Below are 112,115 nucleotides of genomic sequence, written 5' to 3'. Positions count from 1 at the left end.
CTGACGGGCCCGTACGGGAGTATTCGTGGGCACGGGTCTGTGCCAGGCGCCTGGAGCGCCAGTGGCTTGCGGCTCCTTCGCAAACCGGAACCCCGGCCGACATCGTGCGGGCCATGTGCGGCGCACATGCCCAGATAATGCAGGCCGCACCGTGCACCTGCTGCCCGCAGCGGACCTGTCCCTAGGGACCGGGGCGCTTGGTGCCATTCCGACCAACCCGGCGCTGGGACAATTCCTGACGCCCGGCCAGACGGACCAGATCGTGGCCGCCATTGCAGACGCGCTGCGGGACAGCGAGCAAGTACCCGCGCCCTGGCAAGGGGGCAGGCAGGTAACTATCCCGCTGCCCTAAGCCCCGGCCCCCTCAGGGCTTAACGCAAAAGAGGCCCCTCGTCGAGGGGCCTCTTCCGTTTGGAGGGGACGACGGGAATCGAACCCGCGTAATCAGTTTGGAAGACTGAGGCTTTACCATTAAGCTACGTCCCCGAGGAAAGCGTTCCGGCGTCGGCCATTGGGCTTTTCTTCGGTCGGCTGTTCAAGCCGGATATAACTAAACCTAATTCATGCCCCCGGTGTCAAATGTGCAAACGCGGCAGGGATGAACGTAGACTGTCCTGTGCATTACGGGGTGTAGCTCAGCTTGGCTAGAGCGCCTGCTTTGGGAGCAGGAAGTCGCAGGTTCAAATCCTGTCACCCCGACTCTGCGGCCCGGGCCCCAGGCCTGGTCACAACAACGCGTTTGCAGAACCCATCCAACAAAACCAGGAGTACTTAGACCGTGAAGAGCGCTGTCGAGAACCTCACCCCCACGCGGGTCAAGCTCAATGTTGAGGTCCCCTTTGAGGAATTGAAGCCCAGCATCGACGAGGCATACAAGACTGTTGCTTCGCAGATCCAGGTTCCTGGCTTTCGTAAGGGCAAGGTTCCCGCCAAGCTGATCGACCAGCGCGTCGGCCGCGGCTACGTCCTGGAGACCGCCATCAACGAAGGCCTCAACGGCTGGTACCAGGCGGCCGTCCAGGAATCCGGCATCCACCCCCTGAGCCGTCCCGAGGTTGAGATCACCGAGGTTCCGGACCCCTCCGCCACCGACGGCGAGCTGAAGTTCCAGGCCGAGGTTGACGTCCGCCCCGAAATCGAACTGCCCGACTACGCCGGCATCAAGGTCGAGGTTGCCGCAGCTGAGTCCTCGGACGCCGACGTCGACAAGGCCCTGGACGAACTGCGCGGCCGCTTCGGCACGCTCAAGACCGTAGAGCGCCCGGCCGCTGACGGCGACTTCCTCAGCATCGACATCACGGCAACCATCGATGGCGCCGAGGTGGACTCTGCGTCCGGCCTGTCCTACCAGGTTGGCGCCGGCACCATGCTCGAGGGCATGGACGAGGCCGTCACCGGCCTGAGCGCTGACGAGGACGCCATCTTCGACACCACCCTTGTTGGTGGCGACCACGCCGGCGAGTCCGCCCAGGTCAAGGTTGTGGTCAAGTCCGTCAAGGAGCGCGAGCTGCCTGAGGCGAACGATGACTTCGCCCAGCTGGCTTCCGAGTTCGACACCCTGGCCGAACTGCGCGAGGACCTCGCCAAGCAGGCCGCCGACTCCAAGGTCGTCGAGCAGGGCGTCGAAGCCCGCGACAAGGTCCTGGACAAGCTCGTTGAGCTGGTTGAGGTTCCGGTTCCGGAGTCCGTCGTCGAAGAGCAGCTCGAGCAGCACTTCAAGGCCGAGAACTCCCACGGTGAAGGCGAGCACGACACCGAAGAGCACCGCGCCGAGGTCAAGGCCAACACCGAGCGCGCCTTCCAGAACGAGATCATCCTCGACGCCATCGCCGAGAAGGAAGAAGTGGGCGTCAGCCAGAACGAGCTGATCGACTACATCGTCACCACCGCCAGCCAGTACGGCATGGACCCGAACCAGTTCGCCCAGATCATCGACCAGAGCGGCCAGGTCCCCATGATGGTCTCCGAGGTCCGCCGCCGCAAGGCGCTGGCCGTCGTCCTGGGCCAGGCCGAGGTCACCGACTCCGAGGGCAACAAGGTCGACCTGAGCGACTTCGTCCGCCCCGGCGGCGAAGAGGCTCCGGCCGTCGAAGCCGAAGCAGAAACCGAAGCTGAAGAGGCAGCCGGCGAGACCGTCGCGAATGACGATCCCGCGGCCGTGAAGTTCTAGCAGCCACACGCATCAGCGGCGCCAGCCCCCGGGTCCTCGGATCCGGGGGCTGGCCCGTTAACAGCGGCTGTACAGCTCCCGCGGGCAATCGTGCGCCGTCAGCGAACAGCGCGATTCCGACGAACAAATCCGCTCCGAAAGCGGTTAGTGTCCAAGTAGTGAAGTTCAGTGATGTCGTTCAGTGATGTCACCGTCACCAGCGAGAGGTAAGTACACATGTCACAGCAAGCAGCGGCCCCCCGCATGGCAACCGTCGATCCTGCAGCCCAGGACAACTACATCTACAACCGCCTGCTGAAAGAGCGCATCATCTGGCTTGGCTCCGAGGTCCGCGACGAGAACGCGAACGCCATCTGCTCACAGCTGCTGCTGCTGTCCGCAGAGGATCCCAACAAGGACATCTACCTCTACATCAACTCTCCCGGCGGCTCGGTGACGGCCGGCATGGCCATCTACGACACCATGCAGTTCATTCCCAATGACGTCGTTACCGTCGCCACCGGCCTGGCTGCCTCTATGGGACAGTTCCTGCTGTCCTCCGGCACCAAGGGCAAGCGGTACGCCACCCCGAACGCCCGCATCCTGATGCACCAGCCTTCCGGCGGCATCGGCGGAACGGCTTCGGACATCAAGATCCAGGCCGAGCTGATCCTCCACATGAAGAAGGTTATGGCTGAGCTCACGGCCGACCAGACCGGCCAGACCGTGGAAACCATCCTCAAGGACAACGACCGCGACAAGTGGTTTACCGCCACCGAAGCGCTCGAATACGGCTTCTTCGACAAGATCTCGGCGCACGCGGGATCTGTCGCCGGCGGCGGCGGAACCCAGAACGCCTCATCCAACGGCCAGAGCTAACCGGCATCAAGACAGAACTGAATCCAGGAGCAATGAACATGAACTACAATTTCGGATCGTCTGCCGGTAACCTGCCGACAAGCCGCTACGTTCTGCCGCAGTTCGAGGAGCGCACCCCGTACGGCTTCAAGCGCCAGGACCCCTACACCAAGCTCTTCGAGGACCGCATCATCTTCCTGGGTGTCCAGGTGGACGACGCCTCTGCCGATGACATCATGGCGCAGCTGCTGGTGCTGGAGTCCACGGACCCGGACCGCGACATCACCCTCTACATCAACTCGCCAGGCGGCTCCTTCACCGCCATGACCGCGATCTACGACACCATGCAGTACATCCGTCCTGAGATCCAGACCGTGTGCCTGGGCCAGGCGGCAAGTGCCGCGGCCGTGCTGCTGGCCGCGGGAACGCCGGGCAAGCGGCTCGCACTGCCCAACGCCCGCGTCCTGATCCACCAGCCGGCGCTGTCCGGCGGCCAGGGCGGACAGGCGTCCGACCTGGAGATCCAGGCGGCCGAAGTCATGCGCATGCGGACCTGGCTGGAGGACACCCTGGCCAAGCACTCCGGCCGGACGCCGGAACAGGTCAACAACGACATCGAGCGGGACAAGATCCTCACCGCCGCCGAGGCACAGGATTACGGCCTGATCGACCAGGTCCTCGATTCCCGCAAGATCAAGCCGCAGGCACTTGCCCGCTAAATACGGGCCAATGCCGGATAAATAGCAGTAACGGACGCCGGTGCGGTTTAGATTTTTGAACCGCACCGGCGCCCGGTTTCCACCCCTCGGGCCGAATGTGACCTAGAGTGGATGTAATCATTGCCGGATCCGCCAGGTAGGGCTGTGATTCCAGCAACCGGTGCAAAGCTGCCCTTGCGGCAAGATACTAAGGGGTTCACATATGGCTCGGATTGGCGAGAGCGCGGATCTGCTCAAGTGCTCTTTCTGCGGCAAGAGCCAGAAGCAGGTGCGCAAGCTCATTGCCGGGCCCGGCGTCTACATCTGCGACGAGTGCATCGAGCTCTGTAACGAGATCATCGAGGAAGAACTCGCAGAGGTCGCTGATCTGGGCAGTTTCGAACTGCCCAAGCCCCGCGAGATCTTTGACTTCCTGCAGGAATACGTCATTGGCCAGGAGCCCGCCAAACGTTCCCTCGCCGTGGCGGTTTACAACCACTACAAGCGGATCCAGGCCGGCCATGCGCCCAAGAGCGGCACACTGGCGGAGGGCGTCCACCACGACGACGTTGAAATCGCGAAGTCCAACATCCTCCTGATCGGCCCCACCGGCTGCGGCAAGACCTACCTCGCGCAGACCCTGGCGCGCCGGCTGAACGTGCCCTTTGCCGTTGCCGACGCCACTGCCCTGACTGAAGCCGGGTATGTGGGCGAGGACGTGGAGAACATCCTCCTCAAGCTCATCCAGGCCGCCGACTATGACGTCAAGAAGGCCGAACAGGGCATCATCTACATCGACGAGATCGACAAGATCTCGCGCAAGAGCGAAAACCCTTCGATCACACGCGACGTTTCGGGCGAGGGCGTGCAGCAGGCCCTGCTGAAGATCCTGGAAGGAACGGTTGCCTCGGTTCCCCCGCAGGGCGGCCGCAAGCACCCGCACCAGGAATTCATCCAGATCGACACCACCAACGTCCTGTTCATCGTCGCCGGTGCCTTTGCCGGCCTGGAGGACATCATCGGCTCCCGCTCCGGCCGCAAGGGCATCGGGTTCGGCGCGCCGCTGAACGAGGTCAAGAACACCGACTCCTACGGCGAAGTGATGCCGGAAGACCTGCTGAAGTTCGGGCTTATTCCGGAGTTCATCGGCCGCCTGCCGGTCATCACCACCGTGTCCAGCCTTGACCGTCCGGCCCTGATCCAGATCCTGTCCACGCCCAAGAACGCCCTGGTCAAGCAGTACCAGAAGATGTTCCAGCTGGACGGTGTGGAATTGGTGTTCGACGACGCCGCCCTTGACCTGATTGCCGACCAGGCCCTGGAACGGGGAACCGGAGCCCGCGGACTGCGCGCCATTATGGAGGAAGTCCTCCTGCCGGTCATGTTCGACCTGCCCAGCAGGGACGACATCGCCAGCGTGGTCATCACGGCGGACATGGTTGCCAAGAAGGCCCAGCCCACCATGATCACGCACGACGTCGTGGCCAAACGTCGGAACAAGTCCGCCTAACCGGAATAAGTCCCCCCAATCGGAATAAATCCACCCAGTCTTTCGCTGTCCCTTAAGCGCGCCCTGCGACTACGGCTTTGTGGCGCGCCACACCCCGAAGACTTCCCTGAGGAGATTTGCTGTGTCTGAGACCGCCGCCAACAAGGCCGACTTCTGGTTCGACCCCCTCTGCCCGTTCGCCTGGGTCACCTCCCGCTGGATCGGCGAGGTGGAGGGCGTCCGTGACATCAAGACGGAGTGGCATGTCATGAGCCTGTCCGTGCTGAACGAGGGCCGCGACCTCGACCCCAAGTACCGTGAAGCCATGGACAAGGCCTGGGGCCCGGTCAGGGTCATCATCGCCGCGCAGGAGCAGCATGGCGACCACGTGGTCAAGCCGTTGTATGACGCCATGGGATCGCAAATCCACGACGGCGGCCAGAAGGACTTCTCGATCGTCATCAGCAAGGCCCTGGCCGAATGCGGCCTTCCCGCCGAACTGGCTGCCGTCGCTGACTCCGACGAGTACGATGCCCAGCTTCGGGCCAGCCACGAAAAGGGCATCTCGCTGGTGGGCCAGGACGTCGGAACCCCGGTGGTGGCCTTCAACGGCACCGCGTTCTTCGGACCTGTCCTCACCCGTATTCCGCGGGGAGAGGAAGCCGGGAAGATCTGGGACGCGTCGGTGACCCTTGCGGCCTACCCGCATTTCTTTGAGATCAAGCGCAGCCGCACCGAAAGCCCCGCCTTCGACTGATCTCTTTTGACTGACCCCGACGGGCCGACGTCGGGGGCGTTTCAGGGCCCCGGTAGAACTACATGAGAGTAGTTCTACCGGGGCTCTTGCGCATCCGGAACCGGAGGACAAAGATAGAACTTACCCACTTCGAAAGAAGTGAGACGCAAGAACCAAAGATTCAGTGACATGCTTCCAACGCAGCCTTCGGCAAAGTTAGAAGCAGGCTACCAGTGACAAGGTAGGAAGACCTGAAATTTCCAAGGATCTTGCCAGACTGTCAAAGATGTCACCAGACAGCCGAAAAGTCGAAGCCCCACCAACGGCAAAACGCTGATGGGGCTTCCCCTTTGCCCAAAAAACTTTGCCCAAAAACCGAAGCCCCACCAGCGCCAGGCGCTGATGGGGCTTCGAAGTGTTCAGCCAGGGCTGGCTAGGCCTGAGCCGGCTCCTCGGCCGGGGCCAGCTCCACGTTGCTGACCGTCAGCTCGCCCTCTCCCGCGTTGAGCGAGATCTCCTGCGCATTGGCCGCGGCCTTGAGGTCCCCAAGGCCTGCCTGAAGCTGGGCCACGAGCGACTCCGGGGCGGTGATCGTCGCCGACAGGACCTCGGTGCGCTGCTTGACCTTGGCCTCGGACTTAGCCTTCCGGATACCGCTGAGCGCAATGCCCACGGTGCCCAGCATGCCGGTGTCGCCGTCGGTGATCTCCAGCGGCGCCGGCCAGGCGGCACGGTGCACGGAGCCGGCCCGCCACCAGCTCCAGACCTCTTCGGTGGCAAAGGGCAGGAACGGCGCGAAGAGGCGCAGCAGCGAATCCAGTGCGGTGGCCAGGGCAGCCAGCACGGAGGCCTGCCCGGTCTCGCCGGCGGCACCGTAGGCGCGGTCCTTGATCAGTTCGACGTAGTCGTCGGTGAACTGCCAGAAGAAGGATTCGCTGATCTGCAAGGCGCGGGCGTAGTCGTAGTTGTCGAACGCCTTGGTGGCCTGGGCCACGACGTCGGAGAGCTGCGCCAGCAATGCCCGGTCCAGGGGATTGGTCAGGACGGACAGGTCCGTGGAGACCACCGAGTTCTCCGTGGCGCCAAGGTTCAGGACGAACTTCGAGGCGTTCAGCAGCTTGATGGCCAGGCGGCGGCCGATCTTCATCTGGGCGATCTCGTAGGCCGTGTCGGCGCCCAGTCGTGCGGAGGCAGCCCAGTAACGGACGGCGTCGGAGCCGTACTCGTTCAGGACGTCCGTCGGCACCACCACGTTGCCCTTGGACTTGGACATCTTCTTGCGGTCCGGGTCCAGGATCCAGCCGGAGATGGCCGCATGCTTCCAGGGCGCGACGTTCTGCAGGGCATCGGCGCGTACGACGGAGGAGAACAGCCAGGTGCGGATGATGTCGTGTCCCTGCGGGCGCAAGTCGAACGGGAACACCTTGGCGAACAGGTCCTCGTCCCGGCTCCAGCCGCCCACGATCTGCGGGGTCAGGGAGGAGGTGGCCCAGGTGTCCAGCACGTCAGCGTCACCGGTGAAGCCGTTGGGCTGGTCACGCTGGGACTCGTCGTAGCCCGGTGCGGTGTCGGCCGCCGGGTCCACCGGCAGCAGGTCATCGGACGGCAGGACAGGGTTGTCGTAGTCCGGGTTGCCCTGGGCGTCCAGCGGATACCAGACCGGGATCGGCACGCCGAAGAAGCGCTGGCGGGAGACCAGCCAGTCACCGTTGAGGCCGGCAATCCAGTTCTCGTACCGGGAGCGCATGAAGGACGGGTGGAAGTCGATGTCCTGCCCGCGGCCGATCAGGCGTTCGCGGCGGTCCTCGTCGCGGCCGCCGTTGCGGATGTACCATTGCCGGGACGTGACCACCTCGAGGGGCTTGTCACCCTTCTCAAAGAAGTTCACGGGGTGGGTGATCTTCTTGGGCTCGCCGTCGAGGAGGCCGGCTGCCGTGAGCAGCTCCACCACGGCCTCCTTGGCGGAGAAGACCGTCTTGCCGGCGATCGCGGCGTAGGCCTCGCGGCCGGCATCCGTGGTGATCCACTCCGGAGTCTCGGCGAGGATGCGCCCGTCGCGGCCCACGATCGCCCGGGTGGGGAGCTGGAGTTCGCGCCACCAGGTCACGTCGGTCAGGTCACCGAAGGTGCAGACCATCGCGATGCCAGAGCCCTTGTCCGCCTTGGCCAGTGGGTGGGCCTTGACCTCCAGTTCGACGTCGAACAGCGGGGACTTCACGGTCTTGCCAAACAGCGGCTTGTAACGCTCGTCGTCGGGGTTTGCCACCAGGGCGGCGCAGGCCGCGAGCAGTTCGGGACGGGTCGTCTCGATGAAGATTTTCTCGCCGTCGGCGGTGAAGAAAGGGTAGCGGTAGTACGCACCGGGCACCTCACGGTCCTCGAGCTCGGCCTGCGCCACGGCGGTGCGGAACGTGACGTCCCAGAGGGTGGGGGCCTCGGCCATGTAGGCGTCGCCGGCGGCCAGGTTGGCTAGGAACGCGCGCTGGGAGACGGCCCGGGAGGTGTCATCGATGGTGCGGTAGGTGAGGTTCCAGTCAACGGACAGGCCGAGGGTCTGGAACAGGTTCTCGAAGACCTTTTCGTCCTCGACCGCGAGTTCCTCGCAGAGTTCGATGAAGTTCTGCCGGGAGACGACGTCGAAGTCCCGCTGGTTCTTCGCCGGCTGTGCCGGCGGCTGGTAATCAGGGTTGTACGGGATGGCGGGATCGCAGCGGACACCGTAGTAGTTCTGGACACGGCGCTCGGTGGGCAGGCCGTTGTCGTCCCAGCCCATGGGGTAGAAGACGTTCTTGCCGGTCATGCGCATGTAGCGGGCCTGCACGTCGGTCTGCGTGAAGGAGAACATGTGGCCCACGTGGAGGGAACCGGACGCGGTGGGCGGAGGAGTGTCGATCGAGTAGACCTGTTCCCGGGTGGTGTCCGGGTCGAACCGGTAGGTTCCTTCCTCGAGCCAGCGCTGCGTAAGGGCAGCCTCCAGGCCTTCCAGGGCCGGCTTGTCGGGAACGTTGATGGGGGCGGTGGCGGGCGTGTCTGTACCCTGCGTTGATTCAGCCATGGAGCAATTGTTTCATGCCGGGCAATTGTTTCATGCCGGGCAATTGTTTCCTGCCGGGCATTTGTTTCCTGCCCTGCAGTGCGTGCCCGCTGCCGGACGCCGGGAGTAGCATGCGGCCTATGACCAAAGCAGACGCTTCCTTTGCGATCAAACGCATCTATGAGGAACCAGCGGACGACGACGGCTGCCGGGTCCTGGTGGACAGGCTCTGGCCGCGCGGGGTCAGTAAGGAACGGGCGCAGCTGGAGCTGTGGCTCAAGGATGTCGCGCCGTCGCCGCCGTTGCGGCAGGAATTCGCCCACATGCAGGACCGGTTCGAGGACTTCCGTGCCCGGTACGGGGACGAGCTGGCGGGCAATCCGGCGGTGGACCAGCTCCTGGAACTCGCGGCGAAGCACGGGACGGTGACGCTGCTGTACGCCGCCCGGGATCCGGAGGTGAACCATGCCAGGGTCCTGCTGGAGTTCCTGGCAGCACGTGGCCTGGCACAGTCAACAGCCCGGCAAAGTCAACGGCCCGGGAAAGTCAGCGGTTCGCGGAAGTAAACATTGGGCTCGCCCACCAACGCTTGGCGCTAGGGTGGTGCCATGACTGAGGTTTCCGCAAGCTCCGACGTGTCCAGCAACAAAGCAGCCCTCGTTACGGGCGCCAGCTCCGGCATCGGCGAGGCCACGGTGCGCGCGCTCCGCGCCGACGGCTGGACCGTGTACGCCGTCGCCCGCCGCCAGGAACGCCTGGCCGCGCTGGAAGCCGAGACCGGCGCCGTCGCCCTGGCCGCGGACATCGCCGAGGACGGAGACGTGGCCCGCCTGCTGGCAGAGGTGACCTCCGCCGGCGGGATCGACACGCTGGTCAATATCGCCGGCGGTGCCCGCGGGGCGGACCGTGTGGGGCAGGCCGTGACCGACGACTGGGAGTGGATGTACCGCGTGAACGTCCTCGGCACCATGAAGCTCACCCGTGCCTTCCTGCCAATGCTGCGCGAAAACGGCGAGGGCACCGTCCTGAACCTGACGTCGACGGCAGGGCTGGATGCCTACGAAGGCGGCGGCGGCTACAACGCCGCCAAGTTCGCCCAGCATGCCCTGACAGGGGCGCTGCGGCTGGAAGAGGCCGAGCACAACGTCCGGGTCATCGAGATTGCGCCCGGCCTCGTCCAGACCGAGGAGTTCGCCCTCAACCGGCTGGGTGACGCGCAGGCGGCCAGCAAGGTGTACCAGGGCGTGGAGAAGCCGCTCACCGCCGGAGACGTGGCCGATGTGGTGCGCTACGCCGTGAGCGCACCGCACCACGTGAACCTCGACCAGATCGTCATCCGGCCGGTGGCTCAGGCCTCGAACTACAAGCTGATCCGCAAGCAGGCCTGAGCCGGCCAACCCGCCGTCTCTATCCGTTCACCGGAAGGTCCAGCGTGGCCAGCACCGCCGCATGGTCCGTCCCGGCGACGCGGTGCACGTCATAGCCCGACGCCGGAATGCGCGGACTGGTGATCAGGTGGTCGATGGTGATGCCGGGCAGCGGCTGGCCGTCCATCGGCCAGGTGGGCGTGAACCGCGCGCCGGATGCCGTGCCGACGTCCACCAGCTTCCGGCCACCCGGGCCGCCGTCGAGCAGTCTGCGGAACTCGGAGTGGTCGTAGGTGGCGTTGAAATCGCCGAGCAGCAGCAGATTGCCCTGGCCGTCCGCCCCGTTGCGGGCCACCAGCCGGCCCAGCGATTCCAGGTCGCTGCGCCACTGACCCACGCGGACATCCACCGGGGGCAGGGTGTGCACGTTCGTGACCTCGAGCGTGGCGGCTGGCAGGGTCAGCCGGAAGGTTGGCATCTGGAACGGTGTGTCGGGAATCAGCCCGATGGCTTGGATGGAGTGCTTTGAGTACGTTGCGCTGCCAGAGCCGTTCTCCATGGGGCTGCTGATCCGGTGGGGAAGGAGACTCCCGAGTCCCTCGGCGGTCAGCCGGTCCTCCAGCGACTGGGTGTACTCCTGGATAGCGAGCAGTTCCACCCCGTTGTCCCGGACCAGCCGGACGATCTCGGCGGCGTCGGCCTTGCCGAAGCGGGAATTGATGCTCATCACGGTTAACGGAACGGTGCTGCCGGAAGCGGACCCGCCGGCGCCCGCCGCGCCCGCGTCCGATTGTCCCGCGTCCGCTCTGCCTGCGTCCGGCGCCCACAGCCAGAAAAGCTGGGCTCCGAGGAGCAGTACGGCAGCGGCCGTGACCACGAGCCGCCGGCCCAGCAGCGCCAGGGCCAGCGCAAGGGCGGCAAAAATCACCAGCCACGGCGTGAAGGACAGCAGCTGGACCACCTGTGTGGGCCACTCGGCCGGAATGGCACGGAACACCGAAAGCGAAGCGACCGGCAGGAGAATGCAGAGCGCCAACACCCTGGCCGAAGCAGTCATGGATCGAGTCTAGGCCGAGGGTGCTCATGGTTATGGCCGCCGCGGCCACAGCAGTTAGACTGGAGCCAACAGCTTTGACCCGGCCATCACCGGTGAGCTTCCGGAAGAACACCCGGCCCGCGGTACGGACAACCGATCGCGGGGGACCAGGCCAGTAGAACCGGACGGGTAAGCCCGTCACAGCAGCAATGAGCGGCCGTCGTCGAACTCCCTCAGGGTTGGTCGGCGGTAAGTGAGGTGGTACCGCGGTGCCGGTGCAGTCGCATGGCTGCGCACGCGCCGTCCTCGCATCCTGAATGATCCACTTGTTCACCAGCTCAACCCAGGATGTCGAGATGACGTATTACCCCAAGGCCTCAGCAGTCCCGTCCGGTCCGGGCTCCTCTGCAGGAGTGTCCGCCTCCGTGAAGTTCCCGGAGATCGAAGAGCGGATCCTCAAGTACTGGGACGAGGACGGCACCTTCCAGGCAAGCATCGACCAGCGCAGCGCCGACCTTCCCGGCGGCACCCCCGGCAGCAACGAATTCGTCTTCTACGACGGCCCGCCCTTCGCCAACGGCCTGCCGCACTACGGCCACCTGCTCACCGGCTACGCCAAGGACCTGGTGGGCCGCTATCAGACCCAGCGCGGAAAACGCGTTGAACGCCGCTTCGGCTGGGACACCCACGGCCTTCCCGCCGAGCTGGAAGCCATGAAACAGCTGGGCATGACGGATAAGACCCAGATCGAGGCCATGGGCATCGACAAGTTCAACGACGCCTGCCGCGCCTCCGTGATGAAGTACGCCAACGAATGGCAGGCCTACGTCACCCGCCAGGCCCGCTGGGTGGACTTCGACAACGACTACAAGACACTCAACGTCGAGTACATGGAGTCCGTGCTGTGGGCTTTCAAGCAGCTGCACGAGAAGGGCCTGACCTACAACGGCTACCGCGTGCTGCCGTACTGCTGGAAGGATGAGACGCCGCTGTCCAACCATGAGCTGCGCATGGATGACGACGTCTACAAGAACCGCCAGGACCAGACCGTCACGGTGACGTTCCCCGTCAAGGCGGGGGAGTCGGAACTGTCCCAGCAGCTGGCCGGTGTGCAGGCGCTCGCCTGGACCACCACGCCCTGGACGCTGCCCACCAACCTGGCGCTCGCCGTCGGGCCTTCCATCAGTTACGCCGTGCTGCCCGCCGGACCGAACGGCGTCAAGGCCGCCTCGGCGGACGCGCCCGTCACCGGAAGCTTCCTGCTCGCCGAGGACCTGCTGGGCACCTACGCGAAGGACCTCGGATACGACGATGCTGCGGCCGCGGCCGCCGCCGTCACCTCCACCCACACCGGCGCCGAGCTCGAAGGGCTCACCTACGAGCCGCTGTGGCACGACTTCGCCGACACCGAAAAGTACGGCACCCAGAACGCCTGGCAGTTCCTCGTGGCGGACTACGTCACCACCACCGACGGCACCGGCATCGTCCACCAGGCCCCGGCATACGGTGAGGACGACCAGAAGGTCTGTGAGGAAGCAGGCATCCCCGTGGTTCTCTCCGTCGACGAGGGCGCCAAGTTCCTGCACCTGTTCGCCCACGGCGACCTGCACGACATCGTCGGACTGCAGGTTTTCGAAGCCAACAAGCCCATCACCCAGGTGCTCCGTGCCCAGGGCCGCCTGGTCCGCCAGGCCAGCTACGAGCACAGCTACCCGCACTGCTGGCGCTGCCGCAACCCCCTGATCTACCGCGCCGTCTCCTCGTGGTACGTCGAGGTCACCAAGTTCCGCGACCGGATGTCCGAGCTGAACCAGGAAATCAACTGGATCCCCGGCAACGTCAAGGACGGCCAGTTCGGCAAGTGGCTCGCCAACGCCCGGGACTGGTCCATCAGCCGCAACCGCTACTGGGGCAGCCCCATCCCGGTGTGGCAGTCCAGCGATCCCGAGTACCCGCGCACGGACGTGTACGGCTCCCTGGCGGAAATCGAGGCCGACTTCGGCCGGCTGCCGCTGAACAAGGATGGCCAGGTGGATCTGCACCGGCCGTTCATCGACGAGCTGACCCGGCCCAACCCGGACGATCCCCGCACCCCCGAAGAGGGCCAGTCGGTCATGCGCCGCGTGGAGGACGTGCTGGACGTCTGGTTCGACTCCGGCTCCATGCCCTACGGCCAGGTGCACTACCCGTTCGAGAATGAGGCCTGGTTCGACACCCACAACCCGGCCGACTTCATCGTGGAGTACATCGGGCAGACCCGCGGCTGGTTCTACATGCTGCACATCCTGTCCACCGCGCTGTTCGACCGCCCGGCGTTCCGGAACGTCATCAGCCACGGCATCGTGCTGGGCTCCGACGGCCAGAAGATGTCCAAGAGCCTGCGCAACTACCCGGACGTCTCCGAAGTGCTGGACCGCGACGGCTCCGACGCCATGCGCTGGTTCCTCATGTCCAGCCCCATCCTGCGCGGCGGCAACCTCGTGGTCACCGAACAGGGCATCCGCGACGGTGTCCGCCAGGTCATCCTGCCGCTGTGGAACGTGTACAGCTTCTTCACCCTGTACACGAACGCCGCTAACGCTGCTGCAGGACAGGCGAACGGCTACGACGCGCAGCTGCGGTACGACGGGTACACGGACACGCTGGACCAGTACCTGCTGGCCAACACCGGCGACCTCGTCCGGAACATGACCGCCCAGCTGGACACCTATGACATCTCCGGGGCCTGCGACGAACTCCGCAGCTACCTGGACATGCTCACCAACTGGTACGTCCGCCGCAGCCGCCAGCGGTTCTTCGACGAGAACGCCGACGCCTTCGACGCCCTGTACACCGCCCTGGAGGCCGTGTGCCGCGTGGCCGCCCCGCTGCTGCCGCTCGTTTCCGAGGAGATCTGGCGCGGCCTCACCGGCGGCCGCTCCGTGCACCTCGCCGACTGGCCGGACCCGGAGCTGTTCCCGTCCAACGCCGCGCTGGTTGAGGCGATGGACCGCGTGCAGCAGATCTGCTCCACCGGATCCTCCCTGCGGAAGGCCGCCAACCTTCGCGTGCGCCTGCCGCTGCAGCAACTTACCGTTGTGGCACCCGGAGCAGATGCGCTGGAAGGCTTTGCCGCCGTCGTCGCCGACGAACTGAACCTGCGCTCGGTCCGCCTCCTGGACGCCGCCAGCGCCTCCCCGGAGGAGTTCGGCATCGAGCAGAAACTCGTGGTCAACGCCCGTGCCGCCGGTCCGCGCCTCGGCAAAAACGTGCAGCTGGCCATCAAGGGTTCCAAGTTCGGAGACTGGTCGGTCTCCGACGCCGGTGTAGTCACCGCGGGCGGCCTTGAGCTGGAACCGCAGGAATACACGCTGGAGACCGTGGTGGCAGAGTCCGACGGCGGTTCCGCCTCCGTAGCGGTGCTGCCAGGCGGAGGTTTCGTCGTGCTGAACACCGAAGTCACCCCCGAGCTCGAGGCCGAAGGCCTTGCCCGTGACATGGTCCGTTCCATCCAGCAGGCGCGCAAGGACGCCGCGCTGAACGTGAGTGACCGGATCCGGACCACCGTGAACGCCGCGCAGAACGTCATCGACGCCCTGCTGGCGAACGCCGAGCTGGTGAAGACCGAAACGCTGACGCTCGAGCTGGAGGCCGTGCCTGCCGACGCCGCGGAACCGCGCATCACTGTCGAAAAAGTAGAGGCCTGAGATATGACCGACGAATTCTCCGTGGAGAGCGTCTACGCCGAGCTCCTGGGCCGGGCACCGGAAAACAAGATGGAGCCCCGGCTTGCCCCGCTGTTCCGCGCCATGGATGTGCTGGGGGAGCCCAACAAGGCCTACCCGATCATCCACATCACCGGCACCAACGGCAAGACGTCAACGGCCCGGATGATCGAGGCCGGCCTCCGCGCCCACGGCCTCAGCACCGGGCGCTACACCAGCCCGCACCTGTCCAAGGTGACGGAGCGGATCAGCCTGGACGGCGCGCCTGTGTCCGACGAGACGTTCGTGCGCATCTGGGACGAGATCCGGCCCTACCTGCAGATCGTGGACGACGAACTCACCGCAGAGGGCCAGCCCCGGCTGACGTACTTCGAGTGCCTGACCATCCTGGCCTTCGCCGTGTTCGCTGACCAGCCGGTCAATGTGGCCATCATGGAGGTGGGCCTCGGCGGCATCACCGACGCCACCAACGTGGGCGACGGCCAGGTGTCCGTGGTGACCCCCATCTCCCTCGACCACACCGACCTGCTGGGCGACACCACCGAGGACATTGCCCACGAGAAAGCCGGCATCATCAAGCCCGGCGGCTTCCTGGTCAGCGCGGCCCAGCCGCTGGACGCCGCGCAGGTCCTGCTGGAGAAGGCCAAGGAGGTGCAGGTCCCGTTCCGCTTCGAAGGCGTGGAATTCGGCGTCGAGTCCCGGCAGGTCGCCGTCGGCGGACAGGTGGTGACCGTCCAGGGCCTCGCCGGCCGCTACCCGGACCTCATGGTCCCGCTGCACGGTGCCCACCAGGCCGAGAACGCCGCCGTGGCCGTGGCCGCCCTGGAGGCGTTCCTTGGCGGCGGGGAGAAGGAACTGTCCCTGGAGGTCCTGCAGGAGGCCTTCGCCACCGTCTCGTCCCCGGGCCGCCTCGAGGTTGTGCGGACAGCCCCCACCATCATCGTGGACGCTGCCCACAACCCGGACGGCATCCGGGCCTCGGCCGAGGCAATCCAGGAGGCCTTCAGCTTCAGCAAGCTGGTGGTCGTGGTGGGCGTGCTCAAGGAAAAGGACGCCGAGGAGATCCTGCGCCAGCTCAAGGAATCACTGGGCGGCCTCGCGGAGGAATTCTGCTTCACCCAGTCCAACTCCCCGCGGGCGGTGCCAGCAACGGAACTGGCGGAGCTCGCCGTCGACCTCGGCTTTGGCGAGGAAAACGTGCACATCGCCGAGAAGCTGGACGACGCATTGGAGTGGGCCGTTGAACGCGCTGAAGCCAACGACGACCTCGCCGGCGGCGTGCTGGTGACGGGCTCCATCACGCTGGTGGCGGATGCCCGCATCCTGCTTGGCAAGGAAACAGCCTGATGGCGCGGCTCACCAAGGCGCAGCGTGAATGGCGCCCGGGAATGCCCAAGAAGCGCCGGTCCACCAAGATCATGTTCGCCTCGACGGTCCTGCTGCTGGAAGCCTTCGTGGTCTTCTTCGCCACGCTGGCGGTGTTCGGTTTGCGCCGCGCCGAGATCTCCCCCGCGCTGATCCTCTCCGTGGGCATCGGACTGAGCGTGGTGCTGATCCTGGCCTGCGCCGTGCTGTCCAGGCCGTGGGGCGTGGGGCTGGGCTGGGTCCTGCAACTGGTGCTCATCCTCAGCGGCTTCGCGGAACCCATGATGTTCCTCGTGGGCGCGCTGTTCGCCATCGCCTGGTGGTACGGCATCCGGGCCGGCATCCGGATTGACCGCGAGGCCGCCCAGCGGGACCGCGAGCAGGCCGAGTGGGAGGCCACCCACCCGGAGGCCGCCGGCAATGAAGGCGCTGGCTGAAGGCTCGGGCCAGACCCCGTAGACTTACCGTCGAAACCCACAACCAACCTCATTGGAGCAACTGTGAGCATTGAGCGCACCCTTGTCCTGATCAAGCCGGACGGCGTCAGCCGCAACCTGACCGGCGAAATCCTCAAGAGGATCGAAGCCAAGGGCTACACCCTGGCCGAACTCAAGAAGACCAACGCCAGCCGGGAACTGCTCGAGCAGCACTACGAGGAGCACGTGGGCAAGCCGTTCTACGAGCCGCTCGTGGAGTTCATGCTCAGCGGCCCCGTGGTCGCAGCGATCTTCGAAGGCCACCGCGTCATTGAAGGCTTCCGGTCGCTGGCCGGCACCACCGACCCCACGACGGCGGCCCCCGGCACCATCCGCGGCGACTTCGGCCGCGACTGGGGCCTGAAGGTCCAGCAGAACCTCGTCCACGGCTCGGACTCGGTGGACTCGGCCGAGCGCGAAATCAAGATCTGGTTCCAGGCCTAAAGCCGCCAAGACCTCCTGGAGGTTAAGCGCGAACTGGCAGCTAATGCCCCGACAAGCTGTATTTGAGGGCGTTAGCTGCCAGTTCGGGCTTTTTTCGTTGGCCTAGAAGCCTGAGGTGCCGGCGAACACCTGGATGAACGCGAAGAAGATCGTCGCAATCACGGCAACGTAGAGCAGCGCCGAGATGATCCAGCCCGAGTCGCCCAGTATCTTGGCCACGCCGGCCGGCGCCGGAATCACCCCGTGGACTACGTTCCGCACGGTCACCCAGACAAAGAGCGGAATCATCGCTGCCCAGACAACCATGCAGAACGGGCACAGGATGCGGATGGAATACAGCGCCTGGGACCACAGCCACACCACGAAGATGAAGCCGAGGGTGATGCCGGCCTGCAGCCCGAGCCAGTACCAGCGCTCGAACCGGGCGCCGGCAAGCAGCGCCATTCCCACGGTGATCGTGATGGCGAAGGCCACAATTCCGATGAACATGTTGGGGAAACCGAAGACTGAGCTCTGCCACGTCTGCATGACCTGCCCGCAAGAAATCCAGGGGTTTACGTCGCAGATGGTGGCGTGGTTGGGATCCTTGAGGACCTCCAGCTTTTCCAGCACCAGCATGCCGGATGCCAGCCAGCCCACTACGCCGGTGATGACCAGCAGCCAGCCGAAGGGGCGGTCGCGTGTCATGGCCGGTACGGCAGCACCGGCCGAAGCCGCGGCGGGCCCGGCACCGTCCTGGTGGTTCTGTTCGTAGTCCGTGCCTGTGGAAGGCGATATGCGTGGCATGGGATGGCGTCCTTAGTCTGGGGTGCTCCTGCCCAGATTGTATCGCCGCCGGCTTGAGGCAGTCTGTAGTCACCGCCAAAGGCCGCATTGACCGGCTCTGTCACACAATTACAGCGTTTTTGAACGGCAATATGAGAGAATAAACGTGGCTGGAGCGCGAACCACATTCGAACTCCAGTCCGGTGGCTTGTTCCTAAGACCGCCAATGAGCAGTGGTGCAGGCTTTGGAAAGAAGATCCAGCCTCCCACCTTCCATTGGACGGCACCTGGTTGTGGTTGTCAGAAACAACGGGTTCCAGTAACAATCCCGCCGGCCTGTCAGGCCTGCCGCACCCCACTGCCGGTGCGAGCCTGCTGGTATCCAATTGACTTCTGTCAATGCCTGCGGGTTTTGACAATATGTGCCCCAATGGGTGCCGAATGTGGCGGTACGTCAGGGGCAGGAGTGTTGCCACATATGGATAATGACCAGGTTATAGCCGTTAATGTTGAACCGGCTGCCGCCGGCGAAGCCGCCGAGGCTCCCAAGAAAGCCACCAGGACCCGGCGCAAGGCGCCGGCCAAGGCCGCGGCAACGGACGCGGAATCCGCGACGTCGGCCGAGACTGCAGCGGCTGAGACCGCAGTGCCGGAGTCGGTTGTCACGGAAAGCGCGGAAGCCCCTGCCAAGACCCCGGTGCGCCGGACCCGCGCCCGGAAGAAGGTTGCCGAGGAGCCGTTGCCCGCGTTTGCGGAAGCTGCCGGGGCCGAAGTGGATGTGCAGGAAGCTGGCGGGCAGGTAGCCGCCACGGAGCCGGCGGTCGAGGCTGCGGCCGTTCCGGCCGCCGTGGAACCTTCTGCCGAGTCAAAGCCTGTGCGCCGCCGCCGGACAACAAAGCCGAAAGCCGCGGAGCCCGCCGAAAGCCCCGCTGAGTCAGCGGAATCTGCCACGTCACCCGCCGCCGTAACTGCCACTGAGGCGGCGCCAAGCGGCCAGACGGAAGTGCCCGCCCCGGCTGCTGGCACCCCTGAAGCCCAGGCAGCGCCGGCCAAATCAGCCCCTGCCGAGCCGGCGGCTGCACAGGAAGCCGTTGCCGAGGAAGAGGCCGAAGAAGAAGCTGCCGGGCAGTCGCCCGTGGGTTCGCTCTTCCTGGAGCCTGCCTCAGTTACATCGATCATCTTCCAGGCCCCTGACCTGAACACGGTCATCCGCCCTGCCGCTCCCGCCAAAGAGGAGGCGGCAGCCGAGGACGGCGACGAGGACGAGCTGGAGGACGAGGGCGGCCGCCGCCGGCGGCGCAGCCGCGGCCGCCGCGGCCGCAGCCGGACCGACCGCGAGATCACCGACGGAGATGAGGGGACAGACGAGTCTGACGAAGCCGGCGAAGATGAGGGTGCGCAGCCGGAAGACGGCGTGACGTCCCGCCGTCGCAGGCGCCGCCGCCGCGGTGACCAGGACCTGGAACTGACCGGCGGGGGAGAAGACGATCCCCCCAACACGGTCACCCGCGTCCGGGCCCCGCGGACCATCAGCGAGGCACCGGCTAGCAACCGCGTGACCAGCGTCAAGGGATCCACCCGCCTGGAGGCCAAGAAGCAGCGCCGCCGCGAATCGCGGGACACCGGCCGCCGCCGCACCGTGATTACCGAGGCCGAGTTCCTGGCCCGCCGGGAATCCGTGGACCGCCAGATGATCGTCCGCCAGCGCGACGACAGAATCCAGATCGGTGTCCTGGAGGACGGCGTCCTGGCTGAGCATTTCGTCTCCAAAACGCAGCAGGACTCCCTGATCGGCAACGTCTACCTGGGCAAGGTCCAGAACGTCCTGCCGTCCATGGAAGCCGCTTTCGTCGACATCGGACGCGGTCGCAACGCCGTGCTGTATGCCGGTGAGGTCAACTGGGACGCAGCCACCCTCGAAGGCAAGCAGCGCCGGATCGAAAACGCGCTGAAGTCCGGCGACTCCGTCCTGGTCCAGGTCACCAAGGATCCCGTGGGCCACAAGGGTGCCCGGCTCACCAGCCAGATCTCCCTGCCCGGCCGGTACCTCGTGTACGTCCCTGGCGGGTCCATGACCGGCATCTCCCGCAAGCTGCCCGACGTCGAACGCAACCGCCTGAAGCGGATCCTCAAGGACCGCCTCCCCGAGGACGCCGGTGTCATTGTGCGGACGGCCGCTGAAGGCGCCTCCGAGGAGGAACTGACCCACGACATTAACCGTCTTCGTGCCCAGTGGGAGGGGATTGACAGCCAGGCGAAGTCCACCAAGGTGCTCGCCCCCGAACTGCTGTACGGCGAACCGGACCTGACCATCAAGGTTGTGCGGGACGTCTTCAACGAGGACTTCTCCAAGCTGATCGTGTCCGGTGACGAAGCGTGGGACACCATCGAGGCCTACGTCACCTACGTTGCTCCGGACCTGGTGGGCCGGCTCGAAAAGTGGACCAGGGACGAGGACATCTTCTCCGCCTGGCGCATTGACGAGCAGATCCACAAGGCACTGGACCGCAAGGTATTCCTACCGTCAGGCGGTTCGCTGGTCATTGACCGGACCGAGGCCATGACGGTGGTTGACGTCAACACCGGCAAGTTCACCGGCAGCGGCGGCAACCTCGAAGAGACGGTCACCAAGAACAACCTCGAAGCAGCCGAGGAAGTTGTCCGCCAGCTGCGGCTGCGCGACATCGGCGGCATCATCGTCATCGACTTCATCGACATGGTGCTGGAATCCAACCGCGACCTGGTCCTGCGCCGCCTGGTCGAGTGCCTGGGCCGCGACCGGACCAAACACCAGGTGGCCGAAGTGACCTCCTTGGGACTCGTGCAGATGACGCGCAAGCGCATGGGCACCGGCCTCCTTGAAGTCTTCGGCGAGCAGTGCGAGGCATGCGCCGGCCGCGGCGTCGTCACCCATGACGAGCCGGTGGAGCACCGCCGCGCCAACACCGTGGCCGCGGAACACCACGTGCACCGCGCAGAGGTCCAGCCCCCTGCCCGGGCCGAGCGGAAGCGCCGCCGCGGCAAGGGCGGACAGCCGTCCGAGACTGCCCCGGCTGCCCCTGCTGCCGTGCACCACCCGGAACCGTCGGAAGCAGAACGCCACGCCAAGGCTGAAGCGACCCGCGCTGCCCTCGCCAACATCGCGGCAGCGGCCCACGCCGCCCACCTGCATGAGGAAGCAGCGCACAGCGCCGCAGCGTCGGGTGAGGGCGCCCGGCCGGCTGCCCCCGCGGCCGCAGCAGCACCGGAAAGCCCCGTGGTGCACCGTGCTCCGGAAACGGAGAGCGTCTCTGGACGGCCCGGAGCGGTGCTTACGTTCGGTGGCGAGAAGGTGATTCTTCCGTTCGTCGATCACAGCGAGGAACCGGCCAAGGAAACGCCGGCTTTGACGCTGGACCGCCTGGAGGAAGCCTTCGCGCACCTGGGCGCTCCAATCGCTCCGGCCGAAGAGGAGGCTCCCGCGCCGGCCCGCCCGGCAAGCCGGCAGCCGGAACGCACCGATGGCCAGCCCGTCGCAGGCCAGCCGGCCACAAGGCAGCCGGTGGAAAGCCCCGCCGCGCCGTCCCGCAGCCGCCGTCCGCGTCGCAACCGCAGTGCCAGCCGCGCCCAGGGTGCAGCCAACGAGACATCCGTGGAACATCACGAGGTTGCGCCGGCTGCTGCTGCGGGGCATTCGCACGAGGCCAAGGCTCCGGAGGCGGGCGATGCGCAGGGAGCGCCCAAGGCTACTCAGCGGCCGGCCAGCGAGCCGATCATTCTGGGCGTCGGGGTACCCGCCTCAGAACTGTAGGACTGGCGAACCCTGAGCTGATGTATGGAAAGGTCCGGCACCGCACCTGCGGTGCCGGACCTTTCTGGTTCCGGAGGATTTGGCCCGGTCAAGTCAAAAGAAACGAGCCGGAAAGCGGCGGGCCACAGCCCCGCGGAAGCCTGTCGCAAACGTCAAATTCGGTGTCCCAGGCCGGACGAACCGCTAGGCTGGGGGACTGACACGGGGTGCCGCGCACGGGCCGGCTGAGATCCAAACCCGTTGAACCTGTCCGGTTAGCACCGGCGAAGGGATGTCTTCCTTGTCATCAGCATCGCTCCTGCCCGCACCCGCGGCTGCCGCCGGTTCCCTTGTGGACACCGTGGCGCCAGCCCTTCCGACTTCCCGCGACGTTCCCCGGGTCCTTGCCATTGCGGGCTCGGATCCGTCCGGCGGAGCAGGCATCCAGGCCGACCTGAAAAGTATTGCGGCCCACGGTGGCTACGGGATGGCAGCAATAACGGCCCTCACCGCACAGAACACCACCGGCGTGCGCGGCGTGCACGTTCCGCCGGCTTCTTTCCTGTCCGCGCAACTGGACGCTGTCAGCGACGACATCCAGGTGGACGCCGTGAAGATCGGCATGCTCGGCGATGCACAGGTGATAACCGCAGTGCGCAACTGGCTCGAAAAGGTGCGCCCCGGCGTCGTGGTTCTCGATCCGGTGATGGTGGCCACCAGCGGTGACCGCCTCCTTCAGGAGTCCGCGGAGGCTGCACTCGGCGAATTACTGCCGCTGGCGGACCTGATCACCCCAAACCTGCCCGAACTTGCCATGCTGCTTGGGGAGCCGGAGGCCGCCGACTGGTCCTCCGCTCTTGACCAGGGCAAGCGGCTCGCGGCCCGGACCGGCGCCACGGTCCTTGTCAAAGGCGGCCACCTGAACGGCTCAACCTGCCCGGACGCCCTCGTCAACACTGCCGGGCTGCTGTCTGCGGAGGTGGTGGAGATCGCCGGTGAACGGATCACCACGCGGAACAGCCACGGCACCGGGTGCTCGCTCTCCTCGGCCATGGCCACGGCCCAGGCGCGGCTGGGCGACTGGGAAGCCTCATTGCGGGAGGTCAAGCCCTGGCTGGCCGGAGCCCTCCGTACATCCGGGCAGCTGGAGGTCGGCGCAGGCAACGGACCGATCAACCACTTCCACCACCTGGCCCGGCCCGAACGTGAGGGCGGGTTCGCGGAACTGCTGCGCGCCGAGACCGTTGCCGACCTGGAAGCCATCTATGGCCTGGGCTTCATCCGTGGACTTGCCGAAGGCACCCTGGTGGAGAAGGAATTCGCGTACTACCTGGCACAGGATGCCATTTACCTCAACGGCTACTCCCGCGTCCTGGCGCGGGCCAGCGCACTCGCGCCAACCGAGTCCGAGCAGCTGTTCTGGGCGCGCTCGGCCCAGCAATGCCTGGAGGTTGAATCGGAACTGCACCGCAACTGGCTCAGCACGCGCACCGTGCAGACGGAGCTTGGCCCGGTCACGAAAGCGTACGTGGATCATCTGGTTGCGGCTTCGGCAAGCGGCAGTTACGCGGTGCTTGTCGCCGCGGTCCTGCCTTGCTTCTGGCTGTATGCCGAGGTGGGGGAGACCCTGTACGCCGAATATGTGGCCGCCGGGTCGCAGGCCGGGCACCCGTATGCCGAGTGGCTGCGGACGTACGCCGACGAGGAGTTCGCTGCCGCGACTATGCGGGCCATAGAAATCGCCGACGACGCCGGCAGGGCCGCCTCTGCGGGAGAGCGTGAAGCGATGATCACCGCGTTCCGGCAGTCCTGCCGGTACGAGGTGGAATTCTTCGACGCGCCGAGCCATCACAGCTGAGCGGAAGTGGGCGCTATGCCCGGTAAGATAGTCGCGCACGGCACCGGATATCCGGAACGGCACCCCTGTGGCGCCTATCACGGACAACCCGCCGGTGCCAGCCTCATTTGCGACCGACGACGGAATTAGCGTATTCTAGATCTTCGGTGCTTACGCCAACACTTGGGTTATGACCCGGGATCGTCCAATCGGGCTGGTTCCTGGGATAGCTCACGGGTTCCCCCCGGGCAATCCACGGCGTTGAGGCACAGCGAGAGCCAGGCCAATCATGGACCCAGGTTCCGCACGCAAATTTAGTAATAGACGTCGAGAGAAGTGAGTGCCCAAGTGGTGTACGCGATTGTCCGCGCAGGCGGCCGCCAAGAGAAGGTTTCCGTTGGAGACTTCGTTACCCTGAACCGCGTCGCCGGTGGAGCTGGCAGCACCATTGAGCTGCCCGCGCTGCTCCTGGTAGACGGCGACAAGGTCACGTCCGCAGCTGCGGACCTGGCCAAGGTCACGGTTACGGCTGAGATCCTCCAGGACCTCCGTGGTCCGAAGATCGTCATCCAGAAGTTCAAGAACAAGACCGGTTACAAGAAGCGCCAGGGTCACCGCCAGGAACTGACCAAGGTCAAGATCACCGGCATCAAGTAACCTCGCGTTACTGTTCAGGTTTTCAACAGATTCCCCAGAATTAAAGGCAGGCATTCCAAATGGCACACAAAAAAGGCGCGAGCTCCACTCGCAACGGTCGTGACTCCAACGCCCAGTACCTCGGCGTCAAGCGCTTCGGCGGCCAGGTAGTTTCCGCTGGCGAGATCATCGTCCGCCAGCGCGGCACCCACTTCCACCCCGGTGCGGGCGTTGGCCGTGGCGGCGACGACACCCTGTTCGCACTGCAGGCAGGTGCCGTTGAATTCGGCACGCGCCGCGGCCGTCGGGTCGTCAACATCGTTGCTGCTGCAGCTGCAGAGTAACAACAAGTTCTAAACCGGTGGAGCGGGCCATGATGGCCCGCTCCACTGTTCTTTTAACCGCATTAGAATCAATCTGGACGTTCCAAACAGCCAGGTTAAGCACAGAGGAGATACACCGTGGCGAGCTTTGTAGACCGGGTAGTACTGCACGTATCCGGCGGTACCGGCGGCCACGGCTGTGTCTCCGTTCACCGTGAGAAGTTCAAGCCGCTGGGCGGACCCGACGGCGGCAACGGCGGCGACGGTGGCGACGTCATCCTGCGCGTCGACTCGCAGACCACCACGCTGCTCGACTACCACCACGCACCCCACCGGCACGCCACTAACGGCGGCCCCGGCATGGGTGACTGGCGCGGCGGCAAGAACGGCGAAACCCTGGTCCTGCCGGTTCCGGACGGAACCGTCGTCAAGACCAAGGACGGCAAGGTCCTTGCCGACCTCGTCGGCGAGGGCACCGAATTCATCGCGGCGTCCGGCGGGCAGGGCGGGCTCGGCAACGCCGCCCTGTCCTCCCAGAAGCGGCGGGCGCCGGGCTTCGCCCTGCTTGGCATCGAGGGTGACGCCAGCGACATCGTCCTTGAGCTGAAGTCGATCGCGGACATTGCCCTGGTGGGTTTCCCCTCCGCCGGCAAGTCCAGCCTGATCGCGGCCATGTCCGCCGCCCGCCCGAAGATCGCCGATTACCCTTTCACCACGCTCATCCCCAACCTCGGCGTGGTCCAGGCCGGCGACGTCCGTTTCACCATTGCCGACGTTCCGGGACTCATCGAGGGCGCCAGCGAAGGCAAGGGCCTGGGCCACAACTTCCTCCGACACGTCGAACGCTGCGCAGCTTTGGTCCACGTTTTGGACTGCGGTACGCTGGAATCTGACCGAGATCCGCTCTCCGACCTCGCAATTATTGAAACCGAGCTCGAAAAGTATGCGGTGGACATGAGCTACGCCGGCTCGAATGGCGAAGTTGTCCCGCTCAACCACCGTCCACGGCTGGTGGCACTGAATAAGGTGGACCTTCCGGACGGCAAGGACATGGCCGAGTTCGTCCGGCCGGAGCTGGAGTCCCGCGGCTACCGCGTCTTCGAAGTTTCAGCCACGAGCCATGAGGGCCTGCGCCAGCTTGGCTTCGCCATGGCAGAGATCGTGCAGGCCGCCCGCCACAGTGTGGAGGCCACGCCGCCGAAGGTGCACGCACCGGTACTGCGGCCCCGGGCCGTCAACGAGACCGGTTTCCGGATCCGCCGCGAGGAGAAGAACCTGGAGCCGCTGTTCCGCGTGCTGGGCGAGAAGCCCGTGCGCTGGGTCAAGCAGACGGACTTCACCAACGAGGAAGCCATTGGCTACCTTGCCGACCGCCTGGCCAAGCTCGGTGTAGAAACCGAGCTGTTCAAGCAGGGCGCCAAGCCCGGCGACACCGTGGTGATCGGTGAGGACGACGGCGTGGTGTTTGACTGGGAGCCGACCATGATGGCAGGCGCCGAGCTGCTGGCCTCGCCGCGCGGCACGGACGTCCGCTTCGCAGACATCGGCGACCGTCCCACCCGCAGCCAGAAGCGCGAGGAACAGATCGAACGGCGCGAGGCGAAGGCAGCGGCACGGGCAGAGCTGGAAGCCGAGCGCAAAGCCGGCATCTGGACCGAGTCCGTCAGCGCGCGCCGGGCTGCCCAGCCTCTCAAGGAGAGCGGACTGAACACCGAACATGAGGAGTGAACCCGCACACGTGACCGATACTTCCGCAATTGTCATCGAGGAACCCCGGACCGACGACCGCAGCATGCTCGCCAGGGCGCGCCGCATTGTGGTCAAAGTAGGATCGTCGTCGCTCACGAGCATCAAGGGCGGAATCTCCGAAGAGGCGTTGATCGAACTCTCCAATGCGCTGGCTGCCAAGAGCAACGAGGGCGCCGAAATCATTCTGGTTTCCTCCGGTGCCATCTCTGCGGGGCTGGCACCGCTGGGCCTGGCCAAGCGCCCCCGCGACCTGGCAACGCAGCAGGCCGCAGCCAGCGTGGGGCAGGGCCTGCTCATGGCCCGCTACACACACGCCTTCGCGGCGCACGGCGTCACCGTAAGCCAGGTGCTGCTGACCGCGGATGACCTGATGCGGCGCAGCCACCACCAGAACGCGTTCCGCGCATTGAACCGTCTGCTGAACCTGGGCGTGGTTCCCGTGGTCAACGAGAATGACACCGTGGCCACGCACAAGATCCGCTTCGGCGACAACGACCGGCTCTCGGCCCTCGTGGCCCACCTGGTCCGCGCCGACGCGCTGGTGCTGCTGTCCGACGTCGACTCCCTCTACGACGGCCCGCCCGCCAAGGGGGCCAAGCGGATCCCGCAGGTTGACGGCCCCGAGGACCTGGAAGGCGTCAACATCGGCAGCCCCGGCAAGGCCGGCGTCGGCACCGGCGGCATGCAGACTAAGGTCGAGGCCGCCACGATGGCCGCGGATTCGGGCATTCCCGCCCTCGTCACCTCGACGGCCAATGCGGCCGCCGCCCTGGCCGGCGAAGACGTGGGAACGTGGTTCTCCGTCAACAGCGGCCGCAAGTCCGTGCGCATGATGTGGCTCGCGCACCTTGCCCACGTTCAGGGACGGCTGATCCTCGACGACGGCGCCGTGCGGGCTGTGCGGGACAACCGCACCTCGCTGCTGCCCGCCGGCATCACGGCCGTTGAGGGCAACTTCGAAAGCGGCGACGCCGTCGAAATGGTCTCGCTGGATGGCACAGTGATCGCGCGCGGCCTGGTGAACTACTCCGCGGCCGAACTGCCGCAGATGCTCGGCCGGTCCACTGTTGAGCTCGGCGAGGCCCTGGGCCGCGGGTTCGACCGTGAAGTTGTTCACGTTGACGACCTGGTTCTGGTCTAGGCGCCGGACTCGCCTAGACTTGAATGATGACTGAGGCACTGATGAACCAAGCAGCTGAGACATCCAACGACGCTACGAAGGTCCCCTCCCTGCCGGCAGACAGCCAGCCCACACCGGCAGAGGTCGAGTCGGCCGTCTACGCAATCGCCGACCGTTCCCGCCAGGCCGCCCGCAGTATGGGCCGCGCCAACCGGGCCTGGAAGGACAAGGCCCTGCGCGCCATCGGGAACGCCCTGATCGCGAACCAGCAGCAGATCCTGGCCGCGAACACCAAGGACGTGGAGGCGGGCCGCGCCAACGGCACATCCGCAGCCCTCCTGGACCGGCTGACCCTCACCGACACCCGCATTGCCGCCCTCGCCGCTGCCCTGGAGAACCTGGCCGGACTGCCCGATCCCGTGGGCAATGTGGTGCGCGGACAGACCCTCCCCAACGGCCTGCGCCTGCGCCAGGTCAACGTCCCCATGGGCGTGGTGGCAGCCATCTACGAGGCCCGTCCGAACGTGACCGTGGACATCGCCGGCCTGGCGCTCAAGAGCGGCAACGCCGTGATCCTCCGCGGCGGTTCAGCGGCAGCCTTCACCAACGAGGCCCTCATCCGCGTGCTGCGCGACGCCCTGGAATCCGTTGGCCTGCCGGCCGACGCCGTGCAGACCGTGGACCAGTACGGCCGCGAGGGCGCCAACGTGCTCATGCGCGCCCGCGGACGCGTCGACGTGCTGATTCCGCGCGGCGGCCGTGAACTGATCCAGACCGTCGTCAACAACTCCTCCGTGCCGGTCATCGAGACGGGGGAGGGGAACGTCCACATCTTCATCGACGAGTCAGCCAGTGAAGACATGGCGGTGGAGATTCTCCTCAACGCCAAGACGCAGCGCCCCAGCGTCTGCAACACGGTGGAGACGCTCCTCGTGCACTCCGGCTCCACGGTTCTGCCCGCGGTGGCCGCGGCCCTGAGCAAGGCGGGTGTCCGGCTGCATGCCGATGACCGCGTGCGGGCTGCGCTCCCCGCGACGGTGGAGTCCCTGCCGGCGACGGAAGAGGACTGGGCCACCGAGTACATGGACCTGGACCTGGCAGTGGCCATGGTGGACAGCTTGGACGACGCCGTGAAGCACATCCGGACCTGGTCCACCGGGCACACGGAAGCCATCCTGACGAATGACCTGCGAAACGCCGAGCGCTTCATCGCGGAAATTGATTCCGCTGCGGTCATCGTGAACGCGTCCACGCGGTTTACCGACGGCGGCGAGCTTGGCTTGGGTGCCGAGGTCGGCATCTCCACGCAGAAGCTTCACGCCCGCGGCCCGATGGGCCTGACCGAGCTGACAACCACGAAGTGGATTGTCCAGGGTGAGGGCCAAGTCCGCTCCTGACATAGCGGTAACATAGTAAAGAAGTCCGGACCACGGGAATTTCCGCCGTCGTCATCCTTTTATTCCTAGGGGAGAAAATGCTGCTCCAGCAGATTGCCGCGTCAGTTGCCGAACACGAAGAGAGGGCGCCCTTGTGGGCCGAGCCGTGGGTCTTCGGCGTCTCGATGTTTGCCATCTTCGTGGTGCTGATGTTCGTCACCCTCTCCTACACCAACCTGGGCAACCGCCACACTGCGGTTGATGAGCACTCGGACCCGCACCGCCAGCACCCCAACAAGCACGACCACGGCCAGGGCCACTAACATTTCCGCCGCACTGCACCACAAGGATACGCAGCGCCGGCTGCGGCTGGGCGTGATGGGCGGGACGTTCGATCCCATCCATCATGGCCACCTTGTGGCCGCCAGCGAGGTGGCCGCTAAGTTCGGGCTCGATGAAGTTGTGTTCGTGCCCACCGGCCAGCCGTGGCAGAAGTCCAGCAAGCAGGTCAGCGAACCCGAGCACCGTTATTTGATGACGGTGATCGCCACGGCGTCGAACCCGCGGTTTACCGTCAGCCGTGTCGATGTGGACCGTCCCGGTCCCACGTACACCATCGACACCCTCCGCGACCTGCGCAGAAAGCGGCCCGACGCCGATCTGTTCTTCATCACCGGAGCTGACGCACTGGCGCAAATTCTGTCGTGGAAGGACATCGACGAGCTGTGGTCGCTGGCCCACTTCGTGGGAGTGACACGGCCAGGCCACGAGCTCGACGGCATGGGCCGAAAGGACGTCAGCCTGCTCGAGGTCCCCGCGATGGCGATCTCGTCAACCGACTGCCGCGCCCGCGTTGCCGCCCATAACCCTGTCTGGTACCTGGTGCCTGACGGAGTGGTGCAGTACATCGCGAAATACGGACTCTACGCCGCACCGGCCGGGAACAGCAGCTCCGAAACTACCGAGACAAACGATCCAGCCAGCACTGAATGAGTTTGAGATGAGTCAGGAACAGCAACCGATTCGCAGCCGCCGAGAACTGCGCAAGGCCCGGGATGAAGCCTTGGCCAAGAACCGGAACGCCGCCCCTCCGGGTACCGGCGAGTCAGCCCCTGCCTCGAAACCTCCTGCCGCAAAAGGTCCCGCCTCAAACCCGCCTGCGTCGAAGCGTCCGGCCGGCCCGGGCCCGGGCACGTCCGCTCCTGCCGGCCCGGAAAAGACTGACTCTTCGCGTACTTCCGAAGGCAACCGGGAGGAAATTGCCACTGGACGCGTGCGCCGGGTTGCGCCGGGCCCCGTGGACTCCCCGCCGGCCGGCTCGGCCGCCGAACGCTCGTCCCAAATCCGTGCCCGCGACAGGGCAGCCCTGCGAACCATCAAGGAGCTGGCCGAAAAGGAAGAGCAGCTTTCCGGTGGCGGCCCGCCGACGCGCCGCCAGTTGCGGCTGATGCAGCTCAAGGAGCAGGCGATCACTTCGGCAATGCCCGTTGTGCCGCCGGCCGACGGCGGTGCCCCCACCGGGAAATCGCCCGCTTCTGCGGCTGGCTCTTCGTCCGGTACGAGCGGCAAACCCGCTCCGGCCCCCGGATCCAAGCCGGCCGGTCAGCCCTCCAACGGTCAGGGTCCGCGGCCCGCGGCGCCGGCGGAAGACGAACTCCCCGATGGCATGACGGTGGAGCAGGCCCTTGAGGCGCGTGCCCTCCTCGCCGAACAGGCCAGGAACCAGATCGCCAAGATGGAACATATCGCGGCGACGGACCCTGAAGCCGTCGATCCGGAAATCCTGGCCCAGCAGATTGCGCTGGCCGAACGGGCCGCCGTGCTCAACAAGCGGGCCATGGCCAAGCAGAAGCTCGCCGAACAGAACACGCCCCAGCAGAACGGACAAAACGGTCCGTCCACCGCCAGCAACCTCGCCATGGTGACGCCGCTGGAATTCGAACAGGTGCCCGGCGTAGACCGTCCCGTCATGAAGCGGCCGGCCACCTCGCATGTTCCCGTCGTGACCAACCCCGGTGCCCGGGTTCCGGCCCGGGGTAACCGGACCGCCAAGGCGTCCCGCGCAAGCGCCCCATCCACGGGGCGGTCGCGGGTCATAGCCCGGGCGGAAGCCGCGGCGCGCTCGGCAGCGGCGCCTCCGGCGGGCGACCGCCAGAATGCCTGGACCGACGAGTCCAGCGAAGACGTTACGGCGCTGCGGCCGGTGTCGGCCAAGTCCGCCTATGGGCTGGAACCCCTGGACGCAGCCACCGCCGGACTCGCCCGGGCCAACCGGTTGAGGCTGATTCAGCTTGGCGTCCTGGCGCTCGGCGCGATCGCCCTCGTTGCCGGCGTCATCATGATCATCAGCGGCCTTTCACGCTGACTTCAGCCAGTACCACCACCTACGCTTTTCATCACCACAAGGAGTCCCGTGACTGCATCCGAATCGTCCGTCACCACAGCCCGGCACGCAGCCAGGGCCGCGGCGGACAAGATCGCTCAAAACATCGTTGCCCTCGACGTCAGCGAACGCCTGGCCTTGGCGGACGTTTTCCTCATTGCCTCAGCGCCCAGCGAACGCCAGGTCAACGCCATCGTCGACGGTATTGAAGAGGAACTTATCAAGCAGGACCTCCGTCCGGTCCGCCGGGAAGGCCGTTCGGCCGGCCGCTGGGTCTTGCTGGACTACGCCGACGTCGTCATCCACGTACAGCATGAGGAAGACCGTGTCTTCTATGCCCTGGAGCGTCTCTGGAAGGACTGCCCGGTCGTGGACCTGCAGCTGGGTGACGACGCCTCGGCAAAGGCCCCTGCCGCCGCCGAGCAGGAGTAGGCCGCGCGACCGAATATGCCCGATTTGGAATTTTCGGAAACGCTGGTCTAAGATATTTGAGTTGCTTCGGAGAGATCCGGACAGAAGAACGGATACCGCGGGCCAGTCCCGGGGCCCGAAGCAGCAAGAATACGGGGCTGTGGCGCAGCTGGTAGCGCACCTGCATGGCATGCAGGGGGTCAGGGGTTCGAGTCCCCTCAGCTCCACCGGATGATCCGCCGGAATCGAGAGATTCCGGCGGATTTTTGTTTGCCCGAAATGGCGCCTGCCCTGCTTTTTCGACCCCGCGAAGAACGTGACGGAAGCCACATGCCGCCGATTCGCATCTTGGAGAATTCTGGACTACGCTAATCGGGTTGCTTCGGGAAAACGCAAAGATTCCGGAGCGAACAGCTTGGGGCTGTGGCGCAGCTGGTAGCGCACCTGCATGGCATGCAGGGGGTCAGGGGTTCGAGTCCCCTCAGCTCCACCAAGTAGCCGCCGGGTCATGGTGTAGACCATGACCCGGCGGCTTTTTTCGTTGAACCCGCCCCGCCGGTGCCGCCAATCTTTGACGAATCTTGGATATCCGTTGGCCCCGTCTTTCCCGCTTTGCCTCTAGAGTGGAGCCATGAAAACGGGAGCGGCACTGGTGCTGTCCGTTGCAGGAATACTCGCAGCGGGCTCTGCGGCGCTTGCCGTCAATACACAGGTGCTCAGCGTCTCGCCCACCGGCACCGGCAATGCCAACGTCGTCCTCCTGCCGAACGGTCCTGTGCCAACGGCTCCTGCCACCACCGCAGGGCCGACAACCGCACCACCGGCAACAGGCACGGCAACAGGTGCGCAGAAGGCGGCCACCCCGGCGAAATCCAGCCCCGCAAAGCCGGGCTCCGCGAAAACCGGTGCAGCGGCATCAACCGCAACCAAACCTAATCCGGCGAAGTCCACTCCGGTCACCGCGCCCGGGCCTGCGGCCGGTTCCGCGGCTGCACCATCATCATCCGGCCCCGGCGGCGGGTCGACCGGCGGAACGGTGACCCTCCAGCCCGCTCCCGCACCGGCTGCGGTGGTCCCGGTTCAGCCCGGGGACGACAAGGGCGGCCTGCGGAAGGCTCCGGAGCCGGGCGATGACAGCGGCGGCAGCGGCGGCCACGGTGCGGACGACTGACCACGTCCTTATCGCGTCTCGCTGCCCGCCCTGCCTTTCCTGCACGTGCACGGCCTGGCACGCCGCTTCAGCCTGCCCCGCGGCCCCCACAATCACTTTCCGCGCCATGCAGGAGGCGCTTCGCCATGCGGGAGGCACTTCGCGATGCGGGAGGCACTTGGCGATGAGGAGATCCGCGAGGGCAATCTTGGACAACTCTTGGATTTCCCCTGCACCTATCCTCGACGGCGAATTTCTACTGTGGAGCCATGAAGACAAGAGCAGCCCTCGCACTATCCGTCGCCGGCATCCTCCTCACCGGAGGTGCCGCCTTCGCCACCACCCAGACGCTGAGCAACACCGGCTCGGGTACCAGTGACGACGCGCAGAGCGTCCTCGTAACGGACGACTCCGCCACTGGAACTCCGGCCCCCGCCGTCAGTTCCGCCAAGGCCACTGCAAAGACAACCGATGACACGCAGGCCGACGACAAGAAGGCATCAGCGGCAAAGAAGGCCTCCAAACCAGCGGAAGCAGGTGACGACAACGGAGGCCAGCGGACCACCGCCGAGCCCGGCGACGACAACGGCGGAACCGTGGCAGCGCCGGCGCAGAACGTCGTCGGCAGCGGCTCCATCTCCGTCGAGCCGGGTGACGACAAGGGCGGCCTCCGGACCACCGCCGAGCCCAGCGACGACAACGGCGGTCTCCGCTCAGAGCAGGCCCCCCGGGTGGCGGAACCCGGCGATGACCACGGTGGGCTGCGGACAACGCCCGAGCCCGGCGACGACAAGGGCGGAGACCACAAGGCCACTGAGCCCGGGGACGACAGCGGCGGCAGCGGCGGCCACGGCAGCGACGACTGAGAAACGGGACTACCAGACGAAAGCCCGGCGGGTCCTCCTGCACCTCGGTGTCCAGGAGGACCCTTCGCGTGCCGGGGACGGGCGGCAGCCAGGCAGGGACGGCGCCTAGGATGAAGGCGTGGAACTGATAAACGAGCCGGGGAGCGGCACTGTTGAGCGGTGAAACCCTGAGTGGCAGGGTGACCCGGCATGCCGACGTCGTGGTCATCGGCGCCGGGCAGGCCGGCCTCTCCGCAGCCTTCCACCTGGCCCGCCGCGGGTTCACGCCGGCCCACGCTGCAGAACAGCCAGTTGGCGCAGCTACGGCAGCCCGTCCAGGGCGGACCTGCGCGGTGCTCGACGCCGAGGACGGGCCGGGCGGAGCCTGGCGGCACCGCTGGAAGAGCCTGCTCATGGCTACGGTCAACGGCATCAGCGACCTTCCCGGAATACCGCAGCCGGACGTCGACCCGGCGGAACCGAGTTCCGCCTTCCTCAGCCGGTACTTCGCCGCCTACGAACGGCAGGTCGGCCTGGCCGTCGAGCGGCCGGTCAAGGTGCTCGCCGTCGAACGCGAAGACGCTGATCCGGCCGGCCGGCTGAAGATCACCACGTCCGACGGCGGTTGGTCAGCGCGGGCGGTCATCAACGCCACCGGAACCTGGACCAGGCCGTTCTGGCCGATCTATCCGGGCCAGTTCACGTTCGGCGGCCGTCAGCTGCATGTGGCCGACTATGTGTCCGCCGAGGAGTTCCGGGGCCTGCACGTCATTGTGGTGGGCGGCGGGATTTCCGCCGTCGGTCTGCTGGACGAAATTTCAAAGGTCACGTCCACAAGCTGGTTCACGCGCCGCGAGCCTGTATGGCGCGAAGGGTTCGACCGGCAGGCCGGGCACGACGCCGTCGCACTGGTGGAAGACCGGGTACGGCAGGGGCTGCCGCCGCAAAGCGTCGTGGCTGCCACCGGTCTCATCTGGACTCCGGCCCTTCGGGCGGCAGCCGCGCGCGGCGTGCTGGACCGGCGGCCGATGTTCACCGCGATAGAACCCGGCGGCGTCCGGCTCGCGGACGGCGGGTTCCTCGCGGCGGACGTGATCCTGTGGGCCACCGGCTTCCGGGCCGAGCTGGAGCATCTGGCTCCGCTGCATCTGCGGGGACCAGGCGGCGGGATTGCCATGGAAGGAACGCAGGTGGCGGCGGAACCCCGGGTGCATCTGGTGGGCTACGGCCCGTCGTCGTCCACCATCGGCGCAAACCGCGCCGGCCGGGCCGCGGTGACGGAAATCCTCAAACTCCTGGCGGCCCCAGCCGCGGCGGATCCACGGTAGATTTGCACAGGTTGAAATTGCTCAGGCGGAAATTGCTCAGGCGGATTTCTGCCCGGGCAACCAGCAAGGAAGAGGCGGCGGCAACACGTGACAGAAAACGGTCTTGGGCAGGTCCTGGGCTTGCTTCGAAGGCACCCGGATGTCGAGGCCGCCAACCTTCAGGCGTGGGACGCCACCGACTCCCTCCTGCTGGACGCCGCTTCGGATCTGCTCACCCCGGACAGCACGCTGGCAGTCATCGGGGACAACTACGGGGCGCTCACCCTCGGGCTGCTGGCCGGCGGTGCCGGCCCTACGCCGGCCGAGGTCAGGGTGCACCAGGACCTGGTCACGGGGGAGCGGGCCCTGCGCAACAACGCGGCGGCCCTGGCAGTCGCGGCAGGATTTACACAGCTGCCGCTCGGCGCCGAACTGCTGTCCGGCGCGGACCTGGTGCTGCTGCAGCTTCCCAGGACGCTTGCTGAACTGGAAGAGATTTCCGACGCCGTTGCCCGGCACGCGCCTGCAGGCACCGTCTTGCTCGCCGGTGGCCGGGTCAAGCACATGTCCCTCGGGATGAATGCAGTGCTGGGAAAGTACTTCGCTACGGTCCAGCCGCAGCTGGCCAGGCAAAAATCACGGCTTCTCATTGCCTCGGACCTGTTGCGTGCGGAGGGAACTCCGCCCTACCCCGTGACGGAACACAACGCCGAACTCGATCTCGACATCTGCGCACACGGTGCCGTTTTCGCAGGCACCCGCCTGGACATCGGAACCCGTTTCCTGCTGACGTTCCTGCCGGAGATCCCCGCCGTCGGCAGGGCCGTGGACCTGGGCTGCGGCACCGGGATCCTGGCAGCCATGTACGCCCGACGGAACACCGGAGCCGAAGTCGTTGCCACGGACCGGTCCGCGGCTGCGGTGGCGTCGGCAGGGGCAACGGCCCGGGCCAACGGCCTGGCCGGCAGCATCACGGCCGTCCAAGATGATGCAATGAGAACGCTTCCGGCCGGAAGTGCGGACCTGATCCTCCTGAACCCCCCGTTCCACCTCGGCTCCAGCGTCCACGCCGGGGCGGCGCTGAAGCTATTCGAGGCAGCGGGCCGGGTGCTGGCGCCCGGAGGCCAGCTATGGACGGTATTCAACAGCCACCTGCGCTATGTGCCGGCCCTGGAGCGGCTGGTTGGTCCCACCACGGTGAGGGGCCGGAACCCCAAATTCACGGTGGCCGCCAGCGTCAGGCGTGCCGCCGAATGAGCGCGGCCGGCCGTCGTCGCACCACCCCGCGCCGCCCTGCGCGTGGGGCGTACCCGTTGCCCGGGGCGTAACGTACGATTCAGACATTGATAGTGGCCGACAGCAGATGATAGGGGAATCCTTGACCGAGATCCGCCAGCCCTCGCCGAGGCGCGGAACCAACCTGCCCCGGATGGGCGACTTCAACCTGACTGTGATTCTCGATGCGATCCGCCGAGCTGCCGGAGGACTCAGCCGCGTCGAACTGGCCCAGATCGTGGGCCTGTCCCCGCAAACCATTTCGAACATCTCCCGGCGTTTGCTGGACCAGAACCTCATCGTTGAGGCCGGCAAAGAGGGCAGCGGTCCCGGCAAGCCACGGACCATCCTGCGCCTGAATCCCGCGGGCATGTACGCGGTGGGTGTGCACCTGGACCCTGCTGTGGCAACGTTCGTCGTCCTGGATCTGCTGGGCGCAGTGGTCCAGCATTCGAGCGTGAAAACGCCGGACAGTTCCCGGCCCCAGGCGGTTATTACTGCCATCGCCGCCGAAATCGACAAGCTGGTCGAGGCCTCGGGCGTGGACCGAGCCAAGATAGCAGGACTGGGCGTCGCGGCGCCGGGCCCCATCGACCATGACAATGGAAGAGTGGTGGAGCCGCCGCTCCTTGAAGGCTGGGACAGTGTGCCGCTCCGGGATGCGCTGGCCGAGGCAACGGGCCTGTCCGTGCTCATGGACAAGGACGTCACCAGTGCGGCGGTCGCCGAAACCTGGGCCGGCGGCGCCAGCGGCGCTGGCAGCTTTGTTTTCATGTACATGGGCACCGGCATCGGCTGCGGCATCGTCCTCAACGACGAGGTTGTCCGCGGCACATCGGGCAATGCCGGCGAGATCGGCCACATCATCGTTGATCCGGATGGAGCTCCCTGCGACTGCGGGCTGCGCGGCTGCGTCAAGTCCACCTGCATTCCGCAGGTCTTGGTCGCGCAGGCCCAGGCGGCGGGCATCCTGGATGAGCCCGGCACCGCCACCAGCGGCTCTGCCGTCCAGGAACGGTTCGCCATGCTCTGCGAGGCCGCGGACGGCGGCAACAGCCAAGCGGCTGCCATTATCGACAAATCAGCCGAACTCGTGGCCCGGGCGGCGTCAGCAGTGGCCAACACCCTGGACGTGGACCGGGTGGTGTTCGGCGGTCCCTTCTGGCCGCTGCTGTCCGGACGCTACCTGGAAAAGGTCCCCGGCCTGATCCAGCAAAGCAGCGACACCGGCAACATCCACGCCGTCGAAGTGGTGGGCACAGGCGTGGGGGAGGACGTGGGGGCTGTGGGTGCTGCCTGCCTGGTCCTTGAGCACACCCTTGCGCCCCGGGCCCAGCGGCTGCTCCTCGAGGGCTAGGCCTGCCTGAGGGCTGGTCCTGCCAAGGAATAAGGCTTCAGTCGATGTCCTCGACAACCGTCCCGTAGGGAATCGTGTCGTCGAGGTGTGCCTGGTGTCCCCGCGGAACAAAGAGCACCCGGACGCCATGAAGCTGGTCGGCTGCCGACTGGAGAAGGACAGGACGGACCATGTCAACGAAGCTCGGGTCCTTGCCAACGAGATATTCCTCGTAGCTGGCTGGTAGCTGGATCATGGCATCAGAATAGCCTTGTTCATGCGCCAAAGGGAGGTGCCCGGAGCGTTCATCCCCTCCGGGCACCCTTTCCGTTATTGGACGCTTGCACTGACTAGTAGCCGGGCTGAACCGTTGGCTTGTCGCTGGTATCCGGGCTGCTGGCAGGCGCAGACGTTTCAGTGGCAACCTCAGCTTTGTCCGTCTTGGCATAGACGTTCTTGCTGACCTGGTAGGCATGCTGGTCGAGCTTGAGCGCCTCCTGGTTGATTTCCTTCAGCTTGGCGTCGGTGAGCTGTTCGATCTTGGCGAGCTCCAGCGTCTCCTGGTTATCGCCGCCCACCGCGGTCACCTTCACCAAACCCGTTCCGGCCGAGTAGAACTTCCGCTGGTGGCCCACCGCGGGCTCCAGCGGGTTGCGTTCGTCAATCACCAGCACATCGTCATAGCAGCCGGTGGCGACGCACACATGCTCGTTCTGCTTGAAGACCTGCCCGCAGTCCAGGAAGTCGACGCTCGCCGCGTGGGCCTGGACATAACTGGGTGTGTTTGTCTGGGGGTCCGCCTGCATGGCGATGCCGGCCTGGGCCTCGTCCAGACTATGGATGAAGGTGGCGGGGGCCCCCGTGAACTTTCCGCCCTCGTATTCCTCCGGGTATTCACCGAACAGCCAGACGGTGCCGCTGTTGGTCTGGGCGAAGAATGCCAGTTCGGATTCCACGAGCTCATCGCCCGCGTAGTCCCGGTCCCACATGACCTGGGTCTTCACGCCGTCGATGACCTTGGTCAGTCCGGTTATTGAGTGCACCACGGTCCGTTTGATGTCTCCCTCGGCACTCTTGACGTCGCCGGTGGTGGTGTACTGCATGCCCGGCTTCAGTGGAAACCATTTATTGTCCACATTGGGGGAAGACTGGAATTGGGATACGTCGAAGTTGATCGCGGAACCCGGGCCGCAGAGCTCATCCGCGCCGGCTGTTCCCGTCGTGCCGGGGGAGGCGGCCGCAGAGCCGGTTGAAGTGGCCGGGGCCGACGTCGCTGTCGGTGCGGCGGAACCGGTGGTTGCCTGCGGGGCGGTATTTTGTTGCGGGGCGCATGATGTAACGGTGGTCAGCGCCAGAAGGAGCACAAGGGCGGAGCCCGGCCCGGACGGTGATTTGTGAAGCGCTGATTTGTGAAGCGGAGGTTTGTGAAGCTGGGACATCTCGGTGGCCTTTCGCCGTGGGGATTTCTGGCTTCCAGCAACTCCACTGGGCCGTCAATGCCGTGCCCGGCCCGCAGCAGAACGCTGGCGAACCGCGCCCTGCCAGCGGGCGAATCCCGGGAGGGAGCGACGCAGGCCAAGCGACGGGCGCGGATTATGTTCTCTCGGGACGATTCACCGAGCAAGAACCAGAAGAAGCATCCAGCCTCCTCAACCTGAGACCTTGCCGAATCCGATACGACGTGACAAAAGAATGGACTAATTTCTGCGGTTTGAAAAGGGCCACGCCAGGCCAGCTCCCGGCGGCCTATGCCCTCGGAGTCCCTTTCGGCGAAGATAATTCTGAACGGGCGGTCCAATCGGGCGTAAAGCAGCGTCTTAATTCGGCGTCAACTTGAAGGCATCCCGGGACGGCTTCTAGAGTTCTATACAAGTTACCGAGGTAACGTGTCAGCGATCCTCCGCTGCGGCGAGCCGCCTGCCGGCCGCCAAGGAGGGTGTGGGTGCCCCCATGTGGGCCTGACATTTGCTCACGGTGGACTTCTTTACAGGCGTAACAGTCGCGGCTGCGCCCTGCCGAAGTCCTTCCCGTGTTCCCCAAACTCAATTCATTGACCGCATGCTGCCAGGGCTTCCCGCCAAGGCAGAGCAGCCTTCAATGGCCCAAAGCCAAGGACGCAAATGTCACCACCAAGCCTTATAGACACACACCCAAATCTCTCCGACACCGCACCGGTGGCGCTCTCCTATGAGCTGTTTCCGCCGCGTTCGCCTGCTGCCGCCGAGACCCTGTGGACCACCATCCGGGAATTGGAAGCCACCGACCCCGACTACGTGTCGGTCACGTACGGTGCCAGCGGCTCCAACCGGGACACCGCCGTCGAACTCATCAACCGCCTGGTGCTGGAGACGACTCTCCGCCCGCTTGCCCACCTGACGTGTGTTGGCAACACGCCGACGGAGCTCGCGGAAATCATCGGTGAACTGCTCGACGCCGGCGTCCGCGGCATCCTCGCCCTCCGCGGCGACCTGCCCAAGGACAGCGGCGAACCGGTCAGCGGATCGCTGCGCTACGCCCAGGATCTTATTGAGCTCATCCGCCGGGTGGAGCAGCGGCGCTCGGCCCTGCTGTGCGCCGGAAAGGTTGCCGTTGGTGTGGCGGCCTACCCGACGCGGCACCCGGAATCGCCCAGCGAGGCGCACGACGTTGAGGTGCTGCTCGCCAAGCAGCGCTCAGGTGCCGACTTCGCGATCACCCAGGTGTTCTTCCACACGGACCAGTATGCGGACCTCCTGGCCAGGGCTCGCAGGGCGGGCGTCACCATCCCGATCATCCCCGGCGTCATGCCGCTCACCAGCCTGCGGAGGCTCAGGCGCCTCGGCGAGCTGACCGGCGTCGAACCCGCACCGGAGCTCATCGAGCGGCTGGCGGCGGCGGATACCGACGCCGAACGGCTCCATATCGGCGTCAGCGCAACGGTGGACCTGGCCAACGCGGCCCTGGACGCGGGAGCGCCCGGACTCCACATTTACACGTTCAACGAGCACCAGAGCGCCCTGGAGGTGCTGGACAAGCTGTCGCTGGCCCGGCCGGCCCGCTCGTCCAGCCGCCTGACCGCGCTCGCCCGGCGCCAGCTCGCCAGCTGACCGCTTTCCTCCCCGAGACATTCACAGCTTTCCCAACGATTCAAGGAAATTCACATGACTGAACAGACTTCCGTGCAGAGCACGCCCTTCCCGTCCGCGTCCATCCTCGGCTACCCGCGCATCGGCCGCCGCCGCGAACTGAAGAAGGCCGTGGAAGCGTACTGGGCCGGCAAGATTGATGCCTCTGCCCTCGACGCCGCCGCCAAGGAAATCCAGCTGGGCACCGCCAAGCGCCTGCAGGGCCTGGGCCTCACCGAGGCCGCTGCGGTTCCGGGCACGTTCTCCTTCTACGACCAGGTGCTCGACGCCGCCGCCCACGTCGGTGCCGTTCCGGCCCGCTTCGGCAACCTCCTCAACGCTGAGGGACAGCTGGACATCGACGGGTACTTCACTCTGGCCCGCGGCAACAAGGAACAGCAGCCGCTGGAAATGACCAAGTGGTTTGACACCAACTACCACTACCTCGTGCCGGAAATCGGCCCGGAGACCAACTTCGCGCTCACGTCCAACCGCATTGTTGAAGAGTTCGAATACGCCCTCGCCAACGGCGTGGAGACCCGCCCGTACATCGTCGGCCCGGTCACCTTCCTGCTGCTGAGCAAGGCTTCCGACGACGCCCCCGCGGGCTTCAGCCCGCTGTCCCGGCTCGAGGACGTCCTGCCGGTCTACACCGCGCTGCTCGAGAAGCTGGCAGCTGCCGGCGCCAGCTGGGTCCAGCTGGACGAGCCTGCCCTGGTTGTGGATCAGGACACCCCGGAACAGGAAATCCAGGCAGCCGTTGCCCGCGCCTACGAGGTCCTCACCGCTTCAGCCAGCCGCCCGCAGCTGTTCGTCTCCACGCCGTACGGCGCACTGAACGGCCAGCTCGGCTCCCTCGCCGCCACCAACATCGACGCCCTGCACATCGACGTCTTCAAGGGCGAGGTTCCCTCCGCTGCAGCACTGGCTGCGCTGGGCACCAAGACCCTCGTCGCCGGCGTCGTGGACGGCCACAACATCTGGCGCAACGACCTGCAGGCTTCGGCCAACAAGATCGCCGAGCTGCAGAAGAGCGTCGCCAGGCTGGCCATCAGCACCTCCACCTCGACCCAGCACGTACCGCACGACGTCGAGGAAGAGGTCCAGCTGTCCGAGCAGCTGCGCAGCTGGCTGGCTTTCGCCGACCAGAAGGCCGTTGAGGTTGTTACCCTCGCCGGCCTGCTGACCGACGCCGCCGCAGTTCAGCCGGCCATCGACGAGGCCACCCGCGTCATCGCCTCCCGCGCCGAAGCCGAGGGTGTCCGCCGTGCCGACGTCCGGGCCCGGACCGAGGCCCTGACCCCGGCCGACTTCAACCGCTCCGAATACTCGGTCCGCGAAGCCGCCCAGGAAGCAGCACTGCACCTGCCGCCGCTGCCCACCACCACCATCGGCTCCTTCCCGCAGACCTCGGAAATCCGGTCGGCCCGCGCCCGCAACAACAAGGGCGACCTGACCAACGAGCAGTACGAGCAGCTCATGAAGGACGAGATCAAGCGCGTCGTCGACCTGCAGGAAGAGCTCGGCTACGACGTCCTGGTGCACGGCGAGCCCGAGCGCAATGACATGGTCCAGTACTTCGCCGAGAACCTGGAAGGCTTCGACGTCACGGTCCACGGCTGGGTTCAGTCCTATGGCTCCCGCTGCACCCGTCCGTCCATCCTCTGGGGCGATGTCACCCGCAGCGCCCCCATCACCGTGAAGTGGGCCGAGTACGCCCAGTCGCTGACCAACAAGCCCATGAAGGGCATGCTGACCGGTCCGGTCACCATCCTCGCGTGGTCCTTCGTCCGCGATGACCAGCCGCTGGGCGAAACCGCCAACCAGGTGGGCCTGGCGCTGCGCGACGAGATCGCCGACCTCGAAGCTGCCGGCATCAAGATCATCCAGGTTGACGAGCCCGCCCTGCGCGAACTGCTCCCGCTGCGCAAGGCCGACCAGCCCGCTTACCTGGACTGGTCCGTCAACTCCTTCCGCCTGGCCACCGCCGGTGCAGCTGACGCCACGCAGATCCACACCCACCTGTGCTACTCCGAGTTCGGCGTGATCATCGACGCGATCGACGGCCTGGACGCCGACGTGACTTCGATCGAAGCCGCCCGCTCCCGCATGGAGGTTGTCCACGACCTCGAGTCCCACGGCTTCGGCCGCGGCGTCGGACCCGGCGTTTACGACATCCACTCGCCGCGCGTCCCGGGCGAGCAGGAAGTCACCGAACTGCTGAGCACCGCCGTGAAGCACGTTCCGTCCCGCCAGCTCTGGGTCAACCCGGACTGTGGCCTGAAGACCCGCGGCTACGCCGAGACCGAAGCGTCCCTGCGCAACCTGGTCACGGCCACCAAGACGGTCCGCGCCGAACTGCTCGAGGGCGCCAAGTAGCAAAAAGCACCACGAATAGGCGGCCGGTCACCTCAGGTGACCGGCCGCCGTCGTTCTTTAAGTTCAGGATTCCCAGACGATCTCGTCGTCGACGACGCCGTCCTCGTCAGCGGAGGCCACCAGGACCTCGTCCGTGAAGTGCTCGCCCAGGGTGAAGTCCAGAACAAAGTAGCGTTCGGGCTGGCCGGGGTAGATTCCCACATGGCCGAGTTTCAGGGCCTTGAGGAACACCGCATTGGTGAGCTGGCTCTTGTCCTTCACGCCGAAGATTTTCTGCAGGTGCTCGTCCTTGATGGCGTTGCAGTGGAAGCGGAGGTATTCCTGCGGGCTGGTGCCCTCCTGCTCGAGCTCCTCGGCAATCATTTCCCTGACTTCGTCCACGAGCTCGGGAAGGTACCGGAGGCGGTAGTCCACCTTATGCATGGCCGCTTCGTCGAAGTGGTCATGGGCGTTGATGTTCAGGTCAAGCTCAAGGCGCTGTCCGGCCAGCTCGTGCTCCGCGGCAACGTTATGGTCCCTGCCGTGGTTCAGCTCGATTACTCCGAAGTGCTGGCTCGCTACCTTGGTGGTCATATCTTCAACATAGACCCGAAAAGCAGAGCATTCCAGCATCGGGGGTCATTTAACTGACTGCCCCAGGCCGCCCATCGTTTCCGCCAGCAGGTCCACGAACAGCTGCACCCGGGCCGTCTTCTTGTCATTGATGAGCAGTGCGAAGACGTTGCGGGCCAGCCGGATCTCCGGGACGTCGAGCACCACGACGCCGGCCGGCCGGTGGAGCAGCGCAAGTTCCGGCACCAGTGCTGCCCCCAGTCCGGCGGCGGCCATTTCCAGGCTGGCATGGAAGTCGTCGCTGTAGGCCACCACGCGGGGGTGGAGGTTGCAGCCCGCGAAAAGCCGCTCGATGACGGTGGCATCGCTCGTGCCGGGATGGTGCATGATCCACGGCATGTCCGAAAGATGGTCCGCCGCCACCTTCGCTTCGGTGCGGAAGCCCCACCCGGCGGGCAGGACCACGCGGAAGTTGTCGTCGCCGATCCACTGCCGGTTGATAGTGTGCGGCCAGGCGAGCCCGGACTGCCCCACCTGGTACACGAGCGCCACATCGGTGTCGCCGCCGGTGCGCAGCCCCTGGATGGTCTGGGCCGGTTCCGCCACAGAAACTTTCAGGTCGATGCCCAGTCCCTTCCATGCCGGACTGCGCAGGATCCGCGGCAGGACATAGGTGGCCAGGCTCGGGAAGATACCCAGCCGGAGCTCCTGGGTGGTGGTGTCCTGCGTCTTGGATGCGGCAGCCATCAGCGCCTCGATGTCGGTGAGGACTTTAGCCGCGTGGCGCGCCATCACCATCGCCGCATCGGTGGGGACCACGCTCCGGGCGGAGCGCTGGAACAGGCGGACGCCGGTATCCCGCTCCAGGGCAGACATCTGCTGGGACACCGCTGAGGCCGTGTAGCCAAGCCGCGTCGCCGCCGCCGCGAAGGAACCCAGCCGCGTCACCTCAAGGAGCGTCCTCAAATGCACGGGGTTGACCACCAGCCAACCTTACTCCGGGTGCTCTGGTACGGGAAAAGACTCCGCACCCATCCGGCCCGCCTGACTGCTCCGAATAGCCGTTGACTACCCAAATCAGCGGCACCTGTTCAGCGGAGGAGCGAAGATTGTCACCGAGCCCAGCACGGAGTGGAGACGAAAGGCGGCACGTCGCCGTCGTCGGAAGCGGGGTGGCGGGCCTGACGGCCGCGCATATCCTCAGCCGCCGGGACCACGTGACCCTTTTCGAGGCGGATTCCCGGCCTGGCGGGCATGCCCACACGCACGACGTACGGCAGGAGTCGGGGGGCCTCGCCGTGGACACCGGCTTCATTGTCCATAACAACCGCACCTACCCGAACCTCATCCGGCTGTTCGACGAACTGGGCGTGGAGACGCAGGATTCGGACATGACCATGAGCGTCCGGTGCGACGGCTGTGGCCTGGAGTACGCCGGCGCCAAGGGCGCCTCGGGCGTCTTTGCCAGGCCCGCCAACCTCGCCCGGCCCCGGTTCCTGCTGATGCTCGCCGAGATCCTGCGGTTCTGGCGCAAGGCACGGGCGTTGCTGGCCAGCTCCGCGGACGGCGGGGGACCGGAGGAAACGTTGGGCGAGTTCCTTGACCGCGAACGCTTCAGCGATTACTTCACCTCGCACTTCATGGCGCCGGTGGTCAGCGCGGTCTGGTCCTGCGACCCCACCACCGCCCTGGCCTATCCCGCCCGTTACCTCTTCACCTTCCTTGAACACCACGGCATGCTCGGCATCAAGGGCTCGCCGCAGTGGAAGACCGTGAAGGGCGGATCCCGCCGCTATGTGGATCGTGTGGTCGAAGGTCTCCAGGATGTCCGCCTCTCCAGCCCTGTCCTCGCCGTGCGCCGGATCCCAACAGGAGTGGCGATTACGACGGCGGCCGGAACCGAACACTTCGACGCCGCTGTTATTGCCGCCCACCCCCGCGAGGCACTCGCCATGATGGCTGAACCGACCCCCGCAGAGGTCCAGGTTCTGGGGAACTTCCCGTATTCCGTCAACCGCATCAAGTTCCACCGCGACCCGGCAGTGCTGCCGCGCAGCCGCGCCGCCCGCGCGTCCTGGAACTACCGGCTGCCGTCCTGCGCCGCGCGCCCCGGACACGTGCTGGTCAGCTACGACCTGACCCGGCTGCAGCGGCTCAACCCCGACGACGGCGGCAGCTACATCGTGAGCCTCGGCGAATCGGAACTGATCGAGGCGGACGCAGTGCTGCAGGACCTCGTGTACGAGCACCCCCAGTACACGCCCGAATCAGTGGCCGGCCAGGAACGCCTTCGGGAGCTGGACGACCACCGGCTGGCCTTCGCTGGCGCCTACCACGGATGGGGTTTCCACGAGGACGGCGCCGCCTCCGGTGTGAAGGCGGCCGCGCAGCTGGGCCGCGAGTGGGAGGATCCCTTCGCTGGAGTGCCGGTGCCCGCTGAATCCGATGCCGGGCATGCCGCGGAGCTCGTGCCATGACCGCGGCCATATACCGGACCAGCATCCGCCATGTGCGGCAGGATCCACTGAAGAACGCCTTCGCCTACCGCAGCTACAGCTGGTACGTCGACCTCGATGACCTCCCACGACTGCCTTGGTGGCTGCGGCCCCTCGCCGGATTCCATGCGAAGGACCATCTGGGGGATCCCGCGGCGAGCCTCCGCGAGAACGTGGACCGCTTCCTCGCCGTGAACGGCGAAGATCACGACGGCGGCACCGTCACCATGCTGGCCAGCGCCAGGGTGCTGGGCCACGTCTTCAACCCGATCAGCATCTTCTGGTGCCACGGCGCCGACGGCGCGCTGCGTGCTGTCATCGCCGAGGTCCACAACACCTACGGGGAACGGCACTGTTACCTCCTGCACCCGGACGGCGCCGGCCGCGCCCGCACTGACAAGGAATTTTTCGTCTCTCCGTTCAACGGGGTGGACGGCAGCTACCGGATGAGCCTGCCGGAACCCGCGGGCAAACTCGCGGTGGCTGTAGTGCTGGAGCGCACCGGACGGAAGCCGTTCACCGCCACGATGACCGGCGAGCGGCGGCCCGCCACCGCCCGCAGCATCCTGGCCGCGGCGGCTGCGGTTCCGCTCGCGCCGCTCCGCGTCGTCCTGCAGATCCGCTGGCAGGGAATCAGACTCTGGGCCCGCGGCTTGCCCGTTACCAACCGTCCCGACCACCGAGCACAGGAGGCCGTCTCATGACTCTCACAGATCCGTCATACACTGACCCCTCATACACTGATCCCTCGTACACCGACCCCTCATACAGGGTCCCTTCACACCAGGGAAACATGCCCGTCGAAGCTTTCCGGGTGCCGCGGGCGCCGGCGGCCATCGATGCGGAGGTGTGGCCCGGCGTCGCCCGTCCGCCCGCTGGGCTCAAGGCGAAGGTGGCCGGGCGGGCTGCCGATGCGCTGTTCCGGGCGGCGGTCCGCCGCCTGCCGCTGCGGGTGGAATACCCCGACGGGACGGTGCTGGGCACCGGCGGTGCAGACGCGCCGGTTTTGACCATGGTGCGTCAGGAGCACTTCGCGGTCCGGATCGGCGACAACGGGCTGATCGGGCTGGGGGAGTCCTTCATGGCGGGGGACTGGGAAGCGTCAGATCTCGCCGGCGTCCTCGAGGTCTTTGCCTCCTCGGTGGACACGCTCATCCCCGTGCAGCTGCAGAAACTCCGGAGCCTGTACCTGCCAAGGGCGCCCCGGCAGGAGCGGAACACCGAGCAGAACACCCGCGGCAACATCTCGCGGCACTACGACCTTTCCAACGAGCTGTTCGCCAACTTCCTGGACGGCACCATGAGCTACTCCGCGGCGCTGTTCCCGGCCTCGGCCGGCCAGCTGGCAGAGGTGGGCTGGGATGCCTTTGCCGGTGCGCAGCAGGCCAAGATCGACAGGCTGCTGGACAAGGCCGGCGTGGGCGAGGGCACGCGGCTGCTTGAAATCGGCACCGGCTGGGGCGAGCTGGCACTGCGGGCCGCTGCCCGGGGTGCCACCGTGTACACGGTCACCCTTTCCAGCGAGCAGCAGGCGCTGGCGCAGCAGCGGATCGGGGAGGCCGGCTTCTCCGGGCAGGTCACCGTGGGACTGCAGGACTACCGCGCCGTGGAAGGCGAGTACGACGCCGTCGTTTCCGTCGAGATGATCGAAGCGGTGGGGTACGAATACTGGCCCGTCTACTTCCAGACCATCGACCGGTTGCTGGCACCCGGCGGCAGGGTGGCCATCCAGGCCATCACGATGCCGCACGGGCGGATGCTTGCCACCCGCAACGCCTACACCTGGGTGCACAAGTACATCTTCCCGGGCGGGTTCCTGCCGTCCGTGCGGGCGATCGAGAGCATCACGGAGCAGCACACCACGCTCAGGGTGCGTGAGCGCCGGGGGATGGGGGATCACTATGCCGCCACCTTGCGGCTGTGGGAGGAGCGGTTCCTGCAGCGTGGGCAGGAAGTGCGCGCGCTCGGATTCGATGAGGTCTTTCAGCGGATGTGGCTGTTCTACCTCTGCTACTCCCGGGCCGGCTTCCAGTCCGGATACCTGGACGTGCAGCAGATCGTCCTGGACCGCCGGGAGGCGCAGCTGTAGCCCGCCGAGGGCGCAGCTCCAGTCCGCAGGGAGGTGCGGTTCCGGTTCGGCGTTTGCTTAGTCACAGTGGGGGTCCCGAAGCATGCTTCGGGACCCCCACTGCTGTGTTCCGGGCCACTCAAAAGGTGCCGTCCGGAGTGCAGCGACACGCCGTCTTCGGGACGACACGCTGGCGTTTAAATGTGTCTAACTATTCCACAGGGTGTGGATTCCGTCCGCCAAAAAGCCGGAAATCCGGACATTTTGAGGGGCCCGGCCTGTGGATTAAAAGTGCATTAAATGACATACTTGTAATACATCATCTTGGGGTCCCATCCGGGGCCGCGCACTACATGTAGTATCGACATACAGATTGAGCGGGAGACCGGGGCAGCCAGTACTGGACGGTAAGGTCCGGGCAGAGTCCACCGCTACGATGCCAGAGATTTAAAGACAGAGACACCAGCAAGGTCTCAGAAGAGTGCAGCAGCAGTGACTTCAACAAAGGGGACAGGAACCATGACCGTTACGGTTTACACCAAGCCGGCCTGCGTACAGTGCAACGCTACCTACCGTGCGCTGGACAAGAAGGGCATCGCCTACCAGAGCGTGGACATCTCCCAGGACGCGGACGCCCTTGAGCGCCTGAAGTCGCTCGGCTACATGCAGGCGCCGGTCGTCGTCACGGACCAGGACCACTGGTCCGGCTTCCGCCCGGACAAGATCGAAGAGCTGGCGCTCAGCGCGTCCGCTTCTGTGGCCTAAGGCTGCGCCCACGCCGTTTCCGGCAGAGATTTCCCAAGCAGATGAGGTGACTCGCATGGCCGCGCCGGCACTTGCCGATGCGCCGGCCGCAGCCGGTGCTGCGGACACGACGCCCGTCAGTCAGACCCTGCCCGTGAAGCAGACCCACAGCCGCCTCATCTACTTTTCCTCGGCCTCCGAGAACACCAGGCGCTTCATCGTCAAGCTTGGTGCGGACGCCGCCAGGATCCCCCTGCATGCGAAGGATGAACCCCTCGTTGCCTGTGAGCCGTTTGTGCTCGTGGTCCCCACCTACGGCGGGACAGGCGGCGAGGGTTCAGTGCCGAAGCAGGTGATCAGGTTCCTGAACAACCCGGATAACCGGCGCCTGCTCCGCGGCGTCATCGGCGCCGGAAACACTAATTTCGGGGACAACTACTGCATGGCAGGCGACATCATCGCCGCCAAGTGCAAGATCCCCCACCTATACAGGTTCGAACTCATGGGTACGCCGGAAGACGTCTCCCGTGTACAAGAAGGATTGGAAGAGTTTTGGACACGACTGTCGCAGACACAGAAGTAACCAGGCCCGAAGGAAAGGACGCGTCCATGGACACGGCCGTTGAAAAGCAGGAGAAACCGGCGCTCCCCGCTGCCTATAAGGGCCTGGGCTACCACGAGCTGAACGCGATGCTGAACCTGTACGGTCCGAACGGCGAGATCCAGTTCGAGGCTGACCGCGAGGCTGCCCACCAGTACTTCCTGCAGCACGTGAACAACAACACGGTCTTCTTCCATGACCTCGAGGAGAAGCTCGACTACCTGGTGAAGAACCAGTACTACGAGCGCGAAACCCTCGACCAGTACACGATGAACTTCATCCGTGACCTGTTCAACCGCGCCTACAAGAAGAAGTTCCGCTTCGAGACCTTCCTGGGCGCCTTCAAGTTCTACACGTCCTACACGCTGAAGACGTTCGACGGCAAGCGTTTCCTGGAGCGCTACGAGGACCGCGTGTGCATGGTCGCCCTGCACCTGGCCCGCGGCAACGAGCAGCTGGCCCTGCAGATGGTGGACGAGATCATCGAGGGCCGATTCCAGCCGGCCACCCCGACGTTCCTGAATGCCGGCAAGAAGCAGCGCGGCGAGCTGGTCTCCTGCTTCCTGCTCCGCATCGAGGACAACATGGAGTCGATCGGCCGCTCCATCAACTCCGCGCTGCAGCTGTCCAAGCGCGGCGGCGGTGTGGCGTTCGCGCTGACCAACATCCGCGAAGTCGGTGCTCCGATCAAGCAGATCGAGAACCAGTCCTCCGGCGTCATCCCCGTGATGAAGCTCCTCGAAGACAGCTTCTCCTACGCCAACCAGCTGGGTGCCCGCCAGGGCGCCGGTGCCGTGTACCTGCACGCCCACCACCCGGACATCTACCGGTTCCTGGACACGAAGCGCGAGAACGCGGACGAGAAGATCCGCATCAAGACCCTCTCGCTCGGTGTCGTCATCCCGGACATCACCTTCGAGCTGGCCAAGAAGGACGAGGACATGTACCTGTTCTCGCCGTACGACGTCGAACGCGTCTACGGGATGCCGTTCTCCGACGTCTCGGTCACCGAGAAGTACTACGAGATGGTGGACGATTCCCGGATCAAGAAGACCAAGATCAAGGCGCGAGAGTTCTTCCAGACCCTCGCCGAGATCCAGTTCGAGTCCGGCTACCCGTACATCATGTTCGAGGACACCGTTAACCGGGAAAACCCGATCGACGGCAAGATCATCATGTCCAACCTCTGCTCGGAGATCCTCCAGGTCTCGCAGCCCACGACGTACCACGATGACCTGTCCTACGACGAGACCGGCAAGGACATCTCCTGCAACCTGGGCTCGCTGAACATCGCGAAGACCATGGATTCGCCGGACTTCGGCCTGACCATCGAGACGGCGATCCGCTCGCTCTCGGCTGTCTCGGACATGTCCAACATCACCTCGGTGCCGTCCATCGCCCGCGGCAACGACCAGTCGCACGCCATCGGCCTGGGCCAGATGAACCTGCACGGCTACCTGGCGCGTGAGCGGGTCCATTACGGCTCCGAAGAGGGCCTGGACTTCACCAACATCTACTTCTACTCCGTGGTGTTCCACGCGGTCCGCGCGTCGAACCTGCTCTCCATCGAGACCGGCCAGACGTTCGGCGGCTTCGAGAAGTCCAAGTACGCCTCCGGCGAGTTCTTCGACAAGTACACGGAGCAGGAATGGGTGCCCCAGACCGAGAAGGTCAGGGAGCTCTTCAAGAACGTGCACATCCCCACGCAGGATGACTGGCGCGAGCTGAAGGCCTCCGTCATGGAGCACGGTATCTACAACCAGAACCTGCAGGCCGTTCCGCCGACCGGCTCGATCTCCTACATCAACAACTCCACCTCCTCGATCCACCCGGTGGCGTCCAAGATTGAGATCCGCAAGGAAGGCAAGATCGGCCGCGTCTACTACCCGGCGCCGTACCTGACGAACGACAACCTGGAGTACTACCAGGACGCGTACGAGATCGGCTACGAGAAGATCATCGACACCTACGCCGCCGCCACCCAGCACGTGGACCAGGGCCTGTCGCTGACGCTGTTCTTCAAGGACACCGCCACCACCCGCGACATCAACAAGGCGCAGATCTACGCCTGGCGCAAGGGCATCAAGACCATCTACTACATCCGTCTCCGCCAGCTCGCGCTGGAAGGGACTGAAGTCGAGGGCTGCGTCTCCTGCATGCTGTAACCCGCTGGTCGAGCCTGTCGAGACTGAGGGACGCGTACGACGGCGGGTGCCCGCCCGCCGTCGTACGCTTTAAGTAAGAACCCACCCAACTTTTTAGGGGATGACATGACCGAAAAGGTCAAGCTGCTGACGCACGTCGAAGCAATCAACTGGAACCGTATCCAGGACGACAAGGACGTAGAGGTCTGGAACCGCCTCGTCAACAACTTCTGGCTGCCGGAGAAGGTGCCGCTGTCCAACGACGTCCAGTCGTGGAACACCCTCACCCCGGCAGAACAGCAGCTGACCATGCGCGTGTTCACCGGCCTGACCCTGCTGGACACCATCCAGGGAACCGTCGGCGCCGTCAGCCTCATCCCGGACGCGCTCACCCCGCACGAAGAGGCCGTGTACACCAACATCGCCTTCATGGAGGCCGTGCACGCCAAGAGCTACTCCTCGATCTTCTCCACCCTGTGCTCCACCAAGGAGATCGACGACGCCTTCCGCTGGTCCACCGAGAACGAGAACCTTCAGAAGAAGGCCCAGATCGTCATGGACTACTACCAGGGCGACGATCCCCTCAAGCGCAAGGTGGCCTCCACGCTGCTGGAGAGCTTCCTGTTCTACTCCGGCTTCTACCTGCCGATGTACTGGTCCTCGCGCGCCAAGCTGACGAACACGGCTGACCTGATCCGCCTGATCATCCGCGACGAGGCCGTGCACGGCTACTACATCGGCTACAAGTTCCAGAAGGGCCTGGAGAAGGTTTCGGAGGCGCGCCGGCAGGAGATCAAGGATTACACGTTCGAACTGCTCTTCGAGCTGTACGAGAACGAGGTCCAGTACACGCACGACCTCTACGACGGCGTGGGCCTGGCCGAGGACGTCAAGAAGTTCCTGCACTACAACGCCAACAAGGCCCTGATGAACCTGGGCTACGAGGCCATGTTCCCGGCCTCCGTCACGGACGTGAACCCGGCGATCCTCTCGGCCCTGTCGCCGAACGCCGACGAGAACCACGACTTCTTCTCGGGTTCGGGCTCGTCCTACGTGATCGGCAAGGCCGTCAACACCGAGGATGAGGACTGGGACTTCTAGGTCTTCTTCTCTCTTCTTGTCTCAGGTCAGCCCTCCCGCGCATGAACGTGGGAGGGCTGACCTGTCCTGTCCCGTGCGCTCCCTTGGCTACCAGGTGAGCTTCTGGGCCTTGACCACATAGTGGCCGTCGCTCCCGGTGAAGGTGACGAGGTACCCGCGCTTGGCGCCGTTGACCATCATCTGGCAATCGGTGTGGGTGCCTACCTTGGTATCGGGGAAGTTCTTGCACTCCACACCTCCGATCTTGACGCCGGCGTTCTTGGGGTGGGCCCGTGCCATGATCCGGGCCGCCATGATCTTGCCGCTGGTCGCTGCCGTGAATTTCTGGGCTGCCGGTGTGGCGGCGGGAGCCGCGGTCACGGTAACGGTTGGTCCCGGCGAGGGAGCTGACGCGCCACAGCCGGCCACCGCCAAGGCTCCAAGTAGGGCCGCTGCCGACAAAGTAGTCCGCCTGATGTTCATCGCCATCCTTTCGATCCGAAGTGACGCATGCGCCGGCCTGGGACAGGCGGCGTTCGCAGAAAAGCCGTGGATCCGTGCCGCCGTCCTGACGCCGATTGCAGTCCGGGCGAGCTCCGGGGCTATCCGCTAACCACTCCTGTCCGTGCAGTCCAGACCAGCCGGCCGCCGCGGAAATCCGACTCCCGGCCGCCAGGAACAGCGAACTCGTCGGTGACTGGATAACCGAGCCGGCCTTTCTCCCCGCCCAGTGATGCCCACTTGGTCCGGATCGCGCCGTGGACCTCATGCGCACCGGTCTTCGGCGACCAGTAGACCGAGGCCCCGCCCGACCGCGAGAAGTGGCTGTACCGGCCCTCCCCGTCCGAAGCGGCCAGCTCGTCCGTCAGCGGATATCCGAGCAGGCCTTTCTCCCAGCCCAGCGCCGCCCACTTTGCCCGGATCGCCCCGTGGACCTCATGCGCGCCGGTCTTGGGCGACCAGTAGATTGAGGCCCCGCCCGAACCGGAGAAGTGGGTGTACCGGCCGACCTGATCCGGCGTGATCTTCTCGTCGGTGGTTGGGTAGCCGAGCGGGCCTTTCTCCGAGCCCAGTGCTGCCCATTTGGCCCGGATCGCCCCGTGGACCTCATGCGCGCCGGTCTTGGGCGACCAGTAGATTGAGGCTCCGCCCGAACCGGAGAAGTCGCTGTGCTGCCCCAGCCCGTCCGCGGTTGCCGCCACGTCGGCGGTCGGGTAGCCGAGCACGCCCTTCTCCCAGCCCAGCGACGCCCACTTGGCCCGGACCTCACCGTGCACCTCATGCGCGCCGGTCTTGGGCGACCAGTAGATTGAGGCTCCGCCCGACCCGGAGAAGTGGCTGTACCGGCCCACCCCGTCCGGCGTTACCCTCACGTCGGTGGTCGGGAAGCCGAGCATGCCCGCGGCGCCGCCCGCGGCCTTGTAGCTGGTGTAGACCGCGGCATGGACCTCATGGGCACCTGTTGCCGGCGACCAGCAGATCACCCCTGTGACAAAATCCTGGCACTTTCCATCCGCAACGGCGTACTGTCCGGTGAGCGCCCGCCCGAGGGAGGACGCGGGGCGGCCGGCGCCGATCTGTTGTGCCTTGACTGCGATCGGGTCGTCGGTGCCGCTGCCGGTGAGCATGACCTTCAGCTCGCCCTGGCCGTCATCCGTGGTGATCAGGTAGAACGTGTCCGGCGTGCCGGCCTGCCCCAGCGCCGCCGGCGTGAAGGTCACGCTCTGGAAGGCGGACTCACCCGGCGGGATGGTGAGGCCCTCGGAGATGGGCGTGGTGGTCGAGAAGACACCCTGCGGCGCCTTCGCCTTGGTGATCGTCATCGGGATATTGCCCGTGTTGTCTATGGTGAAGTCCGCCGTGGCCGATGTTCCCACCGGGACGTCCCCGAAGTCCAGCGCGGGCGGCATTTCCAGGTGCGCCGCGCCGGACACGGCGGTCGCGGTCAGCGGCACGGTCACGTTACCGCGGTCACTGGCGATGACCAGCGAGCCGGCCACCGGGTCCGCCGTCGTGGGGCTGAAGGTTACAGACACCGGAACCGAGGCGAGGGGCTGGATCTGCTGGCCCGCCACCGGCAGTGTGGCCGCGTCGACGCTCAGCTCCGCGCTGGCCGGCAGGGTAACGCCGGTGATCTCGACGACGGTGGCACCGGTGTTGACGATGTTGACAGTTTGCCGGTTGCTCGCCAGGGTCGGGACGCCGGTGAACTGGAGCGCGGCCGGGGTGGCGCCCAGGCCGTCCCGGGTGCCGACGCCGTGGATGCCCAGGAGCACGGTCTCGCCGTCGTCCGTCTTAACCGTCAGCGTGCCGTCCGCCTGCCCGGGAGCTGTCGGCGAGAAGGTCACCGGAACGGTCAGGCTTTCGCCGCTCTGCAGCGTCCCGGTAAGGCCAGCCGAAGTTCCGATCCCGAACGGCGCCCCTGTTGTGACCGCGCTGACCGTGACTGCCCGGGTGGCGGTGATGGTGACGTTGCCGGTCTGGGTGGCGCCTACTTCGGCCGTGCCCAGGTCGGTGTCCGTCGCGCCCACGGCTGCAGTTGTCGGGGCGCCGAAGCCGTGCACGTGACCGTCTCGGGTGCCGACGTATACCCGGCCGTTGTCAGTGGCTACCGAGGAGAACTTGGCGGCTGTCCCTATCGGGGCGCTGAACACCTGCTGGAGGGACCCCGTGCTGTCCGGGAGGGCGCGGTAGGCCCGCAGTTCCGCAGTGACCCCGGTTCCACCGGTGGAGTAGACCGCCCAGACAAGGGCGGAGGACCCGTCAGTGCCGGAAGAGGTCACCGCTGGCGCGCCCGACGTGTACCCAAACGTGCCTGTTGACGTTCCGACGGACGCGAGCCTGATCCCGCCCGTGCTGTCCGGCACAAGCTTGAACGCGCGCAGAAACCCCCTGTTTTCGACGGTGTAGATATACCCGCCGTCGCCCGTCCCGAGAAACGCGGGCCGTCCCCACACCCCGTTGTAAGGACCGGCCGCGTCCAAGACTGCATCGGTTCCGTCTGGCCCCTGCCCCATGCCGCCCAGATTGTCCCGGTCCAGCAGGTAGACGTGGCCGTCCTTGCCGACCTGGACCAGCAGGTGCGGGTGCTCGGGCGTGCCGAAGCCGTCAGGAATGGCAATCGGGGCTCCGGAACCCAGGTCGGTGTCGTTCTGGTCCAGCTTGAGGTTGTTGGCAGGGCTGAAGAAGTCGGTTGGGCGCAGGTTGCCGTCACTTCCCACCTGGACCCTGACCACCGATTCCGCGAGGGTGCTGGGAGGGAGTTTGCCCGGGCCAGCTTTCGGGGAGATGCCGTTCCCGGTGGCGAACAGGATCTGGCCGGGACCGTCGGATACCAGGCCTCCGCCGGACTGCCAGATCCCGCCCTCGGCATTGGCGTTGCCTGACTCCGTGGCCCACATCGTGGTCTGCCGTCCGCTGGTGGACACCCCGATGACGTAGCCGACGAAGGGGGTGTAGTCGCAGTGGCTGGCGAAGCCCGCGTACACCACCCCGTCCATGAGGAGCAGTCCGGGCCGCTGCATGGCGGTCATTGCGTTGAACGGGCGGGTCGGATCGTTGGTGGGGGCGCCGCTGATGAGGACGGGAAACCCGGCCCGCTCTGCCCCGGTCGCCTGGTCGAGGGAGTGCATGTACCAGTGCGGAAGCTGCGGGGTGGCTCCGTCGTTCGTCTTCGCCAGCAGGAAGACACTGTTTGTTGCCGGGTCGAAGACCGGCGTCGAGGTGATTCCGATGTTGGGCGTGAGGTCACCGCAGCTCACGGTCGACGCCGGCCAGGCCGGCCCGAGGGAACGCTGCCACTTCGTTTCCCCCGTGACACCGTCCAGCCCGTACACAGCGTTGTTCTCCGTCGCGGCAATCACAGTGCCGCCAACCACGAGCGGCTGGGCATAGACCTGCCCGTCCACCGCCGTGGAGAACAGCTTGCCGAAGTTCGACGACGAGACGGCCGACGGCGAGAGCGTGCCCTCGTTGCTATCCCATCCGGTCCGAAGCGTATCGTGGCCAATCGTCCCGACATCCGCGACGGCGACTCCGCTGACGGACAGCCCGGCGAATGCAAGTACTGCTGACAGAAGGGCGCACCAGGTGCGGCGGCGTTGCCGCAACGGGAGCCGGGAGGACAGCTTCGTAGCCGAGGCGCGAGTCAACGCCCCAGTCTTTTGTCGATCGCGCATGTTTGAGACCTGCTTCAGACCGTGGTTGGACTAGGCGCCGTGTCCGATGCAGCTGGGGAATGCATCGGGCCCGGTTGTCCTGACTGAGGTCTCCCCAACCTTCAGCTTCAGGACGATCCCACTGTCTGTGTCGACCCCTAGGAAAAAGTGGGTGTCGACCCGCAAGAAACTCGATTGCCACCCCCCAAATGAGGGGGTTGGGGCATCGCCGAAGACTGCACGAGGCCCGTCGGGGGCCCGAAGGCGCCACGATTTCTGCAGGGGCGTAGCCTCGTGACATGGGAAAGCTGCCACGGCTGGTGTCGATCGCCTCTGTACTGATGATCGCGGCCTGTACAGCCCCGCCCGAATCATCACCAGAGTTGCAGGTTGAATCGGAAAGCCAAGGGCTTCTCCCCAGGGAAGCTGTCACATCTGCACCGTCATCCCCCCGTGCTGGCGACCCGACGCTGCCCTTTCCCTTAGCGGGCTGGCTCGAAAGCGGAAGCAAATTTGCCATTGTCATTGGCGGAAGTTCCAGCTGCCCGGCTTATCCTTCATCGCTGGAGGTCGTGGACAAGCACCGGATGACAATCGGCATTGGCACAAGAGGCGGGCCAATTTGCACAAGCGACTGGGTTGGACGCACCTACGTGATCCGGACACCTGAAGGCATTGACCCGACTGATGAAGTGACCGTCCAGTACGGCGACACGGTGGTTCGGCTTCCGGCTCTGTAAGAACCGGCGTCCCGCAAGCGGAAAGCTGGGCAGCCTTGCCGACCAGGGGACGGACTCCGGCATGGCCTGAACCGTCAATGCGCTCCGGGCACGTTGGCGGCCAGGAAGGCTTTGATCTTGCTGGCCATGGCCGGCGCCTGGGTCCAGTGCAGGTAGTGTCCGCCGGGGATAATGGCGATTTCGTGGTGCCGGACGTTTTGCAGCCGGCTCTCGTGCAGCGCAGCGTCCGGTGCGGTTTCCTTCGCCGATGCGAGGAAAGTGAGCACGGGGACGTCGTCCGGGTAGCGCATTGCCTGCACCTTGCGGGCGTTGTCGGCGATCCGATTGGTCTCGTCGAGGACGGATGGATTGCCGAAGTTCCAATTGGCCATCATGCGCATCTGATCCCGCTCACCGGACGTGTAGGCCGTGCCGTCCGGTTCCACGAGGCCGGGTGCGAGCATGGTGGCCCAGCGGACCAGGCCGCTGGCAGCGATCAGACCTTCCCAGTTGATGCCGCCGGCCGGGACACTGGTCTGGTCCGCGTGGATGGTCCCGGCGGCGGGAACCGTGGGGTCGATGCCGATGATGGCCGAGACGTCGTTCCGGTACCGGTTGGCGTAGGCGAGCGTGTAGAAACCGGCGATGGAATGGCCGCCGAGAACATATGGCCTGGGAACGTCCGCTTTCGCGAGGGCCTCATGCAGCTCGGCGGTGATGTTCTCGATGGTGCGCTCCACAGGGGGCTGGTCGCTGTACCCGTAGCCGAACCCTTCCACGACCACGACGTCGTAGTCCCCGAGCTCCCGGATGAGCGGTGCAAAGTCCACTGCCGGTGCCGGCGTGCCTAGACCGCTGAGCAGCACGACGGACTGTCCGGTCCTGCCGTTCCCTGGTGTGCGCACGACGTTGAGGGCACCGTGGCTTGTCTGCACCCTCTGCCCGTACTGCGCGGTTGCTGACCGCTCCGCCTGGTTCATGGCCAGGTTGGCGGCCGTGGAGGCAAGAAGGAGGCCTGCCACAATGGCGGCCGCAACACCCACGGTGCGAAGCCTGCGGCGCGGTGTTTTGCTTCGTGCATCTCCGCGCGCGGTCAGCGGCGGCGCTGAAGGTCGAAAGTTGGTCATGGACTAAGACTGCCAACCTGCAGCAGTGCGGGGGAGTGGCAAAAATTGCCAGCATGAAAAGGATCCTGCCGGCAGGGATCCGGACAGCGGCCCCGTGGGTACAGTGGCCTCATGCACCGTGTCGTTGCCCTGGCGTTGCCGGACGTCGTCGCCTTTGACCTTGCGATTCCAGCGCAGGTTTTCGGCCATGAGGACGAGCGGAAACTGTACTCCTTCAGTGTCTGCGCCGCCGAACCCGGTCTGGTCCCGACCACAACCGGGTATGCCATTCATGCCGCGGAGGGGCTCGAGGCCCTTCTGTCAGCCGACACCATTGTTGTGCCCGGGTTCAGCCCGCTCAACGACCCTCCGGCCAGCGTCTGCGAAGCGCTCCGTGAGGCGGCGCGGAACGGAGCCCGGGTGGTGTCCGTCTGCACCGGGGCTTTCGCGTTGGCGGCTGCCGGCCTCCTTGACGGGAAACGCGCCACAACGCATTGGCGAGACGCCCAGCGCCTCCAGACCCTGCACCCGGCGGTCGCCGTCGACGCCGGGGTGCTGTACATCGACGACGACGGCGTCAGCACCAGCGCCGGTGTGGCGGCCGGGATCGACCTGTGCCTGCATCTGGTCCGTAAAGACCACGGCACCGAGGCAGCGAACCGCATCGCCCGGCGGATGGTCGTGGCCCCCCACCGCGAGGGCGGACAGGCACAATTCATTGAACGCCCCGTAGCCGCGCCGCTGACCCACTTCGCCGAAACCTGCGCCTGGGCCAGGCAGCATCTGGCTGAACCGCTGACCGTCATCGACATGGCCACCCATGCAGGCTGGGCCCCCAGCAGCTTCGCCCGCAAATTCCTGGCAGAGGCGGGAACAACACCGCTGCGCTGGCTGACCAGCCAGCGCATTGCCGAGGCCTGCCGCCTGCTCGAAACGACCGACCTGACCGTGCAGGCAGTAGCGGCCAGGTCAGGCCTGGGAACGGCAGCAAACTTCCGGCTCCACTTCATGCGCGAACTCAACACAACGCCCTCCAGCTACCGACGCCTCTACCAGGGACGGAACCGCCGCCAGACGCGGGAATCCTAGTGGCCAGGAGCACGCCCCTGAGTGCAGCGCGCCGGGTGGCACGCCGCGCGAATGGTCAGTACCGCCGTCGTAAGAACAGCCGCACAATCAGTCAGGGGCAGCATGAGCAAGAACGGCCGGAACCGGAACAAACGCAAGGGTCCCGCTGGCACGGGACGTTCCGCCGCACGCGGCTCTTCGCCCGCTTCCCTGAGCTCATTCCGTGCCGCGCGGGCAGTCGACTCGCTCGCGCCGGCATTTGTCCGGTGGTTCGACGACGGCACTCCGGGTGCTGCTGCCACAGCCCTCGAGTGCCTGGCAGCCATAAAAAGTGTTATGGGCCGCTACATGGACCCTGTGGCCGCTGCTGACCTGACACGCCTTGATCCTGTGGTCCTGGCCGACGCGCTCGCTGCCGATCTCGCCTCCACGGCGGTAGACGAAGACGACGACCGTGGTGAGTTTGTCATCGCCGCCGTGCACGGGTTTCGTTAACTTTCTCGCGGACACTGAGCGGTGGTCAGGTTCAGCGGAACAGCTCGCCGAGGTCCTTGACCTGCTTGGCGCCCTTCTGGGGGAGACGGAGGATTGGAGCCTCGTCGACGTGCCGGTCATTTCCGACGACGACGCCCTGCCGGTCTTTTCGGAGCTCCCGCTGGTCCAGCGGACGACGGCACTGCTCCAGTGGATCGGCGACGCAAAGCCTGTGACCGGAACCGGGGCGCTCCGGACGAAGGACATCGAAGCGGCGGCGGCGTGTGTCGGACTGACGGTCAGGGGTGGCCCCAAGCAGGCCGGAGCCCCACAGTCCGCAAACGGCGGTTCGGAACAGCCCGTCCCGACAGTCCGCAGCATGTACGAGGTGCCGCTGCTGGCGCAGGTGTGGGAGGCGCTGGCCCGCACTGAACTGATCAAGGTCGGCCCAACGAAGGCGGTGCCGTCGCCGGCCTCCGCCGTCTTCCAGGCTGGCGACACCTCGGACCGGCTGGAGGAACTGGTGTTCTTCGTAGACCAGTTCCTCGCGGCCTCCGTGCTCGGCTATGACCCTGAGCAGCCGTGGGAAGTCCTCGTTGCCGCAACCGTGGCCTCGATCCTGCTGGCGGCGGCCTCGGAGGATCCTCCAAGGACGGACGCTGTGCTGGACCCCCGGGCAGGTGCGTCGCCGGAGGAAAAGGCCACGGTCGGGTCGCTGAAGGTCGCGGCCATGAACCAGCTGGAAGCACTCGCCGAGCAGGGGATCCTGACGATCGACACGCATTTCCGGGTACCGCCTCCCCTGGTCCGGTGCATTGCGAACACCTATGAGGACGCAACGGTGCTGGAGGACCTTGGCCTGCTCGACATCCCGGACCTCGACCTGGATTCCGAGGACGCCTAGGAGACAATTTTGCCCTGCGTGCCCATGCGAAAGCCCAGCATCGGTGGCAAGCTGGTTCCATCTGCATGATTTGTCTGTTGATGAAGGAGCGTGGGTGGCATGCCCAAGACCGGCAAGGACGATCACGCCCGCAAGGAAGAGCTTCCCTCGACCCTGCAGCGTTCGGAGCAGAAAGCCCAGGACACTTTCGCCAAGACCTACGATTCAGCGCTGGAGTCCTATGACAATGACGAGAGCCGGGCTGCCCGGACAGCCTTCGCATCCCTAAAGCACAGCTACGAGAAGGTGGGCGACCACTGGGAACCGAAGGAAGACCCCGGTCCCTCCGACCAGCACGCGGCGGAGGGACTGGATTCGCCTGCGCCCACCGCGGGAGGCGTGGATGCGAACGCCTCGAAGGAGCACCTCTACAGGCTGGCCCAGGAACTGAACGTCGAAGGACGGTCGAAGATGGACAAGGACGAACTTGTCGAGGCGCTCCAGAAGGCCAATGATGCCGCCACCCGGAAGGCGCGGGGCGACTGAGCCTATCCGCCTTTGGGGCGAAAGTAGGAGGATCCCGACGGCGTCCGCTCCAGCACCCCGAAATCGATCATGTACCGGCGCAGCAGCACCACATCGTCGGTATAGCTCAGGAGCCGTTCATTGACCTTTCGTTCCGTGAGCTCCTCGCCCGGTGCGAAGGTCTCGCCGGCGATCCAGGCCAGGAGTTCCCGCCGCTCCGCCTGGTTGGCCGGATACCTGTCGATCCGGCCAAGACGCATGAACCGGGCCACTCCAGTCTGCGGCTGGCGTTTGGGCTGTTGCGTGAGAAGGTCGCGGAAGATCGACTCGGATGCCTCCAGTTCATTGCCCGCGGTCCGCTCGACCAGGCCTGCGTCGAGCAGGGCGGCGATGGCCCGGTCGCGCCGTTGGCCGCCCGGAGCCGAAGCAGCGGCGGTGGGACCGGCCCCCAGCACTATTTGTGCGTAGGCGGTCCGCGCATCGCTGTTGGCGAGGGCCGCCATCACCCGACGCCAATGCGGCCCGCTCTGCCTGGTCTCCCTGCTCACCGCGCTTCCCCTTCAGTTGCTCTGGCCTCCCGGATCGCTGCCGGCAAGCTTTGGCGGGTACGACAGGCAAAATCGTAGTCCCGGCTGGTTCAGGCCGAAAGGCGCCAACCGCCCGGCTGCCAGGGGGTGACCAAAACCGCTGGCGCCCGCCCGACGTCGTGATGTGAAATGGTCCCGGGGCCACTATCAGTGAGCGGGCCCGAAACGGCAGAGAACAACCTGGGCTATTGCGCTGGCCGTGTTGGGCGCATGGCTTCCCGAAGTCATACCAATGGTCCAGGTGGCCCGCTCACCCTTAGGGTCCTCCGCCGCCGGCCCGGTGGCAGGCATACTTAGGATGACCCGCCCCAGCAACGGAAGAATCTGATGACGCCACACCAAGCCGTACCCAATGTCACCCTGAACAACGGTGTCCGGATCCCGCAGCTTGGCTTTGGCGTCTTCCAGGTTCCGCCGGAAGAGACCCAGCGGATCGTGGAGGACGCTCTGGAAGCCGGCTACCGCCACATCGACACCGCGGCGGCGTACGGCAACGAGGCCGCCGTCGGCGCCGCCATCGCTGCCTCTGGGATCCGCCGTGAGGACATCTTCCTCACCACCAAGCTGCGCAACGGCGAACAGGGTACGGCCCGGGAAGCCTTCGCGACCAGCCGCCGTAAATTGGGCGTCGACTACGTTGACCTGTACCTGATCCACTGGCCGGTGCCGTCCCGGAACCTTTTTACCGAGGCATGGAAGACGATGGAGCAGCTGCACGCAAGCGGCGAGATCCGTGCGATAGGCGTGTCAAACTTCCTGGCGGACCACCTGGATACGCTCCTTCAGTCGGCGGACGTCGTTCCGGCGGTGAACCAGTTTGAGCTGCACCCCACGTTCCAGCAGCCCGAACTGGCGGCGAAGAGCCGCTCCCTGGGCATCGCCGTGGAAGCGTACAGTCCCCTGGGCCAAGGTACTGATCTGGACGCTGCGGCAGTGACATCCGCAGCCGACAAGTACGGCGTCACCCCTGCCCAGGTTGTGCTGGCCTGGCACCTCGCCCGGGACACCATCGTCATTCCCAAGTCAGCCAACAGCGGCAGGATGAGGGACAACCTGGCGGCAGTCGGCGTCGTACTGACACCTGCCGAGCTGGCCGACATCACCGCCCTCGAAGCCGGTGCCCGCATCGGTTCTGACCCTGCCGTCGCCGCCCACAGCCAAATGTAAGGGGACCCGATGAAATCCAATGACCTGTTGCTGGACGCCTTTGGCCGCATCCGCGAAATCGTGGATGCCACGCTCGAAGGGCTCGACGACGCGAGCCTGGCCCGCCGGCCAGCGGGCAACGGCAACTCCATTGCATGGCTGATCTGGCACCTGAGCCGGGTAGAGGACACGCAGGTTGCCTCCGCGGCCGGGCTGCCACAGGTCTGGACCTCGCAGGGCTTTGCCGGCAGGTTCGGCCTGCCGCTTCCCGAACGGGACACCGGCTACGGCCATTCGTCGGACAGGGTCGACGCCGTGAGGGCCCCGCGGGAGCTGCTCGCCGAGTACTACGAGGCGGTCCACCGGCAGACCGCGGACGTTCTGAGAACGCTCGGTGACGGTGACCTTGACCGTGTCGTCGATACCCGGTGGGACCCGCCGGTAACCTTCGGCGTCCGGCTGGTCAGCACCATTGCGGACTGCCTTCAGCACGCGGGGCAGGCAGCTTACGCCCGGGGCCTGAAAGGCGGCGTGCAGGACTAGCAGGCAGCGGGTTGCCGGCCGTGCCTTGTCTGGTGTTGGAGTTGGGAGGAGGATAAGCGGCAAAAACTCCAGGAGGCCGTGATGACCCAGCTTGGCAAGTTTGAGAAGTACCTGATCGAGGAATTTTTCGACGACTACCGTGCCGGGGCCATGAGCCAGCACACCTTCACACGCCGGGTCGCGTTCATCACCGGCAGCATGGCTGCGGCGTCCGCCGCGATGCTCCTGGTTGGGTGCACGCCCCAGGAAGTTCCACGCAGCACGGACCCCATGCCCACTCCCACCCCGACGTCGGGGACCGCCACCGGCACCGCCTCCGGAGGCGCTGTTCCGGGGGCGAAGAGCCCGCTGTCCGTTCCCGAGGGGGCAGCGGGAATGACGACGTCGACAGTGACGTTCCCGTCGGGCGGCACCGAGATCAGTGGTTACCTCGCCAGGCCCGAAGGAGGGAAGCCCGGCCCGGCCGTCCTGGTCTGCCACGAGAACCGCGGGCTGACACCCCATATCCAGGACGTGGCGCGGCGCTTCGCGAAGGAAGGTTACGCGGCCCTGGCGATCGACCTGCTGAGCAGGGAAGGCGGCACGGCGAGCCTGGACCGCGATGCCGTTCCGGGAGCCCTGACGCAGGCCGGCGCCCAGCGGCACGTTGCGGACTTTGCAGCGGGATTCGATTACCTGCAGAAGCAGGACTTCGTCGAGCCGGGCCGCATTGCCATGACCGGCTATTGCTTTGGCGGGGGCATCACCTGGCAGTCGGCGGTAGAGATAACCGGGCTCAAGGCAACGTCGGCCTTCTACGGTCCGGCGCCTGATCTGGACAAGGTGCCGTCCATCAAGCCTGCGGTGTTTGGTGTCTACGCAGAACTGGACGACCGGATCACCGGCCCCATGCCGCAACTCCGGGATGCCCTGGCGGCTACGAGCGTCCGCAACCAGCTCAAGGTTTATCCGGGCGTTGACCACGCCTTTCACAACGACACCGGCGAACGCTACAACGAGCAGCAGGCAACTGCCGCCTGGAACGACACACTGGTGTGGTTCAAGAAGTACGTCTAACGGCTGGCTAACCCTCGGTTGCCTGGCTTGTGCTGTCCGGGCCCGCGGCGTCCGCGATCTCTCCGGCGTCCGGGCCGGACGTGTCGTGGGCCAGTGCCTTCTGCCGGCGGTACACCTGGATGGCAATGGCTGTCGGAATGACAGCCAGGGCCAAAGCCCGCATCCAGGGGCGGTCCAGGACGTGGCCGGTGACGGAGTCGAGGGAGAAGCTGCCCGGCCCGCCAATCGTGAAGGAAGCTGCCGCAAGTCCCAGGACTGCCGGGTATTCAAGGCCGCCCTCGGTGGCGAAGAATCCGTTGGGGGCATGGACGCTGGCCGCAACACCCATGGTGGTGGCAGCAGCTGCCCCGGCAGCCGGAGTGCCGAGTCCCAGCGCCAGGGCCAGGCCGGCGCCCGCTTCGCCGAGCCCGGCGAGGACCGCGCTAGGCTTCGCGGGCCGGAACCCCATGGCGTGCATGCCTTTGCTGGTGCCCTCGATCCCGCCGCCGCCGAACCAGCCGAAGAGCTTCTGGGTGCCGTGGGCTATGAGGACGCCGCCCAGGCCCACGCGGAAGATGGTCTGTGCTGCTGTGGCGGCGACTGGGGCGACCGGACTGGTGCTCGTGCGGCTCATGTGAATCCTCCTGTAAACGGTTCAGCCGTTCGGCTGCTCTTCAGGCGATCTTGTCCGACGATTCTACGTCCGCGGGAGGTACCCTTGGCGTCCGGCTTCACGTACCAGCAGCCGGATGTTCGCGTACAGCACTGCCCTGACCGCATCGGGCTCCAGCCGCTGCCCGCGCCGGATGCGTGATTCCAGTTCCTTGCAGCACCGTTCCAGCCGCAGCGCTCCCGCCATGGCGGACGTTGCCCGGAGGCTCACGACGGCGTCCGCCGCCATCCGCGGGTCACGGCCTGCCAGGGCGCGGAGGATCTTCGATGCCCGATCCGGCAACATCTGCAGGTAGTCATCGATGAAGGCCTCTGCGAAAGCGGGGCCCACCTCGGCGGCAAGGACCTGCAGTGGACCGGCGTCCAGGATAGGGATGTCTTCCGGGCCGGTCACTTCCCACCGCCTGCTGGTGTCCCCTGCATGTCCCGCCCATCGGTCCGTGCCGCGACCTTGCTGCGCGGCTTACCGGACACTTTCCCGTGGGGACCTCAAGACGGGAGAAACTTTTGCCGATGTTCGGATCAAGAATGGGGACCGGCTAGGACCGCTCGAGCAGCACCATCACTTCGTAGTGCGTGGTTTGCGGGAACATGTCCAGCACGCGCGCCCGTCGGGCGGTGAACGAGGGGAGAGCAGCCAGGTCGCGCGCCAGTGACTGCGCATTGCAGCTGGAGTACACCACGTGCTGCACTGAGGACGATTCCAGCCAGCCGCACAGTTCCTTGCCGATGCCGCGCCGCGGCGGATTGACGATAACCAGTTCTGGCGCCTCGTCCGCGGCGACGGCAAAGGCAGTGGCATCGCCCGCCTGGAAGTCCATGCGCTGCAGGCCTGCCTCGTCGCTGCTGAGTCTGGCCGAAACGATGGCTTCGCGGCTGGTTTCAATGCCGGTGACGTCGCGGGACGGGTCAGCGCAGTGCAGGGCAAAACCGCCGACGCCGCAGTACAGGTCCCAGACCGACGCCGGAGCCAGTTCGGTGACCCACTCGCGCCCCTGCCGGTACAGGGCAGCTGCCATCTCGCTGTTCGTCTGGAAGAAGCTCTGCGGCCGGAGGTGGAGATCGAGGTCATTGACGCGCATCCGCAGCGTGGACTGCCCGGTGAGCAGAATCTCGCGGTCGCCTTCCAGGACAGCCTTGTGTTCCGGGTGCAGGTTGACCGAGACAACCTTCAGCTGGGGCAGGGCGGCCAGGAGGGTGGGGAGGTGCTGCCGGATGCGCGGCACCAGCTTTTCCGAACGCAGGACCAGGCGCAGCATGATCTCGCCGTCGGGGGACTCAGTAACGATCAGGTGCTTGAGCTCGCCGCTGCGCCGGGGGACGTCGTAGGGCGTCAGGTGGGCCCGGCTGATGAAGGCCGCCAGGACGGGGAAGCAGGCGAGGAGCCCCGGGGAGCAGACGCCGCATTCCCGAAGGTCAACGCCGCGGCCCTCGGCGTCAAGGATCCCGATGGTGGGGTTCTTGGCCGTTCCGCCCACCACCATCTTGGCCTTGTTGCGGAAGCCGGACTCGCGGCTCGCCACAGGCGGCAGCCACTCTACGGACGTATGGTCGGAGAGAAGCGTCTGGCAGTGCAGCTGCTTGCCGGCCAGCTGCTCGTCGTAGGGCCTGCCCATGTGGGTGCAGGAGAGGCAGCGGGCGGCATCGAAGTAGGAACATTGCATGTCCCGTTAATTCTACTTTTTCTGCAGGCTTCTTCTGGCCGCGGGTCAGGACGGCGGCCGCTGCCGTTTGGGAAGGCTGATCCTGTCCAGATCATGGGCAGGTACGACGGCGGTCCCTCCTGAGCGGGCCCGTGCCTGTTGGGCCAGGATCTCCACGTCGCCGTACCGGGAGGAAAAGTGGGTGAGGACCAGCGTTCCGGCGCCGCCGTTGGCGGCCAGATCCCCGGCCTGCCCGGCTGTGAGGTGCGAGTACTGCGCCGCCAAAGTGGCGTCGTCGTCGCTGAAGGTGGATTCCGTGACGAGGAGGTCGACGCCGTCAGCCAGGCCCTCGGCCCCCTCGCACGGCGCGGTGTCCATGATGAAGGCGAAGCCCTGGCCGGCGCGCGGAATGCTGACGTCCTCAAGCCGCACACCCTGCAGAACCCCTTCCCGCTGCAGCCGGCCCGCGTCCGGACCCGTGATGCCCGCCGCCGCCAGCCGCTTCGGCAGCATGGTCCGGCCATCCGGCTCGGTCAGCCGGTAGCCATAGGTTTCTATGCGGTGGCGCAAGGGCCGCACTTCGAGCCCCGGAGCGATTTCCCCGGCATCCGAGTGGGGTTGCAGGCGAAGGTCGATGCCGGGCGAGGCCACGGAGACGAGCGCCCGGACAACGTCCTCTCCGGAAGCCGGGTAGTGCAGATACACCGGGTGCTTCACGCCGTCCAGGGCCATGCGGGACAGCACGCCGGGAAGCCCGTAGCAATGGTCGCCGTGAACATGGGTCAGGCAGATGCGGGTGATCTGGTTGGCGGAGACACCCGCATGGATCATCTGCCGCTGGGTGCCCTCGCCGGGGTCGAAGAGGAGGCCCTCGCCGTCCCACCGCAACAGGTATCCGTTGTGGTTACGCGTCCGCGTCGGGACCTGCGATGCGGTTCCAAGGACGACGAGTTCGCGCATGTCACCGAGTGTCTCACAGGCAGGACCGTCAGCAGGCGAGCGGCCGGGAATGGGGGCGCTCGCAGGCAACAGCGTTTGTCGACATCAGCGCTTGGCGTCAGTCCGTCCAGCCCGGCGCTGTCGGCTCCCCGATGAACGTTCCCGGGAGCGGCGGTGCGGTCGATTGGTAGCTGTGGCCGGTGGGTGTGGTGATTTCGATGGTGTGCCTTGGGCCGGGTCTGGGCTTTGCTTTCCAGCCGGGGAGTTCCTTGGTGTGGTTGCACGCTTCGCAGAGCCCGGCACCGTTGGCCAGGGTGGTTGGGCCGTCGTCGTGCCAGGGGATGATGTGGTCAAAGTGGCGGATGGGGGCGTCGCAGTAGGGGGTGCGGCAGGTGTCGTCCCGGATTTGGATGAAGCGGCGCAGCGGTGCCGGGAAGAGGCGCCGTCGCGAGTCCATGGCGACGAGGTCGCCGGTCCCCGGGGCGGTGTAGAGCCTCCGGAACCAGATCTTGAGCTCCTCGCCTCCTTCTTCCGGTCCCTGGGCCTCCTTTTGGCTGAGCAGGTTGCGTGCCCAAGCTGCGGGGACGGTGCCGTAGCCGGCGAGGCGGGCCGGTTCGCTGTCGCCTTGGAGGAGGGTGTGGTCGGTCATGACGAGGTTGATCTCGATGCCGGTGATGCCGGCGGGTGTGCCGGTGGTCCTTTCGACCAGGGTGTCGGCCATGGCCTGGTCGCGGGATCGCGGGTCGCCTGCGGCGCGGAGGGTGTCGGCGTTCCGGGTCAGTGCCGCGAGAACTGCGACGCCTTCGTGGACGGGCAGCAGCGCTGTCAGGTAGGTCATGCAGTCCGGGGCCGGGCGCAGGCTCACCCGGCGTTCGGAGGCGGCATGGCTGGCGCGTTGGGCCACGGAACGGGGATCCCTGCGGATCGCGGCGCCGCGGACCGCGGCGATGACGGCCCGGGTCCCGGCACCGTTGAACGTTCCGGTATCGGCGGCGAGTTCCTCATCAACCGCGGCCCGGTCGGCCGGACTCAGGCAGGCGGTCTCCTTCGCCAGGTGCATGACGCGTTCTTCGTTCAGCTGCCCGGTGTCCAATGCGGCCAGGGCGTGGGGCATCTGGACCAGGGCTTTGGCTGTCCCGAGCAGCCGTTGCCCGCGGTTCGGGGACTCGCTCCGGGCCAGCGCGATCTGTTCGGCCGCGCCCAGGTTGTGTTCCGTGGGGAGGTCCTTGCCCAGGTCCTCGGCGGTGAGCGGCGGCCGGTCGGTGGATTCCTGCCGGAGCCGGGCCTCGAAGGCCACCGAAAGCCTTGCCTGTTGCCCGGCGGCCCAGCACTTGACGTTCTCGTACCCGCGGACCTGATCGATCAGCCCGGCATTGTCGGCGGTGAGATCGGCTGCCCGAAGAAGCCACCCCAAGGTTGTTGTAGGCCGCCCGGCCAAAGTGTGCCGGGTGGTGGCGGCGCTGGACGGAATGCCGTCGTGAAAAGCACCGTCGTCGAAGGGTCTGTCATCAAGGAGGTCCCCGTCGAAAGGACGATCGGCAAAAAGAGCCTCGGGAAACGGGTCCTCCGGCAACGAAGCCGGAAACGCGGCGTCGAGATCATCGTCATACGGCAGCCCGTAGTACGGATCGACGTCGGGCATCAGGGCGTTAGGGACGTGGAAAACACCGTCAGTAACGCCGGCAGCTTGCAGAAGAACGCCATGCGGCGCGCCCGCTGTCAGTGCCGAATTCCCGAAGCTGTCCATGAACACAGTCTGCCAATGGGCTACGACAATTAAGGGCCGATCAGGCACCAGATGCGGGATGGATCCAAAAGTTTTTTTGAGTTATCTGTGAGCAAAAACCAGGTAGCAGCACAGGGCGTTCCCAGCGCTCAGAACGCCCTATGCTGCCACCCAGATGGGCGGGGCAGGTCAAAGGAATGAGGGGGCATTAAACAGCGAAGGGTGCCCGCATTGAGCGGGCACCCTTCGTGACAGGCGGGCTTTACTTGTAGACGCGCACCCAGTCGACCTGCATCTGGGAAGGCGTGAGCCGGGAACCGTCAGGGAACCAGTCGAGCTGCAGCGTCTGGTGCATGCTGCCGGAAGGCTGGTGGGCCGGGTTGGTGTCAGTGAAGGTTTTCACGCCGTCGATGTAACCGGTGATGCCGGCGGGCGTCCATTCCACGGCGTAGTTGTGCCACTGGGTGGTGTCCACTGCCTTGGCGGAGTAGGTCTGCTTGCTGCTGCCGCTGCATGCATAGTGCAGGAAGAACTTCACCAAGGCCGTGTCGGACGTGCTCTCGGCGTAGTCGATCTCGGCGCAGGTCGATGACTTCGTGTCGGGCCACAGGATGAGGACCGGGTGGTATTCGGGATCACGCTTGTTCGTCTTCATACGCGTTTCCCAGCGGCCGTACTTCTGCCTGGCGAACTTCGCTGACATCCCGCCGGTGGTTCCCGCCGAGTCACCGCTGACCGTGGCCACGCCGTTGCCCACGGACCAGGCCTTGGGGCTGCGCAGGCCGTTGCCCGCATGGCCGGTGCTGTTGTAGACGCTCCACTTGGTCCCGTCCGGGGCTCCCGTGTAGTTGAACTCGTCACCGGCGACGACCGAACCCCAGCCGAGGGTGCTGGCAGCCTGGGTGCCGCTTCCCGGCGTGGACGCTGCTGGAGCGACGGCCGCCGGAGCAGGAGCGGGCTTGGCGGGAACCGCCGGTGCCTTTGGCACCGCGGCCTGGACGGCAGCGGCCTGGACGGCAGTGGCGGGGGCGGCGGGGGCGACGACGGCGGGCGCCGCCTTCACCGGAGCGGCGGCCTGAGCGGTGGTCGCCTCCAGTGCAGCAGCCTTGGCGTCAGCGGCCTTGGCGGCGCTCTCCTTGGCTGCCGCGGCCTTCGCCGCTGCAGCCTTCGCGGCGGCAGCCTTCGCGGCGGCAGCCTTCTTGGCGGCAGCAACTTTCGCTGCCGCAGTTTTGGTGGTACTCGACGACGAGACAGCCGACGCCCTCTTGGCGGTAGCAGTGCCCGTGGACGACGGGACGGCGGCCTGGCTGGCGGAGGCCGATCCCGCAGCGCCAGCAGTCTGCCCGGCGGCCTGCTCCGCGGAGGGAGTGAGGCCGCATCCGGTCAGCGAAAGCGCGCCGATGCTAATGGCAATGGCTATGTTCTTCTTAAGCAAAAGACCCCTCCGGGCAATCGGCTGCCGCGCAGAAGGCAGCCACAATCTAGGCGGTAAAGAAAAGCGCGAAGCAATTCTGGGCCCCGGTCGACGGGGCCGGAGCGGCCGAGGTGCCGCCCTGCGCATCCGGAGCCCAGCGCTGGCCTCCGGGACCCCAGCGGGGCCGTCCCTGGTGGAACAGGCGCCAACGTTACCTGATCGTTACCAACGCCCGCAAAACGCCGGGAAGTCAGCGGACAGGCCGTCCAGCCATTTCCCTGAACTGACCTGCGGGAACACTTTTATGACGCGGACCGGAAACAAGGGGGCCGGCCGGCCTTCAAAGCGCGTCGACACGTCGCCTGGGCGGGAGTTGGACTGCCCGGTGCCTGGCCGGAAAGAATGAGCGGGTGATGAGTGCTGCCGGCGAATTCGTGGATGCCACCTTGCAGCGTGAGGCCTCGTGGTACCGGGCCGAGGAGTTGCGTCACCGGCTCGGCAGCAGGATGCAGTACTACGGTGCATCGGTGGGCGCTGTGCGCGGAACGGTGCGTGACGCTCTCCGCCGCCATGCCGGGCTGGCCCACGACGAGGTCACCGCCCTAAGTTCCGAACTGTGGGAGGTGCCTGTTTACGAGCGGCGCCTGGCCGCCGTCGTCCTCCTGCAGTCCAAAGTGGAGCTGCTGACCAACTCCGACCTGACCCGCATTGAGGGCTTTGTGCGGGACGCGCGAATGCCGTCGCTCGTCGACCCGATCGCCGTCGACGTCGTCGGTCCGCTGGTGGAGGGGCTGGAGGGCCAGCCGCGTGTGCGGGCCGACGCGGTGCTGGACCGGTGGGCGGCGGACCCGGACGTCTGGCTCCGCCGCGCGTCCCTGATGGCACCGCTGCGGGCCCTCCGGGCGGGAGTTGGTGACTGGGATGGGTTTGTCCGCCGCGCCAAAATCGCCTCGGACATAGCGCCGGCGGAGACAACCCCGGCGGAGACAAACCCGGACAGGCCACCGCAGGACAGCGGCCCTGACCGGGAAGCCATTGACGCCGTGCTGGACGCCGTTGCGGAGCGTAGGCCGGAGCTCCGGCTCACCTTCCGCCGCTAGGACCCAGGTCCCGCGAACAGCGGAAGTACTAGACGGAAACCGGTGCGGGCTGCAGTTCCTCGGCCGCCTCGGAGGAACCGGCGTCGTCCGCGGCCTGGGTGGCAGGCGTGCCGGCCGGGCGAACGGCCGGAGCTGCAGGGATGTGCTGGCGGAGCGGGTGGAACTGGCTGTGGCCCATGCTGCCGAATTCGTAGGCGCTCTCGGCATGCTCGGACCGGTCGACGCCGGCAACTTCAGCCTCATGGCTGACCCGGAAGCCGATGGTCTTGTGAATCGCGAGACCGATGATTGCTGTCATCAGCCCGGAGAGCGCGAGCGTAATGAGAACGGCGACCGTCTGGGCGATGAGCTGCTGGACACCGCCGCCGTAGAAGAGCCCCCCGCCTTCGCCGTCGACGGGGAGAGCGATGAAGCCGAGGGCGAGGGTGCCGACCAGGCCGGAGCCCAGGTGCACGCCGACAACGTCCAGGGAATCGTCGAAGCCGTACTTGAACTTCAGTTCGACGAACAGCGCCGAGGCCACGCCGGAAACCAGGCCCAGGCCGATGGCGGCCACTGGGCTGATGTTGGCGCACGACGGCGTGATGGCCACGAGGCCGGCGACGGCACCGGACGCTGCGCCCAGGGAGGTGGGGTGGCCGTGGCGGATCTTCTCCGTGAGGAGCCAGCTCAGCATGGCCGCGCACGGCGTAACCAGGGTGTTGACCCAGATCAGGCCGGCCTGGTCCGCGGTGGTGGCGGCGCCGCCATTGAAGCCGAACCAGCCAAACCAGAGAAGGCCGGCGCCGAGCATGATGAACGGGACGTTGTGCGGGCGGTGCCCAGGGTCCTTCCCGAAACCGTGGCGCTTGCCGACGATCACGGCCAGAACCAGCGCGGCGATGCCGGAGCTGATTTCGACGACGGCGCCGCCGGCAAAGTCGATGACCTGTCCGAAGATGGCGGTCACGGCTCCGCCCTGGCTCATGAGGCCGCCGCCCCAGACCATGAAAGCGAGCGGGCAGTAGACAGCCGTGATCCAGAGCGGCACGAAAAGGACCCAGGCGGTGAATTTAGCGCGGTCGGCGATCGCGCCGCTGATGAGGGCCACGGTGATGATCGCGAAGGTTCCGGCAAAACCGGCCTTGATCAGGTCGGGCGTGCCCATCAGCCCGCTGAGGCCGAAGCTGGCGAACGGGTTGCCGAACAGGCCGAGAACACCTTCGCCGGTGCTCATGGAGTAGCCCCAGAGCACCCAGACCACGCCGACGATGCCGGCGGACACGAAGCTCATCAGGATCATGTTGAGGGAGGCCTTGGCGCGGGTCATGCCCCCGTAGAAGAGGCCCAGTGCCGGGGTCATGAGCAGCACCAGTGCCGCCGACACCATCATCCAAACGTTCGCCGCAGTGATTTCCACGCGCTTTCCCTTCCCAGGAACTCATCCTCTCCGCGGACCGCTGATGCCGGCGCCACGCCCCTCATTGATATTCGTGGATTCATGTTTCGGGTCTGGGCGTGGCAAGTTACACGGGGGTTTCAAAAATCGCGTCAACGTAAAGCCCGCGTGACTGCCATGTTTCTGATTTGTTAACGGCACCTCATGGCCGGGTGTTCATTACCGCTGACGTTGCAGCCTTTTGGCCGGAACCGCGGGACGAATCCGGTGGGCGGCCCGTGAAAGCTGCCCATGGAAGGCCCCGTTACCAATACATGAATGAAACATATCCACGTCCGGGTCCACTGCCGGGCTTCATGGTCAGGCCCATGGTTTCCTGCCGGACCTGTTGACCGGATCTGAGCGGGGCCGCCACCATGGGATATGACTGAATCTGCAGCTACCGGCGATGACTACTTCACTGAGAATCCGCATGCGGATGTTGCGGCGGAAGCCGCTGATCCGGCGGCAGGGACGGACCGCCCTCATGCCGTCGAAGACATTGCCGAGGAGGTGCGCGATGAGATCCGGCTGGGGCATGTGGAGGACGACGTCAGCCATGTCCTCAAGGAACGCCTGGACGGCGCCGGCATCAGCATGCGCCCCGAGGACGTGGACAGCCTCGCCGAGGACATCGAACGGGACGTTTCCAGCTAGGTGCCGCCATGAACGACCCGCATAACCTTGAACGGTTCGTCACTGCGCAGAATGACGGTGCCACCTACGCCCAGGCTTTAGGGGAGCTCAGCGCAGGCAGCAAGCGCAGCCACTGGATGTGGTTCGTCTTTCCCCAGATTGCCGGTCTGGGTCAAAGCGCCACCTCCAGAAAGTACGCCATCGCATCCCTTGATGAAGCCCGGGCATACCTGCAGCATCCCGTGCTGGGACCGCGGCTGATCGAGTCTTCCACCGCGGTGGATAACGTGGACAACCGCGGCGCGGCCGAGATCTTCGGCGGCATCGATGCCCGCAAGCTCCAGTCCTCCATGACGCTGTTCCTGCGGGCGGCGCCGGAGGAACAGGTGTTCCGGCGCGTTCTGGAACACTACTTCGGCGGGGAAGCCGACGCCGCCACCGACAGGCTGCTCGCAAGCACGGCCAGGTAAGTGGTAGCTGCCCTTCACCCGGATAGGTGCCCGACCTAGACTGGGAGCACGAGCCGGCCTGCACCCAGCGGGCTGCGCAGACGGAAGGACAGTGGCATGGGTCTGGACGACAAAATCGACAATGCAGCCGAAAAACTTGGCGGCAAGGCCAAGGAAGGTGCGGGCAAGGCCAGTGACGACCCGGGCCTGGAGGCCGAGGGCAAGACTGACCAGTCCAAAGCCGATCTGAAACAGGCCGGTGAAAAGGTCAAGGACGCCTTCAAGAAGGACTGACCAAACAGATCACAATTCTGACGCTCCGTCTGTTGCGGAGATCCGAAGGGAGTCCCGCCGGGAAACCGCGGCAGGGCTCCCTTTCCTGTGCGGCCAGTCACGGGCCGGTGGCGACCTCCACCAGTTGGACGTCACCCAAGCGGCCGTTCGCGACGACGGCGGTCATGTACGTGCACACAGGCTGCCGGCGGCGGTCCGTGGGGGAGCCGGGGTTGAGCAGGCGCAGCCCGCCGGGCGCCACCGTGTCCCAGGGAATGTGGGAGTGGCCGAAAACCAGGACGTCCGCATCCGGGAAAAGGGCTTCGCAGCGCTGCTCCCGGCCGTTCGCCTGTCCGGTCTCGTGGACCATGCTGAACCGGACGCCGTCGAGCGTCACGCTGGCCGTCTCGGGTAAGCGCCGCCGCAGCTCGTCGCCGTCGTTGTTGCCGTAAACGCCGATCAGCCGCCGGCTGCGCCGTTCGAACTCGTCGAGCAGATCCGGGCTGACCCAGTCACCCGCGTGGAACACCACGTCAGCGTCCTCGACGGCCGTCCACACCTGTTCAGGCAGTGCCCGGGCGCGCTTCGGGACGTGGGTGTCGGCAACAAGGACCAGGCGCAGGCTCATCGAAGCATCTTCCCATGGGGGAGATGGGGCAGACTTGGACGATGGAGAAAATCGTCCCGCCCTCACCCGGTGATCCCCGCCGTCCCCTCGGCCCCCGCGACCCGGGCGATGCCTGGGTGGAGGGCGACCGCGGACGGTTCTGGGGGCGCTTCGGATCTGCCGGCCTGCTGGTCCATGATGCGGAGAAGGGCGTCCTGCTGCAGCACCGCGCGACATGGAGCGACCACGGCGGAACCTGGGGGCTTCCCGGCGGAGCGCTGCACCAGGGCGAGGACGCCGTGACGGGCGCACTGCGGGAGGCCCACGAGGAGGCGGCCGTTCCCGAACAGAACGTCAAAGTGCTCTTCACGTCCGTGTTCGACGTCGGCTACTGGTCCTACACCACCGTGGCCGTGCGGGTACTGGAACCGTTCGAACCGGCCATCAGCGACCCGGAGAGCATCGAGTTGCTGTGGATTCCCGTCGAGGAGGTGGCCGGCATTAACCTGCATCCTTCCTTTGCCGCCTCCTGGCCGGAGCTGCGCGGCAGGCTGCTGGACGGCGCCAACCATGGACACTGAGAAGTTCCGGCTGCTGCTGGAAGAGGAGCGGGCGAGAAAGCTCGCCCTCTTGCCGGCCCTGCGCGCAGACATAGCCTCAGCCAATGCCGCCCGGCACAACTCCAACGTCGACGACGAGCATGACCCCGAAGGTGCAACCATCGCCTTTGAGCTTTCGCAGGCATCGGCACTCCTGGACCAGAGCCGGTCCGGACTGGCGGAGGTGGACGCCGCCCTGGAACGGATCGACGCGGGCACGTACGGAATATGCACGGTGTGCGGAGAGCAGATCGCCGAAGGTCGGCTTGAGGCCCGTCCCTGGACCCCGTTCTGCATCCGCCACACGGGCGGCCGGGCCTAATCCCGGCTCCGCTGCCGAGGAAGCCGCGGAGCTGTTCCCCCGGAGGGAAGAGCATCGTACTCTAGGGCTGGGAGGTGATTGCCATGCAGGCAACCCAGGGAGACCGCATCATCATCCGGGGCAGGACAGTGGAGTCCACGGACCGTCACGGTGAGATTCTGGAGGTCCGGGGCCCGAACGGAGCGCCGCCGTACCACGTCCGTTTCGACGATGGCCACGAGACCATCCTGTACCCCGGCGGCGACTTCACCGTCGAGCACCACACCACCTAGCTGCCCGGATGACAGCACCGCCACGGCCCGACCGGACCCTGATTTCAGTCCTTGCCATCATTGCCGGTCTCGTCGCCGTGGCGCTCGCCGTGGTCTTTTTCCGCGGCGGGCCTCAGCCGCTTGCCGAGAGTACGCCGGCGGGTGTGGTCCAGCGGTATGCTGCCGCCGCCCTTAACAATGACCGTGCCGCGGCAGCACGCTACTCGACGGACGGACGTTTGGGGACTTCGTACCCGGACAGGCCGTGCGTGCCGGCGGACCGGCTTGCGTCAGGCACGCTCCGGGTCACGCTGGCCTCCACCATCGAGCACGCCGACACAGCGGAGGTGCACGTCGTCCTGACCACGTACAACGGCAGCGGTCCGTTCGGGACTCCCGAATACGAGACCGAGGCCGTGTTTGGCCTGGAACGGGTCAACGGCACCTGGCTCGTTGCGACCGCCCCGTGGCAGCTCACCATCTGTCCGGTTCCGGCGGCAAAGCCGTGAATGGCGGCAAAGCCGTGAGTACGGTCCAGCCCGGCACACTCGGATCATCGTCGCCGGCATTGTCCACCGTGCGGCGACTGGTGGTGTTTGTACTCCTCTTCGTCCTCGTTGTGATTGGCGCGTCCGGCCTGGCCGGCCTGCTTGAGCGGCTGCTAGCCGTGGGCGCAGCGCTGGCCGGGAACGACGTCGGCAGCCTCGCCCGGTCCCTCGCGTTCGGCCTGGTTGGCGGGTGCATTGCCGCTGTTCTGTGGTGGCTGGTCTGGCGGCGGCAAGGGGCGGAAGCGGAGCGCTCGTCTGTTGCCTGGGGACTCTATGTGGCAGGCGTCTACACCGTTGCCCTCGTCACCGCTGTCACGGCCTTGCTCGGCGCTGCGTCCCAGCTGTTGGGGCTGCTGGCCCGCGCCCCATCCGGTGTGGCGGGTGCGGGCGGGGTGGTTGAAGGAACGGAATGGCGCTCTTCCCTGGCCACGGGTGTGGTGTGGGCAGCCGTCTGGGCGTGGCACCGGTGGATGTGGCAGCACCATGCCAAGGGACCGCGCCGGCTGGAGACCGTCCCGGCGCTCGCAGGGTCGGTGTTGGGCCTGCTGATATTGGCCGGCGGGGCTGTGACCGCCCTCGGCAGTCTTCTCGACGCGGCCCTGCGGGGGCTGGCAGGTACCCAGGACGTGGGACTGCCCTGGTGGGTTTCGGCGCTGCAGTCCCTCATCTGGGCCAGCGGCGGATTCGTGGTGTGGTGGTGGCATTGGATCCGCGGCGAAGCGCGGCGCCTGGCGTCACCGCTGGCCAACGTGGCCGCGGCAGTCTTCGGTGTGCTTGGCGGCTGCATAACGGCAGTGGCCGGAGCCATCACGGTGGTGTTCGTGCTGCTGCGGCTGGTACTGGACCACTCCGAAGAGATGATCCGGCTGGTGGATCCCCTCGGGCCCGCGCTGGCCGCGGCAGCTGTCGGAGCCCTCGTCTGGCGCTACCACGCGGTGCTCACGGCCGCGCGGTCGGAGCAGATGCGGGGGACGGGGCTGCTGCTGGCATCCGGAGTAGCGCTGATCGCCGCGGCCTCCGGCGTGGGAATTGTTGTCAACGCGGCGCTGGGCTTTGCCGAAACAACCCTGGCGGGAACGGGCACGCGCACGCTCCTGCTGGGCGGCATCAGTGCCCTGGCCGTGGGCGGGGCCCTCTGGTGGAGGGCGTGGCAGCCGGCGAACCCCACCGCTGCCGGACGGCGCATCTACCTCGTGGCTATCTTCGGGATCAGCGCCGCGGTGGCGCTGATCGCCCTGCTGGTGGTCGGTTACCAGGCCTTTGAGTATCTGCTGGACCCGGAGCGCTTGGGAAACCTGGTGGGTCGGATCCGGGCACCGCTCGGACTCCTGACCGCCACCGCGCTCGTGGCCGCCTACCACTACAGCATCTGGCGCCGGGAGCGTGCGGCGCTGCCGCCGGACGCTGGCCCACTGCAGGACGCCGGACCGGTGCGGAGCGAGGGACGCACCATCGGGCAGGTGGTCCTGGTGACAGGCTCCGATCCCGCTCCGCTGACACATGCCATCCGTACAGCCACCGGGGCCGACGTGACGGTATGGCTGCGGTCCGGCCCCACAGCGGGACCGCACCCCGCGTCCGACGGCGGTGCTGCCGCCGCCTCCGCAGGCAGGGCACCGGATCCCGGACAGATAATGGCGGCACTGGACGGCGTGAGCGCTGAGCGGGTGCTGGTCATCGTCGGGCCCGACGCCCGGATCGATGTCATCCCGGTACGGGACCACCCAGTCCCATGACGGACGCCCCGACACGGAAGCCTCAGGAAACAGGCTGCCCCTTGATCGGAGCCCGGTCCGCGCCGTATTCAGCCGTTACGAGGATGGGCAGGTGATCCGACTTCCCCCGGGGCAGCGTTTCGACGCTTTCAATGTCCAGGCCCAGTGACGTGGCAAAGTCGAAGTGGCCCTTGAACACCTTGTACCGGGTGTAGGTCCTGCGGTTGCTCAGGGACAGGGCGTAGCCGGAGTTCTTCATGTGCGTGTCAAGGCTCTTGGTGAAGAACGGGTAGTTGAAGTCGCCCACCATCAGAGTCATGAGCCCGGTGCCCATGCTCAGCAGTTCGGCATGCGCCGCATGGATCTGCTTGCGCCGCAGCGAGTTTGACGCGGTGAGCGGGGCGGCGTGGAACGAGCCCACCACCAGCTCATGGTCGGTTTCGTTGTCCACCATCCGGGTGCCGATCAGCCGTTCGTGGGCCGGAGCCATCACGCGGTCGTGCATGGACTTCTTCAGGGCGAAGGTCTGGGTATCCAGTGCCGTGAACCGGTCAGTCCGGTAGTAAATGGCCAGGCCCAGCCTGTTGCCCTTCGTGTAGTCGGCCAGGTGAAGCGGGCCGAGCGTGTCAGGCAGATCGGATGAGTCACACTCCTGAAGGCAGAGGACGTCTATCCCAAAGTTGCGGGCCAGACTCATCAGTTCGCCACTCGCCTTGTGCTTACGGAGGTTGTAGCTAATAACTCGCATCAGTGGAACACCTCTTCCGAGGGCTGCTAGAAGGACCAGTTTCCGAGTCTACCCAGATCATCATATGGAGGTCCGGACATTAAGCGCGCGTCCGGCGGGGCAAAAATATGCCGCGCCGGACGTGCGCCGGATTCCGCAGGATGCTGCGTCCTCTGACCTGCCGCCTGCTACCTGCCCCCTGTTACCTTCCGCCGGGGCCGTGTCCCTGGGTGTATTCTCCTGCCGTGACCGTGCCAAGCTCCGTGGCGCCGTCGAGCGAGCCCTCGCCCAGTCCGGACTCCGTCTGCGCCGTGCCGCCGGTGTGCACCGTGTACTGCTTGCCTGCTTCGATGGCCGACGAGGAAAAGACGAGCGAGCCGGTGGCTTTGGTGGTCACAAACGTGGCCACGAGCTTGCCGTCGGCGCCGGCCAGCTGGACGGTGGTACCCGCCGGCACGGTGGAGGCGAACGTGACCTGCACACCTGACTGGGTGGAGCTTGTTCCCGGGGTGACAACCATGCCGGCGCTACCTGCTGCCGCCACGGTTCCGCCACTCACTGCCAGCTCGCCGTTGACGTCCAATGCGCCGTTGCCGCTGCTTTCGGGCCCGTTGACCACCACGGTGCCGCCCGAGATGGAGGCGTTCCCGTTGGAGTCCAGGCCGTCGCCCTCGGAATTGATGGTGAGGGAACCGCCGGAGATGTCCACGGAGTAGTCGCCCACTGATTCTCCGCCGCCGGGCCCGCCGCCCATGCCGCCACCTGACTGGGTTGCCGTTGAGGCGCCGCCGGAGGCGTTCACGCCGTCATCCGAGGCGGTCACCGATACTGTGCCGCCACTGACGGCGATGTGCTGGGCCTCGAGGCCCTCGGCGGATTCGGATACCGTTACGGTGCCGTTCGCCATGGCCAGCTGGTTCTGCGCCTTGATGCCGTCGTCCCCGGCGCTGACGGTGAGCTTGCCGCCATTGACAAGCAGCCAGCCGCGGCCGTCGTCGGTGTCGTTGTCCGATGTGAAGCCGTCGCCTCCGGCCGTTATCTGGTAGGTGCCGTCCAACAGTACGGCGTAGTCCTTGCCGCGGATGCCGTCGTCGGCGGCTTTCACGGTGACGTTGCCGGCGGCCAGGACCAGGCCGTCCTTGGACACGATGCCGTCGTTGTACTGGCCATTGACCTCCAGCGAGCCTGTCCCGGCAAGCGTCAGGTCGGCCATGGAGTAGACCGCCGCATTCGGGGCGTCGGTGCCCTGGTCCGCGTACGTTGCGGCGTCCTTGATGGAGTTGGTGCTGCCTTCATCGAGGAACAGGATGGCCTCGTTGGCGCTTTGGACGACGAACGGGGATCCGGTTGAGCTGGCGAGGGTTACGCCGTCGAGGATCACGCGGACCACATCCTCTCCGCCGGCAGCGATGACCACCTTGCCGTCGCCGAGTGCACCGGAGAGCCGGTAGGTTCCGGCGGCTGTGATGGTGACGGTGCTGCCGTCGACCTTTACTCCGGCGGCGGAGCCCGCCACTGTGGAGGCGCCGTCCTTGAGCGTGACGGCCACTTCCTTGGCCGCATCCCAGGTGAGGTCGTCGGCGTCGTAATGGGTGTCCTCGGAGATCGAGGCTGCAGTCACCATCTGGGCGCCGGACGTTGAGCTGGTGCCGGTTTGGCTGGAGGTGCCGGCCGTACCACTGGAGACGGTGCTGCCGGAAGCGGAGCAGCCGGCCAGGGTGAGGGCCAGGGCGAAGGCGGCCACGGAGAAGGTCTTGCTGAATTTACGCATGGGTGGTTCCTCTGGAGGTCTTGGGGGCGGAAAGCAGGGGTGGATCAGGCTGCGGGTGCCAAATGCATGCTGTGCCGGAGCGTCCGGTTCCAGCGGTTGGCGGGCAGGTGGGGGTGCAGTGCGGCCATGCCGGTGGCGAACTTGGAGATCCTGGACGGCCGCACACCGTGTTGCCACAGGTGCCTGTCCAGGGGTCCGGCGGCGGATCCGGATTTGGTCTCGAGCACTACGCTGCCGGCAAGAACCCACGGTTTGCCGTCCCCGGTCTGCCAGGTGACGTCCGAATCGATCGTTGCGCGGCTGCCTGATTCCGGGAGGTAGAGGGTGGTCCGGCGGTACCGGGTTTCCAGCACGGGACCGAGGGTGCCGTCCGGAACGTCGCCAACGGTTGTGGCCAGGGTTTCGTTGACGTACTCGAGGCCTTCGGCGGTGAGCCGGGACCGGTCCGCGGTGTCGTAGGGGATGCGTTCCTTTACCGTGGCCTCCCTTGTTCCTTCGGTCTTGACCTCGAGGAAACTGGTGCCGGTGTCCGTGTAGGTCCGGGTGCGGATCTTGTAGCGTCGGCGGCGGCCGCGGGCCGCCAGCATGTAGCTGTCCAACTGCGGGGTGTCGAAGTAGACGGAGTCGTAGGCGAAGGACCTGAGGCCGTCTATTTCGAGGACGCGGGCCTGGCCGCCGAAGGTTGCCAGCACCTGGCGGGCAGTCGCGGCGGGAACCACGTACTTCCGGTCCATCCGCGTCTGCAGGGCGGCTTCGGCGTTGAGCTCCTCGAGTCCGATCGGCGCCAGGGCGGCAAGGTTCATGAACATTGCCTCCTCGGCCATGTGTGTTGTGCTCATGCCGCACCTGCCGGGGCGGGAGCCTGCGGTGCGGGAGCCTGCGGCTGAAGTTCTTGGGGAGCCGGGAGCGACTCGTGCCACGCCGCAGGGCTTCCGGCGGCGGTGTCCAGACTGGTCAGACCGTTCAGCCGGGATCCGCGGCCGGAGAGGCAGGCGTAGCGGACATCCACGGTGGTCTTGTCGTTCACCAGGTCCAGTTCCTGCACGGTGACGGTGTGGACCTTCGCGGCGAGCAGCTCCTCCAGCCGGGCGGTGAGTTCGTCCTCGCGGGAGATGGCGCGGTCCAGGACAACGGTCTGGTGCCGGTAGGCGGGAAGGACCCGCTCGTGGTCGCCGACGAACATCACGCCAAGCACCAGGCCCATGAGGGAGAGCGTCAGCCATACCGGTTCGACGCCGATCCCCGAGATCAGCCCCAGGGCCAGGGCGGAGAAGTAGTAGGCCACCTCGTGCTGGGCCAGTTCAGTGGAGCGGAGCCGGATGATCGAGAGGACCCCGAAGAGGCCCAGCCCCAGTCCCAGGCCGGCGGCGGAGCCGGAGAGTGCTGTGGCAACGGCCAGGACGCCGATGTTCATCCCGAGGTAGGACACGGCCAGGTCCCGGCGCCGGTGGCGGCGGACGTAAAGGGCGAAGGTAAGCACGCAGATGGCGATGACGTCTGCGGCGATAAGTATCAGGTGGTTCATGGGGTTCTCCGGGTCTCGTGGTGGGCTACTTGTTACGATTCACGGCCAAGCTGTGCCGGGGCTGTGCCGGAACAAGGTCTGGTTTATGACCTTTGGCGAACAGGAACCGCTGCTGGATGGCGTAGCTCACGGCGAACAGGGCGGCTTCGGTGAGCAGCTTGGCCGGCAGGTCTGCGACGCCGGCACCTGCGAGCGCCTTCAGAAGCGCGTAGTTCGCCGCCAGCAGGCAGAGCGCAAGGGCGAAGTACCTGGCGGCGGTGGCTCCGGCAGGTTTCCCGCGGCCGTGCTTGAACACCAGACTGCGGTTGATCAGGAAGTTGGCCGTGGCGCTCAGGCAGCGGGCGCCGGCGACTGCCGCCAGGACCGAGTCGGTGGCCGCGCTGAGGACAAGGAAGGCGACGGTGTCGATCAGGAAGCCGGCGAAGGACGACAGCAGGAACTTCAGCAGCGGGGCATAGATGCGCACCGAGTCCGCAAGCGGCCGGAAATGCGATCCGGAGTTGTGGTCCAGATAGATGGTGGCGATGCCCACGCTGGCAGTGCGGTACCCGGCGGCTTTGGCCTCGAGCAGGAGGTTCAGTTCGTATTCGTAGCGCTCGCCGCTGACTGTCAGGAGCCAGGGCAGCATGGCCGCCGGGTAGCCGCGCAGCCCGGTTTGTGTGTCGGAGATGCGCTCGCCGGTGGCCAGCCGGAACAGCAGCCGGGTGGCGGCGTTGCCGAAGCGGCTGCGTGCAGGTACGTCGCCGGCGAACGTGCGGGCGCCGAGCACGATGGAGGTGGCGTCCGTGCCGGCGAGCTCGGCGACGCGCAGGATGTCCACGACGCTGTGCTGGCCGTCGCTGTCCGCGCACACCACATCCTGGCCGGGGAACCAGTCCAGGATGAAGCGGAAGCCGGTCTTCAGCGCGGAGCCCTTGCCCCGGTTCGCGGGATGGCTGATGACGTACGCGCCCGCCCGGCGGGCGCCGTCGAAAATCTGGCAGTAGGCCGGACCGCTGCCGTCATCCACCACGACCAGGGTGAGTGCCGGGTCTGCTGTGTTGATGGCATCAATCAGTTCGAGGAGATGGGTGTCCGGCTCGTAGGCAGGGATCAAAATGATCATGGCGGGACCTCACTTGCCGATGTAGAGGATGTCCGAGGTGCCGCGCTCGCGGTTTGCACCCAGCGGGTTGTTGACCCGTGCGCCGTTGAAGTACATGGTGGAGGAGCCGCCGCCGTCGAGGTTGTACGCCGTCTCGGCGCCGAGATCCTTCATGATCTGTGCCATTCCCGTCATGGTCACGCCCGCGCTGTAGCCCGGGCTCCGGCCGTCAACCACCACGAAGACCAGGTGGTTGGTGCCAATGAGCCCCACGGCCGTCCGCGGCTGCTCGCCCTGGATGGAGTGGTTGCCGAAGTTCGTGTCCACCTCGACGTCCTCGATGCCAGCCACGACCTGGCTGTCCTGGACAATTGCCGGTCCGAAGGACAGGGTGTTCCAGACGCCGTCGGCGACCAGCTGTTCGGCGGTGGTGGCGGTTTCGTCGTAGACCTTCACGGTTCCGTCCCGGTAGAACGCCAGCCCCTGGCGGGCGCCCTCGTCCCGGTAGACAACACCGTTGCGGATGACGATGCCGGTGTCCCGGAAGCCGTAATAGTCGCCGTTGATGGCGAAGATGGCGTTGTGGGCGGCCGCGATCTCCGAGGTGGTCTGGGTGATGTTCTCGCCGAAGCTGTCGTTGGCGAACGCGGACTTGAGCGTCGTCGCATCGTCAAGGACGACGTCGGCAACGTAGTAGGTGACCGTGCTGTCGCCGCTGCCGGTCACCACGGTGGAGATGTTGATGTTGGCGCCGTCGGCCGCGTACGAGGTGTCGGTAACGGCGGCGGACGAGCCCACCGTCGTGGCCTCGGAGGACACGCCCTGGGAAGCCTCGTAGGCGGACACATCGGAGATTTCCACGTGCTGGACCACGAACCGGTCCAGCGCCCAGGCGGTGGCGCCGCCGGCGGAAAGTGTCAGCGCAAGGGCTCCTGCGAGGACGGCCCGGCGCGTCGGCCTGGCTTTGCCGCGCTCGCGGGCTGCGCCGGGCTGCTGGGCGTCGGCGGGTTGGTGCCCCGCTTCGCCGGGTTGATGTTCTGCGGTGGGGGAGTTCTGCGGTGAGGTCATGCATCATTTGTATGGACCGGACTTATGCCGGCCGTGAGCCGCTCATTTGAGGAAGCTGTGAAAGTTCCCGCCCGCGAGGCCTGAGACGGCTCCGCATGCCGGAAGCGATAGAGTGAACCGGGATTAACCGATCACGCTTTTGAAGGAGTCACTGTTGACTGCTGAACTCCCGGAACTCGCCGATGGTGACTTCTACTACCAGGATTTGGGCGGCGGCCGCTTCCGCTCCACCATCCACGCCCAGGGGGCCTGGAACGCCCACGAACAGCACATGGCCCCGGCGTCGGGTCTCCTGGCCGACCGGCTGGACCGGCACGAGCCCCGGGACGACATGCGGATGGCGAGGCTCAGCTACGAAATCCTGGGGCTGATCCCCGGCGGTGAATTCGAAATCGCCACCACGACGCTGCGCCCCGGACGCACCATCGAGCTGCTGCAGGCCGAACTGGTGGCGGCCGGTCGCGTGGCCATCAGAGCCACGGCCTGGCGCATGGTCACCAGCGATACAACTGCGGTAGCCGCCATCGAGGATGGCCCTATCCCTTCCCCGGAAGAGTGCAAGCCGTACGACGGCGCGAGCGTCTGGCCGGGTGGGTACATCCGTTCCCTGGAGATGAGGGTGGCGGAAGGTCACCGGCCGGGCGCCGGGAAGGTGTGGCTGCGCACGGACCATCCGCTGACGGACGGAAACGACAGCACGGACATGGCAAGGCTCATGGGGCTGGTGGACACCGCCAACGGCATCGCCGCGCGGGTGCCGCCGGGCAAGGACAGTTACGCTTTTCCGAACCTGGATCTCCAGATCCACATGTACCGGCGGCCGGAGGGCGAGTGGCTGGGCCTGGACAACGCCGTGTCCTTTGGTGCTGACGGCATCGGCCTCACCTCGACGGTGCTCCATGACCGGTACGGGCCGTTCGGCCGGGCGGAACAGATCCTCACGCTCCGGAAGAGCTGACCCCGCCCGCATGAGCGCAGCCGGCTGGCCAGTGGCCGCTGCCGCTCTAATGGAAAACCAGCCAGCCCGCCACCGTGGCGAGGGCCGTCAGCAGGGCGCCCCACGCCATATCAACGACAATGAGCTGCAGCGGCCAGGTCTTGAGCGTCGCGGCGTTGGTGAGGTCGTAGGTTGCGTAGGCAAAGGCGCCCAGCGCCGCCCCATGGCCGACGGCGGTCAGCCAGGTGCCGCCGTCGAGCGCCGGCCGCAGGGCAAAGAAAACGATGCCGGCAATGTAAATCAAATAGAACGCCACGGCGTACCCTAGATGGGGCCGGTCGGCCAGCAATTCACCGATGTGGCTGCGGTAGAACGGGTTCATGAGCTTGAGCCACACGGCGTCGATCACGGCGAAGGCAGCCGCGACGACCAGAAATTGCAATACGACCATAAGGGAGCTTAGCAACATGCAGCAGGCCGGGGCTGATTCCAGGACTCTGACCCTTGTCCGGCAGGAGCAGTCCCTTGGCGCCGTCCGGGACCTTGATTTTGGGATAGAGCTCCTCGGCAAAGCCCGGGCCGGGGACATCGGACCCACCCTTCGGCTGTACCGGCCCGCACCGACTGTGGCCTTCGGCCAGCGTGACACCCGTCTGCCCGGCTTCGGCACCGCCGCCCAGGCCTGCCGCGACCTGGGGTTCGAACCGCTGATCCGCAAGGCGGGAGGCCGCGCCGCGGCGTACCACGAAGGCACCCTGATCATCGACCATGTGGAGCCGCACAGCGATGCGATCGCCGGCGCCAAAGGCCGCTTCGCATTTTTCGGCGAGATGCTGGCGGGAGCGCTCCGGAGCGTGGGCGTGCATGCCGCCGTCGGCGAGATCCCGGGGGAGTACTGTCCGGGTGAATACAGCGTCCACGGCTTTGCGCCGGTCGCACCCGCCTGTCGGATCAAGCTGGTGGGCACAGCCCAGCGCGTGGTGTCCGGCGCCTGGCTGTTCAGTTCCGTTGTCGTGGTGGAGAACTCGGCGCCCATCCGCGAGGTGCTCACGGCCAGCTACGCAGCCCTCGGGCTGGACTGGGATCCCGCCACCGCCGGCGCTGTCAACGACCTTGTGCCCGGCCTCGACGTGCAGGCCATCGAGGACGCAGTGGTCCGCACCTATGCGGAGTACGCCACGATGGGCCGGGCGGACTTCAGCAGTCTCCGCGCCTAACGCTGCGCCAGGCGGGTTCTACTCGGTGGCCGGGGGGATCTGGCAGATCATCAGGACGTTTCCGTCCGGGTCCCGGAAGTTGAACCACTGGTCGTCGTTGACGTCGGTGAGTTCCACGCCGCGGGTTTTCATGAACGCGTGGGCCGCGTGGATGTCGGCGGTGTTGAAGTGGAACGCAGGAACCTGGAAGACGGCGCCCGGAGAGTAGATCCTGCTGTCCAGGACGAGGCCGGCCCCCTCCATGGGAAGTATGTACAGATGGTCCAGCAGGACCTTGTCATCGGCGGGCACGCCCAACATGCCGCAATACCAGTCGCGGGCTTCCTCGATATCGCTGACGGGGACAAAGACGGTGCCGATCTGCGGGGAAACTGGATTCACAGCAATCCTTTGGAACGCGGGAAGGAACTCGGACTGTAACGCGCCGGACTGGCAAGCGCCAGAAGCGGCACCGGGTCCGGATTTTTCGTACCCAGACCTGTCGATTTCAAACGCAGAGGAGAGGACGATTAAGGAACAGCCGCTGAAAAGGAGGTCGGTGATGTGCTATTCATCGCGGGCGGATTTCGGCTGGGACACCCGAAAGGATACCGTCCGAAAGCCTGAGGCGCACCGGGAACCGGTGCCATCGGAAGCCGCGCCCGGGAACCCGCTGCCTGTGGACCATCCGGAACCCCGGACCCACGCGGACGACACCAGGCTGTGGGCCTTCCTGGCCCGCCGCAAGGAGCCCCGCCGCCAGGAAACCCACGCTCCCAGGCCGATCCCGGACCGGATCGGCGAAAAGGTCTGATCCACCGGAGGGGCCTGAAACAGCAAAGGCATTGGAGCAGCCAAGGCATGGAAACAGTAAAGGCACCGGTATCCGGTGCCTTTACTGGTGAACATACTTCGGCGTCAGCCCTAGGCGGCGAGCCTGCTCTTGACCTCTGCTGCGGACGGGTTCGTGGCAGCGGTGCCGTCCGGGAAGAGGACGGTGGGGACGGTGCGGTTGCCGCCGTTGATCTGCTCCACGAGCTCGGCCGTGCCGTCGACCTCTTCGATGTTGATCTCGGTGTAGCCGATGCCCTGGGCGTCCAGCTGCTTCTTCAGCCGGTTGCAGTAGCCGCACCAGGTGGTCGAGAACATGGTGATGGTGCCGTCTTCGGGGGTAAAGTCCACGGGCTCTCCTCGGATAGATGTGGTCCTGTCGGTTTCCTTCCCCTCAACCGTAACCCGGGCGCCGGTATTCCCCAGCCTCTGTTGCAATGGCATGCTGGTGCCATGTGTGGACGTTACGTCATGGCCCGGGCAGTGGGGGATCTGCTGGCCGAATTCGACGCCGAACTTGAGAACGAAACCGAAATCCCGCCGTCGTGGAACGTTGCGCCCACCGACGGTGCGCCCATTGTCCTGGAACGGCTGATTGATGGTGACACGGTCCGCCAGCTGCACGTCGCCCGCTGGGGCCTGGTGCCGTCCTGGGCGAAAAGCCCGGCTATCGGAGCGAAGATGATCAACGCCCGGAGTGAGTCGGTCCTTGAGAAGCCGGCGTTCCGCAAGGCGGTGCAGTCGAGGCGCTGCGCGGTCCCGGCGGACGGCTACTACGAGTGGAAGCAGGGCGAGGGCCGCAGCAAGCAGCCCTACTACGTCCACCCCCGGGATGAGTCCGCCATCGCCTTCGCCGGACTGTACGAGTGGTGGAAGGACCCGTCCCTGCCGCCGGGTGAACCCGCGCAGTGGATGCTCTCGATGTCCATCATGACGGCGGACTCGCCGCCGGCGGGAACCGAGGGCACGGTGTTCGCCGAACTTACAGCGCTCCACGACCGCGTCCCGCTGCCCATGAGCCGCGAGACCATGGCGGCCTGGCTTGACCCGCAGGTGGACGACGCGGCCGGCCTGGTGGACCTCGTCAGGTCCGGTGTGAAGGACGTAGCCGCGGGCTGGCGGGTGGATTCCGTGGGCAAGGCGGTGGGCAACGTCCGCAACAACTCCCCGGAGCTCATCGAGCCTGTGGAGGCACTCTTCTGAGTTTGCCGTCTGGGTTTGCCCTCTGAGGCTCGGGTCCGGGACAAGCGGACCCGGCCGGAATCAGACCCGGACCTGCCATCAGACGGTGACCTGGCCGTCGTCCACTGTCCACGTGGGGTTGAATGCAATCTCCCAGCGGAAGCCGTCCGGATCGGCGAAGTATCCGGTGTAGCCGCCCCAGGGCTGGGTCTTGGGAGGGGCCACGACGGCCGCACCGGCAGACTCTGCCTGGGCCATCACCTGGTCCACCTGCTCTGCGCTGCCGACGTTGTGGCTGAGCGTAATGCAGGGAACGGCGGCGGGAGCGTCGACGGCGGCCTCGGCCTGCATCTGCCCGGCATCCCACAGGGAGAGGATCAGGCCGTGGTTGGCCTGGATGAAGACCACTTCGTCGGGAACCTCGCGGTGGACCGGCCAGCCCAGGCCGTCCACGTAGAAGCGCCGGGAGGCGGCCACGCTGCGCACTCCCAAGGAAATAAAATCGACTCTGGGCTGCATGGTTCGATACTGTCATGATCATGCCCACAAATCACGGAGACGAGAAAAACGCCCAGGCTGACCGGGAACAGCTCGCCGCCGTGCGGGTCGCGGTGGATGAGGTGGACGAGCAGATTGTCACGCTGATCGCCCGCCGCGAGCGCCTGATTCGCATCGCGGGAACCCTGAAGGGTGACGACGCCGAAGTGCGGGCGCCGGGGCGCGTGGAGCGGGTCATCGAGCATGTGCGCTCGGCCGCCGAGAAAAAAGAAATAGACCCGGATATCGTGGAAAGCACGTACCGGGCCATGATCTCGAAGTTCATCGAGCTTGAGATGAAAATCCACAACGACAACAGCTGAGCCGTTTTTCCCGGCGGCTGGCGGGTTCCTTCGCAGGCAGGTCCAGGCAACTTAACAAGTCCGGGCCGCTGACAGGCGCGCCGAGACGCAGGGCCGGCTGATCCGGGCTGGTGCCCGGTGCCGCTTGCGGGGGCGCTGATCCGCTAAAGCTTCTCCTCGACGGGTACGCCAGACTGGAATTCCCGCCCGTCGGCCTCGCTGAACGCGGACATGAGGTGGCTCTTGTCCAGCCCCAGTACCGTGCTCATGGGGAAGTTGCCCGTAATGGTGTTACCCGAGTGCTCAACGCTGCTGAGGTCGAAATTCTCCTCCGTGCCGTCATGGCTGAAGGAGTAGATCGAGACCGCCTCGCCGTTCATGAACTCGATTCCCAGCCTCCGTTGATGTGAATAATCCGGAGTGGCAGCCACGAGCCCTACAACAAAGGCGCCCGATGCTGGAATGTTGCCGTCGATATCGAACTTGGCCACCAATGTGCTTTCTTTGGCGGCGATGCTTACCTGCTTCAGGAGCGCGTCATTGGAACTCATGGGACCATCCTGCCCTGTGAGCCGCCGTCCGTCCACACCCATCTAGGTTTTGTCTCCGGCCCGGCGTAGACTGGAACTATTCGAATACATATTCGAATGACTGCGTATTTTCTGCAGGATGAGATTGGTATCCGGAGGCACCCATGGGAACGTTCAGCGAGTCGGTTGACGTCGTCTGTGCACCTACCGGTGAGCCAGCGGAGCTTCGGTGGGGCGGCAGGGAATACCTGGTCTGCGCCGAACCCCTGCGCTGGTACGAACGCCGCCAGTGGTGGGCCGAAGAACGGCGTGCTCCGCTGGGGAGCGGGCCCGGGCTTGTGGACCATGAGATCTGGCGGGTGCAGGTCCTGCCTGCCGGCAGAAGCAGCCCGACGGAAACTCCGGCCGCAGAACTTACTGAACCTCTAACCCTTGACCTGGTGCGGCATGCCGGCAGCGGACGCTGGCGGCTGCTCCGGATCCACGACGCCCTTCGGCCCAAAGACGCACTCCAGCACAAAACAGCATGAGCTTCACTCACCTTCACGTTTCCACCGCCTTCAGCGCCCACTATGGTGTCTCCTGGCCGGATGAACTCGCCCAGGCGGCGGCTGCCCAGGGAGCAACCGCCCTCGGCTGCACGGACCGCGACGGCCTGTACGGCACAGTAAAACACCTCAAGGCCTGCATGGCTGCCGGAATTGACCCGGTGGTCGGTGTGGATCTGTCAGTGTTCGACGACGAGGGGGACCATGATGCCGGGGCGGTCCTGGCGCGGGTTTCCAAAACCCGGTTCTCGGCATCCCGCGTCACCGGGCGGGTCGTTGTCCTCGCGCATGGCCACAACAACGGTGCGGGATACAAGGCACTGTGCCGGCTGATCTCCGACGCACATGCCCGCACCACGGGTAAGGCAGGGGGAACGGTTCCCGTTGCTGTCACCAGGGCTGAACTCGCCTCACGCGTCCTGGATCCGGAAAGCCTGAAACCGGTGCTCACCGTGCTGCTGGGCCCGGATTCCGACGTCGGCAACGCGCTGGGCGGGCGGCGGTACCTCCGGCCCCGGACCCTTTTCAAGGGCTGGCTGGACGCCATGCCCGCCGGAAGCGTCGCGGCAGAGATCGTTACCCACCTCAGCGCGCCGGGTGAGCCGTTAAGCACCGCCCATGCGGTCCGCATGCTCAAGCTGGCGCAGGAGTACGGCGTGCCGGCCGTGCTCACCAACGCAGTCCGATACTGCGAGGAGGACGGGGCGGCCACCGCCGATGTCCTGGATTCGGCCCGCACTCTGAAGTCGCTTCCCGAACTCTCCGCCGCGCCGCTGCTTCAGCCCAACGGGCAGGGCTGGCTGAAAACCCCGGACCAAATGGTGGAACTGGGCAAGGAAGTCATCCATGCAGCCGGCTACGGGGCCGCAGATCTTCAGGTGCTGCTCGCGCAGACTGAGGCGCTCGCGGACCGTTGCCGCATGGATCCCGTGTCTGACATGGGGTGGAAGCAGCCGGTGGTGCCGGAGGCCGCCGTCATCGGCATTGAAGGGGATCCGCTGGCAGAACTGGCCCAGCGCTGCGAAGCCGGAATTGCGCGGAGATTCCCCGGCATCTCCGGGAAAGCGGAAGCGGACATGCGCGCACAGCTGCGGCATGAGCTGAAGATCATTGCCCGCCTCGGCTTTGCCTCCTACTTCCTCACCGTGGCCGAGGTTTCCCGCATGATCCTGGACATGGGCGTGAGGGCGGCAGCCCGGGGATCGGGGGCTTCCAGCCTGGTGAATTACCTGATCGACATCAGCCAGGTGAACCCCCTCCAGCATGACCTCATCTTCGAACGGTTCCTTTCCGGCGACCGGTCCACGCTGCCTGACATCGACATCGATGTTGAAAGCGCTGAGAGGCACAACGTCTACCGGAAGATCTTTGACCGGTTCGGCTCCCAGCGGGTCACACTGATGAGCATGCAGAACGGCTACCGCGCTCGCGGTGCGGTGCGGGACGCCGGCATGGCTTTGGGGATGGACGACGACGATGTCGGCGAGATCGCCAAACAGCTGTGGCGCTTTTCGGCACGGAAGTTCCGGGAGGCGCTGGAGGAAAAGCCGGAACTTCGCGAGTTCGCCGGACGGGTGGAACAGCGGAACTTCTCGGAGAACCAGCAGCTGGACCTGCTGGTGGACCTCACCGAACGGCTGGACCGGCTTCCGCGCCACATCTCCATGCACCCCTGCGGGGTGATCCTCGGTGATACCACCCTGCTGGACCGGACACCCGTCCAGCCCAGCGGCCTTGGACTGCCCATGAGCCAGTTCGACAAACACGACATGGACCCCATGGGCATGCTGAAGCTGGATGTCCTGGGAGTCAGGATGCAAAGCGCCATGGCCTTTGCCGTGCGGGAGATCATCCGCATCCATCCCTCCAAGGCAGAAGTTGTGGCGGCCGGAGCCCACCCCGTGGCAACAGATGGCAGCGGTCCGGACTACATCGCCGAGGACGGCCTGATCGACCTCAATGCCGTGCCCCTGGATGATGAGCCGACGTATGAGCTGATCAGAAGCACCCACACGCTGGGTTGCTTCCAGATCGAATCACCGGGCCAGCGGGAGCTGGTGGGCAAGATGGCCCCGCGCGAATTCAACGACCTCATCATCGACATCTCACTGTTCCGCCCGGGGCCAATGAAATCGGACATGGTCCGGCCCTTCCTGGAACACAGGCACGGCTTTACGCCAGAGACCTACCCGCACCCGGACCTGAAGCCGGTACTGCAGGAAACCCACGGGGTGACGGTCTTCCATGAGCAGATCCTGCGGACCTTTGACGTAATGACCGGCTGCGGGCTGGCCAAAGCCGACGAGTTCCGCCGGGCGTTGAGCAATGACGTCATGGAAGGGCAGGTGGAAGAGTTTTTCCGCCGCAAGGCAAAAGCCAGGGGATATCAGCCGGACGTCGTGGACAAAGTTTGGAGCACCCTGAAATCGTTCGCCAGTTTCGGGTTCTGCAAAGCCCACGGCGCCGCCTTTGCCGTGCCCACCTACCAGTCGGCCTGGCTGAAGGCCCACCATCCGGAAGCATTCCTCGCCGGCCTGTGGGAACACGATCCCGGGATGTACCCCAAGCGCCTCCTTGTGGCCGAAGCACGCCGAATGGGCATCCCCATTCTTCCGCTGGACATCAACCGCAGCGGGGCGGAATACCGGGTTGAGCGCGTCGCGGAAGGCCCGGACCGGGGAAAGCTGGGCATCCGTCTGAGCCTCAACGGCATCTTCGGGCTGTCCGGTTCTGAGCTGAAGCGGATCGTCGCAGGCCAGCCCTATGACTCACTGGCGGACCTGAGGGCACGCTCCAGGCTGAGCAAGCCCAGCATCAAGCGGCTCGCCCAACTGGGTGCCTTTGACGCCCTGCACCGGGAATCCGGCGGGACAGCCAACCGGGCAGACCTTGTCCACCACCTGCAGAGCCTGCAGAGCAAGCCTGCCAAGAAAGGCGTCGACGTCATTGAGGGGCAGCTCGCGTTGCCTCTTGGGGATGTCGAGTTGCGGAACGTCAAGGCCGGGCTGCCGGAGCCCACCATGGTGGAGAACGTCCGGGCGGAACTTGACCTGATGGCTGTTGATGTCAGTGAACACCTGATGTCCAGCCACCGTCCGCTCCTGGACCGGCTTGGCGTCACCACCGCGGATAAGCTGCTGGGGCTGCGCAACGGCACGGAGGTCCTGGTTGCCGGTGTCCGCATCGCCACCCAGACCCCGCCCATGCGCGGCGGCAGGCGGGTGGTCTTCATCAGCATTGATGACGGCACCGGATGCGTGGATTCCGTGTTCTTCCACGAGGCGCAGGAGCATGCCGGCCCGCTGCTGTTCGGCACCCGGCTGCTGCTTATCCGGGGAACCACCCGGCGGACCGGTCCGCGCGGCATCAGCCTCAGCGCCAGCATGGCCTGGGACCTCAGCCGGGTGGACACCCTGCCGTTCCCTGAACGGGGGACCGCTGGCCCGGGAAACGCTGACCCGGGAATCGGCGAGGCGGGAAACCTTGAACCAGGAAACGTCGAATTAGGAAACGGCGAACCAGGAAGTATCGAACAGGAGTTCAGGCAGCCGGGGCCGCTGGAAGGCATCAGCAGGAACCTGGCCATCACCGGCCTGGGAAGCTGACGCGCCCCATCCCATTTCCAATTGTTCTCATTGGGCGCCGCCGTGGCGCTTTGGCTCGCCTCTTCTGCAACAGATAACATTGACGAGGCTGGCTGTGGTCCCCGTACGCCACAAGCTACGAAGCCTGAACTTTGAATAGGAGACACCCGTGTCAGATGCCCAGCAGATCACCCTCATCGTCGATGGCGAAGAAATGAAGGTGACTACCGGGACCACCGGCGCGGAACTCTTCTTTGAGCGCCGCGACGTCGTAGTGGCCCGGGTCGACGGCGAGCTCAAGGACCTGGACCAGCCTCTTCCCGAGGGTGCCGAGGTTCAAGGCGTCACCATCGATTCCCCCGACGGGCTCAACGTGCTGCGCCACTCCACCGCCCACGTCATGGCCCAGGCCGTCCAGCAGTTGCGCCCCGAGGCCAAGCTCGGCATCGGTCCCTACATCACGGACGGGTTCTACTTCGACTTCGACGTCGCCGAACCCTTCACCCCTGAAGACCTGAAGACCCTGGAAAAGATGATGCTCAAGATCATCAACCAGAACCAGAAGTTCGTCCGCCGCGTGGTCTCGGAGGACGAGGCCCGGGAGGCCATGAAGAACGAGCCCTACAAGCTCGAACTGCTGGGCAAGAAGAACGACGCCGCCGAGGCCGGCGAAGGCGTCAACGTCGAAGTGGGCGCCGGGGACATCACCATCTACGACAATGTGGACCGCAAGAGCGGGGACAGCGTCTGGTGCGACCTGTGCCGCGGCCCCCACCTGCCCAACACCAAGCTCATCTCCAACGCCTTTGCCCTGACCCGGTCGTCGGCCGCGTACTGGCTGGGCAACCAGAACAACCAGCAGCTGCAGCGCATCTACGGCACCGCGTGGCCCACCAAGGATGCCCTGAAGGCGTACCAGGAACGCATCGCCGAGGCCGAGCGCCGCGACCACCGGAAGCTTGGTGCCGAGCTGGACCTGTTCTCCTTCCCCGACGAGCTGGGTTCCGGCCTGCCGGTGTTCCACCCCAAGGGCGGCATCATCCGCAAGGCCATGGAGGACTACTCCCGGCAGCGCCACGTGGACGCCGGCTACGAGTTCGTCTACACCCCGCACATCACCAAGGGGCACCTGTACGAGGTCTCCGGCCACCTGGACTGGTACCGGGACGGCATGTTCCCGGCGATGCACATCGACGCGGAACTGAACGACGACGGCACCGTGCGCAAGCCCGGCCAGGACTACTACCTGAAGCCGATGAACTGCCCCATGCACAACCTCATCTTCCGCTCGCGCGGCCGGTCCTACCGTGAGCTGCCGCTGCGGCTCTTCGAATTCGGCTCGGTCTACCGCTACGAAAAGTCCGGCGTGGTCCACGGACTGACCCGTGTGCGGGGCATGACACAGGACGACGCCCACATCTACTGCACCCGCGAGCAGATGAAGGACGAGCTCACCACCACGCTGAACTTCGTCCTCGGCCTGCTCAAGGACTACGGCCTGGACGACTTCTACCTCGAACTGTCCACCAAGAACGAGGACAAGTTCGTCGGCGACGACGCAACCTGGGAGGAAGCCACCCGCACCCTGGCCGAAGTTGCCGAGGCTTCCGGGCTGGAGCTCGTTCCGGACCCGGGCGGAGCCGCGTTCTACGGGCCCAAGATCTCGGTCCAGGCGAAGGATGCCCTGGGCCGCACCTGGCAGATGTCCACGATCCAGCTCGACTTCAACCTGCCTGAGCGCTTCGAACTCGAGTTCCAGGCCGCCGACGGCACCCGCCAGCGTCCCGTCATGATCCACCGGGCCCTGTTCGGATCGGTGGAGCGGTTCATGGGCGTCCTGACCGAGCACTATGCCGGCGCCTTCCCGGCCTGGCTCGCTCCCGTGCAGGTGGTGGGCATCCCGGTTGCCGAAGCCTTCAACGACTACATGTTCGATGTCGTGGACAAGCTCAAGGCTGCCGGCATCCGCGCAGAGGTGGACATTTCCTCGGACCGTTTCCCGAAGAAGATCCGCACGGCCAGCAAGGACAAGATCCCGTTCGTGCTGATCGCCGGCGGTGAGGACGCGGAAGCGGGCGCGGTCTCCTTCCGGTTCCGGGACGGCAGCCAGGACAACGGCGTGCCCGTGGCCGATGCTGTCCAGCGGATCGTGGACGCCGTCCGCAACCGGACCAGCTAGCCGCGGCGGAGGGGAACACGTGCAGGACAACTCAGGGTCGGGCTATCCGGGCGACGCGGAAGTAACGGACGATTTTGGCCTCGCCGGCGTTCCGGATGCCTTCCAGCGGCTGTGGACTCCGCACCGCATGGCCTACATCAAGGGCGGCCAGCACCAGTTCAAGAACACGGACGACTGCCCGTTCTGCATCGCGCCGGCGCGCACCGACGAGGAGTCGCTCATCGTGTACCGGGGGCGCACGAGCTACGTGGTGCTCAACCTGTTCCCCTACAACCCCGGCCACCTGCTGGTGTGCCCGTACCGCCACGTCCCCGATTACACGGACCTGACGGTGGAGGAGACCGCCGAATTCGCCGACCTGACGCAGACCGCCATGCGCGTACTGCGGAAGGTGGCGAATCCCGGCGGCTTCAACCTCGGCATGAACCAGGGCGTTGTGGGCGGGGCCGGCATCGCGGGGCACCTGCACCAGCACATCGTTCCGCGCTGGGGCGGGGACGGAAACTTCTTCCCGATCATCGCCCAGACCAAGGCGATCACCCAGACGCTCGACGAGGTCCGCCAGCAGGTTGCCGACGCCTGGCCCGGGGAGACGCATGCTGAATAGGCATGCCCGCGGGTTCTTCACCGCGCTGTTTACCCCGCTTGCACGCTGGCTACTGAAAATTGGCGTCTCGCCTGACGCCATCACGATTGTGGGAACTGCCGGGGTGGTGGTTGGGGCCCTGGTGTTCTATCCGCTGGGCCAGCTCTTCTGGGGAACCGTCTTCATCACGGCGTTCATCTTCTCCGACGTCATCGACGGCATCATGGCCCGGATGAAGAACCTCGGCGGCCGCTGGGGCAACTTCCTGGACTCCAGCCTGGACCGGTTGGCTGACGGGGCCCTCTTTGCCGGCCTTGCCATCTGGTTTTTCACCGGTGGTGCGGATGCCCCCATAGCCGTTGCCGCCGTCGTCTGCCTGGTTCTTGGCATGGTGGTCTCCTATGTCCGGGCGAAGGCCGAATCCCTCGGCTTCCAGGCAAACGTGGGCATTGCCGAGCGCGCTGAACGGCTGGTTTCCGTCCTGGTGATCACCGGCCTCACCGGTGTTGGGCTGCCGCCTGTGGTGCTGCTGGCGACTCTGGTGCTGCTGGCCGCGGCGAGCCTCGTCACGGTGGTCCAGCGCATCCTGGCCGTGCGCATCCAGTCGCTGGAAGACTCCGAACAAACCTGATTAAGCCGGGCTGCCGCCGTGGGACTAGTATTAGGACTGCCCGGTCAATGGATCCGGTAATCCGGTGTGTGCAAAAACGGCATGTCCTTGCCGCCTGCACTGCCGGCGAAGGTCATCTAGCTACCCATAGGGGTTTTTGTGTCTACACCTGATGTAAGCAACGAAGCCGGCTCGTCCGCCAACAGCGTGACGGGCAGCAACCGCGTGAAGCGCGGCATGGCAGAGATGCTCAAGGGCGGCGTCATCATGGACGTCGTCAACGTCGAGCAGGCCCGCATCGCCGAAGACGCCGGTGCCGTTGCCGTTATGGCGCTCGAGCGCGTCCCGGCCGACATCCGCGCCCAGGGCGGCGTGTCCCGTATGTCCGATCCGGACATGATCGACCAGATCATCGATGCCGTCTCCATCCCGGTGATGGCCAAGGCCCGCATCGGGCACTTCGTCGAGGCCCAGATCCTGCAGTCCCTCGGCGTCGACTACATCGACGAGTCCGAGGTCCTGACCCCGGCCGACTACACGAACCACATCGACAAGTGGAACTTCACCGTTCCCTTCGTCTGCGGTGCCACCAACCTCGGTGAGGCGCTGCGCCGCATCAACGAGGGCGCGGCCATGATCCGGTCCAAGGGCGAGGCCGGCACCGGAGACGTCTCCAACGCCACCACGCACATGCGCCAGATCCGCGCCGAGATCAAGAAGCTCGCCTCCCTGCCCGAGGACGAGCTGTACGTCGCGGCCAAGGAACTGCAGGCCCCGTACGAACTGGTCAAGGAAATTGCCGCCACCGGCAAGCTCCCGGTGGTGCTGTTCACCGCCGGTGGCATCGCCACCCCGGCTGACGCCGCGATGATGATGCAGCTCGGCGCCGACGGCGTGTTCGTCGGCTCCGGCATCTTCAAGTCCGGCAACCCGGCCCAGCGCGCCGCCGCCGTCGTGAAGGCCACCACCTTCTTCGATGACCCGGACGTCATCGCCAAGGCCTCCCGCGGCCTGGGCGAGGCCATGGTCGGCATCAACGTGGACGAGATCCCGCAGCCGCACCGCCTCGCCGAGCGCGGCTGGTAGCAGCTCCAAAAAGCAGTCCGACGCCGGCCGGTCACCTTCCAAGGTGACCGGCCGGCGTCGTTGTTTTTGGGGTTACTCCAGGCCGCGGCGCTTGAGCAGGGGCTCGAGGGTGGCGTCGCGGCCTCGCAGCGTGCGGAACGACTCAAGCGGATCCCGGCTGTTGCCGCGGGAGAGGAGCTCGGCGCGGAAGCGGTCGCCGTTGGCCCGGCTGAGCCCGCCGTTCTCGGTGAACCAGTCCACGGTCTCGGCGTCCAGCACCTCGCTCCAGATGTAGGAGTAGTAGCCCGCAGCGTAGCCGTCGCCTGCGAAGATGTGCTGGAAGTAGCCCGTCCGGTACCGCGGGGGAATGAGCGGATGTGCCACTCCTGCGGCGGCCAGTGCCTTCGCCTCGAACTCGAGGGCGTCCTCCGGAACACCGCCGGCTTCCAGGACATGCCAGGCCAGATCCAGCAGCGCAGCGCCGAGGTACTCCGTGGTGGCGAACCCCTCGCCCCACAGACGGGACTCGTTGAGCCGGTCGACGACGTCCTGGGCCAGAGGCTCCCCGGTGGCGTGGTGGCGGGCGTAGTTGGACAGCACCTCCGGCCACATGATCCACATCTCGTTGACCTGGGACGGGTACTCCACGAAGTCCCGCGGCACCGACGTGCCCGAGAACCGCGGGTAGGTGACATTGGAAAACAGCCCGTGCAGGGCGTGGCCGAACTCGTGGAACGCCGTGCGCACCTCATCGAGCGTGAGCAGCGTGGGCTCACCCGCGGGAGGTTTGGAGATGTTCAGGTTGTTGATGACCACCGGCTTGGTGCCAAGCAGCGCCGACTGGTCCACCAGCGAGTTCATCCACGCGCCGCCCCGCTTGGTTTCGCGGGTGTAGTAGTCGCCCAGGAACAGCCCGAGCTCCGTTCCGTCTGCTTCCCGGACCTCCCAGATCCGGACGTCCCCGTGGTAGCCGGCAAGGTCCTTGCGCTCATGGAAAGTGATGCCGAAGAGCGCGGTGGCGGCGAAAAACACGCCATCGGTCAGTACCCGGTCCAGCTCAAAGTATGGCCTGAGGGCCTGCTCGTCCACGGTGTACCGTTCCCGCCGGACCTTGGCGGAGTAGTAGGCCCAGTCCCAGGCCTCCAGCGGGTGGCCGGCGCTCCCGGCCAGGGCGGCCGCCTCGGCGTCCGCGTTCCGGACGGCGGCGGGCGCCAGCCGGTTCAGCATCGTCCGGACAGCGCCGAAGTCCGGGGCCGTCTGCCGGTCCACCACCAGTTCGGCGTAGTTGGCGAAGCCCAGCAGGGCGGCCTTTTCGGCGCGGAGCCGGACCATGGATTTCACGAGGTCGAGGACGTCGAGGTCTCCGCCGGAGCTGCCGCGGGCCACGGACGCCTCGAAGAGCCGCCGGCGCACGTCCCTGTTGTCCAGTGACGCCAGGGCGGGCTGGTTGCTTGGCTGGATGAGCGTCAGGAGGAACTTTCCGTCGTGGCCGGCAACGCGGGCCGCTTCCGCGGCGCTGGCGATCTCGTCCCCGGGAAGGCCGGCGAGGTCGTCGGCGCTGTCCAGCAGCAGGGCGGCGGACTTCATCGCTTCCTTGACGCGCTGGCCGAATTCCGTGCCCAGCCGGGACAGTTCGGCGTTCAGGGAACGGAGCCGGTCCTGGCCGGCGTCGTCCAGCTGAATGCCTGACTGGCGGAACTCCTTGAGGTACTCCGCGACAAGCCTTGCCGATTCGGCGTCCAGGCCCCCGGCGTCCACGGCGTCGAACCGCTCATAGAGCGCCCGGTTAAGATATATGGCGTCCTGATGGGCGGCGAAGCGGGGCGACAGTTCGGTTTCCAGCTTCCTGATTGCCTCGGAGGCGTCGGCCGAAACCAGGGTGAAGAACGAGGCGGCGGCGCGGTCCAGCAGACGGCCGGACCTTTCCATTGCCAGCGCTGTGTTCTCGAACGTTGCCGGCTCGGGGTTTTCCACGATGGCCTGGATCTCGGCCAGGTGTTCGGCCAGCCCGGCGTCAACCGCCTCGGCATAGTGGGTGTCGTCGATGTCGGCAAACGGCGGCAGTTCGAAGGGCAGGGCGCTGGGGGACAGGAGGGGATTGGTCATGAAGCAACCCTTTCATGCAGCCCTGCGGCGCACAATGATTTGGCGGCTTCCACGGACCGGTTACCCGCGGTCGGCGTGCCCCCGGCTTAGGCTGGGGTCATGGGGAACAAGAACGTGCCTGGCCGTGCGATTCGGGCGGCCGCGGCCGCACTGCTGATGGTGGCGCTGGCGTCGTGCGGCGTGATCGCCGAGCAGGCACGGCCACAATCCGGCAGCCAACCTTCCAGTGCGGCCGGTCAGCCCTCAGCCCCGGCATCGCCGCCGGGCGCCGGGAACACTGCCATTCCGACGCCGACGGCGGCGCCCACCCCGACCGCAGCAGCGACGCCTACGCCGGGTGCCGGCCCCGCGTGCAAGGCGGTCCGTTGCACGTCCGTCCTGGTCACCGGTGACATGCTGGTCCACGCCCAGCTGTGGCAACAGGCCCACGAGGACGCCGTGGCCGGCGGTGTCAAGGGACTCGACTTCGGTCCGCTGCTGGAAGGCCAGCGGCGCTACATCGAACAGAGCGACCTCTCCATTTGCCACCAGGAAACGCCGGTGGCCCTGCCCGGCGGCCCCTTCTCCGCCTATCCTTCCTTCAACGTCCCGCCGCAGATCGCCGCGGCCGCCAAGGGGGTCGGCTACCGTGCCTGCACCACGGCCAGCAACCACACCATCGACCAGGGCACCGAGGGCCTCGCCCGGACACTGGATGTGCTGGATGCAGCAGGGCTGGAGCACACCGGCTCCTACCGGACGCAGGCTGAGTCCCGGGGCATCCTCATCCTGCAGACGGACGCCGCCCGGATTGCGGTCATTGCGGGCACCTACGGGCTCAACGGGCAGGTCCCGGAACAGCCGTGGCAGGTGGACATGCTCGATGCCCCCGCCATGATCGCCAAGGCTAAGGAGGCCAGGGAGCAGGGCGCGGACATCGTGCTGGCCGCCATGCACGCGGGGGACGAGTACTCCAGCGCCCCCAACGCCCAGCAGGTGGAGGTGGCGCACGCTCTGGCGGACAGCGGGCAGTTCACCATGGTCTACGGGCACCACACGCACTCGGTGCTCCCCGTTGAAAAGTACAAAGGAACCTGGATCGCCTACGGGCTCGGCAACGGCGTGACAGAACTGTCGCCGACGTACGTCGTCAACAACGAGGGCCTGCTGCTCCGGGCGCAGTTCAGCCAGGACAGTGCCGGCAAATGGGCCGCAGCCGACGTCGCCTGGGCACCGTCAGTCATCGTCAGTAGTCCCTACCGCTGGTGCTCTGTGGCCGCAGACGCCCCGCAGGGCGTCTGCGCCAGTCCCGCGGCAGACGCCGACACCCGGGTGCGGACCAAGCAGGTGGTGGAGTCCATGGGCGCGGCCCAGGCCGGAGCCCACGAGCTGCTGGTCACCAGGGAGCGGTGATCTGGCCTGTTTGCTGCTAGCGCGGCCGGGTTAGTCCCTAGCGCGGCCGTCGGGCCGCGTGCTCACGGGCCAGGACGGCGTAGCGGTCATCCGGTTCGCCGGGGGTGAAGGTTCCGTACTTGCGTTCGACGGCGGTCCGGATCAGGAAGTCGGCGATGGCCGGGTTCTTGGGCAGCAGGGAACCGTGCAGGTAGCTTGCCACGATGTTGCGGTAGCGGGTGCCCTCCTGGCCATCGCTGCTGTTGTTGCCGGTGCCCTTTGCCACTGTCCCCAGAGGTTCGGCGCCGGGGCCCAGCGTGGTCTGGCCGCTGTGGTTTTCGTACCCCAGGACCTCGCCGAACTCGGCGGTGGTGACCTTGACGTTGCCGATCAGCCGCTCATCCGTGCCGTGGGTCTCCACATCCAGAACTCCGATGCCGGGAATGACCGGGCCCGAGCGGGTCTTGAAGAAACGGCCGAAAAGCTGGTAGAGCCCGCAGATGAGCAGCATGGGGGTGCCGTCCTCAGCCATCCCCTTGAGGAGGCTGGCCCGTGACTGGAGGTCGTCCTGGATAACGAGCTGGCCGCTGTCCTGCCCGCCGCCGCCCAGGATGATGTCCACTCCCTCCGGGAACTCGTCGCCCACGTTGTACTCGAGCAGTTCCGGCGTGTAACCGTGCCATTTCAGGCGCTGCTTCAGCACCAGGGCATTGCCCCAGTCGCCGTAGATGTTCATCTCCCGCGGGTACAGCTGCAGGACCCGGATGGTTCCCTTCGAGGCGGTAGTGCCGGCGGCTGAATCAGGGGTCAAGAGACCACCTCCACTGTGGTGATTTTGGACAGCTCACGGCGGATGGCGAGCATCGCGGTGTAGGTGCAGAAGACCCGCTTCGGCTTGCCTTTGCCCTTGCGGATGAAGTCGGCCAGGGCGGCCGGGATGTCAGTGCCCACCGCCCCGATCTGCACTTCGTCGTACTGCAGGCGCAGGGCCATGTCGTACGCGCGGGAGCCGGAGACCTGGTCCACTCCGTCCGGGCGCAGGGAGTCAAAATCAACGTCCCAGAGCCAGGACATGTCTCGGCCGTCGGCGTAATTGTCGTTAATGGCGATCATGGTGGCGTAGCCGCCCGAGGGGAAGGACTTGAGGCCAAGCCGGAAGCCGCTCGGGTTCTTGACCAGGACCAGATCGAGCGGGAGCCCGTCCACCGTGAGGCTTTCGCCGCGCCCGAACGCCGGGGCCACCTCGGAGAGGGCCCTCAGCAGGGTGCTGTGGTCCGCCGTGGCGGCACCGCTGCCGCAGATGCTGCGGGCCAGGGCCAGCGCAGCCGCGGCATTGAAGATGTTGTAGACGCCGCGGAGCTTCATCCCGGTGGTGACAGTGACGCCGTCGTACTCAAAATCGGCGTCATCGGCACCCACACGGCGGAGGACGACGTCGGCCTGCGGCCGTTCCGGCACCGCAGGTACGGGGCTGCCCGGCCCGGCACGGAGTTCGTCGTCGCTGGGGAAGGTGCCCAGCAGGGAGTCGTCCAGGCCAAAGTAGAGGACCTCGGGACCCTGCAGCGTCTCGGCGATCCGGGCCACCCGCGGGTCCTCGCGGTTAAGCACCACAGTCCCCGTGGTCTTGGAGGCGATGTGCTGGAGGAGCTGGGCGGTCTTGTCGATCTCGCCGAAACGGTCCAGCTGGTCGCGGAGGACGTTCAGCAGCAGGCTGTAGCGCGGCGGGACACGGTTGACGAAGTGCACGGCGTGCGCCTCGTCCAGTTCCAGCACGGCGATATCGGCGTCGAGCCGTCCCCGCCAGTCAACGTCGCCGAGCAGCGCGGCCGCCACGCCCCGGGTGAAGTTGCTGCCGGTGCGGTTGGTGAACACCTTCAGGCCCTGGCTTTCCAGCAGTTCCACCACCATCTTCGTGGTGGTGGTTTTGCCGTTGGTGCCGCTGACCACGGCGACGCCGTGGGGGAGGGTGGACAGGGTCCGCTGCATGAAGCCGGGGTCGATTTTTTCGACCACCAGGCCGGGTAGTGCAGAGCCTCCGCCCCTGAGCCGGGAAACCCGGCGAACGAACTTGCCGAGCGGAACGCTGAGGGAAAACATGCTCTGTAATATATCCCAGCAACGGCATGCAATGTGGCGGACGGCCTACGGCGGGCGCGGCTGCCCGCCGTCGGGACACTATGCTGTTTAGATGACCAATTCCCTTTCCAGCGCCCTTCCGCGCCCTGCCGGCGTGCCCCAAAAGCCCGGCACGGGCCTGCGCATCGGCGTTCTGGCGCTGCAGGGCGACTTCCGTGAGCACCTCCGGGCAGTCGAGACGGCGGGCGCCGCCGGCGTGGGTGTCCGCCGCCCCGCGGAACTCGAAGGACTCGACGGACTCATCATCCCCGGCGGCGAGTCGACGGCCATCGACAAGCTTGCGCGCGCCTTCGACCTCGCGGAGCCGCTGCGGCAGCGGATCGCCGACGGCCTCCCGGTGTACGGTTCCTGCGCGGGCATGATCCTGCTGGCGCACGACATCGCCGACCCCGCCGCAGACCTCGCCGGCAACCCCCAGCAGACGTTCGGCGGCCTGGACATCACGGTGCGCCGCAACGCATTCGGCCGGCAGCGTGAGTCCTTCGAGACCGACCTCGACTTCAAGGGCCTGGAGTTCAGCGCCACCGAGCACGGGGTTGCGCCGGTTCACGCGGTGTTCATCCGCGGCCCCTGGGTGGAGCGCGTCGGGCCCGGCGTTGAAGTCCTGGCGCAGGTGGAGCCAGCAGACCAGGAGCATGCCTCCCACGCCGCCGAACTGCAGGGGACGGCTAGAATTGTTGCAGTGCGTTCCGGCCAACTGCTGGCCACCTCCTTCCATCCGGAAGTGACAGGGGAGAAGCGCGTGCATGAACTTTTTATCCGCATGATCAGAGGAGAAGCGTAAAGCATGTCAGGCCACTCCAAATGGGCAACGACCAAGCACAAAAAGGCCATCATTGATAGCCGCCGGGCAAAGTCGTTCGCCAAGCTGATCAAGAACATCGAAGTCGCGGCCCGCATGGGCGGCCCGGACCTCGCGGGAAACCCCGGACTCGAACTCGCCGTCACCAAGGCCAAGAAGACTTCGGTTCCGAACGACAACATCGACCGCGCCATCAAGCGCGGCGCCGGGCTAACCGGCGAGGTCGTGGACTACACGGAGATCATGTACGAATGCCGCGGCCCGCAGGGTTCCGCGCTGCTGATCGAGTGCCTTACCGACAACAAGAACCGTGCCGCATCCGAGGTCCGGCTGGCCATTTCCCGGAACGGCGGCACCATTGCCGACCCCGGCTCTGTGAGCTACCTCTTCACCCGCAAGGGCGTTGTCACCCTGCCCAAGAACGACCTCACCGAGGACGACGTCCTCATGGCCGTGCTGGATGCCGGCGCCGAGGAAGTCAAGGACAACGGGGACACCTTCGAGATCCACTCGGACCCGAAGGACCTGCAGGCCGTCCGCGATGCGCTCAAGGAAGCCGGCATTGACTACGACACCGACGAGGCCGAGTTCGTGCCCTCCATGGAGGTGCCGCTGGACCTTGACGCCGCCAAGAAGTTCATGAAGCTCGTTGACGCCCTCGAGGACCTCGACGACGTCCAGAACGTCTACAGCAACGCTGACCTCAGCGACGAAGTTCAGGCAGCCCTGGAAGCCGAGTGATTTTCCGCGTGGCGGACCGGGCCGGTCGCACGTGACGCTGCGCGTACTGGGAATCGACCCCGGGCTGACCCGCTGCGGCATCGGCGTAGTGGACGTCGAAAAGAACCGCCGGGCCACCATGGTGGCCGTCGGCGTGGTGGGATCGTCACCCGAGGAAACGCTCGACCAGCGGCTGCTGGTGATCGCCCTCGCCATCGACGACTGGCTCGACCGCTACGAGCCCCACGTGCTCGCGGTCGAACGGGTCTTCTCGCAGCTCAACGTCAGCACGGTCATGGGCGTTGCCCAGGCCTCCGGCGTCGTCATCGCCGCGGCGGCCCGGCGCGGCATCCCCGTGGCTTTGCACACGCCGTCCGAGGTCAAGGCGGCGGTGACGGGCAGCGGATCCTCGAACAAGGAGGCCGTCACCAAGCTGGTCACCAAGATTCTCCGCCTCGATGCCCCGCCGCGTCCCGCGGACGCGGCGGACGCCCTGGCCCTCGCCATCACGCACGCGTGGCGGGCGGGCAGCGGCGCCAGCGTAGCCACCACAGGCCCCGGCAGCCAGTCACTGACCCCGGCCCAGCGTGCCTGGGCCGAGGCTGAGGCGAAGGCGCGCCGTGCACGCTGAATGTCGCCGGCCCTTGCTAGGGTATTCGTAGATATGTTCGGATAGTCGGTTTTTGCCGGCGCAAGTTCAGGAGCCCCGGCCTTGATTAGTTTTCTCCGCGGAACCGTGGCGCACGTCGGACTGTCCACCGCCGTCATCGACCTCAACGGCGCCGGCATGAGCGTCTACGCGACGCCCCAGACGCTCAGCAAGCTGCGGACCGGCGAGGAGGGGAAGCTTTTCACCTCCCTGATCGTCCGGGAGGACTCCCTGACCCTGTTCGGTTTCGCGACCGACGACGAACGGGAAGTTTTCGACGTTCTGCTCAGTGTCAGCGGTGTGGGTCCGCGGCTCGCCCTCGCGGTCCTCGCTGTGCACGACCCCGAGGCCATCCGGGTCGCGGCGCACACCGGGGACAGCAAGACCTTCACCAAGGTCCCGGGCATAGGCCCGAAAGTCGCCGGGCGCATCGTCCTGGAACTCGCCGGGAAACTGGTTCCGCACGGCACGGCGACGCCCGCGGGAGCGCCCGCTGCGTCATCGGAAGGCGTCTGGAAGCCGCAGGTTGTGGCCGCCATGACCAGCCTGGGCTGGTCCGAAAAGGACGCCACGGGCAGCATCGACAAGGCCCTGGCGGATGCGCCGGAGCTTGCCGGGGAAGGCAATGTTGCCGAGATCCTGCGCACCACGCTGCGCTGGCTGGGCCAGGACGGCGCCCGGGCGGGCAACAGGGTAGGCAGCCGTGGCTGAGCCGTCCCTGGTCGCCGGGGGAGAAGAGCCGGAGGAGCGGGCCATCGAGGCGGCGCTCCGGCCCAAGAACCTCGACGACTTCGTGGGCCAGCACAGGGTCCGCAAACAGCTCTCCCTCGTGCTGCAGGCATCCCGGATGCGCGGGCGCAGCGCCGACCACGTCCTTTTTTCCGGACCCCCCGGGCTCGGCAAGACCACACTCGCCATGATTGTTGCGTCCGAGATGAACGCGCCGCTGCGGATCAGCAGCGGCCCGGCCATCCAGCACGCCGGCGACCTCGCCGCCATACTTTCCTCGCTGTCCGAGGGTGAAGTCCTCTTCCTGGACGAAATCCACCGGATGTCCCGTCCGGCCGAGGAAATGCTCTACATGGCCATGGAGGATTTCCGCGTTGACATCGTGGTGGGCAAGGGCGCCGGTGCCACGGCCATTCCGCTGGAGCTGCCGCCCTTCACGCTGGTGGGCGCCACCACGCGTGCAGGACTTCTGCCGGGTCCGCTCCGGGACCGGTTCGGGTTCACGGGCCACCTGGAGTTCTATTCGGTGGAGGAGCTGGAGCTGGTGCTGCGCAGGTCCGCCGGCCTCCTGGACCTGAAGGTGAACTCGGCCGGATTCACTGAGATCGCCGGACGGTCACGCGGCACCCCCCGCATTGCCAACCGGCTGCTGCGGCGGGTCCGGGACTGGGCGCTGGTCCACGGGATCGAACAGATTGACTCCCGCTCCGCCTCCGCCGCGCTGGACATGTACGAAGTGGACAAGCGCGGGCTGGACCGGCTGGACCGGTCAGTGCTCGAGGCACTGATTACCAAATTCGGCGGCGGCCCCGTGGGTCTGTCAACCCTGGCCATCGCAGTAGGGGAGGAGCCGGAGACCGTGGAGACGGTCGCCGAGCCGTACCTGGTCCGGGAGGGGCTGCTGGGCAGGACGCCGAGGGGCCGGATCGCCATGGCACCGGCCTGGACCCACCTGGGGCTGGCAGTACCCTCGGGGGTCTTTGGCCAGGAAACCCTGGACCTGTTCGAAGCCGGGCCGGGCGACGAAGAATCGTCATCCGAATGGGTTTCCAGCACTCAGTAGCAGCGCCCTCCCAGCTTTTCCCTCTAGACTGGAAAGACGCTCGGCACGTCCGGGCTTTGTTTCCGTGTCCCGCTACGGCGGGCCGCCCGCGGCCGGTCTCCCGCGTCTGGGCGGGCAGCGCGGTGCAAAGCGGACGTCGCTGTCAACCAGCTACGCAAGTACAGAATGGAACTTCACTTGTTCGGACATATTACTGCCCAGGCCCAGCCGCAGGCCGGCGGCGGCATCGACATCATGACCATCCTGCTGTTCGTCATGCTCGGCGTTTTCATCTTCCTGATGTTCCGCCGCAACAAGAAGACCCAGCAGCAGCAGGCCAAGCTGCAGTCGGAGTTCGCTCCCGGCATCGAGGTCATGACCAGCTTCGGACTGTTCGGCCGCATCGTGTCGATTGACGAGGTGGAGAACAAGGTCGTTCTGGAGCTGTCGCCCGGCAACCTGGCCACCGTGCACCGCCAGGCGGTGAACAAGATCGTGGAACCGGCCGCCGAAACCCAGGCCGTTCCCGATGACGCGTCTTCTCTGACGGCCGAGGAACCGCTGGCCCCCGAGGCCAAGACCGGCACGGCCGACGAGACTCCGGACGAAACGCTCAGGCGCCTCAATGACGAGGGCAAGAAGGACATCTAGTCCGCCGCTTCCGCGCAGCACAGCTGTCTACGGCTGCGGAGCCGCCGGGTGCGACAAGGCTCGCTCCGGCGGCCCTCCGCAATTAATAGAAAGATAGGCAATGGCACGAACTGGCCGCAATAAACCATCCCTTCGGGTGCTGGTCTGGCTTGGCGTAATCCTGGCTGCCATGACGGCCGTCCTTGCGGGCGGCACAATGTCCGGGGTTGCCAGCTGGAGCCCGAAGCTTGCCCTGGACCTGGAGGGCGGCACCCAGATGATCCTGGCACCCAAGGTTGAGGGTGGCTCGGACATCAACGAGGAGCAGCTCAACCAGGCGGTGGCCATCATCCGCCAGCGTGTGGACGGTTCCGGTGTCGCTGAGGCTGAGATCAGCACGCAGTCCGGCCGCAACGTGGTGGTGAGCCTTCCCGGCACCCCATCGTCGGCGACCCGCGCCCTCATCCAGGCCTCCGCGGACATGAACTTCCGCCCGGTCCTCGTCACGGGCGCGGGGGCAGCGGTTCCCGCTGCCGAGCGGACACCTGCTGCCCAGCTGCCGAAGCCGACGGCCAAGCCGACGAACGCCAGCGATTCGAACTGGATCACCGCGGACGTCCAGAAGCAGTTCGAGGCCCTTGACTGTGACAACCCGGCCCAGGACAAGCAGGAACGTTCTGACCCGGCCAAGCCGCTGGTCACCTGCGAGCCTGCCACGGACCAGACACCCGCCATCAAATACATCCTGGGTCCCGTCGAGGTCAAGGGTGTGGAGATCCAGGGCTCGACCTTCCAGCTCCAGCAGGGCGCCCAGGGTGCCGTCACCAACGAATGGGCTGTAAACATCCAGTTCAACGCGGAGGGAACTGCCAAGTTCAAGACGGTCACCGAACGCCTCAACCAGTTCTACGTTGCTGCGGGCGGTGAGACCGGCAATGATCCCAAGTCCCAGTTCGCCATCGTCCTGGATAACCAGGTCATTTCGGCCCCGCGGTCCCAGGCCGTGATCACCGACGGCCGCCCACAGATCACCGGCGGCTTCACGGAACAGTCCGCCAAGGCGCTGTCCGACCAGCTCCGGTTCGGTGCCCTGCCCATCAGCTTCGACATCCAGAGCGAGCAGCAGATCTCCGCCACCCTCGGCGGTGAGCAGCTCCGGATGGGCCTCCTCGCCGGCCTCATCGGCCTGCTGCTGGTGGTTGTCTACTCGCTGTTCCAATACCGGGCACTGGGCTTCGTCACCATTTTCTCCCTCGTGGTGGCTGGTGCACTGACCTACCTGGCGATTGCCATTCTGGGCTGGACCGAAAATTACCGGCTGTCCCTCGCCGGTGTTGCCGGCCTTATCGTGGCCATCGGCCAGACAGCCGACTCGTTCATCGTCTACTTCGAACGCATCCGTGACGAACTCCGCGAAGGCCGGGGCCTGGTGTCGGCGGTGGAGAACGGCTGGAAGCGGGCCAAACGGACCGTGCTGGCATCCAAGGCGGTCAACCTCCTGGCTGCACTGGTGCTGTACTTCGTGGCTGTCGGCAACGTGCGGGGCTTTGCCTTCACGCTCGGCCTGACCGCCATCGCCGACCTCATCGTCGTCTTCATGTTCACCCATCCCACCCTGCAGCTGCTGGCCAGGACCCGGTTCTTTGGCGAAGGCCACAAGTTCTCCGGCCTTGACCCCGAGCGCCTTGGCGCGGTGCCGCTCTACCGCGGCGCCGGCAGGCTCCGCAGCCCGGAGGACAAGCCATCAGTGGTGCGCGCCAAGAACACCGGTGCCGCGGCTGAGGCTGAACGCCGGATGACCATCGCTGAACGCCGCCGCGCGGAGCAGCAGGAGCAGCTCGCCGGTTCCTCCAAGAGCCCGGCCAAGGAGGGCAAGTAATGTCCAGTTTCGCGAAATTCGGTAACGAGCTCTACACAGGCAAGCGCTCCTACGACTTCGTCGGGGCCAAGAAGATCTGGTTTATCGTGGCCGCTGTGGCGGTTGCGCTGTCCATTCTGATCCCGGTGGTCAAGGGCGGCTTCAACCTCGGCATTGAGTTCCGTGGCGGTTCCGAGTTCACGGTGTCCAACGTCAAGACCACCGAAGCATCCGTCGGAGAGAAGGCAGTGCACGACGTCGTTCCCGGCAGCGTGCCGCGCGTCGCCAACGTCGCCGGAACCACCATGCGGATCCAGACGGACAAGCTCTCCGATGACGAGACCCTCAAGATCAAAGAGGGCCTCACCAAGGCCTACGGCGTGACTGACAACGAGGTGACTTCCACCTTTGTGGGGCCCACGTGGGGAGCCGACGTCACCAAGCAGGCCCT

General features: G+C 66.1%; 108 protein-coding genes, 4 tRNA genes and 1 riboswitch (1 of these 113 only partly in view). Of the genes, 77 read left to right on the top strand and 35 right to left on the bottom strand.

The window, feature by feature from the left end; all coding sequences use genetic code 11:
- Positions 1-151 precede the first annotated feature (151 nt).
- Positions 152-352 (top strand): hypothetical protein, encoded by a 201-nt coding sequence (locus AC57BR_RS15945; RefSeq protein ID WP_496362231.1) that lies wholly within the window; start codon positions 152-154, stop codon positions 350-352.
- Between the two features lie 60 nt (positions 353-412).
- Here the strand turns inward: AC57BR_RS15945 and AC57BR_RS15940 are convergent.
- A tRNA-Gly gene (locus AC57BR_RS15940) sits at positions 413-486 on the bottom strand.
- Between the two features lie 138 nt (positions 487-624).
- Here AC57BR_RS15940 and AC57BR_RS15935 point away from each other — a divergent pair.
- The 6 genes from AC57BR_RS15935 to AC57BR_RS15910 all read left to right on the top strand — a co-directional run bounded on the left by AC57BR_RS15935 (position 625) and on the right by AC57BR_RS15910 (position 5,951).
- Positions 625-699 (top strand) — tRNA-Pro (locus tag AC57BR_RS15935).
- 79 nt (positions 700-778) lie between these two features.
- The gene (gene tig / locus AC57BR_RS15930) at positions 779-2,170 is read left to right on the top strand and encodes a trigger factor (protein WP_496362229.1); all 1,392 of its coding nucleotides are present in this window, start codon (positions 779-781) and stop codon (positions 2,168-2,170) included.
- Positions 2,171-2,413: 243 nt separating this feature from the next.
- Positions 2,414-3,028 carry an ATP-dependent Clp protease proteolytic subunit gene (locus tag AC57BR_RS15925; RefSeq protein WP_003803391.1) on the top strand — a complete coding sequence of 205 codons (615 nt, stop codon included), beginning with the start codon at positions 2,414-2,416 and terminating at the stop codon, positions 3,026-3,028.
- Positions 3,029-3,066: 38 nt separating this feature from the next.
- Entirely contained in the window at positions 3,067-3,726 is a 660-nt protein-coding gene (locus AC57BR_RS15920) for an ATP-dependent Clp protease proteolytic subunit (RefSeq protein WP_111905627.1), read from the top strand.
- A gap of 202 nt (positions 3,727-3,928) precedes the next feature.
- Complete coding sequence (clpX, locus tag AC57BR_RS15915; RefSeq protein ID WP_496362227.1) at positions 3,929-5,215, top strand: ATP-dependent Clp protease ATP-binding subunit ClpX; 1,287 nt, start codon at positions 3,929-3,931, stop codon at positions 5,213-5,215.
- 121 nt (positions 5,216-5,336) lie between these two features.
- Positions 5,337-5,951 carry a mycothiol-dependent nitroreductase Rv2466c family protein gene (locus AC57BR_RS15910; protein ID WP_496362225.1) on the top strand — a complete coding sequence of 205 codons (615 nt, stop codon included), beginning with the start codon at positions 5,337-5,339 and terminating at the stop codon, positions 5,949-5,951.
- A gap of 412 nt (positions 5,952-6,363) precedes the next feature.
- Here the strand turns inward: AC57BR_RS15910 and valS are convergent, their stop codons facing one another.
- Entirely contained in the window at positions 6,364-8,985 is a 2,622-nt protein-coding gene (gene valS, locus AC57BR_RS15905) for a valine--tRNA ligase (protein ID WP_496362223.1), read from the bottom strand.
- Positions 8,986-9,104: 119 nt separating this feature from the next.
- Between valS and AC57BR_RS15900 the strand changes: the two genes are divergently transcribed.
- Together AC57BR_RS15900 and AC57BR_RS15895 are read left to right on the top strand one after the other, a co-directional pair.
- The gene (locus AC57BR_RS15900) at positions 9,105-9,530 is read left to right on the top strand and encodes a DUF488 domain-containing protein (RefSeq protein ID WP_496362221.1); all 426 of its coding nucleotides are present in this window, start codon (positions 9,105-9,107) and stop codon (positions 9,528-9,530) included.
- Between the two features lie 42 nt (positions 9,531-9,572).
- Positions 9,573-10,352, top strand: coding sequence for an SDR family oxidoreductase (locus tag AC57BR_RS15895; protein WP_496362219.1), 780 nt, complete (start codon positions 9,573-9,575; stop codon positions 10,350-10,352).
- A 19-nt stretch (positions 10,353-10,371) separates the two neighbouring features.
- Here the strand turns inward: AC57BR_RS15895 and AC57BR_RS15890 are convergent, their stop codons facing one another.
- A complete protein-coding gene (locus AC57BR_RS15890) occupies positions 10,372-11,388 on the bottom strand; it encodes an endonuclease/exonuclease/phosphatase family protein (RefSeq protein WP_496362217.1) in 1,017 nt (338 codons plus the stop codon).
- Between the two features lie 335 nt (positions 11,389-11,723).
- On the opposite strand from AC57BR_RS15890, the gene ileS reads away from it, so the two are divergent.
- The 4 genes from ileS (at position 11,724) to ndk (ending at position 17,356) form a co-directional block, all read left to right on the top strand.
- Positions 11,724-15,053, top strand: coding sequence for an isoleucine--tRNA ligase (gene ileS, locus AC57BR_RS15885; protein WP_496362215.1), 3,330 nt, complete (start codon positions 11,724-11,726; stop codon positions 15,051-15,053).
- A gap of 3 nt (positions 15,054-15,056) precedes the next feature.
- Positions 15,057-16,418, top strand: a complete 1,362-nt coding sequence (locus AC57BR_RS15880; protein ID WP_496362213.1) for a bifunctional folylpolyglutamate synthase/dihydrofolate synthase — start codon at positions 15,057-15,059, stop codon at positions 16,416-16,418.
- On the top strand, positions 16,418-16,873 hold the full coding sequence (locus tag AC57BR_RS15875) for a DUF4233 domain-containing protein (RefSeq protein ID WP_496362211.1): 456 nt from the start codon (positions 16,418-16,420) through the stop codon (positions 16,871-16,873). Before AC57BR_RS15880 ends, AC57BR_RS15875 begins: the two co-directional genes overlap by 1 nt.
- Before the next feature lie 63 nt (positions 16,874-16,936).
- On the top strand, positions 16,937-17,356 hold the full coding sequence (ndk, locus tag AC57BR_RS15870; protein WP_111905605.1) for a nucleoside-diphosphate kinase: 420 nt from the start codon (positions 16,937-16,939) through the stop codon (positions 17,354-17,356).
- Between the two features lie 102 nt (positions 17,357-17,458).
- On the opposite strand, the gene AC57BR_RS15865 is transcribed toward ndk, so the two are convergent.
- Positions 17,459-18,142 carry a vitamin K epoxide reductase family protein gene (locus tag AC57BR_RS15865; protein WP_496362209.1) on the bottom strand — a complete coding sequence of 228 codons (684 nt, stop codon included), beginning with the start codon at positions 18,140-18,142 and terminating at the stop codon, positions 17,459-17,461.
- A 457-nt stretch (positions 18,143-18,599) separates the two neighbouring features.
- Between AC57BR_RS15865 and AC57BR_RS15860 the strand changes: the two genes are divergently transcribed.
- The 18 genes from AC57BR_RS15860 to AC57BR_RS15775 all read left to right on the top strand — a co-directional run bounded on the left by AC57BR_RS15860 (position 18,600) and on the right by AC57BR_RS15775 (position 37,659).
- Entirely contained in the window at positions 18,600-21,911 is a 3,312-nt protein-coding gene (locus tag AC57BR_RS15860) for an Rne/Rng family ribonuclease (protein ID WP_496362207.1), read from the top strand.
- Between the two features lie 192 nt (positions 21,912-22,103).
- A riboswitch (TPP riboswitch) is annotated at positions 22,104-22,200 on the top strand.
- The gene (locus AC57BR_RS15855; protein ID WP_496362205.1) at positions 22,183-23,748 is read left to right on the top strand and encodes a bifunctional hydroxymethylpyrimidine kinase/phosphomethylpyrimidine kinase; all 1,566 of its coding nucleotides are present in this window, start codon (positions 22,183-22,185) and stop codon (positions 23,746-23,748) included. It overlaps the preceding riboswitch by 18 nt.
- Positions 23,749-24,075: 327 nt before the next feature.
- Positions 24,076-24,384 (top strand): 50S ribosomal protein L21, encoded by a 309-nt coding sequence (gene rplU, locus AC57BR_RS15850; protein WP_003803420.1) that lies wholly within the window; start codon positions 24,076-24,078, stop codon positions 24,382-24,384.
- Positions 24,385-24,443: 59 nt separating this feature from the next.
- Complete coding sequence (gene rpmA / locus AC57BR_RS15845) at positions 24,444-24,707, top strand: 50S ribosomal protein L27 (protein WP_003803426.1); 264 nt, start codon at positions 24,444-24,446, stop codon at positions 24,705-24,707.
- A gap of 117 nt (positions 24,708-24,824) precedes the next feature.
- Positions 24,825-26,414, top strand: a complete 1,590-nt coding sequence (obgE, locus tag AC57BR_RS15840; protein WP_496362201.1) for a GTPase ObgE — start codon at positions 24,825-24,827, stop codon at positions 26,412-26,414.
- Between the two features lie 64 nt (positions 26,415-26,478).
- Positions 26,479-27,576, top strand: a complete 1,098-nt coding sequence (gene proB, locus AC57BR_RS15835) for a glutamate 5-kinase (protein ID WP_496362329.1) — start codon at positions 26,479-26,481, stop codon at positions 27,574-27,576.
- A 26-nt stretch (positions 27,577-27,602) separates the two neighbouring features.
- Positions 27,603-28,952 (top strand): glutamate-5-semialdehyde dehydrogenase, encoded by a 1,350-nt coding sequence (locus AC57BR_RS15830; RefSeq protein WP_496362199.1) that lies wholly within the window; start codon positions 27,603-27,605, stop codon positions 28,950-28,952.
- 77 nt (positions 28,953-29,029) lie between these two features.
- Positions 29,030-29,254, top strand: a complete 225-nt coding sequence (locus AC57BR_RS15825) for a hypothetical protein (protein ID WP_496362197.1) — start codon at positions 29,030-29,032, stop codon at positions 29,252-29,254.
- On the top strand, positions 29,193-29,924 hold the full coding sequence (nadD, locus tag AC57BR_RS15820) for a nicotinate-nucleotide adenylyltransferase (protein ID WP_496362195.1): 732 nt from the start codon (positions 29,193-29,195) through the stop codon (positions 29,922-29,924). The genes AC57BR_RS15825 and nadD overlap by 62 nt, the downstream gene beginning before the upstream one ends.
- A gap of 7 nt (positions 29,925-29,931) precedes the next feature.
- Positions 29,932-31,296, top strand: a complete 1,365-nt coding sequence (locus AC57BR_RS15815) for a hypothetical protein (RefSeq protein WP_496362193.1) — start codon at positions 29,932-29,934, stop codon at positions 31,294-31,296.
- Positions 31,297-31,344: 48 nt separating this feature from the next.
- The gene (gene rsfS / locus AC57BR_RS15810; RefSeq protein ID WP_395404262.1) at positions 31,345-31,746 is read left to right on the top strand and encodes a ribosome silencing factor; all 402 of its coding nucleotides are present in this window, start codon (positions 31,345-31,347) and stop codon (positions 31,744-31,746) included.
- 133 nt (positions 31,747-31,879) lie between these two features.
- Positions 31,880-31,952 (top strand) — tRNA-Ala (locus AC57BR_RS15805).
- A 190-nt stretch (positions 31,953-32,142) separates the two neighbouring features.
- Positions 32,143-32,218: transfer RNA gene (locus AC57BR_RS15800), tRNA-Ala, on the top strand.
- A 138-nt stretch (positions 32,219-32,356) separates the two neighbouring features.
- Positions 32,357-32,896, top strand: a complete 540-nt coding sequence (locus AC57BR_RS15795; RefSeq protein ID WP_496362191.1) for a hypothetical protein — start codon at positions 32,357-32,359, stop codon at positions 32,894-32,896.
- Positions 32,897-33,144: 248 nt separating this feature from the next.
- Positions 33,145-33,741: a hypothetical protein gene (locus AC57BR_RS15790; RefSeq protein ID WP_496362189.1), complete on the top strand. Its 597-nt coding sequence runs from the start codon at positions 33,145-33,147 to the stop codon at positions 33,739-33,741.
- A 152-nt stretch (positions 33,742-33,893) separates the two neighbouring features.
- Complete coding sequence (locus AC57BR_RS15785; protein WP_496362187.1) at positions 33,894-35,048, top strand: NAD(P)-binding domain-containing protein; 1,155 nt, start codon at positions 33,894-33,896, stop codon at positions 35,046-35,048.
- A gap of 87 nt (positions 35,049-35,135) precedes the next feature.
- Positions 35,136-36,284 (top strand): class I SAM-dependent methyltransferase, encoded by a 1,149-nt coding sequence (locus AC57BR_RS15780; RefSeq protein WP_496362185.1) that lies wholly within the window; start codon positions 35,136-35,138, stop codon positions 36,282-36,284.
- A gap of 121 nt (positions 36,285-36,405) precedes the next feature.
- On the top strand, positions 36,406-37,659 hold the full coding sequence (locus AC57BR_RS15775; protein WP_496362183.1) for an ROK family protein: 1,254 nt from the start codon (positions 36,406-36,408) through the stop codon (positions 37,657-37,659).
- Positions 37,660-37,696: 37 nt separating this feature from the next.
- Here the strand turns inward: AC57BR_RS15775 and AC57BR_RS15770 are convergent, their stop codons facing one another.
- The 3 genes from AC57BR_RS15770 to AC57BR_RS15760 all read right to left on the bottom strand — a co-directional run bounded on the left by AC57BR_RS15770 (position 37,697) and on the right by AC57BR_RS15760 (position 38,970).
- Positions 37,697-37,894, bottom strand: coding sequence for a hypothetical protein (locus AC57BR_RS15770; protein ID WP_496362181.1), 198 nt, complete (start codon positions 37,892-37,894; stop codon positions 37,697-37,699).
- 94 nt (positions 37,895-37,988) lie between these two features.
- Positions 37,989-38,741 (bottom strand): hypothetical protein, encoded by a 753-nt coding sequence (locus tag AC57BR_RS15765; RefSeq protein WP_496362179.1) that lies wholly within the window; start codon positions 38,739-38,741, stop codon positions 37,989-37,991.
- A gap of 94 nt (positions 38,742-38,835) precedes the next feature.
- Positions 38,836-38,970 (bottom strand): hypothetical protein, encoded by a 135-nt coding sequence (locus tag AC57BR_RS15760; protein WP_496362177.1) that lies wholly within the window; start codon positions 38,968-38,970, stop codon positions 38,836-38,838.
- 788 nt (positions 38,971-39,758) lie between these two features.
- On the opposite strand from AC57BR_RS15760, the gene AC57BR_RS15755 reads away from it, so the two are divergent.
- On the top strand, positions 39,759-40,724 hold the full coding sequence (locus AC57BR_RS15755; protein WP_496362175.1) for a methylenetetrahydrofolate reductase: 966 nt from the start codon (positions 39,759-39,761) through the stop codon (positions 40,722-40,724).
- A gap of 54 nt (positions 40,725-40,778) precedes the next feature.
- Positions 40,779-43,121, top strand: coding sequence for a 5-methyltetrahydropteroyltriglutamate--homocysteine S-methyltransferase (metE, locus tag AC57BR_RS15750; RefSeq protein ID WP_496362173.1), 2,343 nt, complete (start codon positions 40,779-40,781; stop codon positions 43,119-43,121).
- Positions 43,122-43,184: 63 nt separating this feature from the next.
- On the opposite strand, the gene AC57BR_RS15745 is transcribed toward metE, so the two are convergent.
- A complete protein-coding gene (locus AC57BR_RS15745; RefSeq protein ID WP_003800997.1) occupies positions 43,185-43,694 on the bottom strand; it encodes a DUF2004 domain-containing protein in 510 nt (169 codons plus the stop codon).
- 45 nt (positions 43,695-43,739) lie between these two features.
- On the bottom strand, positions 43,740-44,657 hold the full coding sequence (locus AC57BR_RS15740; protein WP_496362170.1) for a LysR family transcriptional regulator: 918 nt from the start codon (positions 44,655-44,657) through the stop codon (positions 43,740-43,742).
- A 125-nt stretch (positions 44,658-44,782) separates the two neighbouring features.
- On the opposite strand from AC57BR_RS15740, the gene AC57BR_RS15735 reads away from it, so the two are divergent.
- From AC57BR_RS15735 to nrdF, 7 genes are all read left to right on the top strand, one after another.
- Positions 44,783-46,150: an NAD(P)/FAD-dependent oxidoreductase gene (locus AC57BR_RS15735; RefSeq protein WP_496362168.1), complete on the top strand. Its 1,368-nt coding sequence runs from the start codon at positions 44,783-44,785 to the stop codon at positions 46,148-46,150.
- Positions 46,147-46,872: a DUF1365 domain-containing protein gene (locus AC57BR_RS15730; RefSeq protein WP_496362166.1), complete on the top strand. Its 726-nt coding sequence runs from the start codon at positions 46,147-46,149 to the stop codon at positions 46,870-46,872. Before AC57BR_RS15735 ends, AC57BR_RS15730 begins: the two co-directional genes overlap by 4 nt.
- 89 nt (positions 46,873-46,961) lie before the next feature.
- On the top strand, positions 46,962-48,257 hold the full coding sequence (locus tag AC57BR_RS15725; protein WP_496362164.1) for a class I SAM-dependent methyltransferase: 1,296 nt from the start codon (positions 46,962-46,964) through the stop codon (positions 48,255-48,257).
- A gap of 498 nt (positions 48,258-48,755) precedes the next feature.
- Entirely contained in the window at positions 48,756-49,001 is a 246-nt protein-coding gene (gene nrdH / locus AC57BR_RS15720; protein WP_076802586.1) for a glutaredoxin-like protein NrdH, read from the top strand.
- Positions 49,002-49,056: 55 nt separating this feature from the next.
- On the top strand, positions 49,057-49,563 hold the full coding sequence (gene nrdI / locus AC57BR_RS15715; protein WP_496362162.1) for a class Ib ribonucleoside-diphosphate reductase assembly flavoprotein NrdI: 507 nt from the start codon (positions 49,057-49,059) through the stop codon (positions 49,561-49,563).
- A 26-nt stretch (positions 49,564-49,589) separates the two neighbouring features.
- On the top strand, positions 49,590-51,746 hold the full coding sequence (gene nrdE / locus AC57BR_RS15710; RefSeq protein WP_306923999.1) for a class 1b ribonucleoside-diphosphate reductase subunit alpha: 2,157 nt from the start codon (positions 49,590-49,592) through the stop codon (positions 51,744-51,746).
- Positions 51,747-51,851: 105 nt separating this feature from the next.
- Entirely contained in the window at positions 51,852-52,826 is a 975-nt protein-coding gene (nrdF, locus tag AC57BR_RS15705; RefSeq protein ID WP_496362159.1) for a class 1b ribonucleoside-diphosphate reductase subunit beta, read from the top strand.
- An 87-nt stretch (positions 52,827-52,913) separates the two neighbouring features.
- Here nrdF and AC57BR_RS15700 read toward each other — a convergent pair whose 3' ends face one another.
- Both AC57BR_RS15700 and AC57BR_RS15695 read right to left on the bottom strand, forming a co-directional pair.
- On the bottom strand, positions 52,914-53,186 hold the full coding sequence (locus AC57BR_RS15700; protein WP_496362158.1) for a hypothetical protein: 273 nt from the start codon (positions 53,184-53,186) through the stop codon (positions 52,914-52,916).
- 221 nt (positions 53,187-53,407) lie between these two features.
- Positions 53,408-56,956 (bottom strand): Ig-like domain-containing protein, encoded by a 3,549-nt coding sequence (locus AC57BR_RS15695; RefSeq protein ID WP_496362156.1) that lies wholly within the window; start codon positions 56,954-56,956, stop codon positions 53,408-53,410.
- 305 nt (positions 56,957-57,261) lie between these two features.
- Between AC57BR_RS15695 and AC57BR_RS15690 the strand changes: the two genes are divergently transcribed.
- Positions 57,262-57,702, top strand: a complete 441-nt coding sequence (locus AC57BR_RS15690) for a hypothetical protein (RefSeq protein WP_496362154.1) — start codon at positions 57,262-57,264, stop codon at positions 57,700-57,702.
- Positions 57,703-57,776: 74 nt separating this feature from the next.
- On the opposite strand, the gene AC57BR_RS15685 is transcribed toward AC57BR_RS15690, so the two are convergent.
- On the bottom strand, positions 57,777-58,808 hold the full coding sequence (locus tag AC57BR_RS15685; protein WP_496362152.1) for an alpha/beta fold hydrolase: 1,032 nt from the start codon (positions 58,806-58,808) through the stop codon (positions 57,777-57,779).
- 111 nt (positions 58,809-58,919) lie between these two features.
- On the opposite strand from AC57BR_RS15685, the gene AC57BR_RS15680 reads away from it, so the two are divergent.
- The 4 genes from AC57BR_RS15680 (at position 58,920) to AC57BR_RS15665 (ending at position 61,758) form a co-directional block, all read left to right on the top strand.
- On the top strand, positions 58,920-59,876 hold the full coding sequence (locus tag AC57BR_RS15680) for a GlxA family transcriptional regulator (protein WP_496362150.1): 957 nt from the start codon (positions 58,920-58,922) through the stop codon (positions 59,874-59,876).
- Between the two features lie 102 nt (positions 59,877-59,978).
- A complete protein-coding gene (locus AC57BR_RS15675) occupies positions 59,979-60,350 on the top strand; it encodes a hypothetical protein (protein ID WP_496362148.1) in 372 nt (123 codons plus the stop codon).
- A complete protein-coding gene (locus AC57BR_RS15670) occupies positions 60,313-61,233 on the top strand; it encodes a hypothetical protein (protein WP_496362146.1) in 921 nt (306 codons plus the stop codon). Before AC57BR_RS15675 ends, AC57BR_RS15670 begins: the two co-directional genes overlap by 38 nt.
- A 99-nt stretch (positions 61,234-61,332) precedes the next feature.
- On the top strand, positions 61,333-61,758 hold the full coding sequence (locus AC57BR_RS15665) for a ChaB family protein (protein ID WP_496362144.1): 426 nt from the start codon (positions 61,333-61,335) through the stop codon (positions 61,756-61,758).
- A 2-nt stretch (positions 61,759-61,760) separates the two neighbouring features.
- On the opposite strand, the gene AC57BR_RS15660 is transcribed toward AC57BR_RS15665, so the two are convergent.
- Positions 61,761-62,285: a DUF2087 domain-containing protein gene (locus AC57BR_RS15660; RefSeq protein WP_496362142.1), complete on the bottom strand. Its 525-nt coding sequence runs from the start codon at positions 62,283-62,285 to the stop codon at positions 61,761-61,763.
- Between the two features lie 366 nt (positions 62,286-62,651).
- On the opposite strand from AC57BR_RS15660, the gene AC57BR_RS15655 reads away from it, so the two are divergent.
- The 3 genes from AC57BR_RS15655 (at position 62,652) to AC57BR_RS15645 (ending at position 65,069) form a co-directional block, all read left to right on the top strand.
- Positions 62,652-63,491, top strand: coding sequence for an aldo/keto reductase (locus AC57BR_RS15655; protein ID WP_496362140.1), 840 nt, complete (start codon positions 62,652-62,654; stop codon positions 63,489-63,491).
- Between the two features lie 9 nt (positions 63,492-63,500).
- The gene (locus tag AC57BR_RS15650) at positions 63,501-64,013 is read left to right on the top strand and encodes a mycothiol transferase (RefSeq protein WP_496362138.1); all 513 of its coding nucleotides are present in this window, start codon (positions 63,501-63,503) and stop codon (positions 64,011-64,013) included.
- 81 nt (positions 64,014-64,094) lie between these two features.
- Positions 64,095-65,069 carry a dienelactone hydrolase family protein gene (locus tag AC57BR_RS15645; protein WP_496362136.1) on the top strand — a complete coding sequence of 325 codons (975 nt, stop codon included), beginning with the start codon at positions 64,095-64,097 and terminating at the stop codon, positions 65,067-65,069.
- Positions 65,070-65,076: 7 nt separating this feature from the next.
- Here AC57BR_RS15645 and AC57BR_RS15640 read toward each other — a convergent pair whose 3' ends face one another.
- The 6 genes from AC57BR_RS15640 to AC57BR_RS15615 all read right to left on the bottom strand — a co-directional run bounded on the left by AC57BR_RS15640 (position 65,077) and on the right by AC57BR_RS15615 (position 71,463).
- Positions 65,077-65,682, bottom strand: coding sequence for a DoxX family protein (locus AC57BR_RS15640; protein ID WP_496362134.1), 606 nt, complete (start codon positions 65,680-65,682; stop codon positions 65,077-65,079).
- A gap of 63 nt (positions 65,683-65,745) precedes the next feature.
- Positions 65,746-66,114, bottom strand: coding sequence for an Hpt domain-containing protein (locus tag AC57BR_RS15635; RefSeq protein WP_496362132.1), 369 nt, complete (start codon positions 66,112-66,114; stop codon positions 65,746-65,748).
- 145 nt (positions 66,115-66,259) lie between these two features.
- The gene (gene rlmC / locus AC57BR_RS15630; protein WP_496362130.1) at positions 66,260-67,384 is read right to left on the bottom strand and encodes a 23S rRNA (uracil(747)-C(5))-methyltransferase RlmC; all 1,125 of its coding nucleotides are present in this window, start codon (positions 67,382-67,384) and stop codon (positions 66,260-66,262) included.
- A 45-nt stretch (positions 67,385-67,429) separates the two neighbouring features.
- Entirely contained in the window at positions 67,430-68,323 is an 894-nt protein-coding gene (locus tag AC57BR_RS15625) for a ribonuclease Z (RefSeq protein ID WP_496362128.1), read from the bottom strand.
- 97 nt (positions 68,324-68,420) lie between these two features.
- Positions 68,421-70,049: an HNH endonuclease gene (locus tag AC57BR_RS15620; protein WP_496362126.1), complete on the bottom strand. Its 1,629-nt coding sequence runs from the start codon at positions 70,047-70,049 to the stop codon at positions 68,421-68,423.
- Between the two features lie 241 nt (positions 70,050-70,290).
- Positions 70,291-71,463 carry a glycoside hydrolase family 16 protein gene (locus AC57BR_RS15615; protein WP_496362124.1) on the bottom strand — a complete coding sequence of 391 codons (1,173 nt, stop codon included), beginning with the start codon at positions 71,461-71,463 and terminating at the stop codon, positions 70,291-70,293.
- Positions 71,464-71,855: 392 nt separating this feature from the next.
- Between AC57BR_RS15615 and AC57BR_RS15610 the strand changes: the two genes are divergently transcribed.
- Entirely contained in the window at positions 71,856-72,542 is a 687-nt protein-coding gene (locus AC57BR_RS15610; protein ID WP_496362122.1) for a DNA alkylation repair protein, read from the top strand.
- Between the two features lie 28 nt (positions 72,543-72,570).
- Here AC57BR_RS15610 and AC57BR_RS15605 read toward each other — a convergent pair whose 3' ends face one another.
- The gene (locus tag AC57BR_RS15605) at positions 72,571-73,941 is read right to left on the bottom strand and encodes an ammonium transporter (protein WP_496362120.1); all 1,371 of its coding nucleotides are present in this window, start codon (positions 73,939-73,941) and stop codon (positions 72,571-72,573) included.
- 402 nt (positions 73,942-74,343) lie between these two features.
- Here AC57BR_RS15605 and AC57BR_RS15600 point away from each other — a divergent pair, with 402 nt between their 5' ends.
- The 3 genes from AC57BR_RS15600 (at position 74,344) to AC57BR_RS15590 (ending at position 75,338) form a co-directional block, all read left to right on the top strand.
- Positions 74,344-74,616: a hypothetical protein gene (locus tag AC57BR_RS15600; protein ID WP_496362118.1), complete on the top strand. Its 273-nt coding sequence runs from the start codon at positions 74,344-74,346 to the stop codon at positions 74,614-74,616.
- 8 nt (positions 74,617-74,624) lie between these two features.
- Positions 74,625-75,065: a DUF1810 domain-containing protein gene (locus AC57BR_RS15595; protein ID WP_496362116.1), complete on the top strand. Its 441-nt coding sequence runs from the start codon at positions 74,625-74,627 to the stop codon at positions 75,063-75,065.
- A gap of 96 nt (positions 75,066-75,161) precedes the next feature.
- Entirely contained in the window at positions 75,162-75,338 is a 177-nt protein-coding gene (locus AC57BR_RS15590) for a CsbD family protein (RefSeq protein WP_496362114.1), read from the top strand.
- 97 nt (positions 75,339-75,435) lie between these two features.
- Here the strand turns inward: AC57BR_RS15590 and AC57BR_RS15585 are convergent, their stop codons facing one another.
- Entirely contained in the window at positions 75,436-75,945 is a 510-nt protein-coding gene (locus AC57BR_RS15585; RefSeq protein WP_496362112.1) for a metallophosphoesterase family protein, read from the bottom strand.
- Between the two features lie 41 nt (positions 75,946-75,986).
- Here AC57BR_RS15585 and AC57BR_RS15580 point away from each other — a divergent pair, with 41 nt between their 5' ends.
- From AC57BR_RS15580 to AC57BR_RS15560, 5 genes are all read left to right on the top strand, one after another.
- Complete coding sequence (locus AC57BR_RS15580; protein ID WP_496362110.1) at positions 75,987-76,505, top strand: NUDIX domain-containing protein; 519 nt, start codon at positions 75,987-75,989, stop codon at positions 76,503-76,505.
- On the top strand, positions 76,495-76,845 hold the full coding sequence (locus AC57BR_RS15575; protein WP_496362108.1) for a TraR/DksA family transcriptional regulator: 351 nt from the start codon (positions 76,495-76,497) through the stop codon (positions 76,843-76,845). Before AC57BR_RS15580 ends, AC57BR_RS15575 begins: the two co-directional genes overlap by 11 nt.
- An 83-nt stretch (positions 76,846-76,928) precedes the next feature.
- Entirely contained in the window at positions 76,929-77,117 is a 189-nt protein-coding gene (locus AC57BR_RS15570; RefSeq protein ID WP_496362106.1) for a DUF1918 domain-containing protein, read from the top strand.
- Positions 77,118-77,125: 8 nt separating this feature from the next.
- Positions 77,126-77,605 (top strand): hypothetical protein, encoded by a 480-nt coding sequence (locus AC57BR_RS15565; RefSeq protein WP_496362104.1) that lies wholly within the window; start codon positions 77,126-77,128, stop codon positions 77,603-77,605.
- Complete coding sequence (locus tag AC57BR_RS15560) at positions 77,563-79,380, top strand: DUF5671 domain-containing protein (protein WP_496362102.1); 1,818 nt, start codon at positions 77,563-77,565, stop codon at positions 79,378-79,380. The genes AC57BR_RS15565 and AC57BR_RS15560 overlap by 43 nt, the downstream gene beginning before the upstream one ends.
- A gap of 22 nt (positions 79,381-79,402) precedes the next feature.
- Here the strand turns inward: AC57BR_RS15560 and AC57BR_RS15555 are convergent, their stop codons facing one another.
- The 6 genes from AC57BR_RS15555 to AC57BR_RS15530 form a co-directional block, all read right to left on the bottom strand.
- Positions 79,403-80,107 (bottom strand): endonuclease/exonuclease/phosphatase family protein, encoded by a 705-nt coding sequence (locus tag AC57BR_RS15555; protein ID WP_496362100.1) that lies wholly within the window; start codon positions 80,105-80,107, stop codon positions 79,403-79,405.
- Between the two features lie 181 nt (positions 80,108-80,288).
- Positions 80,289-81,857, bottom strand: coding sequence for a carbohydrate-binding domain-containing protein (locus tag AC57BR_RS15550; RefSeq protein WP_496362098.1), 1,569 nt, complete (start codon positions 81,855-81,857; stop codon positions 80,289-80,291).
- 44 nt (positions 81,858-81,901) lie between these two features.
- Positions 81,902-82,696 (bottom strand): polyphosphate polymerase domain-containing protein, encoded by a 795-nt coding sequence (locus AC57BR_RS15545; RefSeq protein ID WP_496362096.1) that lies wholly within the window; start codon positions 82,694-82,696, stop codon positions 81,902-81,904.
- Entirely contained in the window at positions 82,693-83,382 is a 690-nt protein-coding gene (locus AC57BR_RS15540) for a DUF4956 domain-containing protein (protein WP_496362094.1), read from the bottom strand. The genes AC57BR_RS15545 and AC57BR_RS15540 overlap by 4 nt, the downstream gene beginning before the upstream one ends.
- 25 nt (positions 83,383-83,407) lie before the next feature.
- Positions 83,408-84,487 carry a GtrA family protein gene (locus AC57BR_RS15535; protein WP_496362092.1) on the bottom strand — a complete coding sequence of 360 codons (1,080 nt, stop codon included), beginning with the start codon at positions 84,485-84,487 and terminating at the stop codon, positions 83,408-83,410.
- Between the two features lie 9 nt (positions 84,488-84,496).
- A complete protein-coding gene (locus AC57BR_RS15530) occupies positions 84,497-85,534 on the bottom strand; it encodes a phosphodiester glycosidase family protein (RefSeq protein ID WP_496362090.1) in 1,038 nt (345 codons plus the stop codon).
- 154 nt (positions 85,535-85,688) lie between these two features.
- On the opposite strand from AC57BR_RS15530, the gene AC57BR_RS15525 reads away from it, so the two are divergent.
- Positions 85,689-86,492, top strand: coding sequence for a thioesterase family protein (locus tag AC57BR_RS15525; RefSeq protein WP_496362088.1), 804 nt, complete (start codon positions 85,689-85,691; stop codon positions 86,490-86,492).
- Positions 86,493-86,538: 46 nt separating this feature from the next.
- Here the strand turns inward: AC57BR_RS15525 and AC57BR_RS15520 are convergent, their stop codons facing one another.
- Positions 86,539-86,922 (bottom strand): DUF2177 family protein, encoded by a 384-nt coding sequence (locus AC57BR_RS15520; protein ID WP_496362086.1) that lies wholly within the window; start codon positions 86,920-86,922, stop codon positions 86,539-86,541.
- A gap of 16 nt (positions 86,923-86,938) precedes the next feature.
- Here AC57BR_RS15520 and AC57BR_RS15515 point away from each other — a divergent pair, with 16 nt between their 5' ends.
- Entirely contained in the window at positions 86,939-87,688 is a 750-nt protein-coding gene (locus AC57BR_RS15515; protein ID WP_496362084.1) for a lipoate--protein ligase family protein, read from the top strand.
- A gap of 18 nt (positions 87,689-87,706) precedes the next feature.
- Here AC57BR_RS15515 and AC57BR_RS15510 read toward each other — a convergent pair whose 3' ends face one another.
- Positions 87,707-88,069: a VOC family protein gene (locus tag AC57BR_RS15510; RefSeq protein ID WP_314192090.1), complete on the bottom strand. Its 363-nt coding sequence runs from the start codon at positions 88,067-88,069 to the stop codon at positions 87,707-87,709.
- Between the two features lie 160 nt (positions 88,070-88,229).
- On the opposite strand from AC57BR_RS15510, the gene AC57BR_RS15505 reads away from it, so the two are divergent.
- Entirely contained in the window at positions 88,230-88,481 is a 252-nt protein-coding gene (locus AC57BR_RS15505; RefSeq protein ID WP_496362082.1) for a hypothetical protein, read from the top strand.
- A gap of 110 nt (positions 88,482-88,591) precedes the next feature.
- On the opposite strand, the gene AC57BR_RS15500 is transcribed toward AC57BR_RS15505, so the two are convergent.
- Positions 88,592-88,849, bottom strand: a complete 258-nt coding sequence (locus tag AC57BR_RS15500; protein ID WP_078028863.1) for a mycoredoxin — start codon at positions 88,847-88,849, stop codon at positions 88,592-88,594.
- A gap of 102 nt (positions 88,850-88,951) precedes the next feature.
- Here AC57BR_RS15500 and AC57BR_RS15495 point away from each other — a divergent pair, with 102 nt between their 5' ends.
- Complete coding sequence (locus AC57BR_RS15495) at positions 88,952-89,701, top strand: SOS response-associated peptidase (protein ID WP_496362080.1); 750 nt, start codon at positions 88,952-88,954, stop codon at positions 89,699-89,701.
- A 78-nt stretch (positions 89,702-89,779) separates the two neighbouring features.
- On the opposite strand, the gene AC57BR_RS15490 is transcribed toward AC57BR_RS15495, so the two are convergent.
- Positions 89,780-90,199, bottom strand: coding sequence for a VOC family protein (locus tag AC57BR_RS15490; RefSeq protein WP_496362078.1), 420 nt, complete (start codon positions 90,197-90,199; stop codon positions 89,780-89,782).
- 14 nt (positions 90,200-90,213) lie between these two features.
- Here AC57BR_RS15490 and AC57BR_RS15485 point away from each other — a divergent pair, with 14 nt between their 5' ends.
- Complete coding sequence (locus AC57BR_RS15485; RefSeq protein ID WP_102972334.1) at positions 90,214-90,540, top strand: chorismate mutase; 327 nt, start codon at positions 90,214-90,216, stop codon at positions 90,538-90,540.
- Positions 90,541-90,683: 143 nt separating this feature from the next.
- Here AC57BR_RS15485 and AC57BR_RS15480 read toward each other — a convergent pair whose 3' ends face one another.
- Positions 90,684-91,070, bottom strand: a complete 387-nt coding sequence (locus tag AC57BR_RS15480; RefSeq protein ID WP_003800653.1) for a hypothetical protein — start codon at positions 91,068-91,070, stop codon at positions 90,684-90,686.
- A 143-nt stretch (positions 91,071-91,213) separates the two neighbouring features.
- Between AC57BR_RS15480 and AC57BR_RS15475 the strand changes: the two genes are divergently transcribed.
- From AC57BR_RS15475 to pdxS, 6 genes are all read left to right on the top strand, one after another.
- A complete protein-coding gene (locus AC57BR_RS15475) occupies positions 91,214-91,579 on the top strand; it encodes a DUF6504 family protein (RefSeq protein WP_496362075.1) in 366 nt (121 codons plus the stop codon).
- A complete protein-coding gene (locus AC57BR_RS15470; RefSeq protein WP_496362073.1) occupies positions 91,576-95,202 on the top strand; it encodes a DNA polymerase III subunit alpha in 3,627 nt (1,208 codons plus the stop codon). Before AC57BR_RS15475 ends, AC57BR_RS15470 begins: the two co-directional genes overlap by 4 nt.
- 193 nt (positions 95,203-95,395) lie before the next feature.
- Positions 95,396-97,360 (top strand): threonine--tRNA ligase, encoded by a 1,965-nt coding sequence (gene thrS / locus AC57BR_RS15465; protein ID WP_496362327.1) that lies wholly within the window; start codon positions 95,396-95,398, stop codon positions 97,358-97,360.
- 19 nt (positions 97,361-97,379) lie between these two features.
- Positions 97,380-97,967 carry an HIT family protein gene (locus AC57BR_RS15460; RefSeq protein ID WP_496362071.1) on the top strand — a complete coding sequence of 196 codons (588 nt, stop codon included), beginning with the start codon at positions 97,380-97,382 and terminating at the stop codon, positions 97,965-97,967.
- Entirely contained in the window at positions 97,957-98,577 is a 621-nt protein-coding gene (pgsA, locus tag AC57BR_RS15455) for a phosphatidylinositol phosphate synthase (protein ID WP_496362069.1), read from the top strand. Before AC57BR_RS15460 ends, pgsA begins: the two co-directional genes overlap by 11 nt.
- A 138-nt stretch (positions 98,578-98,715) precedes the next feature.
- Positions 98,716-99,642 (top strand): pyridoxal 5'-phosphate synthase lyase subunit PdxS, encoded by a 927-nt coding sequence (gene pdxS / locus AC57BR_RS15450; protein WP_306923942.1) that lies wholly within the window; start codon positions 98,716-98,718, stop codon positions 99,640-99,642.
- A gap of 72 nt (positions 99,643-99,714) precedes the next feature.
- Here the strand turns inward: pdxS and AC57BR_RS15445 are convergent, their stop codons facing one another.
- A complete protein-coding gene (locus AC57BR_RS15445; protein ID WP_496362067.1) occupies positions 99,715-101,727 on the bottom strand; it encodes a M3 family metallopeptidase in 2,013 nt (670 codons plus the stop codon).
- Positions 101,728-101,826: 99 nt separating this feature from the next.
- Here AC57BR_RS15445 and AC57BR_RS15440 point away from each other — a divergent pair, with 99 nt between their 5' ends.
- Positions 101,827-103,119: a CapA family protein gene (locus AC57BR_RS15440; RefSeq protein ID WP_496362065.1), complete on the top strand. Its 1,293-nt coding sequence runs from the start codon at positions 101,827-101,829 to the stop codon at positions 103,117-103,119.
- 37 nt (positions 103,120-103,156) lie between these two features.
- Here AC57BR_RS15440 and AC57BR_RS15435 read toward each other — a convergent pair whose 3' ends face one another.
- Together AC57BR_RS15435 and AC57BR_RS15430 are read right to left on the bottom strand one after the other, a co-directional pair.
- Positions 103,157-103,909 carry a type 1 glutamine amidotransferase gene (locus AC57BR_RS15435; RefSeq protein ID WP_496362063.1) on the bottom strand — a complete coding sequence of 251 codons (753 nt, stop codon included), beginning with the start codon at positions 103,907-103,909 and terminating at the stop codon, positions 103,157-103,159.
- Positions 103,906-105,195 carry a MurT ligase domain-containing protein gene (locus tag AC57BR_RS15430; RefSeq protein WP_496362061.1) on the bottom strand — a complete coding sequence of 430 codons (1,290 nt, stop codon included), beginning with the start codon at positions 105,193-105,195 and terminating at the stop codon, positions 103,906-103,908. The genes AC57BR_RS15435 and AC57BR_RS15430 overlap by 4 nt, the downstream gene beginning before the upstream one ends.
- A 91-nt stretch (positions 105,196-105,286) precedes the next feature.
- On the opposite strand from AC57BR_RS15430, the gene pdxT reads away from it, so the two are divergent.
- The 8 genes from pdxT to secF all read left to right on the top strand — a co-directional run.
- Positions 105,287-106,018, top strand: coding sequence for a pyridoxal 5'-phosphate synthase glutaminase subunit PdxT (gene pdxT / locus AC57BR_RS15425; protein WP_496362059.1), 732 nt, complete (start codon positions 105,287-105,289; stop codon positions 106,016-106,018).
- A gap of 3 nt (positions 106,019-106,021) precedes the next feature.
- Positions 106,022-106,777 carry a YebC/PmpR family DNA-binding transcriptional regulator gene (locus AC57BR_RS15420; protein WP_003800675.1) on the top strand — a complete coding sequence of 252 codons (756 nt, stop codon included), beginning with the start codon at positions 106,022-106,024 and terminating at the stop codon, positions 106,775-106,777.
- A 31-nt stretch (positions 106,778-106,808) separates the two neighbouring features.
- The gene (gene ruvC / locus AC57BR_RS15415) at positions 106,809-107,387 is read left to right on the top strand and encodes a crossover junction endodeoxyribonuclease RuvC (RefSeq protein ID WP_496362057.1); all 579 of its coding nucleotides are present in this window, start codon (positions 106,809-106,811) and stop codon (positions 107,385-107,387) included.
- Positions 107,388-107,468: 81 nt separating this feature from the next.
- Positions 107,469-108,116: a Holliday junction branch migration protein RuvA gene (gene ruvA, locus AC57BR_RS15410; protein ID WP_496362055.1), complete on the top strand. Its 648-nt coding sequence runs from the start codon at positions 107,469-107,471 to the stop codon at positions 108,114-108,116.
- Positions 108,109-109,197, top strand: a complete 1,089-nt coding sequence (ruvB, locus tag AC57BR_RS15405) for a Holliday junction branch migration DNA helicase RuvB (protein WP_496362053.1) — start codon at positions 108,109-108,111, stop codon at positions 109,195-109,197. The genes ruvA and ruvB overlap by 8 nt, the downstream gene beginning before the upstream one ends.
- 234 nt (positions 109,198-109,431) lie before the next feature.
- Positions 109,432-109,827 carry a preprotein translocase subunit YajC gene (gene yajC / locus AC57BR_RS15400; RefSeq protein ID WP_496362325.1) on the top strand — a complete coding sequence of 132 codons (396 nt, stop codon included), beginning with the start codon at positions 109,432-109,434 and terminating at the stop codon, positions 109,825-109,827.
- A 100-nt stretch (positions 109,828-109,927) separates the two neighbouring features.
- Complete coding sequence (gene secD, locus AC57BR_RS15395; RefSeq protein WP_496362051.1) at positions 109,928-111,685, top strand: protein translocase subunit SecD; 1,758 nt, start codon at positions 109,928-109,930, stop codon at positions 111,683-111,685.
- Positions 111,685-112,115, top strand: partial view of a protein translocase subunit SecF gene (gene secF, locus AC57BR_RS15390; RefSeq protein WP_496362049.1) — the 5' end (the start) only. The gene runs 586 nt beyond the window's last position; the window shows 431 of its 1,017 coding nt (coding positions 1-431); its start codon is at positions 111,685-111,687; the stop codon falls past the right edge of the window. Before secD ends, secF begins: the two co-directional genes overlap by 1 nt.

It is taken from the genome of Arthrobacter sp. BGA-UO-ETr-C19, from assembly GCF_059568005.1.
The sequence above is the reverse complement of the archived record's forward strand: the minus strand, read 5'-3'. Positions and strand labels throughout refer to the sequence as shown.

What these genes read in the sequence shown, in the direction of transcription:
- AC57BR_RS15925 (WP_003803391.1), top strand. Translation starts at nt 2,414, where the DNA reads ATGGCAACCGTCGATCCTGCAGCCCAGGACAACTACATCTACAACCGC.
- AC57BR_RS15920 (WP_111905627.1), top strand. Translation starts at nt 3,067, where the DNA reads ATGAACTACAATTTCGGATCGTCTGCCGGTAACCTGCCGACAAGCCGC.
- clpX (WP_496362227.1), top strand. Translation starts at nt 3,929, where the DNA reads ATGGCTCGGATTGGCGAGAGCGCGGATCTGCTCAAGTGCTCTTTCTGC.
- valS (WP_496362223.1), bottom strand. Translation starts at nt 8,985, where the DNA reads ATGGCTGAATCAACGCAGGGTACAGACACGCCCGCCACCGCCCCCATC.
- AC57BR_RS15900 (WP_496362221.1), top strand. Translation starts at nt 9,105, where the DNA reads ATGACCAAAGCAGACGCTTCCTTTGCGATCAAACGCATCTATGAGGAA.
- AC57BR_RS15895 (WP_496362219.1), top strand. Translation starts at nt 9,573, where the DNA reads ATGACTGAGGTTTCCGCAAGCTCCGACGTGTCCAGCAACAAAGCAGCC.
- AC57BR_RS15890 (WP_496362217.1), bottom strand. Translation starts at nt 11,388, where the DNA reads ATGACTGCTTCGGCCAGGGTGTTGGCGCTCTGCATTCTCCTGCCGGTC.
- ileS (WP_496362215.1), top strand. Translation starts at nt 11,724, where the DNA reads ATGACGTATTACCCCAAGGCCTCAGCAGTCCCGTCCGGTCCGGGCTCC.
- AC57BR_RS15880 (WP_496362213.1), top strand. Translation starts at nt 15,057, where the DNA reads ATGACCGACGAATTCTCCGTGGAGAGCGTCTACGCCGAGCTCCTGGGC.
- AC57BR_RS15875 (WP_496362211.1), top strand. Translation starts at nt 16,418, where the DNA reads ATGGCGCGGCTCACCAAGGCGCAGCGTGAATGGCGCCCGGGAATGCCC.
- AC57BR_RS15865 (WP_496362209.1), bottom strand. Translation starts at nt 18,142, where the DNA reads ATGCCACGCATATCGCCTTCCACAGGCACGGACTACGAACAGAACCAC.
- AC57BR_RS15860 (WP_496362207.1), top strand. Translation starts at nt 18,600, where the DNA reads ATGGATAATGACCAGGTTATAGCCGTTAATGTTGAACCGGCTGCCGCC.
- AC57BR_RS15855 (WP_496362205.1), top strand. Translation starts at nt 22,183, where the DNA reads ATGTCTTCCTTGTCATCAGCATCGCTCCTGCCCGCACCCGCGGCTGCC.
- rpmA (WP_003803426.1), top strand. Translation starts at nt 24,444, where the DNA reads ATGGCACACAAAAAAGGCGCGAGCTCCACTCGCAACGGTCGTGACTCC.
- proB (WP_496362329.1), top strand. Translation starts at nt 26,479, where the DNA reads ATGCTCGCCAGGGCGCGCCGCATTGTGGTCAAAGTAGGATCGTCGTCG.
- AC57BR_RS15830 (WP_496362199.1), top strand. Translation starts at nt 27,603, where the DNA reads ATGACTGAGGCACTGATGAACCAAGCAGCTGAGACATCCAACGACGCT.
- AC57BR_RS15825 (WP_496362197.1), top strand. Translation starts at nt 29,030, where the DNA reads ATGCTGCTCCAGCAGATTGCCGCGTCAGTTGCCGAACACGAAGAGAGG.
- nadD (WP_496362195.1), top strand. Translation starts at nt 29,193, where the DNA reads ATGAGCACTCGGACCCGCACCGCCAGCACCCCAACAAGCACGACCACG.
- AC57BR_RS15815 (WP_496362193.1), top strand. Translation starts at nt 29,932, where the DNA reads ATGAGTCAGGAACAGCAACCGATTCGCAGCCGCCGAGAACTGCGCAAG.
- AC57BR_RS15795 (WP_496362191.1), top strand. Translation starts at nt 32,357, where the DNA reads ATGAAAACGGGAGCGGCACTGGTGCTGTCCGTTGCAGGAATACTCGCA.
- AC57BR_RS15790 (WP_496362189.1), top strand. Translation starts at nt 33,145, where the DNA reads ATGAAGACAAGAGCAGCCCTCGCACTATCCGTCGCCGGCATCCTCCTC.
- AC57BR_RS15770 (WP_496362181.1), bottom strand. Translation starts at nt 37,894, where the DNA reads ATGATCCAGCTACCAGCCAGCTACGAGGAATATCTCGTTGGCAAGGAC.
- AC57BR_RS15765 (WP_496362179.1), bottom strand. Translation starts at nt 38,741, where the DNA reads ATGCAGTACACCACCACCGGCGACGTCAAGAGTGCCGAGGGAGACATC.
- AC57BR_RS15760 (WP_496362177.1), bottom strand. Translation starts at nt 38,970, where the DNA reads ATGCGCCCCGCAACAAAATACCGCCCCGCAGGCAACCACCGGTTCCGC.
- AC57BR_RS15755 (WP_496362175.1), top strand. Translation starts at nt 39,759, where the DNA reads ATGTCACCACCAAGCCTTATAGACACACACCCAAATCTCTCCGACACC.
- metE (WP_496362173.1), top strand. Translation starts at nt 40,779, where the DNA reads ATGACTGAACAGACTTCCGTGCAGAGCACGCCCTTCCCGTCCGCGTCC.
- AC57BR_RS15745 (WP_003800997.1), bottom strand. Translation starts at nt 43,694, where the DNA reads ATGACCACCAAGGTAGCGAGCCAGCACTTCGGAGTAATCGAGCTGAAC.
- AC57BR_RS15730 (WP_496362166.1), top strand. Translation starts at nt 46,147, where the DNA reads ATGACCGCGGCCATATACCGGACCAGCATCCGCCATGTGCGGCAGGAT.
- AC57BR_RS15725 (WP_496362164.1), top strand. Translation starts at nt 46,962, where the DNA reads ATGCCCGTCGAAGCTTTCCGGGTGCCGCGGGCGCCGGCGGCCATCGAT.
- nrdH (WP_076802586.1), top strand. Translation starts at nt 48,756, where the DNA reads ATGACCGTTACGGTTTACACCAAGCCGGCCTGCGTACAGTGCAACGCT.
- nrdI (WP_496362162.1), top strand. Translation starts at nt 49,057, where the DNA reads ATGGCCGCGCCGGCACTTGCCGATGCGCCGGCCGCAGCCGGTGCTGCG.
- nrdE (WP_306923999.1), top strand. Translation starts at nt 49,590, where the DNA reads ATGGACACGGCCGTTGAAAAGCAGGAGAAACCGGCGCTCCCCGCTGCC.
- nrdF (WP_496362159.1), top strand. Translation starts at nt 51,852, where the DNA reads ATGACCGAAAAGGTCAAGCTGCTGACGCACGTCGAAGCAATCAACTGG.
- AC57BR_RS15690 (WP_496362154.1), top strand. Translation starts at nt 57,262, where the DNA reads ATGGGAAAGCTGCCACGGCTGGTGTCGATCGCCTCTGTACTGATGATC.
- AC57BR_RS15685 (WP_496362152.1), bottom strand. Translation starts at nt 58,808, where the DNA reads ATGACCAACTTTCGACCTTCAGCGCCGCCGCTGACCGCGCGCGGAGAT.
- AC57BR_RS15680 (WP_496362150.1), top strand. Translation starts at nt 58,920, where the DNA reads ATGCACCGTGTCGTTGCCCTGGCGTTGCCGGACGTCGTCGCCTTTGAC.
- AC57BR_RS15675 (WP_496362148.1), top strand. Translation starts at nt 59,979, where the DNA reads ATGAGCAAGAACGGCCGGAACCGGAACAAACGCAAGGGTCCCGCTGGC.
- AC57BR_RS15665 (WP_496362144.1), top strand. Translation starts at nt 61,333, where the DNA reads ATGCCCAAGACCGGCAAGGACGATCACGCCCGCAAGGAAGAGCTTCCC.
- AC57BR_RS15655 (WP_496362140.1), top strand. Translation starts at nt 62,652, where the DNA reads ATGACGCCACACCAAGCCGTACCCAATGTCACCCTGAACAACGGTGTC.
- AC57BR_RS15650 (WP_496362138.1), top strand. Translation starts at nt 63,501, where the DNA reads ATGAAATCCAATGACCTGTTGCTGGACGCCTTTGGCCGCATCCGCGAA.
- AC57BR_RS15645 (WP_496362136.1), top strand. Translation starts at nt 64,095, where the DNA reads ATGACCCAGCTTGGCAAGTTTGAGAAGTACCTGATCGAGGAATTTTTC.
- AC57BR_RS15640 (WP_496362134.1), bottom strand. Translation starts at nt 65,682, where the DNA reads ATGAGCCGCACGAGCACCAGTCCGGTCGCCCCAGTCGCCGCCACAGCA.
- rlmC (WP_496362130.1), bottom strand. Translation starts at nt 67,384, where the DNA reads ATGCAATGTTCCTACTTCGATGCCGCCCGCTGCCTCTCCTGCACCCAC.
- AC57BR_RS15625 (WP_496362128.1), bottom strand. Translation starts at nt 68,323, where the DNA reads ATGCGCGAACTCGTCGTCCTTGGAACCGCATCGCAGGTCCCGACGCGG.
- AC57BR_RS15620 (WP_496362126.1), bottom strand. Translation starts at nt 70,049, where the DNA reads ATGGACAGCTTCGGGAATTCGGCACTGACAGCGGGCGCGCCGCATGGC.
- AC57BR_RS15610 (WP_496362122.1), top strand. Translation starts at nt 71,856, where the DNA reads ATGAGTGCTGCCGGCGAATTCGTGGATGCCACCTTGCAGCGTGAGGCC.
- AC57BR_RS15600 (WP_496362118.1), top strand. Translation starts at nt 74,344, where the DNA reads ATGACTGAATCTGCAGCTACCGGCGATGACTACTTCACTGAGAATCCG.
- AC57BR_RS15595 (WP_496362116.1), top strand. Translation starts at nt 74,625, where the DNA reads ATGAACGACCCGCATAACCTTGAACGGTTCGTCACTGCGCAGAATGAC.
- AC57BR_RS15590 (WP_496362114.1), top strand. Translation starts at nt 75,162, where the DNA reads ATGGGTCTGGACGACAAAATCGACAATGCAGCCGAAAAACTTGGCGGC.
- AC57BR_RS15585 (WP_496362112.1), bottom strand. Translation starts at nt 75,945, where the DNA reads ATGAGCCTGCGCCTGGTCCTTGTTGCCGACACCCACGTCCCGAAGCGC.
- AC57BR_RS15580 (WP_496362110.1), top strand. Translation starts at nt 75,987, where the DNA reads ATGGAGAAAATCGTCCCGCCCTCACCCGGTGATCCCCGCCGTCCCCTC.
- AC57BR_RS15575 (WP_496362108.1), top strand. Translation starts at nt 76,495, where the DNA reads ATGGACACTGAGAAGTTCCGGCTGCTGCTGGAAGAGGAGCGGGCGAGA.
- AC57BR_RS15570 (WP_496362106.1), top strand. Translation starts at nt 76,929, where the DNA reads ATGCAGGCAACCCAGGGAGACCGCATCATCATCCGGGGCAGGACAGTG.
- AC57BR_RS15565 (WP_496362104.1), top strand. Translation starts at nt 77,126, where the DNA reads ATGACAGCACCGCCACGGCCCGACCGGACCCTGATTTCAGTCCTTGCC.
- AC57BR_RS15555 (WP_496362100.1), bottom strand. Translation starts at nt 80,107, where the DNA reads ATGCGAGTTATTAGCTACAACCTCCGTAAGCACAAGGCGAGTGGCGAA.
- AC57BR_RS15550 (WP_496362098.1), bottom strand. Translation starts at nt 81,857, where the DNA reads ATGCGTAAATTCAGCAAGACCTTCTCCGTGGCCGCCTTCGCCCTGGCC.
- AC57BR_RS15545 (WP_496362096.1), bottom strand. Translation starts at nt 82,696, where the DNA reads ATGAGCACAACACACATGGCCGAGGAGGCAATGTTCATGAACCTTGCC.
- AC57BR_RS15540 (WP_496362094.1), bottom strand. Translation starts at nt 83,382, where the DNA reads ATGAACCACCTGATACTTATCGCCGCAGACGTCATCGCCATCTGCGTG.
- AC57BR_RS15535 (WP_496362092.1), bottom strand. Translation starts at nt 84,487, where the DNA reads ATGATCATTTTGATCCCTGCCTACGAGCCGGACACCCATCTCCTCGAA.
- AC57BR_RS15530 (WP_496362090.1), bottom strand. Translation starts at nt 85,534, where the DNA reads ATGACCTCACCGCAGAACTCCCCCACCGCAGAACATCAACCCGGCGAA.
- AC57BR_RS15520 (WP_496362086.1), bottom strand. Translation starts at nt 86,922, where the DNA reads ATGGTCGTATTGCAATTTCTGGTCGTCGCGGCTGCCTTCGCCGTGATC.
- AC57BR_RS15515 (WP_496362084.1), top strand. Translation starts at nt 86,939, where the DNA reads ATGCAGCAGGCCGGGGCTGATTCCAGGACTCTGACCCTTGTCCGGCAG.
- AC57BR_RS15505 (WP_496362082.1), top strand. Translation starts at nt 88,230, where the DNA reads ATGTGCTATTCATCGCGGGCGGATTTCGGCTGGGACACCCGAAAGGAT.
- AC57BR_RS15495 (WP_496362080.1), top strand. Translation starts at nt 88,952, where the DNA reads ATGTGTGGACGTTACGTCATGGCCCGGGCAGTGGGGGATCTGCTGGCC.
- AC57BR_RS15490 (WP_496362078.1), bottom strand. Translation starts at nt 90,199, where the DNA reads ATGCAGCCCAGAGTCGATTTTATTTCCTTGGGAGTGCGCAGCGTGGCC.
- AC57BR_RS15485 (WP_102972334.1), top strand. Translation starts at nt 90,214, where the DNA reads ATGATCATGCCCACAAATCACGGAGACGAGAAAAACGCCCAGGCTGAC.
- AC57BR_RS15480 (WP_003800653.1), bottom strand. Translation starts at nt 91,070, where the DNA reads ATGAGTTCCAATGACGCGCTCCTGAAGCAGGTAAGCATCGCCGCCAAA.
- AC57BR_RS15475 (WP_496362075.1), top strand. Translation starts at nt 91,214, where the DNA reads ATGGGAACGTTCAGCGAGTCGGTTGACGTCGTCTGTGCACCTACCGGT.
- AC57BR_RS15470 (WP_496362073.1), top strand. Translation starts at nt 91,576, where the DNA reads ATGAGCTTCACTCACCTTCACGTTTCCACCGCCTTCAGCGCCCACTAT.
- thrS (WP_496362327.1), top strand. Translation starts at nt 95,396, where the DNA reads ATGAAGGTGACTACCGGGACCACCGGCGCGGAACTCTTCTTTGAGCGC.
- pgsA (WP_496362069.1), top strand. Translation starts at nt 97,957, where the DNA reads ATGCTGAATAGGCATGCCCGCGGGTTCTTCACCGCGCTGTTTACCCCG.
- AC57BR_RS15445 (WP_496362067.1), bottom strand. Translation starts at nt 101,727, where the DNA reads ATGACCAATCCCCTCCTGTCCCCCAGCGCCCTGCCCTTCGAACTGCCG.
- AC57BR_RS15440 (WP_496362065.1), top strand. Translation starts at nt 101,827, where the DNA reads ATGGGGAACAAGAACGTGCCTGGCCGTGCGATTCGGGCGGCCGCGGCC.
- AC57BR_RS15430 (WP_496362061.1), bottom strand. Translation starts at nt 105,195, where the DNA reads ATGTTTTCCCTCAGCGTTCCGCTCGGCAAGTTCGTTCGCCGGGTTTCC.
- pdxT (WP_496362059.1), top strand. Translation starts at nt 105,287, where the DNA reads ATGACCAATTCCCTTTCCAGCGCCCTTCCGCGCCCTGCCGGCGTGCCC.
- AC57BR_RS15420 (WP_003800675.1), top strand. Translation starts at nt 106,022, where the DNA reads ATGTCAGGCCACTCCAAATGGGCAACGACCAAGCACAAAAAGGCCATC.
- yajC (WP_496362325.1), top strand. Translation starts at nt 109,432, where the DNA reads ATGACCATCCTGCTGTTCGTCATGCTCGGCGTTTTCATCTTCCTGATG.
- secD (WP_496362051.1), top strand. Translation starts at nt 109,928, where the DNA reads ATGGCACGAACTGGCCGCAATAAACCATCCCTTCGGGTGCTGGTCTGG.